The organism is Dermacoccus sp. GAS27A (assembly GCF_044909235.1).
In the GTDB taxonomy this organism is placed as follows: Bacteria; Actinomycetota; Actinomycetes; order Actinomycetales; family Dermatophilaceae; genus Dermacoccus; species Dermacoccus nishinomiyaensis.
Genome location: NZ_JBIYDW010000002.1, coordinates 1 through 112982, shown reverse-complemented (window position 1 = coordinate 112982; position 112982 = coordinate 1). Strand labels below are relative to the sequence as shown.

The 112982-nt window shown below is 68.2% G+C and carries 109 protein-coding genes, 3 tRNA genes and 3 pseudogenes (1 of these 115 running past the window's edge); 68 read left to right on the top strand and 47 right to left on the bottom strand.

Translation table 11 applies throughout. The features are described from left to right. The 6 genes from gyrB to ABH936_RS02460 all read left to right on the top strand — a co-directional run. A protein-coding gene (gyrB, locus tag ABH936_RS02485) for a DNA topoisomerase (ATP-hydrolyzing) subunit B (RefSeq protein ID WP_165584314.1) crosses the window boundary here: on the top strand, nt 1-2068 show its 3' portion. It extends 74 nt beyond the left edge of the window; the window shows 2068 of its 2142 coding nt (coding positions 75-2142); the start codon falls outside the window, past its left edge; the stop codon is at nt 2066-2068. A 92-nt stretch (nt 2069-2160) separates the two neighbouring features. Next, nucleotides 2161-4956: a DNA gyrase subunit A gene (gyrA, locus tag ABH936_RS02480; RefSeq protein ID WP_404602515.1), complete on the top strand. Its 2796-nt coding sequence runs from the start codon at nt 2161-2163 to the stop codon at nt 4954-4956. Between the two features lie 110 nt (nt 4957-5066). After that, the gene (locus ABH936_RS02475; protein WP_231729406.1) at nt 5067-5492 is read left to right on the top strand and encodes a DUF3566 domain-containing protein; all 426 of its coding nucleotides are present in this window, start codon (nt 5067-5069) and stop codon (nt 5490-5492) included. 211 nt (nt 5493-5703) lie between these two features. After that, nucleotides 5704-5780: transfer RNA gene (locus ABH936_RS02470), tRNA-Ile, on the top strand. Nucleotides 5781-5811: 31 nt separating this feature from the next. Next, nucleotides 5812-5958 (top strand): hypothetical protein, encoded by a 147-nt coding sequence (locus ABH936_RS02465; protein ID WP_167539816.1) that lies wholly within the window; start codon nt 5812-5814, stop codon nt 5956-5958. Between the two features lie 9 nt (nt 5959-5967). Continuing rightward, nucleotides 5968-6040 (top strand) — tRNA-Ala (locus tag ABH936_RS02460). Nucleotides 6041-6115: 75 nt separating this feature from the next. Here ABH936_RS02460 and ABH936_RS02455 read toward each other — a convergent pair. From ABH936_RS02455 to ABH936_RS02445, 3 genes are all read right to left on the bottom strand, one after another. Continuing rightward, complete coding sequence (locus tag ABH936_RS02455; RefSeq protein WP_006944737.1) at nt 6116-6676, bottom strand: NYN domain-containing protein; 561 nt, start codon at nt 6674-6676, stop codon at nt 6116-6118. 83 nt (nt 6677-6759) lie between these two features. Continuing rightward, complete coding sequence (locus ABH936_RS02450; protein ID WP_038566287.1) at nt 6760-7407, bottom strand: SDR family oxidoreductase; 648 nt, start codon at nt 7405-7407, stop codon at nt 6760-6762. 310 nt (nt 7408-7717) lie between these two features. Further along, the gene (locus tag ABH936_RS02445; protein ID WP_404602511.1) at nt 7718-8875 is read right to left on the bottom strand and encodes a hypothetical protein; all 1158 of its coding nucleotides are present in this window, start codon (nt 8873-8875) and stop codon (nt 7718-7720) included. 171 nt (nt 8876-9046) lie between these two features. Here ABH936_RS02445 and ABH936_RS02440 point away from each other — a divergent pair, with 171 nt between their 5' ends. Both ABH936_RS02440 and ABH936_RS02435 read left to right on the top strand, forming a co-directional pair. Continuing rightward, nucleotides 9047-9565, top strand: a complete 519-nt coding sequence (locus ABH936_RS02440) for a peptidylprolyl isomerase (RefSeq protein WP_006944662.1) — start codon at nt 9047-9049, stop codon at nt 9563-9565. Between the two features lie 143 nt (nt 9566-9708). Continuing rightward, the gene (locus tag ABH936_RS02435; RefSeq protein WP_404602508.1) at nt 9709-10644 is read left to right on the top strand and encodes a rhomboid family intramembrane serine protease; all 936 of its coding nucleotides are present in this window, start codon (nt 9709-9711) and stop codon (nt 10642-10644) included. Between the two features lie 595 nt (nt 10645-11239). On the opposite strand, the gene ABH936_RS02430 is transcribed toward ABH936_RS02435, so the two are convergent. Beyond that, on the bottom strand, nt 11240-11476 hold the full coding sequence (locus ABH936_RS02430) for a cell division protein CrgA (protein WP_006944615.1): 237 nt from the start codon (nt 11474-11476) through the stop codon (nt 11240-11242). Between the two features lie 92 nt (nt 11477-11568). Between ABH936_RS02430 and ABH936_RS02425 the strand changes: the two genes are divergently transcribed. Both ABH936_RS02425 and ABH936_RS02420 read left to right on the top strand, forming a co-directional pair. Beyond that, nucleotides 11569-12420: a DUF881 domain-containing protein gene (locus ABH936_RS02425; protein WP_241725265.1), complete on the top strand. Its 852-nt coding sequence runs from the start codon at nt 11569-11571 to the stop codon at nt 12418-12420. Between the two features lie 149 nt (nt 12421-12569). Then, nucleotides 12570-13205, top strand: coding sequence for an aminodeoxychorismate/anthranilate synthase component II (locus ABH936_RS02420; RefSeq protein WP_241725266.1), 636 nt, complete (start codon nt 12570-12572; stop codon nt 13203-13205). A 90-nt stretch (nt 13206-13295) separates the two neighbouring features. On the opposite strand, the gene pknB is transcribed toward ABH936_RS02420, so the two are convergent. The 6 genes from pknB to ABH936_RS02390 form a co-directional block, all read right to left on the bottom strand. Beyond that, the gene (gene pknB / locus ABH936_RS02415) at nt 13296-15194 is read right to left on the bottom strand and encodes a Stk1 family PASTA domain-containing Ser/Thr kinase (RefSeq protein WP_288756402.1); all 1899 of its coding nucleotides are present in this window, start codon (nt 15192-15194) and stop codon (nt 13296-13298) included. Between the two features lie 100 nt (nt 15195-15294). Then, on the bottom strand, nt 15295-16749 hold the full coding sequence (locus ABH936_RS02410) for a penicillin-binding protein 2 (protein WP_288756403.1): 1455 nt from the start codon (nt 16747-16749) through the stop codon (nt 15295-15297). Continuing rightward, the gene (locus ABH936_RS02405) at nt 16746-18125 is read right to left on the bottom strand and encodes an FtsW/RodA/SpoVE family cell cycle protein (protein WP_038566299.1); all 1380 of its coding nucleotides are present in this window, start codon (nt 18123-18125) and stop codon (nt 16746-16748) included. The genes ABH936_RS02410 and ABH936_RS02405 overlap by 4 nt, the downstream gene beginning before the upstream one ends. Continuing rightward, nucleotides 18122-19396: a PP2C family serine/threonine-protein phosphatase gene (locus tag ABH936_RS02400; RefSeq protein WP_038566302.1), complete on the bottom strand. Its 1275-nt coding sequence runs from the start codon at nt 19394-19396 to the stop codon at nt 18122-18124. The genes ABH936_RS02405 and ABH936_RS02400 overlap by 4 nt, the downstream gene beginning before the upstream one ends. Before the next feature lie 2 nt (nt 19397-19398). Next, on the bottom strand, nt 19399-19869 hold the full coding sequence (locus ABH936_RS02395; protein WP_288756404.1) for an FHA domain-containing protein: 471 nt from the start codon (nt 19867-19869) through the stop codon (nt 19399-19401). Then, entirely contained in the window at nt 19866-21197 is a 1332-nt protein-coding gene (locus ABH936_RS02390; RefSeq protein WP_353887043.1) for a DUF3662 and FHA domain-containing protein, read from the bottom strand. The genes ABH936_RS02395 and ABH936_RS02390 overlap by 4 nt, the downstream gene beginning before the upstream one ends. A gap of 211 nt (nt 21198-21408) precedes the next feature. Between ABH936_RS02390 and ABH936_RS02385 the strand changes: the two genes are divergently transcribed. Next, nucleotides 21409-21491: transfer RNA gene (locus ABH936_RS02385), tRNA-Leu, on the top strand. A 381-nt stretch (nt 21492-21872) separates the two neighbouring features. Here ABH936_RS02385 and ABH936_RS02380 read toward each other — a convergent pair. The 3 genes from ABH936_RS02380 to ABH936_RS02370 form a co-directional block, all read right to left on the bottom strand. Further along, the gene (locus tag ABH936_RS02380) at nt 21873-23651 is read right to left on the bottom strand and encodes a PH domain-containing protein (RefSeq protein WP_288756405.1); all 1779 of its coding nucleotides are present in this window, start codon (nt 23649-23651) and stop codon (nt 21873-21875) included. 2 nt (nt 23652-23653) lie between these two features. Further along, complete coding sequence (locus ABH936_RS02375; RefSeq protein WP_241725271.1) at nt 23654-24142, bottom strand: PH domain-containing protein; 489 nt, start codon at nt 24140-24142, stop codon at nt 23654-23656. Between the two features lie 156 nt (nt 24143-24298). Further along, nucleotides 24299-25624, bottom strand: a complete 1326-nt coding sequence (locus tag ABH936_RS02370) for a glutaminase (protein ID WP_074045841.1) — start codon at nt 25622-25624, stop codon at nt 24299-24301. A 322-nt stretch (nt 25625-25946) separates the two neighbouring features. Here ABH936_RS02370 and ABH936_RS02365 point away from each other — a divergent pair, with 322 nt between their 5' ends. Beyond that, nucleotides 25947-26489 (top strand): bifunctional 2-polyprenyl-6-hydroxyphenol methylase/3-demethylubiquinol 3-O-methyltransferase UbiG, encoded by a 543-nt coding sequence (locus ABH936_RS02365; protein WP_082740556.1) that lies wholly within the window; start codon nt 25947-25949, stop codon nt 26487-26489. Nucleotides 26490-26517: 28 nt separating this feature from the next. On the opposite strand, the gene ABH936_RS02360 is transcribed toward ABH936_RS02365, so the two are convergent. The 4 genes from ABH936_RS02360 to ABH936_RS02345 form a co-directional block, all read right to left on the bottom strand. Further along, nucleotides 26518-27231 (bottom strand): NUDIX domain-containing protein, encoded by a 714-nt coding sequence (locus ABH936_RS02360; protein WP_062256663.1) that lies wholly within the window; start codon nt 27229-27231, stop codon nt 26518-26520. Nucleotides 27232-27244: 13 nt separating this feature from the next. Then, the gene (locus tag ABH936_RS02355; RefSeq protein WP_051805448.1) at nt 27245-27910 is read right to left on the bottom strand and encodes an exonuclease domain-containing protein; all 666 of its coding nucleotides are present in this window, start codon (nt 27908-27910) and stop codon (nt 27245-27247) included. Between the two features lie 187 nt (nt 27911-28097). Further along, nucleotides 28098-29003 (bottom strand): glucose 1-dehydrogenase, encoded by a 906-nt coding sequence (locus tag ABH936_RS02350; protein ID WP_404602499.1) that lies wholly within the window; start codon nt 29001-29003, stop codon nt 28098-28100. Nucleotides 29004-29144: 141 nt separating this feature from the next. Then, nucleotides 29145-30059, bottom strand: a complete 915-nt coding sequence (locus tag ABH936_RS02345; RefSeq protein WP_006944653.1) for a DNA-formamidopyrimidine glycosylase family protein — start codon at nt 30057-30059, stop codon at nt 29145-29147. Nucleotides 30060-30213: 154 nt separating this feature from the next. Here ABH936_RS02345 and ABH936_RS02340 point away from each other — a divergent pair, with 154 nt between their 5' ends. Then, nucleotides 30214-30729 (top strand): hypothetical protein, encoded by a 516-nt coding sequence (locus ABH936_RS02340; RefSeq protein ID WP_115296753.1) that lies wholly within the window; start codon nt 30214-30216, stop codon nt 30727-30729. A gap of 115 nt (nt 30730-30844) precedes the next feature. On the opposite strand, the gene ABH936_RS02335 is transcribed toward ABH936_RS02340, so the two are convergent. The 4 genes from ABH936_RS02335 to ABH936_RS02320 all read right to left on the bottom strand — a co-directional run bounded on the left by ABH936_RS02335 (nt 30845) and on the right by ABH936_RS02320 (nt 34848). Beyond that, nucleotides 30845-32152 carry a cytochrome P450 gene (locus ABH936_RS02335; RefSeq protein ID WP_115296752.1) on the bottom strand — a complete coding sequence of 436 codons (1308 nt, stop codon included), beginning with the start codon at nt 32150-32152 and terminating at the stop codon, nt 30845-30847. Nucleotides 32153-32352: 200 nt separating this feature from the next. Further along, nucleotides 32353-32580, bottom strand: a complete 228-nt coding sequence (locus tag ABH936_RS02330) for a Rho termination factor N-terminal domain-containing protein (protein WP_062256670.1) — start codon at nt 32578-32580, stop codon at nt 32353-32355. A gap of 295 nt (nt 32581-32875) precedes the next feature. Then, entirely contained in the window at nt 32876-33391 is a 516-nt protein-coding gene (locus ABH936_RS02325) for a hypothetical protein (protein WP_404602495.1), read from the bottom strand. 689 nt (nt 33392-34080) lie between these two features. Beyond that, a complete protein-coding gene (locus ABH936_RS02320) occupies nt 34081-34848 on the bottom strand; it encodes an SDR family NAD(P)-dependent oxidoreductase (protein WP_062256652.1) in 768 nt (255 codons plus the stop codon). Nucleotides 34849-35048: 200 nt separating this feature from the next. Between ABH936_RS02320 and ABH936_RS02315 the strand changes: the two genes are divergently transcribed. Further along, entirely contained in the window at nt 35049-35660 is a 612-nt protein-coding gene (locus ABH936_RS02315) for a DedA family protein (RefSeq protein WP_237723840.1), read from the top strand. 95 nt (nt 35661-35755) lie between these two features. On the opposite strand, the gene ABH936_RS02310 is transcribed toward ABH936_RS02315, so the two are convergent. Beyond that, nucleotides 35756-36364 (bottom strand): hypothetical protein, encoded by a 609-nt coding sequence (locus tag ABH936_RS02310; RefSeq protein WP_006944651.1) that lies wholly within the window; start codon nt 36362-36364, stop codon nt 35756-35758. Nucleotides 36365-36544: 180 nt separating this feature from the next. Here ABH936_RS02310 and ABH936_RS02305 point away from each other — a divergent pair, with 180 nt between their 5' ends. The 3 genes from ABH936_RS02305 (at nt 36545) to ABH936_RS02295 (ending at nt 38928) form a co-directional block, all read left to right on the top strand. Beyond that, nucleotides 36545-37171 (top strand): hypothetical protein, encoded by a 627-nt coding sequence (locus ABH936_RS02305; RefSeq protein WP_404602491.1) that lies wholly within the window; start codon nt 36545-36547, stop codon nt 37169-37171. 339 nt (nt 37172-37510) lie between these two features. Then, nucleotides 37511-38656 (top strand): hypothetical protein, encoded by a 1146-nt coding sequence (locus ABH936_RS02300; RefSeq protein WP_404602489.1) that lies wholly within the window; start codon nt 37511-37513, stop codon nt 38654-38656. Further along, nucleotides 38653-38928 carry a hypothetical protein gene (locus ABH936_RS02295; RefSeq protein ID WP_239303905.1) on the top strand — a complete coding sequence of 92 codons (276 nt, stop codon included), beginning with the start codon at nt 38653-38655 and terminating at the stop codon, nt 38926-38928. The genes ABH936_RS02300 and ABH936_RS02295 overlap by 4 nt, the downstream gene beginning before the upstream one ends. Nucleotides 38929-39045: 117 nt before the next feature. On the opposite strand, the gene ABH936_RS02290 is transcribed toward ABH936_RS02295, so the two are convergent. Continuing rightward, nucleotides 39046-39834 (bottom strand): hypothetical protein, encoded by a 789-nt coding sequence (locus ABH936_RS02290; protein WP_404602644.1) that lies wholly within the window; start codon nt 39832-39834, stop codon nt 39046-39048. A gap of 93 nt (nt 39835-39927) precedes the next feature. Further along, nucleotides 39928-40784 (bottom strand): annotated as a pseudogene (locus ABH936_RS02285) (ADP-ribosylglycohydrolase family protein); the annotation flags it as partial. 105 nt (nt 40785-40889) lie between these two features. Here ABH936_RS02285 and ABH936_RS02280 point away from each other — a divergent pair. Continuing rightward, a complete protein-coding gene (locus ABH936_RS02280; RefSeq protein WP_404602487.1) occupies nt 40890-41651 on the top strand; it encodes a hypothetical protein in 762 nt (253 codons plus the stop codon). Between the two features lie 14 nt (nt 41652-41665). Here ABH936_RS02280 and ABH936_RS02275 read toward each other — a convergent pair whose 3' ends face one another. Further along, nucleotides 41666-43066, bottom strand: coding sequence for an SIR2 family protein (locus ABH936_RS02275; protein ID WP_404602485.1), 1401 nt, complete (start codon nt 43064-43066; stop codon nt 41666-41668). 217 nt (nt 43067-43283) lie between these two features. Between ABH936_RS02275 and ABH936_RS02270 the strand changes: the two genes are divergently transcribed. The 4 genes and pseudogenes from ABH936_RS02270 to ABH936_RS02255 all read left to right on the top strand — a co-directional run bounded on the left by ABH936_RS02270 (nt 43284) and on the right by ABH936_RS02255 (nt 45689). Then, entirely contained in the window at nt 43284-43556 is a 273-nt protein-coding gene (locus ABH936_RS02270; protein WP_404602483.1) for a hypothetical protein, read from the top strand. After that, nucleotides 43534-43725, top strand: a pseudogene (locus ABH936_RS02265) (hypothetical protein); the annotation flags it as partial. The gene ABH936_RS02270 and the pseudogene ABH936_RS02265, both read left to right, overlap by 23 nt. Then, the gene (locus tag ABH936_RS02260) at nt 43683-44930 is read left to right on the top strand and encodes a plasmid pRiA4b ORF-3 family protein (RefSeq protein ID WP_404602638.1); all 1248 of its coding nucleotides are present in this window, start codon (nt 43683-43685) and stop codon (nt 44928-44930) included. The pseudogene ABH936_RS02265 and the gene ABH936_RS02260, both read left to right, overlap by 43 nt. Nucleotides 44931-45086: 156 nt before the next feature. Continuing rightward, nucleotides 45087-45689 carry a hypothetical protein gene (locus ABH936_RS02255; RefSeq protein ID WP_404602481.1) on the top strand — a complete coding sequence of 201 codons (603 nt, stop codon included), beginning with the start codon at nt 45087-45089 and terminating at the stop codon, nt 45687-45689. 10 nt (nt 45690-45699) lie between these two features. Here the strand turns inward: ABH936_RS02255 and ABH936_RS02250 are convergent, their stop codons facing one another. The 3 genes from ABH936_RS02250 to ABH936_RS02240 all read right to left on the bottom strand — a co-directional run bounded on the left by ABH936_RS02250 (nt 45700) and on the right by ABH936_RS02240 (nt 47564). After that, complete coding sequence (locus ABH936_RS02250) at nt 45700-46467, bottom strand: hypothetical protein (protein WP_404602479.1); 768 nt, start codon at nt 46465-46467, stop codon at nt 45700-45702. A 220-nt stretch (nt 46468-46687) separates the two neighbouring features. Further along, the gene (locus tag ABH936_RS02245; RefSeq protein ID WP_404602477.1) at nt 46688-47152 is read right to left on the bottom strand and encodes a very short patch repair endonuclease; all 465 of its coding nucleotides are present in this window, start codon (nt 47150-47152) and stop codon (nt 46688-46690) included. Then, a complete protein-coding gene (locus tag ABH936_RS02240; protein WP_404602475.1) occupies nt 47139-47564 on the bottom strand; it encodes a hypothetical protein in 426 nt (141 codons plus the stop codon). The genes ABH936_RS02245 and ABH936_RS02240 overlap by 14 nt, the downstream gene beginning before the upstream one ends. A 150-nt stretch (nt 47565-47714) precedes the next feature. Here ABH936_RS02240 and ABH936_RS02235 point away from each other — a divergent pair, with 150 nt between their 5' ends. The 16 genes from ABH936_RS02235 (at nt 47715) to ABH936_RS02160 (ending at nt 66242) form a co-directional block, all read left to right on the top strand. Then, nucleotides 47715-47903 carry a helix-turn-helix domain-containing protein gene (locus tag ABH936_RS02235; protein ID WP_129392770.1) on the top strand — a complete coding sequence of 63 codons (189 nt, stop codon included), beginning with the start codon at nt 47715-47717 and terminating at the stop codon, nt 47901-47903. Beyond that, complete coding sequence (locus tag ABH936_RS02230; protein ID WP_404602472.1) at nt 47900-48784, top strand: hypothetical protein; 885 nt, start codon at nt 47900-47902, stop codon at nt 48782-48784. Before ABH936_RS02235 ends, ABH936_RS02230 begins: the two co-directional genes overlap by 4 nt. Then, entirely contained in the window at nt 48781-49338 is a 558-nt protein-coding gene (locus ABH936_RS02225) for a BREX protein BrxB domain-containing protein (protein ID WP_404602470.1), read from the top strand. Before ABH936_RS02230 ends, ABH936_RS02225 begins: the two co-directional genes overlap by 4 nt. Beyond that, nucleotides 49335-51068: a BREX system P-loop protein BrxC gene (gene brxC / locus ABH936_RS02220; RefSeq protein ID WP_404602468.1), complete on the top strand. Its 1734-nt coding sequence runs from the start codon at nt 49335-49337 to the stop codon at nt 51066-51068. Before ABH936_RS02225 ends, brxC begins: the two co-directional genes overlap by 4 nt. Before the next feature lie 270 nt (nt 51069-51338). After that, entirely contained in the window at nt 51339-52793 is a 1455-nt protein-coding gene (locus ABH936_RS02215) for a hypothetical protein (protein ID WP_404602466.1), read from the top strand. A gap of 14 nt (nt 52794-52807) precedes the next feature. Further along, a complete protein-coding gene (locus tag ABH936_RS02210; RefSeq protein WP_404602464.1) occupies nt 52808-56020 on the top strand; it encodes an Eco57I restriction-modification methylase domain-containing protein in 3213 nt (1070 codons plus the stop codon). Further along, nucleotides 56017-58350 carry a BREX-1 system phosphatase PglZ type B gene (gene pglZ, locus ABH936_RS02205; RefSeq protein ID WP_404602461.1) on the top strand — a complete coding sequence of 778 codons (2334 nt, stop codon included), beginning with the start codon at nt 56017-56019 and terminating at the stop codon, nt 58348-58350. The genes ABH936_RS02210 and pglZ overlap by 4 nt, the downstream gene beginning before the upstream one ends. Continuing rightward, on the top strand, nt 58347-60404 hold the full coding sequence (gene brxL, locus ABH936_RS02200; RefSeq protein WP_404602459.1) for a protease Lon-related BREX system protein BrxL: 2058 nt from the start codon (nt 58347-58349) through the stop codon (nt 60402-60404). Before pglZ ends, brxL begins: the two co-directional genes overlap by 4 nt. Nucleotides 60405-60613: 209 nt before the next feature. Beyond that, a complete protein-coding gene (locus ABH936_RS02195) occupies nt 60614-60799 on the top strand; it encodes a hypothetical protein (RefSeq protein ID WP_404602457.1) in 186 nt (61 codons plus the stop codon). A 53-nt stretch (nt 60800-60852) separates the two neighbouring features. Next, entirely contained in the window at nt 60853-61131 is a 279-nt protein-coding gene (locus tag ABH936_RS02190; protein WP_404602455.1) for a hypothetical protein, read from the top strand. A 66-nt stretch (nt 61132-61197) separates the two neighbouring features. Continuing rightward, nucleotides 61198-61770, top strand: a complete 573-nt coding sequence (locus ABH936_RS02185) for an HNH endonuclease (RefSeq protein WP_404602453.1) — start codon at nt 61198-61200, stop codon at nt 61768-61770. 26 nt (nt 61771-61796) lie between these two features. Then, nucleotides 61797-62552, top strand: a complete 756-nt coding sequence (locus ABH936_RS02180; protein WP_404602451.1) for an NINE protein — start codon at nt 61797-61799, stop codon at nt 62550-62552. A gap of 28 nt (nt 62553-62580) precedes the next feature. Continuing rightward, nucleotides 62581-63453 carry an alpha/beta fold hydrolase gene (locus tag ABH936_RS02175; RefSeq protein ID WP_288756426.1) on the top strand — a complete coding sequence of 291 codons (873 nt, stop codon included), beginning with the start codon at nt 62581-62583 and terminating at the stop codon, nt 63451-63453. Nucleotides 63454-63743: 290 nt separating this feature from the next. Beyond that, nucleotides 63744-64883, top strand: a complete 1140-nt coding sequence (locus tag ABH936_RS02170; protein ID WP_288756428.1) for a proline-rich domain-containing protein — start codon at nt 63744-63746, stop codon at nt 64881-64883. A 545-nt stretch (nt 64884-65428) separates the two neighbouring features. Beyond that, on the top strand, nt 65429-65683 hold the full coding sequence (locus tag ABH936_RS02165) for an NINE protein (protein WP_288756429.1): 255 nt from the start codon (nt 65429-65431) through the stop codon (nt 65681-65683). Nucleotides 65684-65777: 94 nt separating this feature from the next. After that, nucleotides 65778-66242 (top strand): hypothetical protein, encoded by a 465-nt coding sequence (locus ABH936_RS02160; protein ID WP_404602448.1) that lies wholly within the window; start codon nt 65778-65780, stop codon nt 66240-66242. A gap of 415 nt (nt 66243-66657) precedes the next feature. On the opposite strand, the gene ABH936_RS02155 is transcribed toward ABH936_RS02160, so the two are convergent. Further along, nucleotides 66658-67023 carry a hypothetical protein gene (locus tag ABH936_RS02155; protein ID WP_038566408.1) on the bottom strand — a complete coding sequence of 122 codons (366 nt, stop codon included), beginning with the start codon at nt 67021-67023 and terminating at the stop codon, nt 66658-66660. Nucleotides 67024-67033: 10 nt separating this feature from the next. On the opposite strand from ABH936_RS02155, the gene ABH936_RS02150 reads away from it, so the two are divergent. Beyond that, nucleotides 67034-67396, top strand: a complete 363-nt coding sequence (locus ABH936_RS02150) for a hypothetical protein (protein WP_404602445.1) — start codon at nt 67034-67036, stop codon at nt 67394-67396. 123 nt (nt 67397-67519) lie between these two features. Here the strand turns inward: ABH936_RS02150 and ABH936_RS02145 are convergent, their stop codons facing one another. Further along, nucleotides 67520-68440 (bottom strand): NADP-dependent oxidoreductase, encoded by a 921-nt coding sequence (locus ABH936_RS02145; RefSeq protein ID WP_404602443.1) that lies wholly within the window; start codon nt 68438-68440, stop codon nt 67520-67522. A 255-nt stretch (nt 68441-68695) separates the two neighbouring features. Between ABH936_RS02145 and ABH936_RS02140 the strand changes: the two genes are divergently transcribed. After that, nucleotides 68696-69790, top strand: coding sequence for a hypothetical protein (locus tag ABH936_RS02140; RefSeq protein WP_288756433.1), 1095 nt, complete (start codon nt 68696-68698; stop codon nt 69788-69790). An 8-nt stretch (nt 69791-69798) separates the two neighbouring features. On the opposite strand, the gene ABH936_RS02135 is transcribed toward ABH936_RS02140, so the two are convergent. Together ABH936_RS02135 and ABH936_RS02130 are read right to left on the bottom strand one after the other, a co-directional pair. Further along, the gene (locus tag ABH936_RS02135) at nt 69799-70521 is read right to left on the bottom strand and encodes a GTP pyrophosphokinase family protein (protein ID WP_404602441.1); all 723 of its coding nucleotides are present in this window, start codon (nt 70519-70521) and stop codon (nt 69799-69801) included. Between the two features lie 115 nt (nt 70522-70636). Then, complete coding sequence (locus ABH936_RS02130; protein WP_156444974.1) at nt 70637-70798, bottom strand: hypothetical protein; 162 nt, start codon at nt 70796-70798, stop codon at nt 70637-70639. A gap of 337 nt (nt 70799-71135) precedes the next feature. Here ABH936_RS02130 and ABH936_RS02125 point away from each other — a divergent pair, with 337 nt between their 5' ends. Together ABH936_RS02125 and ABH936_RS02120 are read left to right on the top strand one after the other, a co-directional pair. Next, complete coding sequence (locus ABH936_RS02125; protein WP_404602438.1) at nt 71136-71783, top strand: DUF2332 family protein; 648 nt, start codon at nt 71136-71138, stop codon at nt 71781-71783. Then, complete coding sequence (locus tag ABH936_RS02120) at nt 71711-72373, top strand: DUF2332 family protein (protein ID WP_404602436.1); 663 nt, start codon at nt 71711-71713, stop codon at nt 72371-72373. The genes ABH936_RS02125 and ABH936_RS02120 overlap by 73 nt, the downstream gene beginning before the upstream one ends. Before the next feature lie 454 nt (nt 72374-72827). On the opposite strand, the pseudogene ABH936_RS02115 reads toward ABH936_RS02120, so the two are convergent. Further along, nucleotides 72828-73539 (bottom strand): annotated as a pseudogene (locus tag ABH936_RS02115) (alpha/beta hydrolase). A gap of 726 nt (nt 73540-74265) precedes the next feature. Here ABH936_RS02115 and ABH936_RS02110 point away from each other — a divergent pair. After that, a complete protein-coding gene (locus tag ABH936_RS02110; RefSeq protein WP_404602434.1) occupies nt 74266-74685 on the top strand; it encodes an NUDIX domain-containing protein in 420 nt (139 codons plus the stop codon). Nucleotides 74686-74968: 283 nt separating this feature from the next. Here the strand turns inward: ABH936_RS02110 and ABH936_RS02105 are convergent, their stop codons facing one another. Next, nucleotides 74969-75502: a type 1 glutamine amidotransferase domain-containing protein gene (locus ABH936_RS02105; protein ID WP_241725306.1), complete on the bottom strand. Its 534-nt coding sequence runs from the start codon at nt 75500-75502 to the stop codon at nt 74969-74971. Between the two features lie 548 nt (nt 75503-76050). Here ABH936_RS02105 and ABH936_RS02100 point away from each other — a divergent pair. The 4 genes from ABH936_RS02100 to ABH936_RS02085 all read left to right on the top strand — a co-directional run bounded on the left by ABH936_RS02100 (nt 76051) and on the right by ABH936_RS02085 (nt 80423). After that, nucleotides 76051-76542: a hypothetical protein gene (locus ABH936_RS02100; protein ID WP_404602432.1), complete on the top strand. Its 492-nt coding sequence runs from the start codon at nt 76051-76053 to the stop codon at nt 76540-76542. Nucleotides 76543-76681: 139 nt separating this feature from the next. After that, nucleotides 76682-77656: an NAD(P)-dependent oxidoreductase gene (locus ABH936_RS02095; RefSeq protein ID WP_404602430.1), complete on the top strand. Its 975-nt coding sequence runs from the start codon at nt 76682-76684 to the stop codon at nt 77654-77656. Between the two features lie 179 nt (nt 77657-77835). Continuing rightward, a complete protein-coding gene (locus tag ABH936_RS02090) occupies nt 77836-79326 on the top strand; it encodes a CoA-acylating methylmalonate-semialdehyde dehydrogenase (protein WP_006943506.1) in 1491 nt (496 codons plus the stop codon). Between the two features lie 278 nt (nt 79327-79604). Further along, on the top strand, nt 79605-80423 hold the full coding sequence (locus tag ABH936_RS02085; RefSeq protein WP_241725309.1) for a trypsin-like peptidase domain-containing protein: 819 nt from the start codon (nt 79605-79607) through the stop codon (nt 80421-80423). Between the two features lie 79 nt (nt 80424-80502). On the opposite strand, the gene ABH936_RS02080 is transcribed toward ABH936_RS02085, so the two are convergent. After that, nucleotides 80503-81096, bottom strand: a complete 594-nt coding sequence (locus ABH936_RS02080; RefSeq protein ID WP_038570010.1) for a pentapeptide repeat-containing protein — start codon at nt 81094-81096, stop codon at nt 80503-80505. A gap of 142 nt (nt 81097-81238) precedes the next feature. On the opposite strand from ABH936_RS02080, the gene ABH936_RS02075 reads away from it, so the two are divergent. Further along, the gene (locus ABH936_RS02075; protein WP_038566425.1) at nt 81239-82132 is read left to right on the top strand and encodes an ATP-binding cassette domain-containing protein; all 894 of its coding nucleotides are present in this window, start codon (nt 81239-81241) and stop codon (nt 82130-82132) included. Continuing rightward, complete coding sequence (locus tag ABH936_RS02070; protein ID WP_404602426.1) at nt 82129-83073, top strand: ABC transporter permease; 945 nt, start codon at nt 82129-82131, stop codon at nt 83071-83073. The genes ABH936_RS02075 and ABH936_RS02070 overlap by 4 nt, the downstream gene beginning before the upstream one ends. A 183-nt stretch (nt 83074-83256) precedes the next feature. Here the strand turns inward: ABH936_RS02070 and ABH936_RS02065 are convergent, their stop codons facing one another. Then, nucleotides 83257-84402 carry a threonine/serine dehydratase gene (locus ABH936_RS02065; RefSeq protein WP_404602424.1) on the bottom strand — a complete coding sequence of 382 codons (1146 nt, stop codon included), beginning with the start codon at nt 84400-84402 and terminating at the stop codon, nt 83257-83259. 89 nt (nt 84403-84491) lie between these two features. Between ABH936_RS02065 and ABH936_RS02060 the strand changes: the two genes are divergently transcribed. Next, complete coding sequence (locus tag ABH936_RS02060; protein ID WP_241725333.1) at nt 84492-85385, top strand: LysR family transcriptional regulator; 894 nt, start codon at nt 84492-84494, stop codon at nt 85383-85385. Between the two features lie 129 nt (nt 85386-85514). Here the strand turns inward: ABH936_RS02060 and ABH936_RS02055 are convergent, their stop codons facing one another. Next, entirely contained in the window at nt 85515-86033 is a 519-nt protein-coding gene (locus ABH936_RS02055; RefSeq protein WP_404602422.1) for a VOC family protein, read from the bottom strand. Nucleotides 86034-86158: 125 nt separating this feature from the next. Between ABH936_RS02055 and ahpC the strand changes: the two genes are divergently transcribed. From ahpC to ABH936_RS02000, 11 genes are all read left to right on the top strand, one after another. Further along, nucleotides 86159-86722, top strand: a complete 564-nt coding sequence (gene ahpC, locus ABH936_RS02050; protein ID WP_038570018.1) for an alkyl hydroperoxide reductase subunit C — start codon at nt 86159-86161, stop codon at nt 86720-86722. A 383-nt stretch (nt 86723-87105) separates the two neighbouring features. Further along, a complete protein-coding gene (ahpF, locus tag ABH936_RS02045; protein ID WP_404602419.1) occupies nt 87106-88656 on the top strand; it encodes an alkyl hydroperoxide reductase subunit F in 1551 nt (516 codons plus the stop codon). Between the two features lie 171 nt (nt 88657-88827). Then, nucleotides 88828-89514, top strand: a complete 687-nt coding sequence (locus ABH936_RS02040; RefSeq protein WP_404602417.1) for a hypothetical protein — start codon at nt 88828-88830, stop codon at nt 89512-89514. A gap of 133 nt (nt 89515-89647) precedes the next feature. Next, entirely contained in the window at nt 89648-90676 is a 1029-nt protein-coding gene (locus tag ABH936_RS02035) for a hypothetical protein (RefSeq protein WP_074040112.1), read from the top strand. Between the two features lie 62 nt (nt 90677-90738). Further along, a complete protein-coding gene (locus tag ABH936_RS02030) occupies nt 90739-91152 on the top strand; it encodes a rhodanese-like domain-containing protein (protein WP_074040152.1) in 414 nt (137 codons plus the stop codon). A gap of 77 nt (nt 91153-91229) precedes the next feature. Continuing rightward, nucleotides 91230-94397, top strand: a complete 3168-nt coding sequence (locus ABH936_RS02025) for an amidase (RefSeq protein ID WP_313956466.1) — start codon at nt 91230-91232, stop codon at nt 94395-94397. A gap of 75 nt (nt 94398-94472) precedes the next feature. Beyond that, on the top strand, nt 94473-94778 hold the full coding sequence (locus ABH936_RS02020; protein WP_404602414.1) for a hypothetical protein: 306 nt from the start codon (nt 94473-94475) through the stop codon (nt 94776-94778). Beyond that, nucleotides 94775-94930, top strand: a complete 156-nt coding sequence (locus ABH936_RS02015) for a hypothetical protein (RefSeq protein ID WP_404602412.1) — start codon at nt 94775-94777, stop codon at nt 94928-94930. Before ABH936_RS02020 ends, ABH936_RS02015 begins: the two co-directional genes overlap by 4 nt. Next, on the top strand, nt 94927-95331 hold the full coding sequence (locus tag ABH936_RS02010; protein WP_404602410.1) for a hypothetical protein: 405 nt from the start codon (nt 94927-94929) through the stop codon (nt 95329-95331). The genes ABH936_RS02015 and ABH936_RS02010 overlap by 4 nt, the downstream gene beginning before the upstream one ends. Before the next feature lie 62 nt (nt 95332-95393). Beyond that, nucleotides 95394-95540: a hypothetical protein gene (locus tag ABH936_RS02005; RefSeq protein WP_404602408.1), complete on the top strand. Its 147-nt coding sequence runs from the start codon at nt 95394-95396 to the stop codon at nt 95538-95540. A 100-nt stretch (nt 95541-95640) separates the two neighbouring features. After that, nucleotides 95641-96438, top strand: coding sequence for a CPBP family intramembrane glutamic endopeptidase (locus ABH936_RS02000; protein WP_050786418.1), 798 nt, complete (start codon nt 95641-95643; stop codon nt 96436-96438). On the opposite strand, the gene ABH936_RS01995 is transcribed toward ABH936_RS02000, so the two are convergent. Together ABH936_RS01995 and ABH936_RS01990 are read right to left on the bottom strand one after the other, a co-directional pair. Then, nucleotides 96425-97969 carry a bifunctional phosphatase PAP2/diacylglycerol kinase family protein gene (locus tag ABH936_RS01995; RefSeq protein ID WP_404602406.1) on the bottom strand — a complete coding sequence of 515 codons (1545 nt, stop codon included), beginning with the start codon at nt 97967-97969 and terminating at the stop codon, nt 96425-96427. The two genes, ABH936_RS02000 and ABH936_RS01995, sit on opposite strands and share 14 nt — an antisense overlap. A gap of 98 nt (nt 97970-98067) precedes the next feature. Next, nucleotides 98068-98604, bottom strand: a complete 537-nt coding sequence (locus ABH936_RS01990; protein WP_404602404.1) for a hypothetical protein — start codon at nt 98602-98604, stop codon at nt 98068-98070. 63 nt (nt 98605-98667) lie between these two features. Here ABH936_RS01990 and ABH936_RS01985 point away from each other — a divergent pair, with 63 nt between their 5' ends. The 3 genes from ABH936_RS01985 (at nt 98668) to ABH936_RS01975 (ending at nt 101341) form a co-directional block, all read left to right on the top strand. Further along, the gene (locus ABH936_RS01985; RefSeq protein WP_051805479.1) at nt 98668-99297 is read left to right on the top strand and encodes a TetR/AcrR family transcriptional regulator; all 630 of its coding nucleotides are present in this window, start codon (nt 98668-98670) and stop codon (nt 99295-99297) included. A 30-nt stretch (nt 99298-99327) separates the two neighbouring features. After that, nucleotides 99328-100818 (top strand): long-chain fatty acid--CoA ligase, encoded by a 1491-nt coding sequence (locus ABH936_RS01980; protein WP_338811950.1) that lies wholly within the window; start codon nt 99328-99330, stop codon nt 100816-100818. Between the two features lie 88 nt (nt 100819-100906). Next, nucleotides 100907-101341 (top strand): MarR family winged helix-turn-helix transcriptional regulator, encoded by a 435-nt coding sequence (locus tag ABH936_RS01975; protein ID WP_040014252.1) that lies wholly within the window; start codon nt 100907-100909, stop codon nt 101339-101341. Nucleotides 101342-101492: 151 nt separating this feature from the next. Here the strand turns inward: ABH936_RS01975 and ppk2 are convergent, their stop codons facing one another. Next, nucleotides 101493-102524 (bottom strand): polyphosphate kinase 2, encoded by a 1032-nt coding sequence (gene ppk2 / locus ABH936_RS01970; protein WP_006943530.1) that lies wholly within the window; start codon nt 102522-102524, stop codon nt 101493-101495. A gap of 252 nt (nt 102525-102776) precedes the next feature. On the opposite strand from ppk2, the gene ABH936_RS01965 reads away from it, so the two are divergent. The 4 genes from ABH936_RS01965 to ABH936_RS01950 all read left to right on the top strand — a co-directional run bounded on the left by ABH936_RS01965 (nt 102777) and on the right by ABH936_RS01950 (nt 106396). After that, nucleotides 102777-103034, top strand: a complete 258-nt coding sequence (locus ABH936_RS01965; protein ID WP_038566449.1) for a hypothetical protein — start codon at nt 102777-102779, stop codon at nt 103032-103034. A gap of 93 nt (nt 103035-103127) precedes the next feature. Further along, entirely contained in the window at nt 103128-104327 is a 1200-nt protein-coding gene (locus ABH936_RS01960) for an App1 family protein (RefSeq protein WP_144708518.1), read from the top strand. After that, nucleotides 104320-105183, top strand: a complete 864-nt coding sequence (locus tag ABH936_RS01955; protein ID WP_404602400.1) for an Fpg/Nei family DNA glycosylase — start codon at nt 104320-104322, stop codon at nt 105181-105183. The genes ABH936_RS01960 and ABH936_RS01955 overlap by 8 nt, the downstream gene beginning before the upstream one ends. Before the next feature lie 274 nt (nt 105184-105457). After that, entirely contained in the window at nt 105458-106396 is a 939-nt protein-coding gene (locus ABH936_RS01950) for a M15 family metallopeptidase (protein WP_404602398.1), read from the top strand. A 164-nt stretch (nt 106397-106560) separates the two neighbouring features. On the opposite strand, the gene lepB (ABH936_RS01945) is transcribed toward ABH936_RS01950, so the two are convergent. From lepB (ABH936_RS01945) to ABH936_RS01915, 7 genes are all read right to left on the bottom strand, one after another. Beyond that, nucleotides 106561-107238, bottom strand: coding sequence for a signal peptidase I (gene lepB, locus ABH936_RS01945; RefSeq protein WP_404602396.1), 678 nt, complete (start codon nt 107236-107238; stop codon nt 106561-106563). Nucleotides 107239-107358: 120 nt separating this feature from the next. Then, nucleotides 107359-108300, bottom strand: coding sequence for a signal peptidase I (gene lepB / locus ABH936_RS01940; RefSeq protein ID WP_404602394.1), 942 nt, complete (start codon nt 108298-108300; stop codon nt 107359-107361). 1 nt (nt 108301) lies between these two features. Further along, complete coding sequence (locus tag ABH936_RS01935; RefSeq protein WP_006943527.1) at nt 108302-108622, bottom strand: rhodanese-like domain-containing protein; 321 nt, start codon at nt 108620-108622, stop codon at nt 108302-108304. A gap of 501 nt (nt 108623-109123) precedes the next feature. Next, entirely contained in the window at nt 109124-109588 is a 465-nt protein-coding gene (locus tag ABH936_RS01930) for a sortase domain-bontaining protein (protein WP_259880236.1), read from the bottom strand. 207 nt (nt 109589-109795) lie between these two features. Continuing rightward, nucleotides 109796-110602, bottom strand: a complete 807-nt coding sequence (locus ABH936_RS01925; protein ID WP_404602391.1) for a hypothetical protein — start codon at nt 110600-110602, stop codon at nt 109796-109798. An 861-nt stretch (nt 110603-111463) separates the two neighbouring features. Next, entirely contained in the window at nt 111464-112180 is a 717-nt protein-coding gene (locus ABH936_RS01920) for an anti-sigma factor domain-containing protein (RefSeq protein ID WP_404602389.1), read from the bottom strand. Continuing rightward, nucleotides 112177-112746 (bottom strand): sigma-70 family RNA polymerase sigma factor, encoded by a 570-nt coding sequence (locus tag ABH936_RS01915; RefSeq protein WP_083607348.1) that lies wholly within the window; start codon nt 112744-112746, stop codon nt 112177-112179. The genes ABH936_RS01920 and ABH936_RS01915 overlap by 4 nt, the downstream gene beginning before the upstream one ends. Nucleotides 112747-112982: the final 236 nt, after the last annotated feature.

Genomic DNA, 112982 nt, shown 5'->3' with positions numbered 1-112982 from the left:
CGCGTCAGAGCAGGTCGAGCAGCACGTCCGGTCCCAGATCGACACGGAGTACGACGCCGACGCCATCCAGGTCCTCGAGGGCCTCGAGGCCGTCCGCAAGCGGCCCGGCATGTACATCGGCTCCACGGGTGAGCGCGGCCTGCATCACCTCGTGTGGGAGATCGTCGACAACTCGGTCGACGAGGCCCTCGCCGGTCACGCGACGCGCGTCGACGTGACGATCCTGCCCGACAACGGCATCCGCGTCTCCGACAACGGCCGTGGCATCCCGACGGGCCGTAACGAGGCGTACGACATGTCGACCGTCGAGCTCGTCCTCACCCAGCTGCACGCCGGAGGCAAGTTCGGTGGCGGCGGCTACAAGGTCTCCGGTGGTCTGCACGGCGTCGGCAGCTCGGTCGTCAACGCCCTGTCGACGCGCCTCGAGGCCGAGGTGCGGCAGAAGGGCCACGTCTACCGAATGGAGTTCGCGGGCGGCGTGCCGCTCGGCGAGCTGCGTGAGGAAGAGGAGAGCGACGAGACCGGCACGACGATCACGTTCTGGGCGAGCCCGGAGATCTTCGAGACGACCGTCTACGACTTCGAGACGATCCGTGCGCGCTTCCAGCAGATGGCCTTCCTCAACAAGGGCCTGACGATCTCCCTCACCGACGAGCGTCCCGACGCCGTCGACGAGGGTGCTGCAGAGGAAGCTGCGGCCGACGCTGCAGCCGAGGGTGCCGACGCCGCACAAGCTGACGAGGCCGCCGCGCAGGCGAAGAAGGGCAAGAGCGTCACGTACTGCTACGCGGACGGTCTGCTCGACTACGTCAAGCACCTCAACTCCTCCAAGCGCGCCGAGGTCGTCAACGAGGACATCATCGCTTTCGAGCACGAGGACGCCGAGCGCTACCTCTCGGTCGAGGTCGCGATGCAGTGGACGACGGCGTACAGCGAGTCCGTCCACACGTACGCCAACACGATCAACACGCACGAGGGCGGCACGCACGAAGAGGGTTTCCGCGCGGCGATGACGAAGCTCGTCAACGACTTCGCGCGCCGCGAGAAGCTGCTCAAGGAGAAGGACGACAACCTCACCGGTGACGACATCCGCGAGGGGCTGACGGCCGTCATCAGCGTCAAGCTTGCCGAACCACAGTTCGAGGGCCAGACGAAGACGAAGCTCGGCAACTCCGAGGTCAAGGGCTTCGTCCAGACGGCGGTGCGCGACGAGTTCGACCACTGGCTGCAGATGCACCCGCGAGAGGGCAAAGCGATCGTCAGCAAGGCCATCGCCGCCGCGTCGGCGCGGATGGCGGCCCGCAAGGCGCGCGAGACCGCGCGACGCAAGGGCCTGCTCGAATCGGGTGGGCTGCCGGGCAAGCTGCGCGACTGCCAGAGCAAGGATCCGTCGATCTCCGAGGTGTTCATCGTCGAGGGTGATTCGGCCGGCGGCTCGGCGGTCCAGGGGCGCAACCCGTTCAACCAGGCGATCCTGCCGATCCGCGGCAAGATCCTCAACGTCGAGAAGGCACGCCTCGACAAGGTGCTCGCGAACAATGAGGTGCAGGGCCTGATCTCGGGCTTCGGCACGGGCATTGGCGAGGACTTCACGATCGAGAAGGCGCGCTACCACAAGATCGTCCTCATGGCCGACGCCGACGTCGACGGCATGCACATCCGCACGCTGCTGCTCACTCTGCTGTTCCGCTTCATGCGCCCGCTCATCGAGGCCGGATACGTCTACCTCGCCCAGCCGCCGCTTTACCGCATCAAGTGGAGCAACCACGAGCACGAGTTCGCCTTCACCGACCGCGAGCGCGACGCGATGATCGACGCAGGCCAGTCGAAGGGCTGGCGCCTGCCGAAGGAGAACGGCGTCCAGCGCTACAAGGGTCTCGGCGAGATGAACTACCAGGAACTGTGGGAGACCACGATGGACCCGGAGTCGCGCACGTTGCTCCAGGTCACGCTCGAGGATGCCGCGGCCGCCGACGAGATCTTCGCCGTGCTCATGGGTGAGGACGTCGAATCGCGACGCAGCTTCATCCAACGCAACGCGAAGGACGTCAGGTTCCTCGACATCTGATGTGCGTTTCACGTGAAACGTGAGCGACGAGCCGCTCCGTTTCACGTGAAACATCGCGACAACTCGACAACCCTTCATCGAAGGAATGACACATGTCTGACGACACGAACCTGCCGGGCGACGACGCGTCCGACCTGCCGGACGACCTCCCCGAGGTCCCCCAGGGCGACGCCGAGGCTCCCGCCAGCGACGCCGCAGCAGCCGCGGCCGGCATCGACCCCACGCGCCCCGAGCCGCCGACGATGAAGGTGCCGAACACGCCGGAGGCGCAGGCCGCCGTCGCCGCTCCGGTTGCGCACCGCGTCGACCCGATCGACCTCAACGCCGAGATGCAGCGCAGCTACATCGAGTACGCGATGAGCGTCATCGTCTCGCGCGCTCTGCCGGACGTGCGTGACGGCCTCAAGCCCGTGCACCGTCGCATCGTCTACGCCATGTACGACGGCGGTTACCGCCCCGACCGCGGGTACAACAAGTGCAGCCGTGTGGTCGGTGACGTCATGGGTCAGTACCACCCGCACGGTGACTCGGCGATCTACGACGCCCTCGTGCGTCTCGTGCAGCCGTGGTCGATGCGCTACCCGCTCGTCGACGGCCAGGGCAACTTCGGTTCGCCCGGCAACGACGGCGCAGCCGCCCCGCGATACACCGAGTGCCGCATGGCGCCCCTCGCGATGGAGCTCGTGCGCGACATCCACGAGAACACCGTCGACTTCGAGCCCAACTACGACGGCAAGACGCTGCAGCCCAGCGTCCTGCCGAGCCGTTTCCCGAACCTGCTCGTCAACGGCAGCGCCGGCATCGCTGTCGGCATGGCGACGCAGATCCCGCCGCACAACCTGCGCGAGGTCGCCGACGCCGCGCAGTGGCTGCTCGCGAACCCCGAGGCCTCGCGTGAGGCACTGCTCGAAGAGTGCCTGCGTCGCATCCCCGGCCCGGACTTCCCGACCGGCGCGCTCATTATGGGCAAGCGCGGCGTCGAGGACGCCTACCGCACCGGCCGCGGCAGCATCACGATGCGCGCCGTCGTCAACGTCGAGGAGATCCAGGGCCGTCAGTGCCTCGTCGTCACGGAGCTGCCGTACCAGGTCAACCCGGACGCGCTCGCCGAGAAGATCGCGATGCTCGTCAAGGACGGCAAGATGGCCGGCATCGCCGACATCCGCGACGAGACGTCGGGGCGCACCGGTCAGCGCCTCGTCATCGTGCTCAAGCGTGACGCGATCGCCAAGGTCGTGCTCAACAACCTCTACAAGCACACGCAGCTGCAGCAGAACTTCGGCGCGAACATGCTCGCCCTCGTCGACGGTGTGCCGCGCACACTGCCGATCAGTGCGTTCATCCGGTACTGGGTCGAGCACCAGATCGACGTCATCGTGCGTCGCACGCAGTTCCGTCTCGACGAGGCCGAGAAGCGCATCCACATCCTGCGCGGTCTGTTGAAGGCCCTCGACATGCTCGACGAGGTCATCGCCCTCATCCGTCGCAGCCCGACGGTCGACGATGCCCGCACGGGCCTCATCGAGCTGCTCGACATCGACGAGATCCAGGCCAACGCCATCCTCGAGATGCAGCTGCGTCGCCTCGCGGCGCTCGAGCGTCAGCGCATCATCGAGCAGCACGACGAGCTGCAGGCGAAGATCGACGACTACAAGGACATCCTGGCCAAGCCGGAGCGTCAGCGTCAGATCGTCAGCGACGAGCTCGCCGAGATCGTCGAGAAGTACGGCGACGACCGTCGCAGCCAGATCGTGCCGTTCGACGGTGACATGAACATGGAAGACCTCATCCCCGAAGAGGACGTGGTCGTCACCATCACGCGCGGCGGCTACGTCAAGCGCACGAAGGTGAGCGAGTACCGCAGCCAGCGTCGCGGTGGCAAGGGTGTGCGCGGCGCGACGCTGCGCGGTGACGACGTCGTCGGGCACTTCTTCACGACCTCGACGCACGACTGGCTGTTGTTCTTCACGAACGCCGGCCGCGTCTACCGGACGAAGGGCTACGAGCTGCCGGAGGGCTCGCGCGACAGCAAGGGCCAGCACGTCGCGAACCTGCTCGCGTTCCAGCCGGGCGAGCAGATCGCTCAGGTCATGGCGCTGCGCACCTATGCCGACTCGGAGTACCTTCTGCTCGCGACCCGCAACGGCCTCGTCAAGAAGACGCGCCTGTCGGAGTATGACTCGCCGCGTTCGGGCGGCCTCATCGCCGTCAATTTGCGTGACGGCGACGAGCTCGTCGGTGCCGGCCTCGCGACGCACGACGACGACGTCCTGCTCGTCAGCCGCAAGGGCCAGGCCGTGCGTTTCGCTGCGACGGACGACTCACTGCGTCCGATGGGCCGATCGACGTCGGGTGTCACCGGCATGAAGTTCCGCGAAGGCGACGAACTGCTGTCGATGAACGTCGTGCCGAAGGGCGCGAACGAGGTCGAGCGCGGGGCCGACGAGAAGCTGTGCGTTTTCGTCGTCTTCGAGAACGGGCTCGCCAAGCGCACGCCCGTGGAGGAGTACCCGACGAAGGGGCGCGCGACGCTCGGCGTCAAGGTCGCGACGATCTCAGAGCGAGGCGGTGACCTCGTCGGCGCGCTCGTCGTCGAGAACCGTGACGAAGTGATGGTCGTCATGGAGAAGGGCAAGATCGTCCGCTCGGCCGTCGCCGAGGTGCGTGAGACGGGCCGCAACACGCAGGGCGTGCAGTTCGCGACGCCCGGCAAGGGCGACTCGATCGTCGCCGTTGCGCGCAACGCCGAGAAGGATTCTGAGGAAATCGACGATGACGCGGTAGTTTCGGAGACGAACGAGGCCGCGGAGTCAACTCAGGACGCAACGCACGCTCCGGACGACGAGTCGGCCTCCACGGAGAACAACGAGTCGGGAGACAGTGAGTGAGTGACTCGCGAGACGCGCGCGCGAAGCTGCCGAAATCTGCCGGGGGCGCCCCCCGAGCGGTCAAGGGCAGTAGTGCAGCGGCGCCAGCCACACGACCCCAGCAGCAGCGCGTGAGCACGCAGGCCGGCCGCGCGCCGGCGTCGTCGGGCCGCGGCGGCGCCCCACGTCGCTCCACGCCGCGCCGAGTGCGCCTGACGCTGTCGCGCGTCGACACGTGGTCGGTGCTCAAGATCGCCTTCCTGTTGTCGGTGGCCGTCGCCATCGCGTCCGTCGTCCTCGTGGCGACGTTGTGGACGGTGCTCGCGGGCATGGGCACCTTCAGCGCGATCAACGACCTGCTGCGGACGCTGGATCGTCAGGGCTCGAAGTTCGACATCCTCGACTACCTCGGGTTCGGCCGCTCGATCTCGTTCAGCATCGTCATCGGCGTGCTCAACATCATCCTCATGACGGCGATCGCGACCCTGAGCGCGTTCCTCTACAACATCTGCGCCTCCCTCGTCGGCGGCGTGCAGCTGACGTTGAGCGACGAGTGATCGCAGCCTGAGCAAGCGCGCGACGGGCCTGCCCTCCACGACGGTGGGGCGGGCCCGTCGTCGTCTGTCCAGGCTGGTGGGTGCGGGTCGCAGCTGGCCCGTGGCGATGCGGTGGGATAAGGCGCCGCCCGCGATTTGCGGGCCACGCCTGTGGTGGGTAATCTTACTTCTCGTGCTGATCACGCAGGTGAACGGCACGCACGCGGTGCAGGGGCCTATAGCTCAGTCGGTTAGAGCGCTGTCCTGATAAGACAGAGGTCACTGGTTCAAGTCCAGTTAGGCCCACCACCACTGCCCCTTGATTTCGCCAGGGAGTCGCATGTTCAAGGCACTTCTCGCATCTGCTGCGGCCGCTGCCGCTCTGTATGCGAACAGCGAATACCAGAAGCAGAAGCTGGGCAAGGAGCTGTGGGCGAAGGCCACGCAGGAGCCCGCCACGCAGGCGGCCGCCGAACAACCTGGCTGAAAAACCCTCGGGGGTATGGCGCAATTGGTAGCGCACCTGCTTTGCAAGCAGGGGGTTAGGGGTTCGAGTCCCCTTACCTCCACCGAGAACGAAGAGCCCCTCACGGATTCGTGAGGGGCTCTTCGCCGTCCGGTGCCCGCGACGGCGCGGACAGTACTCAGAGGAAGGCCAGCGGGTCGAACTCGTCGATCGGGATGACGCGCAGGCGCGGCAGCGTCGCGTTGAACGCCTTGACGTCGTGCTCGAGGTCGAAGAACTCGAGGCCCTGTGCCTCCAGGGGCGAGAAGCCGGCGTTGCGGAACTCCTTGAAGCCGATCAGCCCGACCTTGCGGGAGCCGCCGAGCAGCGGTTCGAGCTGCGGAAGGAAGTCGCCGTCGTGGCTGACGAGCATGACGTCGGCCTGCAGCGTCACGAGCGCGTCCAGCGTCTTCTGGATGGCCATGTCGACCACCTTCTCGCCCTCCGCGCCGGAGAGAGGGATTGGCTGGTAGCCGAGCGCCGTCAGGGCCTGGATGAACGCCATCGGCAGCTCGGGGCCGTTGGCCGCGAGGAAGAACAGCCCCTTGGCGTCCTGGTGCCACTGGCGCTGGGCGAACTTGAGTAGCCTGTCCCAGCGCGGGCGCTCGTCAGGGTGGGGGCGGCGGCCGAGGATCGAGGTGCCGAGCGTGGCATCGATGTTCTCGCCGTCGATGAGGAGGTAGGTGGTGCGCTGAGCCATGGCTCCAACCTAGTCCATGCTGGGCTGACGACGATGGGCCGGTGTTTCACGTGAAACACCGGCCCATCGTCGTCAGCGGTGGGTCAGAGCGACGCGACCGCCTCGTCGACGGGCGTCGCGCCGTTGACGACGACGAACGTCTCTCGGATGGCATGTCCGCTCGTCAGCACCTGCGCGAGCGTGTGGGCGACGTCGCCGCGCGTGATGGGCTGACGCTGCTGGTCGGGGTTGATCGTCACCTGGCCCGTGGGCGCGTCATCGGTGAGCATTCCGGGGCGGACGATGGTCCAGTCGAGGTCGCGAGTACGCAGGTCGGCATCCGCGCCGCCCTTGGCGTAGAGGTAGACCTGGAAGACTCCGGCGTCGACGTTCTCCGGCGCGTCGGAGCCGATCGACGACACCATGACGTAGCGTCGCACGCCCGCCTGCTCCGCGGCGTCGGCGAGCAGCACCGCTCCCATGAGGTCGACGCTCCACTTGCGCGCCCGACCCGATTCCGGGCCGCCACCCGCGGCGAAGACGACGGCGTCGCAGCCGTTGATAACCTCGGCGACGTCGTCGACCGAGGCGTCCTCGAGTGAGATGACGGTGGGCTCCATTCCCGCGGCGCGCAGGTCGTCCGCCTGCTCCGGTGTACGGATGAGGCCGACGACGTCGTGCCCCTCGCCGCTCAACCGCTGCCCGAGCAATCGGGCGATCTGGCCATGTCCTCCTGCAATCGCAATACGCATGCCTCGACACTACTCCTGTGGGCATCAAGCGTCGATCCGTCTCGATGGTTTCATCTACGCGTATCTAATAGATCGAGTACAGCGAGGTAGCAAGCGCTGACATGGTGCTCGTGACGTCGTCACCAATAGCGACGCGTACGGCCCGGACCAGCACGAGAGGCGCGGACGGGAGCCTTGTCGGTTTGGGGAACGATCGACACGCGCGACAGCCATGCAGACGACGAGGCGGCCATCCACACGGGATGGCCGCCTCGTCGTGCCCGATCGCGAGGCCCTCAGCGGGGCCTGGCGTCGGGGTGGAGCGTCGAACTCAGTGGTCGTCGCGAGCCGCGCGACGCGAGCTGCGCGTCTCGCCCGCGCTCGGGTCCTCGAGACCTTCCGTCGTCATGTGGCCCGAAGCCTCGGCGTCGGTCCACGACGCAGCCGTGCCGGGGGCGCCGGCGGGCTCGGCAGTCGGCGTGTCGACACCGGCCGGGCGCACCATCGTCGTGTCGTCGGCCTTCGCGAAGTTCGTCACGGGGTTGTTGATCGTCATCTCGTCACCGCGAGCCGTCTTGGAGTCGGCGATGGCGGCCTCCGAGAGGCGAGCGTCCGCCGCACGCTTCTTCTGCTGGTCGGCGTACACGAGGTAGCCGGCGCCCGCGAGAGCGGCGACACCGAGCGTGATGAGGAAGCCGCCCTTCTTCTTCTTGGGCGCGAGGGCCGGCGCGTACTGCGCGACCTGCTTCTGTGCGCCCTCGGGCAGCTGGCCGACGACGTTGTGCGACGCGGCGGTGCCGGCGGCAGCAGCGGTCGCGAAGATCTCCTTGAGGTGCGGCAGCAGCTCGTCCTTGTAGAAGTCGCGCGCGTTGTCGGCTGAGATGCCCTTGTCCTCGGCGACGGCCTCGGCGCGGCCCCGCAGTGCGGCGGCCTTGTACGCGACGTCCTCGCGGGCGCCCGGGCCGAAGGCACTGACGGCCTTCTTCTCGCCCTTGGCGGCCTTCGCGGCCAGGAGCGCAGCAAGGGCCCCGGCCTTCTTGTTGGCCTTCTTCGACGCCTTGGACATCTTCTTGTCAGCCTTCTTCATGAAGCGCGAGGAGTTCTTGTCTGCCTTCTTGGCAGCCTTCTTCCCCTTCTGCTGTGCGTCGTCACGAGCGTCCTTGGCGGATTCGGCGACGGCGGCGAGCGAGGCGACGGTGGCGGCCTTCGCAGCGCCAGCCTTCTCGGCGACGGCTTCGCGCTGGTCGGCGGTCTTGTCGGCGACCTTCTCCGTCGCTGCCTCGACGTGCGGCGCAGCAGCGTCGCGGGCCTCTTCGAGCTTCTCGACGATCACGTCGCGGGCTTCCTCGGCCTTCTCGACGAGGGTCGGCACGACGTCCTTCTCCGTCTTGACCTTGGCCTCGACGGCCTTCTCGGCAGCGAGACCGGCGACGGCGAGGGCGGCGCCCTTGGCCTTCTCGGACTTGGTGGGTTCGGACTTGCACAGCATGGCTGGTCTTCCTCTCCAGTCGGCAGCAGTTCTTCACTTCATCCTGCCTTGTTCGGGCGGGGCTTACCAACCGGTTGTGAGGTATTGGACGCTGTGGGAGGTCGTTTCGCTGAGCGCGAACGCCCGAGACCTCATCATGACCTGTCGTGTTCCACGTGAAACACTGGAGACATGATCGCGACTCTGCACACCAACCACGGTGACATCAACATCAACCTGTTCCCCAACCAGGCGCCGAAGACGGTCGACAACTTCGTCGGCCTGGCGAAGGGCACCAAGGAGTACAAGGACGACGCGGGCCGCACCAACCCACAGCCGTACTACGACGGTCTGACGTTCCACCGCATCATCCCCGGCTTCATGATCCAGGGTGGCTGCCCGCTCGGCGTTGGCATGGGCGGCCCGGGGTACAACTTCGACGATGAGATCTCGCCGGAGCTCAACTTCAACTCGCCGTACATGCTGGCCATGGCCAACGCGGGTACCCGCATGGGCAAGGGCACGAACGGCTCGCAGTTCTTCATCACCGTCGCCGACACGTCCTGGCTGCAGGGCAAGCACACGATCTTCGGTGAGGTTGCCGACGACGCGTCGAAGAAGGTCGTCGACGAGATCGCCGCCGTCTCCACCGGCGCCCAGGACAAGCCGCTCGAGCCCGTCGTCATCGAGAGCGTGACGATCTCCGAGTGACACCTCGCCTCCCGCCGCAAGTCGGGAGGTACCGCTGACGACTCCTCGTCAGCCAGCGCAGCCGAGATGGCCCCGTCGAGCATGACGGGGCCATCCTTGGTCTCACGCCTTCTTCCCGCACGCCTCCGACGAAACGAGACGACATGACGCAGCCGCCCGCCGGATCCGGCTCGGGTGCCTTCGGCGCCTCCGAGGCGCCGGACGCGGTACCCGTCTGCCCGCGCCACCCCAACACCGCTGCCTACACGCGCTGTCAACGCTGCGGTCGCCCGGCGTGCCCGCGCTGCCAGATCCCCGCGTCGGTGGGGTTCCAGTGCGTCGACTGCGTCGCGGCCGAACGGAAGACGAACCCGACGTTGCCGACCCGCTCGTCCCTGGGCATGACGAAGGGCGCCGCGGCGCAGGGTCGACCCGTCGTCACGATCGGGATCATCGCGATCTGCTGTCTCGTGTGGCTGGGGCAGCTGGCGAGTGACGCGCTGTACCGCGACGTGTCGTTCGTCGCGGTGTTCGCTAGGGACGAGCCGTGGCGCTACCTGACGAGCGGGTTCGCCCACGACACCGGCACCCCGATGCACCTGCTGTTCAACATGATGGCGCTGTACTTCATGGGGCAGTACCTCGAACCACTCATCGGTCGTGTGCGCTTCGGGGCGCTGTACCTGCTCTCCGTGCTCGGTGGCTCCGTCGTCTACCAGATCATGACGGCGCCGTCGTCACAGCTCGATCTGCTGACGTCAGGGTGGGTGACGCCGCTGGTCGGCGCCTCCGGCGGTGTGTTCGGGCTCTTCCTCGCTGTCGTCGTGTTCAACCGCCGACTCGGCCGGGAGATCGGGCCGATGATGACGATGATCGCGATCAACGTCGTCATCGGTTTCACGGCGTCCAACGTGGCGTGGCAGGCGCACCTCGGCGGTGCGGTGGCCGGCGCCGTCGGCGCGCTCGTCCTGTATGCGCTGCGGCGCCGCCCGGTCGCGATGCAGGCCTCGGCACTGGGCGCGTTGGCGGTGGCGCTCATCGCCGCTGCGTACGTCGACTTCTCGGTCGTGGGTGTCAGCTGGCCGCACATCGTCGGATGATCGTCGCCGTGGGCTGAGCGAGGCCCTTGTCGTTCGTGGGGTGCTGCCGTCGGGTGGCACCCCACGATGCGTGTGGATGAGTTGTCTGTGGATGGTGTGCCGTTAGCTGTGGATGACGCGGTGCACCACCTGGGGACGGTGAGGACGAGCCGTCACCCACATGGTTGTCCACAGTTTCCACAGGCTGGGGTGGGGAAAAACCCGCGGAACGGCGCTGATCTATGCCAAGGGGTGGGGGCGATGGGCAGCGTCATCCCCAGCCGTGGGGTGGTTCGTCCACCGTCAGCGGCATGTTTTCCACCGTAGACAGCGGCTCGTCCACCGGCCGTCCACTGTTTTCCACAGGTTTGTCCCCAGGTGTGGAAAACCACACGCGTGTAACTACACACAGGCTGTGGACAAGTCTGGGGACAACGTCGTGGGTTGCAGGCCGCAGGGCGACGCCCGCACCGTCAGGCCTTGCGGCGCGGCGCCCGGTGACCTCGTGGGGCCACGATGCAGCGAACCCGAGTGAGCAGAGACAGACGAACGCCCGTTCCCACGAGGGAACGGGCGTTCGGTTCGGCGGCGCGTCAGCAGCAGACAGAAGGTGGCGTCACTTCCAGCGCGTCAACATGACGAAGCCGACCATGATGGCCGCGAAGCCGATGACGATGTTGCCGGCGTCGATGCCGGGGATCGGGTAGCTCGTCGTGCCGCTGGCGATGTAGTAGACCATCACCCAGGCGAGCCCGGCGAGCATGAGGCCGAGGGCGACCGGCAGCCACCAGCGGGGGTTGAGGCCGTCTCCGGCGGCGGCGCGCTGAGTGGCGTCGGTGGTCTTGCGGGCCACGGCATGGCTCCCATCTGAGTTCGGTGCGTCAACTAGGGTGAGAGCCTAGTTGATCCGGCCAGGCGATGCGTCGAGTGAAGGAGGCCGACCCCATGAGCGAACGCGACTCCGAGCGCGACGCGTCTGCGACGCCGCCCGCACACGTCGAACGCGCCACCGACGACGCTGCGCGCGACGCGTTGCCGATCGACGAGATGCCGCCCGCGCGCCGTCGCGGCTCGTTGGCGTGGAAGGCCGCCGTCCCGATCGTGCTGCTCGTCGCGGGGGCGATGTTCGGGGTCAGTTCCCGTGCGGCGAACGGCACGGATCTGCGCTCCGACACCACCAATCTCGCTGATGTCGTGCGGCGCGCGGATCAGCGCGTCAAGACCAAGCAGGAGGACGTCGCGACGTTGCGCGCCGACGTCGAGGCGGCGCAGCTCGCTGCGGCGAAGAAGGATTCGGGTGCGGCGCGTGCGTTGGCGCTGACGAAGCAGGCCGACAAGGCGCAGGATCCGGCGGGTCTCGCACCGTTGAGCGGGCAGGCCATCAGCGTGACGCTCGACGACAGCAAGAAGAAGGTCGAGGAGCTGCCGAAGGACGGTTCGCCGGACTGGCTCGTCGTGCACCAGCAGGACGTCCAGGCCGTCGTCAACGCCCTGTGGGAGGGCGGCGCTCGCGGCATCCAGCTCATGGATCAGCGCATCGTCTCGACAAGCGCCGTGCGCTGCGTCGGCAACACGCTCATCCTCCAGGGCCGCGTGTACTCACCGCCGTTCACGATCACCGCCGTCGGGGACCCGGTGAAGCTGAAGGCCGCGCTCGAGGCCGACGAGTCCGTCAAGATCTACAAGCAGTACGTCGACCTCGTTGGGCTCGGCTACAACGTCAAGGCCATCCAGAACACGACGCTGCCCGCCTTCACGGGCTCGGTGACGATGAAGCACGCGCACGTCCAGCCGTGACGCCCGTGTCGCTGCGCCGGCAGCCTGACCCCGGGCAGGATGGCGGCTGACTCATGGGTAGGCGCGTAACTGCCCGCCGACCCGTGAGTTACCTGGCATCCTGAGCCATCCTGACGGCGGTGTCGGCGCTCCCACCTAGACTGGCGCGCATGACCGATTCGCCGCGCATCCTCGTCGTCGACAACTACGACAGCTTCGTCTTCACGATCGTCGGCTACCTCCAGCAGCTCGGTGCCGAGACGACCGTCGTGCGCAACGACGCGATCAGCGCTAAGGACGGCGCCGACTTCGACGGCGTCCTCGTCTCGCCCGGCCCCGGCACGCCCGAGGACGCCGGCGTCAGCATGGCGATGATCGAGGCGTGCGGTGAGCGCAACCAGCCGATGCTGGGGGTGTGCCTCGGCCACCAGGCGCTCGGCGTCGTGACGGGCTGCACCGTCGATCGGGCGCCGGAGCTGCTCCACGGCAAGACGTCGCAGGTGCACCACGACGGCACGGGCGTCCTCGAGGGGCTCGACGACCCGTTCACCGCGACGCGCTATCACTCGCTGACGATCGACCCGGCCACCGTCACCGACGGACTCGTCGTCAACGGCCGCACCGAATCGGGCATCATCATGGCCGCCCACCACCGCGACCTGCCGCTGCACGGCGTGCAGTTCCACCCCGAATCGGTCATGACGGTCGGCGGCCACCGCATGCTCGCCAACTGGCTCGCGATGTGCGGTTCGACGACGGCCGTCGCCGCCAGCGCCGGCATGGCACCGCTCGTGCGCACCGCCTGAGCGGCACACAGCCCGAACGCCGCGCCCCACCAGCGGCTCTCGAACGAGGAAAGCCCCCGATCCACAGGGCCGGGGGCTTCCTTCGTCAGCTCACTTGCTCGACGACTGCGACGGCGACGGCGTCATCGCGCTACCGTCCGATGTCGACGACGGACTCGTCGACGACGGACTCGTCGACGGCGACGGCGACTGTGTCGACGACGAGGGGGACTGCGACGTCGCGGGCGCGGAACTGGACGACGGGGCCGCTGACGACGAGGGCGGCTGCGTCACGGTGGCCGTCGCGGTCTTCTCGGGTGACTTGCCGATGTAGACGGTGACGGACGAGCCGTTGTTGACCTTCTTGCCGGCGTCGGGCACGTAGACGACCTTGCCGACCTCGTCGGGCCTGTCGGTGACCTGGTCCTTGGAGTCGATCGACAGGTGCGCCTTGTACAGCGCCTGCGCCGCCTCCGACGCCGTCTTGCCCTGGAGGTCAGGCACGGTGGCCTTGCCGCTGCTCTCGTAGAGCGTGATGTCGCTCGACGTGCCGAGTGATGCGCCTGCCTTCGGGTTGCTCTCGGCGATGATGCCGGCGTCGAGGCCGGTGTCGTCTTTCTTCGTCGGCGAGATCTTGATGTGGTTCTCGTCGATGCCGGCGGCGAGAAGGGCCGCCTTCGCCTCGTTGACGGCGTCACCGACGACGTTCGGAACCTTGACCGAGTCGGGGCCCGTGGAGACGGTGAGTGTCACGTCGGAACGTCGGGATGCCTCCGTCCCGCCCGCCGGATCTTGGTCGATGACGGTGTTCTCCGCGGCGTTGTCGGCGACCTCTCGCTTCGTGACGGTGAAGTCGGGCGACAGCGTCTTCGCGGCCTGCTCGTACGTCATGCCGCGCACGCTCGCGACGGTGACCTTTTCCGGCGAGCTGGGCGAGTGCATGAACAAGTAGCCGATGCCGAGGATGGCCGCGAGGGCTGCGACGGCCGCGAGGGCCCACCATCCGGCATGGGATCGGCTGGGTTCGCGCGAGTCGAGTTCGGCCGTCGAGTCAGCGGCAGCCGCCGTCGCCGCGGCGCGGCGCGTCGGGTAGTCGACGACCTCCGTGTGGTCGGCGGACGTCACCGTGCTCGCCTGCGCGGCAGCGGAGATCGGCTGGCCGGAGCGGGCGGCGAGGACGTCGGCGCGGAAGTCGGCGGCGCTCTGGTAGCGATCGTCGCGCCCCTTCGCGAGCGAGTGCAGCACGACCGCGTCGAGCGCCGGCGACACCGACGACTCGTAGAGCGACGGGGGTTGCGGCTGTTCGCCGATGTGCTGATAGACGAGGCTGACGGGCTCGCCGACGAACGGTGCGCGCCCCGTCAGCAGCTCGAACAGGACGCAGCCGGCGGAGTACAGGTCGGTGCGCGCGTCGACGCTCTGGCCCTGCGCCTGCTCGGGCGACAGGTACCGGGCGGTGCCGACGACGGCCTGGGCGCTCGTCATCGTCGCGCCGACGTCGGCGAGGGCGCGGGCGATGCCGAAGTCCATGACCTTGACGGAACCGCCACGCGTCACCATGATGTTGCCGGGCTTGATGTCGCGGTGCACGATGCCCTTCGAGTGGCTGTACTCGAGGGCTGACAGGACGCCCATCATGATGCGGCAGGCCTCGTCGGCGCTGACCTTCTTCTCCTCGTTGAGGATCTCGCGCAGCGTCTGCCCGTCGACGAACTCCATGACGATGTAGGGGATGTCGACGGTGCCGCCCGCCGCTTCGACGAAGGTGTCCTCACCCGAGTCGTAGACGGCGACGATGTTGGCGTGGTTGAGCCCGGCGGACGCCTGCGCCTCGCGGCGGAAGCGTTGCAGGAAGCTGGGGTCGCGCGCCAGGTCCGATCGCAGGATCTTGATGGCGACGGGGCGTCCGAGGCGCGTGTCGTGGCCGGCGTGGACGTCGGCCATGCCACCGCGGCCGACGAGTTCGCCGACTTCGTAGCGGCCACCGAGGATGCGTGGTGTCGCGCTCATGAGATGTCCTTCGCGAGGGTCGGGATGGGGCGGTGCGCGGCGGCCGTGGAGCGCCGCAGATGTGGACGAAGATCGCAGATGCGGACGGGAATCGCAGATGTCATCGCAGGGCTGCCTCGAAGATCTGCTGCGCGGCGGGTGCGGCGACCTCGCCGGCGAGGGTCTCGACGCCCTGATCGCCGCCGTTCTCGAGCACGAGCGCGAGCGCGATCTTGGGGTCGTTCGCCGGTGCGAAACCGGTGAACCACAGGTCGGCGGCCTTGCTCGTGTCGCCCTGCGCCGTGCCCGTCTTGCCCGCGACCTGGTAGCCGTCGACGGCGGCGAGCTTGCCGGTGCCGTTGTTGACGACCGCTTCCATCATCGTCTTGAGGCTGCCGGCCGTGTCCGATGAGATTGGCTTGGACATGATCTTCGGGTCGGTCGAGGAGATGACGTCGAGGTCGGAGTCGACGACGTTCTTCACGAGGTGCGGTTCCATCTGCGTGCCGCCGTTCGCGATCGTCGCGGAGATCATCGCGATCTGCAGCGGCGTGACCCGCACGTCGTACTGGCCGATGGCGGCCATCGCCGTCTGCGGCGTGTTCATGTCGGCGGGGAAGCTCGACGGCGTGACGCGCATCGGCAGGCGCACGACCTGGCCGAAGCCGAACTTCTTGGCCTGTGCGGCGAGCTTGTCCTGGCCGAGATCCATGCCGAGCTCGGCGTAGGCCGTGTTGCAGCTGATCTCGAGCGCGTGCGTCAGTGACGTCTTGTCGTTGTCGCCGCAGGGCAGGTGGTTGTCGTTGGGCAGTGAGTGCGTCGTCTGCGGCAGCCTGATGGTGGCAGGGCCGTTGAGCGTCGACTCGGGCGTGTACTTGCCCGATTCGAGCGCGGCGGCCGTCGTGACGAGCTTGAACGTGGAACCCGGGGGGTACAGATTGCCCGAGATGGTCCGGTTGACCATCGGCTGCGTCGAGTCGGCGTTGAGCTGCTTCCACATGTTGACGACCGACGTCGTGTCGTGCGAGGCGAGGGTCGACGGGTCGTACGTCGGTGAGCTCACCATGGCGAGGACGGCGCCCGTCTTGGGGTCGAGCGCGACGGCCGCGCCGCGACGGTTGCCGAGCGCCTTCGCCGCGGCCGCCTGGATCTTGGGGTTGATCGTCAGTTCGACGTTGGCCCCGGCGGGCTTCTTGCCCGTGACGACGTCAGCGAGGCGGCGGTAGAACAACGAGTCGCTCGTGCCGCTCAGGACGCCGTCGGAGGCACCCTCGATGCCGCCGCCGTTGCCGTAGACGATCGAGTTGTAGCCCGTGACGGGCGCGTAGAGCGAGCCGTTCGAGTACTGACGCTGGTAGACGTACTTGTCGTTCGACTTCACGCTCGTCGCGATGGCCTTGCCGTCCACGAGGATGCTGCCGCGCTCCTTCTTGTACCCGTCGTTGATGACGCGGCTGTTGCCGGCGCGGGCGTCGAGCGAGGGCGCCTGGACGACCTGGATGTAGCTCGCGGCAACGAGGACGGCACAGAACAGCATCGAGGCGATGACGCCGAGCTTGCGGATCGGTGTGTTCATCGGATCTTCACCACCTGGGTGTCGTCGGAGCCGAGCGTCGGCTTCGCCTCCGTGACGGCGGGGCGTCGCGCCTGGTCGCTGATGCGCAGCAGCAGCGCGATGATCGCCCAGTTCGCGAGCAGCGAGCTACCGCCGGCTGACAGGAACGGCGTCGTCAGACCGGTGAGGGGGATGACGCGGGTGATGCCGCCGAGGACGACGAAGCACTGCAGGCAGATGGAGAACGCGAGGCCTGTCGCGAGGAGCTTGCCGAAGCCGTCGCGGCAGGCAATGGCGATGCGCAGGCCGCGTTCGACGATGATGGCGAACAGCGCGATCATCGCCGTGAGGCCGACGAGGCCGAGTTCTTCGCCGAAGCTCGACATGATGAAGTCAGAGTTCGCCTCGGCGTAGTTGAACGTCGGGTAGCCGCGTCCGAGGCCGGTGCCGGTGAGTCCGCCGAACGCGAGGCCCATGAGGGAGCGGGCGACCTGGTCGGAGAGGCCTGGCGCGAACGGGTCGAGCCAGAGGGTGACGCGGTTCTGGAAGTTGGGGAAGAGCAGGTACGCGAGGTAGCAGCCGCTGAAGAAGAGCCCGAGACCGATGGCGATCCAGCTGCGCCTCTCCGTCGCCACGTAGAGCATGGCGACGAACAGGCCGAAGAACAGCAGCGACGTGCCGAGGTCCTTCTCGAAGACGAGGACGGCGAGGGACGTCAGCCAGGCCAGCAGGATGGGGCCCATGTCGCGCGCTCTCGGCAGCGGGAAGCCGAGCACACGCTTGCCGACGAGACTGAGCGCGTCACGCGTCTGCACGAGGTAGCTCGCGAAGAAGATCGTGAGCAGGATCTTGGCGACCTCGCTGGGCTGGAAGCTGAGCGGCCCGACGTGGATCCAGATGCGGTTGCCGTTGATGTTCATGCCGATGAACGGCAGCAGCGGCATCATGAGCAGCGCGAGGCCGGCGAGGGCGAACGTGAACGTGTAGCGCCGCAGCCGCCGGTGGTCGCGGATGAGGCAGAGCAGCCCGATCGCGGCGGCGACGGCGATGGCCGACCACATGAGCTGTCGGACGGCTGCGCCCTCCATGACGCCCTTGCCGCGGGCCATGTCGATACGACGGATCATGACGAGTCCGAGGCCGTTGAGCAGCGTCGCGGCCGGTAGCAGCACGGGGTCGGCGTAGGCGGCGACGACGCGCACGACGAGGTGGAACACGAGGGCGATGACGCCCATCCCGACGCCGAGCGTCAGGATGTCGGTCGGCAGCGACCCCTCCACCGCGAGCCCGACGTTCGCGTAGGCGAACAGCACGATACCGACGGCGAACGCGAGCAGCATGAGCTCGGTGCCGCGTTTCGTGCCTCGGCCCGTGATGGTCGCGAGGTCTGGGCTCACTTCGTGCACTCGTTTCCGGAGGCGGACGCGGCGAGGCACGCGACCATCTCCGCGCGCAGACGCTCGACGGTGGCGGCGGCCTCCTTCTCACTGGAGGCGTCGATGCCGCTCGTCACCTTGGAGCGCCAGAACTCGGGCAGGTCGGCGGTCGGGATGTTCGTGCTCTCTTGCTGATGGCGCAGGTCGATCGGGCCGAGCTTCGAGTCGACGCCTTGATAGACGGTGACGCGGCCGCCCGAATCCTTGATGAAGTACTGACTCTGCGACCACGTCCAGCCCCACACGGCGGCGACGGCGAGGGCGAGCAGCAGGACGAGCGCGGCGATGGCGGCGTAGAGACGTCCGCGGCGACGCGGGCGCGTCTCGGCGAGGTGGGCACCCTTGTCGGTCTCGTCGGGTTCGTCGTCGCCGTCGAGTTCGCGGGAGAGGGCGCGGGCCTTCTCCGCCGGCGTCTGCTCGCGCGTCGGCAGGCTCTGAGTCAGGCCGTGCGCGACGGCGGCGCCGACCACGTCGGGGCGCGCGGCGAGGTCGACGTCGTCGATGTTCGCAACCTCCGCGACGACGACGGTGACGTTGTCGAGCGTCGAGGCCTTGAGGGCGATCTCGATGAGGGAGTCGGCGACCTCGCCGACGCTCTTCGACGCGCCCTCGGTGAAGATCTCCTCGATCGTGCGGGCGCCGACGTAGTCGGAGAGGCCGTCGGAGCACAACAGGTAGCGGTCGCCGACGCGTGCCTCGCGCAGGCTGAGGTCGGGCACGTCGCCCTCGCGGCCCGTCAGGACGCGCGTGACGAGGCTGCGCTGCGGGTGGTGGACGGCCTCGTCGGGGGTGATGCGGCCGGAGTCGAGCAGGCTCTGGACGAAGGAGTGGTCCTTCGTGATCTGCGTGAACTTGCCGTCACGCAGCTGGTAGGCGCGGCTGTCGCCGATGTTCGCCATCGCGAGCTGACGGCCGGTCTTGAGCAGCACGATCAGGGTGGTGCCCATGCCCTCGCGGGTGGGGTCGGCATCCATCTCGCTGCGCAACTTCTCGTTGGCCTCGGCGATGCCGTCGGCGAGCTGGTCGAGTGCGTCGTCGGCGCCGATGTCGTCGCCGTCGAGCTGCACGAGTTCGCCGACGACGGTGGAGCTCGCGACGTCACCTGCGGCGTGGCCGCCCATGCCGTCGGCGAGCACGAGCATCGAGCTGCTCGCGTAGGCCGAGTCCTCGTTGCGCTTCTTCGAGCCGAGACCGACGTCGGATCGTGCGGCGTATCTGAGTGCGATGGGCATGGTCACTTCCTCAGTTCGAGGACGGTGCGGCCGATACGGATGCGGGTGCCCGGTTCGACGCGCACGTGCTCACCGATGCGTTGAGCACCGATGTACGTGCCGTTCGTCGATCCCAGGTCGTCGAGGTACCAGCCGTCGGATTCGGGGTAGATGCGGGCGTGGCGACCCGAGGCGAAGTCGTCGCTCAGTACGAGCGAGCACTCGGGGTTGCGTCCGAGCAAGGTGCCGGATTCCGACAGCGGCAGCGTGGTGCCGCGCATCGCGCCTTCGATGATGGCGAGATGCGTCGGGCCCTTGCGCACGGCGCGGGGTGTCTTGGCCTTCGTTTCACGTGAAACAGCGCGCGAGGCGCGGCCACCACCCGTCTTCGCGCCGTACAGGTCGGAGCGGAGCACGCCGACGACGGCGAACACGAAGAACCACAGCAGCGCGAGCAGGCCGTAGCGGATGGCCGTCATCGTCAGTTCGTTCATGGGCGGTCTCCGAGATGGATGGTCATGGGGGTGCGCCCGAGGGTCAACCGGTCGCCGTCGTGCACGTGCGTCGAACCGACGTGCTCGCCGTTGACGTAGGTGCCGTTCGTCGACCCGAGATCGCGCACGCTCATGACGAGGTGGGGGCCGTCGTGCGTGATGCGGATCTCGCTGTGACGACGGCTGACGCCCGGGTCGTCGACGACGATGTCGGCGTCGTCGTCGCGCCCGAGGACGGTGATGGCTCCGAGCAGGGGGTAGCGCTGCCCGTCGATCTTCAGCCACGGGCGTTCGCGCGGCGACATCTGACGCGGACGCGCCGATTCCGGGCGCGGCGCAGGCTCGTAGCCCGTCGGGTCGCCGGCGTCGCTGTCGTCGTCCCAGGCGTGATGAGCGTTCGCGTCATGGTTGTCGTGATTCTCGGCGTCGGCGTAGACATCGCCCGAGTAGACGCGACCGTCGGCGTGGGCATCGTCGAAACCGTGGTGGTCGTAGTCGTCGTAGCCGGCTTCGTCTTCGACGAGGTGGTCGCCGGCGGCGTATGAGTCTTGTACTGGCGGGGTGCTGACGTGCGCCTCGCGGTCGAGGTAGCCGCGTTCGTCATCGCGCTCGTACTCGGACGCTGCGGACGGGGCGCCGGGGGCGGCGTGGCCGCGCGACGAGTCGGTGGTGGGCTGCGGGCTGCCGAGCAGGTAGTCCTTGATGCGCGTGCCGAACGTGCGGCCGGTCGGGTGCGGTGACGTCGTCGATCCGAGGGCGCTCGCGGCGCTGGCACCCGCGACGCCGGCGTGCGTGCCGGAGTGAGCGTCGTAGGCATCGGACGCATCGCGGGTGTCCAGGTGGGCGTCGCGGATCGCGCCCGTGGGCTGCGCCGCGGCGTCGTGGCTCGTGTCGTCGTGGTGCGTCTCGCGCTGCGGGCGCGGGTTGTTGCGCTGGTGGGCGAGGGCATCCGCGGCCTTGGCCGTTGCGGGGCGTAGGCGGAAGACGCCCGTCTCGAGGTCGTCGGATTCGGTGAGCACGATCGTCAGGGGGCCGCCGGGCATGTAGCGCTGCTCGTCGGCGTGCTCCTGGGCGCTCGCGATGAGTTCGTCGTCGAGTTCGTCGCCCCACTCGGAGAGGCGGTCGTAGTCGGTCGGAGACAACTCGATCGTGAACAGGTTGGGGACGATGGGTCGCTTGCCCTTGCCGACGGACGCCGCGCGGTCGTCCATGGCGCGGCGGATTCCGGACGCGATCTCGACGGGCTGGACCTCGCTCTTGAACGCGCGCGCGAAAGCGCCGTTGACGCCTTGTTCGAGTTTGCTCTCGAGCTTGTCGAACAGACCCATGGGTGCCTCCAGTCTCGTACCTCACCCCTCAGTGGGGACGTGCCCCCAACGGTTCGCCGGGGTTTTGATCGTAACGGGCGCACTCTTGCCTGCGCTGGATGCAGCGCGCGTCCGCGTGCCTGTGAGGGCGGCCGGTTGCGTGGTGGCGGGGCACGGGCGCCGCGCCGATTTGGTGAACTCGCCCAAGGTAGGGAATGATAGGTGAGCACTCGCGCGAGTGGCGGAACGGCAGACGCGCTGGCTTCAGGTGCCAGTGTCCGAAAGGGCGTGGGGGTTCAAATCCCCCCTCGCGCACGCGGGGTAGTTCACGAATCACTGTGGCTACAGTTCACGAATCCCGGTCTGAGAGAAATCTCAGGCCGGGATTCGTGTTTTCCGAGGGGTTTTCGGCCTTGAAATCGCTTGGGTGGGCGCTGTGGCGCTGGCGGTAGATCTGTGAGCCCTGACCTTGATGTTCAAGTCAGGCTCTGCCGGCGGGTTCTCGCAGACCGCGGCCCCCGCGAAGAACGACCACACGACCAGCATCGCGGCCTCGTCAGTCGGAGGGGCCGCGCTCGCTCTCGGCGGATCTACCCTCGTCTACCGCCTACGCAAGAACGCCTGATCATCGTTGATCGCACCCGACGCTCGCCCGGGACAACTGCCCCGCCGGACGCATCCGGCGGGGCAGTCTCGTCAGACGCCGACCCGCTGCGGGTCGGGGGCGTCGAGCGCCGCGCGCGCACGCCGCGTCACCTCGGCGTGATCGAAGAGAAAACGCTGCGCGACCTCAGCGTTCTGATGCACGAGCCGCGGGCGAGTCGGCCCACTCGTCGAATGCAACTCGACGGTGCCCAAGCCCAGCCACCGCTGCAGAGGACCCTGCGCGAGCGCCATCGACTGCACCCGCGCATGTGGCACGCAGACGACTCGGCGCTTCATGCGGCCCTCGCGGATGACGGTCATCGTCGCCGTGCGCGCCCACGCCTCGCGCCGCGACGACAACGGATCGAGCAGCCGCGCTCGCCGGCCGGGCCCGGTGAACATCGCTGCGACGGCTGATGTCGATGTCGTGCGCTCCGCCATCATCGCCTCGAGCATGAGGTCGCGACCGGTCACGTCCGGCGGCGTGCCCGGCTCCGGCAGGACGAGCCCCATGAGCATCATTGCGTCATCGACGGATCCGAGCGGCAGCAGGATGGCGTCGGCGTCGTCACCGAGGGCGGAGGAACTCGCGAGGTTCATCCGCACGCGCCACCACCCGAACCGGCGCCACAGCACGGGTTGTGTGAGTTCGACAGCCTGGATGCGGTCGACCGGAATGACGCGACGCGTGGTCGAGGTGAGGCCGTGCGTGACGACGATCCCGTCGGACGTGAGCGCCACGGAGAAGTTCGAGTCGCGCAGGAACGCGCGGACGGCCGCATTCACAGCGCCGAACATGACGAAGAGCACCGTCAGCGCGATCGAGAACGCCTCCGACGCGTGCCCCGTACTCACGCCGACACCGAACAGGACGAGCAGGACGACGAAACCCGCCGCCGCGACAAGCGCACCACCCGTCAGCGCCTGGGCGATGAAGACGCGGTGCGGGGACACCCTGACGATGGCGCCCTCCGCGTCCGCTGCGACTCGTACGCGATACGGCGCGAGGGCTTCGGTGAGCGTGCCACTCAGGTCGTCGACGACGCCCGGGATGACACCGTGAACGAGTCGACTACCCAACGATGCACCGGGCCGCGATGCCCTCGCCGTGGCGGCGTCCTCCCGGACGCGCGCGGCCTGGCGGGTGGTATGCGCCTCGACCTCGGGTGCATCGCCGGGGTTGGTGGCAGCCTCCTGGTCACCAGCGCCGAGGCTGGTGGATGTCCGGGACGCACCGTCGCTCTCGTGGGAGGTTTCACGTGAAACTCGCACCCGTTCGAGCATCGTGGCGCGTAGCTTCTCGGCGTCGGCGCGCCGCAGGTACTCGATCGTCAGGTTGGAATCGCTGCCGCCGGCGACGTCGAACTTGAGCTGGGCGAGGCCGAGCAGTCGGGGAAGTAGCGGCTGGGTGAGGTCGATGGCCTGCACGCGATCGAGACGCGCCTTGCGGTGCGCCTTGCCGACGACGCCCTTGCGCACCTGCAAGCTGTCGGCGTCGACGCGAAACTCGTTCTTGCGCCACATGATCCAGTTGGCGAGCAGCAGCACGGCAAGCACGCCCACGAGAATGGCGAGCGCGACGAGCCAGCGGCTCGCCGCGTATGTCTCGGCATTGCTCGACGACGAGGAGCCACCGGCCGCGCCGTTGAGAGCTTCCTTCAGCATGTCCTCGGCGCGGGAGATGCCGATACCGAGGACGACGAGCAGAAACGCGCCGCTCTTCATGACTGGCGTCAACGGGTGAACGCGATGCCATGCTCCGTCGGCGAGCGTGTCGTCGGGCGGCCCGGGGGTGGCGGCCGAGTCGTCGGGCGTGTGGGTATCGGCCATCGTCACAACCCCGCGAGGTGCGCTTCGCCGAGCGCGGCGAGACGATCGCGCAGTGCCTCCGCGTCGCGGCGTGGCATGCCGGGGATGGTGGCGTCGGAAGACGCGGACGCGGTGTGCAGTTCGAGCGTGGCGAGATCGAACATCCGCGCGATCGGTCCACTCGAGACCTCGACGTACTGCATGCGCCCGTACGGCACGACCGTCGTCGTACGGAACATGACGCCCCTGACGATGAGCAGGTCGTCGTCGCGCGTGGCGTACCCGATGTGCCTGACCTGACGCGCGATGACGAGGCCCACCCACACGACGGCGACGATCAGCGCGACGGCGAGGGTAACCGTCACCCAGCGTGGCGCGAAGAACATCGTGGCCGCGACGCCGGCACCGGCGACGACCGCCGCGATGGCGAGCGTCAGCAGGCGCGCCGACGTCAGTCGCGGGCTCACCGGGGTGAGGCCTGGTGGCAAGGGCCGTGCATCGCGTTCGGACATGCGTCCCACCCTAGGTCTGACGGCGCGACGGCCCGGCAGCGGCATGCACGCGGCCGGGAGTTGTCGGGTCTACCAAGAACCTCACCAAACACGCGCACAGCCTCGAACGACGAGCGCTCGACAGCCTCGTGCCTGTTTCACGTGAAACGGCGAGGTTCAGGCCCTCATGATCTGTTCGGCGACATCGTCGAGGTCGCTGCCCATGCGCACGTGCACCCCGCGCCCGAGGTCGAACCCTTCGTCGTCGAGCCGCCCATGGGTGAGGGGTGCGTCATCGAGGCCGGCGAACCAGACCTCATGCCCGTCAGCCGCGAGGCGCCGCACCGTCTCGAGGATCATGCGGGCCGCGGTCTCGTCGAGCGCGTGGACGTCGACGAGGTCGAACACGACGGTCTTCGTCGTCGGCGGCTCGTCGCTGATGAGCCGGACGACGCGCTCCGCGCCGGCGAACCGGATGTCGCCCTGCAGGTCGTAGACGTGCGCGTCGACGCCGCGCGAACCTCGCCCGAGCGGAACGACGTGGGAGTGTCGGACGACCGAGCGGGCGGGCGGCGGGACGTCCATGAGGTGCATGTCCATGTCTTCGCTGAGTCGCTCGAAGACCTGCACCCCTCGGGCCGAGTGGCCGTGCTCGTCGAGCGGCGGCGAGAACGTCGCGAGCCCCACCTGCCCGGGCAGCGCGCCGATGATGCCGCCCCCGACGCCGCTCTTGGCGGGGATGCCGACGGCCGTCAGCCAGTCACCGGCGGCGTTGTACATGCCGCAGCTCAGCATGACCGACAGCACCTGGCGGGCCGTGCGCGAGCTGACGACCTGCTCACCGGTCACCGGGTGGAGGCCGCCGTTGGCGAGCGTCGTCGCCATGACGGCGAGGTCACGCGTCGTCACGCGCACGGCGCACTGCTCGACGTAGCCGTGGACGACGACATCCGGGTCGTCCGTCAGCATGTCGTAGCTGCGCAGCATGTGCCCGATGGCGAGGTTGCGGTGCGCGTCGTGCCATTCCGATTCGGCGACGGTCCTGTCGATGCTCAGCTCGCGCCCGGCGAAGGCCGACAGGCCGGCGACGATGCGTCGCACGCGCGCCGACTCGTCGTCATCGGGGGAGGCGACGAGAGAGTGCGCCGTGATGGCGCCGGCGTTGATCATGGGGTTGAGAGGGCGCTTGCTGCCCGCCTCGAGGCTGATCTCGTTGAACGCCTCACCGCTCGGTTCGACGCCGATGCGACGCTGCACCTCGTCGAGGCCGCGATCCTCGATCGCCATCGCGTAGACGAACGGTTTGCTGACCGACTGAATGGTGAACTCCGCCTCGGCGTCACCGGCGCTGTAGATCATGCCGTCGACGGTGGCGATTGCGAGGGCGAACAGTGACGAGTCGACGCGGGCCAGTTCCGGAATGTAGTCGGCATTCCGGGCATGGGCGTCGGGCGGGCAGGCCTCGAGCGTCGCCGCGAGGTAGTCAGGAATCAGCGAGATCATCGAGAAAACCGTACGACCTGCGTCTTGTCGCGGACGAATCGGTTGCTCCGTGCGTGCAAATGCACGCGGGTCCATTTGCACGCACGGAGGTCGTCGGGAGGCATCGGCCATGCGGTGCGGGCGTTGTCTCAGGGTGGCTAGCGCATTTTATAGACGCGTAGAGATTGTCCGATCACGCAGTGGCGGCGAGCATGGTGACATGCACTCTGAAACGACGCCGGACGCGGCGACGAGCGGCCCTGCTGGGCATGACATGAACTGGCACGACGTCTAGAAGGGCGAGCAGGTCTGGAGAGGCAACCCGAACGACGCGCTCGTCGCGGTGCTGACGGAGCAGCTGGCCGACTTATCCCCGGGTCGAGCGCTCGACGTCGGCTGCGGTGAGGGCGCTGACGCCATCCACCTCGCTGAGCAAGGGTGGCAGGTGACGGCCCTCGACGTTGCAGCACCTGCGCTGGAACGGGGGCGCGCGGCAGCCGAAGTAAGCGGAGATGACGTCGCCTCCCGTATTACGTGGGTGTGCGCGGGGCTGCTCGACGCGACCTTGGCGCCCGAAGGTCTCGATCTCGTCAGTGTTTTCTATCCCGCTCTACTGCGCACCGAAGATCAGTCGATCGAGCGCTCGCTTCGCGACCTCGTCCGCCCCCGTGGCGCATTGATCGTCGTGGCCCACGCACACGTCGATCGCGATCGCGCGCTCGAGCACGGCTTCGACCCGGACTCCTACGTCACGATCGCCGACGTGATCGGCCGCCTCGGTCAGGGGTGGCAGATCGAGCAGTTCGAGTCGGAGCGCCACGTCACCGAGGGTGCCGGTGCCCACCACCAGGCCGACATCGTTCTCGTCGCGCGTCGTAGCGACTGATCAGCTGCGCCCCGCGCCGGGCGCATGATCAGCTGCGCGCCCGCGCCTCGCGCACCGACGCGCGGGTCAGTGGCGGGTAGATCGTCTGGGCGCTGCCGCGGCGGTAGAGCTTGGCGGGGCGCCCGCGCCCGACGCGGCTGTCGCCCGTCTCCTCGACGAACCCGTCGACGCTCAACACCTTGCGGTGGAAGTTCGCAGGTTCGAGCGAGCCGCCCCACACGGCTTGGTAGACGTGGCGAAGCTGCGACATCGTGAACTCGTCGTCGAGGAAAGCCGTTGCGACAGAGGTGTATTCGAGTTTGGAGCGGGCGCGTTCGACGCCGTCGGCGAGGATACGCTGGTGGTCGAACGCGAGCGGCATCCCGAGCGCTTCGTCGACCGGTACCCACACCGCTTCGAGCGCGTCGGACGCCGCTTCGAGGTCGGGAAGGCGCGCGCCGAACACCGTCCACGCGACGCCGATGACGCGTTCCGGCCGCGGGTCGCGCTCGACCTCGGTGTACGTGCGCAACTGCTCGAGCACGACGTCGCGCTCCGCGATGCCGACCTCTTCACGCAGCTCGCGATAGGCGGCCTGCTCCGCCGACTCGCCGCGACGCATGAAACCGCCCGGCAGCGCCCACTTGCCTCGCTCCGTCGCGGCGGCCCGCCGGATGAGCGCCACGTGCAGTTCGTCGTCGCGCAGGGTGAGCACCACCATGTCGGAGGCGACGAGGGCGACCTCGCGATCAGCGTCAGACATGCCCCGAGTCTAGTCAGCGCGACGATCGACGCCGCCCGGCCCGCCGTTTTCGCAGCCGCCGACGCAACCGCTGCCACCGGATCTGCGTGCGCCACCATCGCGGCAGCGCGGCGCACTCCTCGAGCGGCAGCGGCGCAGCGCGGCGCCCCGCCTCGTCGAGACAGCGTCGCAGCACCTCGACGAGCACGCGCACGTCGTCACCGGCGCGATGCGCGTTCTCGACGGGGATGCTCCAGTACTCGGCGAGCGTGCCGAGACGCAGGTTGTCGGTCGGCAGCTCGAGCCCCCGCGCGAGATGCCACGTGCACAGGCGTTCGCTGACGGGCAGCTCACGCCCGGCGCGGCGCGCCTCCGCAGCGAGGAACGCCCAGTCGAACGCCGCGTTGTGGGCGACGAGGATGCGCCCATCGAGCAGTTCGCTCAGTTCGTCGACCAGGTCGGCGAAACCGGGTGCGTCGCGCACGTCGTCATCGCTCAACCCGTGGATGTGCACGGGCCCGGTGCCCCCGCGGGCTCGCACGAGCGAACTCCACTCGCGCTCCAGGCCTCCTGACGGCGTCAGCTGCGTCACCGCCACCTCGATGACGCGGTGCCGCAGCGGGTCGAGCCCGCTCGTCTCCACGTCGACGACGGCGAAACCGCGCCGCGCGGGCGGGGGGACAACGCTCGGTGCAGGCATGTGAGCCACTTCCCGTTGCTGGTCGCGCGCCACCTCGTGAGCGGCGCGTCGCCGTCTCCTGCGGCGATGACTTCACGGTAGGAGTGAGCACCGACAACCCCGGAACGACGCGGTTCTCACGCCATCGCGGCGCCCCCTGACGTGAGGGGGCGCCGCGACGAACGAGCTCAGAGAAGGGCCGCCGCGGTCACGGGCTGACCATGCCCCCGTTGACGTTGAGCGTCTCGCCGGAGACGTATCCCGACTCGGCGCTCGCGAGGTATACGTACGCACCTGCGAGCTCTGCGGGCTGGCCTGCGCGCCCGAGGGGCGTGTTCTGGCCGAACTCGGGGATGTTCTCCTGGAACTGCCCGCCGGAGACCTGCAGCGGCGTCCAGAACGGGCCCGGTGCGACGGCGTTGACGCGGATGCCCTTCGGCCCCTGCTGCGCAGCCAGAGCCTTGCTGAACGTGTTGATCGCGGCCTTCGTCGTCGCGTAGTCGAGCAGGTGCTCGCTCGGGCCGTAGGCCTGGATCGAGGTCGTGTTGATGATGGTGGAGCCGGCCGGCATGTGCGGCAGCGCCTCCTGAGTGATCCAGAACATTGCGTAGACGTTCGTCTTGAGCGTCTGGTCGAACTGCTCGCTCGTGATGTCGGCGATGTCGGCCTGCGCCTGCTGGAAGCCGGCATTGTTGACGAGGATGTCGAGCCCACCGAGCTTGTCGACGGCGTCACGCACGAGTTGACGCGCGGTCGCCTCCTCGCTGATGTCGCCCGGCAGCGAGTAGGCCTGACGCCCGGCGTCCTCGACGAGCTTCGCGACCTCGGCGGCGTCCTTCTCCTCGCGCGGGTGGTAGCTGAGCGCGACGTCGGCACCCTCACGCGCGTAGGCGATGGCGACGGCGCGCCCGATGCCGGAGTCTGCCCCCGTGACGAGGGCCTTGCGCCCCTGGAGACGGCCGGTGCCGCGGTAGGTGTCCTCGCCGTGATCGGCCTTCGGCGTCAGCTTCGTGTCGAGCCCGGGCCACGTCAGCTCCTGCTTGGGAAAGTTGTCCGAGGGGTACTGCGTGACGGGGTTGGTGAAGGTGTACTGATCGGTTTTCTTGTCGGTCATCGCGGGCCTCCTGGCACGTCGGGCGATCCGGAAAATGTGGCGAACAGTGGTGCAGCACTGGCTTGTTCAGGACGCTACCCGCGCGCGAGCACCGTCGGCAATGACCCGTGAGGGTGGATGCCGCACCCCCACGTTGCACCGTCATCCCTTGTAGCGTTTGCCCGTCTTCTTGCGCTCGCGCAGCACGCCCTGTGGCCGGCCGTCGTCGTTCGGTGCCAGACCGCCCTGGCACGTCGGGCAGCTGAACAGGGTCCGCTCGCGCCCGGGGTCGCCGGCCATCGCGACGCGGATCGTGTCGTTGCAGCGCAGGCACGCCATCCCCGACCGGGCGTGGACGTAGCGGTCCTGCCCCGCGCGGGCGTCACCCGTCGACGATTGCACCCCGGTGCGTCCGCTGACGAGCATGAGGCGTCGCGCGTCGTCGAGCACCGCCTCGAGCACCCCGTCCGGCATCGCGGCGAGTTGCGTCCACGGCAGGATGCGGTGCACCCACAGCATCTCGCTGATCCAGAATGTGCCGAGACCGGCGACGAGCCGCTGGTCGAGCAACGCCTCACCGACCGGGCGTTCGGGCTGTGCGCGCAGGTTGTCCAGCGCCCGCCCGCGCCCGCCGCCGTCCCAGTCATCGGCGAGCAGATCGGGCCCGAGGTGCCCGACGACGTCGCACTCGCGCGCGGTCTCGAGGACGTCGAGCACCCCGAGCTTCGAGCCGACGGCGAGCGTCCGCGGGGTGTAGAGCAGCGCCCGCGTCGTGTGGGCGGTGACGGCGCGTCGGACGTCGGCCTCGGCGCCGGCAGCGGCGCGTCCCTGGAGGGTCGACGGGGCTGGCAGCAGGCTCCAGCGGCCCTCCATCTTGAAGTGGGAGTGGATCGTCACGCCACCCTCGAGCCGATGCAGCATGTGCTTGCCGTGCGTGACGACGGGCAGGCACTCGCGCCCCGAGAGATCAACCGTCGCGAGCCGCGGCGTGCGCAGATCGGTGCGCGTCAGGCGTTGCCCGAGCAGGGCGCGGTTGAGGCGCGCCGCAGCCCACATGACGGTGTCGCCCTCAGGCACGGGGCCTCCTTCGGTCGTCGTGGCACGGCGTTCTCAGCGAAGTATGAGCGATGTTTCACGTGAAACGCAGGGAAAACGCCGACGGCGACATTGGCCGTGTACGCCAGTCTTTGCGACGATATCTCCCGATCAAGCCACGGGGAGGGAAAGAAAAATGAACCACATGCGCAGGGGAGGCGTCGCGCTGGCCGCGGCGCTCACCGTCATGCTGACCGGGTGCGGCGCCGTCGAGGACGCCGTGTCGAAGGCCACCGATTCGACGAAGAGTGACGCCGCCGACGCGACGCCGAGCGGGTCGGCGCCGTCGGCCGCATCCGGTTCGGCCGACAAGCCCATCGGCCGCGCCTCGATCGACCTGGGCGGCTCCGCCTCCTCGTTGCCGCCGGAGAAGACGTCGAGGCCCGACGCCACGGACTGCTACGCGGGGTCCTCACGTATCTATGACCGGCACGGCGTGACGTGCGTCGAAGCGCGCTCGGCCATGCAGAAGTACGAGGCGACGCCCGCGTCAGCCAAGGGCAGCGAGGCGCGCGTCGACGCCTACACGTGCTCGCACAATCCGGACATCATGGTGACGCAGGGTGCCGCGCCGGCGAAGTGCGTCGACGGCTCCGGCAACGTCGTCTTCAACTGGCGTTACCCCGGCGCACCGCAGCCGGCCAGGGGCTGACGGCTGCCGCCCGGCGTCGGCGAAACCCCCACCGCCGGCAAGACGCCGAACGCCGCGCCGAGTCGCGCTGCGGCGGCCCGGCCCGGCGTCCGATTCGGAGGATCTGCTCGTCCTGTCAGGCCTGACGGGTGACGCGCACCCGGGCGCCGTTGCCCGGCATCGTGGGCAGCTGCGTCCAGGAAAAGTCGAGACCCTTGGGGTCGATCTCGACACCGGGCGTGCACAGACCGGAGATCGTCACCGACAGTGCCGTCACGGCGATCTTCTCGCCGGGGCAGCGGTGCCCGGTCGCGACGTCGCCGCCGCCCTGCGGGATGAAGTTCTCGATCTGCTCGGCGTCCTCGACCCCGAGGAAGCGCTCCGGCTCGAAGCTGTCTGCGCGCTCCCAGCCGCTGGGGTCGGTGTTCGTGCCGAGCACGTCGATGAGCACGCGCTGGCCCTTGCGGATCTTCTGCCCGCCCCATTCGAACGTGTCGCGCGCGAACGCCGGCAGCATCGGGACGAACGGCGACGTGCGACGCACCTCCTGCGCGAACGCGACGGCCGTCGGATTCCCGAGCAACGTTCCACGTGAAACCACCTCGCCCGCGATGCGCTCGCGGTACTCGGGATGCTCGACGAGCGCACGCGCCGCGAAGGCGGCGAAACGCGCGACCGCAATCGTCGGTCGAGTGGCGTTCTGCAGTTCGACTCCGGCCGTGTGCTCGTCGAGCAGGGAGCCGTCGAGGTGGGTCTGCTTGGCGACCTCAGCGAGCGCGGTGCCCTCGGCGGGCGTGATCTCACCGCGACGCGTGCGCGCGACGAGGTCGGCGGCCCACGCGTCGCAGCGGCGGCGGTTGAGCCACGCCTCGACGTGGGCGGGGCTCTTCTTGCCGAACCCGTCGACGATCTGGCCGAGGCGCTCGGCCCAGACGTCGAGCTCGGCGTCGTCACCGGGGATGCCGGCCCAGCGCAGCGCGGCCCGTCCGTATGTGATGACGCTGCCGTCGTACACCGTGCCGGGTGCCTCGACCCAGCGCTCCAGCGTCTTGCGCATCTCGTCCTCGAGGTACGGCATGAGACGGCGCACCTGAGCGTCGTCGTACGCGATGCGCACGAACATGGCCTTGCGGTGACGGTGCTCGTCGTCGTCGAGGCCGTGGACGGCGCCCTTGCCGAACAGAGGGCCGCGGATGGGCAGCGGCATCGCGCCGTCACGCTTCATGCGGGTCGTGTCGTAGAACAGCTCGACGCCTTCGCGCCCGCGCACGAGGAGGGCTGGTTTGCCGAGCATGCGCAGACCGAGCGGACGCCCGTCGCCGGCGTCGCGCCCGCGCGCCTCGCGGACGCGGCTCTGGAACAGGTAACCGTCCGCGAGGAAGGCGGCCGTCTGATCCGGCAGCTTGCCCAGCGTGTCGGCGATCTTCGTCGTGATGGTGCTCATGCTGACCCCGATTCGCTTGGAGAACAACGGATTTGTCCCCAGCCTAGGCACGCCGCCAGAACGCCCGCTGAGTGCCTCATGACATGTGAGAGCGAGGTCTCGCGCTCGGCTGCCCGAACGGCGCGCCGAGGTGGGCGATCCGCCGAGAGGCAGCCGAGACGGTGGGCGTCCAGTCGAAACCGCCGTCTGAGCGCCGGGCGTCACCCGTCGCGCAGGGCCTCGATGAGTTCGTCCTTCGTCATCGTGCTGCGGCCTTCGACCTCGAGCTCGCGGGCGCGCTCACGCAGTTCGTCGACGGTCCAGTCGTCGTAGCTGCCGTGCTCGCCGCCCTTGCGTCCGACGGTGCTGCGTGACGAGTTCGCGGCCGCGTTGGCGATGCGGGCCGACTTCTCCTTGCTGTTGCCCTCGCGCCGCAGCGCCTCGTACATCTCGTCGTCCTTGACCGACGGGCCCGGGTCGTCGCTCGAGGCGTTCTTGTCCTGGTTCTTCGCCACGTCACTTGTCCTTCCATGCGCGTGATGCAGACGTCTCGATCATGCCTCGGCCGTGAGTAGTTCTACTCACCCTGCGAGGTGGGATCCAGTGATCGCATGGCCCGCGCAAATTGGAATCAACGCCCTCGTGTGCGCCTTCTTCGTCGGTCTTCTGCCGGTGCTTGCCGGGGGCAGCGCGGGCGCCGCGGTCGGCGCGCGCGTCAGCACCGCCCATGACGTCGCACCGCGGTCACGGTGCGTAGACAACCTTCGTCACGGCCACCGTCTTCGGGGCCATGTTGTTGACGCTGTACTGCGCAGTCCACGTCGCGTTGGTCTTGTCGAAGTATTTCTGCCCAGCACCCTTCGTAGGGTCGAAATCCTTGGGCAGCAACAGCACTGCGTCGCCGGCGTTGTCGCAGTAAAGCCAGCTGCGACGGTCTTGGTAGTGCGTCGTCTGGTCGTGCGACGCAGCGGAACACGTCGCCCCGTTGGTGAGCTTCACCTGCAGGGGAGTCGGCTGCTCGCCGGGGTCGCGCGGCCGGATCTTCGAGACGTTCGACGGGAACCGTACCGCCATCTTCTGTTCGAGGCTCTGCAGGCACAGCACGTTTCCGGTCGCCTTCTCCTTCTGGCACGCGATGAGACCGGCGGCGATCGCCCCGCACGTGAAGGACTTGCCGGTCTTGGAGTAGGGGCTGACATCGGCGCTGGGTGAGGACGAATCGAAGCCCATGCTGCAGCCGTCGTTGTCGAGGGTCGGCACGTTCCACGATGCGTCGGGCCAGACGGTCGTGCTGACGGTGGGGGCACTGGCGATGGTGGCAGGGGCCGACGATCGCGCGGTGTTCGATGCTCGGGACGAAGAACCGGCCGGGGAGGGCGACGTCGCGGACGGTTCCGAGGGACCTGACGACGCGCTCGCGCTGGTAGCTGGTGAGGACGCCGACGTGGCGGACGACGATGTCGACGTAGCAGCAGCTGGCGTCGAGGTCGTCGAGGAGGCTGACGTCGAGGATCTCGGTGAGGGCGAGGTACTCGGCGCGCTGGGTGGGGTGGAGTCGGCGGTCGTGTCGCCGGAGCCGCCGCATGCCGCCAGGGCGAGCGTCAGCGCACCGAACGACGCGAGGGTGAGTGAGCGGATACGGGCCATGGTGTCTCCCGGGGTCAGCGTGCTGCCTGTGGGTTCACCACGAGCACATCACACGTGGGCGCCGCGTGGTGGTTCGGCGTGTGCAGTACCCAAGGTTCACGCGACGTTCGTGCTGGCTCGCCTCGAGAAGGGGCGGCATGCGCTCCGACGAGTACCCACACGCGGTCGTCACCAACGCCGACGAACCCGGCGTCGACGAGCCGACGAGCTGACGCTCCGTCGAGTCCGGCCGGACGAGAACGCGGAAACGGCGCACCGCAGCGGCTCTCCCCGTCATTCGCTCGGGGAGAGCCGCCGATGCGTCAGCGGCGCGGCTGGCCGTTGGAGGCGGTCGTGCCGCCGTCGACGGGGATGATCTGGCCGGTGATGTACTGAGCGTCCTTGGTCGACAGGAACAGCGCGATGCCGGCGAGGTCCTCGGGCACACCGACGCGGCCGAGCGCGAGGCGGTCGACGAAGGGCTGCAGGTCGTCGTCGCTGTCGGCCATGTCCGCCGTCATCGGCGTCTTGGTGAAGGCGGGCGCGATGCCGTTGATGCGCACGCCCTTGGCGCCCCAGTCGAGGGCGGCGCTCTGGATGAGGCCGCTGAGCGCGTACTTCGTCGAGTTGTAGACGGGCTGGCCCCAGTCGCCGCCGATGCCGCTGACGCTCGTGACGACGGTGATCGAGCCGTTCGTCTTCGCCAGTTCGGGCAGCGCTTCCTTGAGCATGTAGAAGAAGCCGTCGACGTTGGTGCCGTAGGCGGCGGCGAAGTCTTCGTCGCTCGTCTCGGTGACGTCACCGCCGACGTGCTGGCCGGCGTTGTTGATGACGACGTCGAGGTGGCCATACGTGTCGACGGCCGTCTTGACGAGGGCGGCGACGTCGTCGTGCTTCGACACGTCGGTCTGCACGGCGAGGGCGTTGTCGCGCCCGGCGATGACCTCGTCGAGCTTCTCCTTGCGGCGCCCGGCGACGACGACGGTGGCGCCGTTGTCGAGAAACGCATCGGTGATGGCGGCGCCGATGCCGGTGCCGGCGCCCGTCACGATGACGACCTTGTCCTTGACGTCGTACGTGTTCGCTGTCATGACCTGCTCCTTCGCGCGGGGTCGTGGCTGATGCCACCTGGTTGTTTCCAGCCTGTCGCGCAACGGTGTTCGCGTGCAACTGCGGCGCAGATGGCGGGGTGGGCGCCGGGCGCGACGTCGCCGCGCGGACGATGCGTGGCCGATGCGGCAGCGCGGCGCTCGCGGGCGGCTTGCAGTGTGGAGCCGTACGCTGTGCCCTCGTGTCGAGCATCTTCGAGTTCATCCTCAACCTGCCGCCGTGGCTCGTCCTCGTGTGCGCGTTCCTCTTTCCTGCGCTCGAGGCGTCGGCGTTCGTCGGTGTGGTCGTGCCGGGTGAGATCGGCGTCGTGCTCGCGGGGGTCGTCGCGAATCAGGGCAAGCTGCCCGTGTGGGCGGTACTCGTGGCGTCGATCGCGGGGGCCGTCATCGGCGACTCGATCGGCTACGAGGTCGGCAAGCGTTGGGGTGAGCAGATCCTGAGCAAGCTGCCCGCCCGCCTGCTCGACAAGCGCAAGATGGAGAACGCGAAGGACGCGCTGCGCCGTCACGGCGGCAAATCGGTGTTCTTCGGGCGTTTCACCGCCGCGCTGCGCGCCCTCATCCCCGGTGCCGCGGGCATGAGCGGGTTGCCGTACGTGAAATTCGTGTTCTGGAACGCGCTCGGCGGGTCGATCTGGGCGACGGCGTTCGTCCTCATCGGCTACATCGCCGGCAGCCAGTACAAATCGGTCGAGCGCTTCGCGAACTGGATCGGCATCGCCCTGCTCGTCGGCATCATCGCCTTCTTCGTCGTCAAGCACTTCCGCGGCAAGCGCCAGCACGAGCACGCCTGACTCACACACGTCTGAGTCCGAGGCACCTACCGCCCGGGGTGGACGATGCCCCGCCGACATCCGTCGACGGGACGTTCACGCGTCCTGATGTTGCGTCAGTCGCACTGCCAGCACACGCCGCTGGCGGGCAGCTGCGTGAAGCATGATGGGCAGACGGGCTGCGGTTCGTCCTCGCGCTTCGCGGCGCGGGTGCGTTCGGCGGCGCGGTCGGCGCGTTCGCGGCGCACGATGACCTGCTCGGGGATGCGTGCGACGCCGCCGCTCTCGGGCAGGTCGGTGGCGTAGGCGCGGTAGCACATGAGGCGGTGTTCGGCGGCGTCCGCTTCGACGTCGGGTTCGCCGACGAGTTCGGGCATCGTCAGGCCCTCGGCGATGGGCGTGCGCCAGTAGGCGGTGCCGACGGTGCCGTCGGTCTTGAGGCACAGCGACGTCAGCGGCGGATCGCCGGCGGTGGCGGCCTGCACGGCGCACAGTTCGAGGATCTTGCCGACCATGTTCGCCGGCGTCGACGAGGTGTGGATGCCCGATTCGCGCTGCACGTGCTGCGCGAGCTCCTTGTAGGTGATGAGGCCGTTGTAGTGCGTCGCGACCTGCTGCAGACGCTCGTAGGCGATGCGCGTCCAGACCTTCAGGGCGTCGGCGAACTCGACGGGCGTGCCGTCCTCCGCGCGGTAGGTACCTCGTGGTGCGGGGGACGTCGACATCAAGCCTCTTTCGTCGGTTTCGTCGGTGGGGGTGCCCTCGAATTATCCCCCGGCGCGCTGGGGGGCTGCGACCAGCAGCGTCGTGAGATCACCCACGCTTGCCTGGGCGTTTCGTCGACATCGCGGGTGCCCGACGTCGGGGTGGGTGACGTGGCGCGGCGGAACAGGGACGATGGGGGCATGAGTGATGGTGGACGCATGCGACGCGACAGGTTCGACGGGCACATCGCCGGCGTGGGGACGGCATCGGGTCGACGTTTCGTCGTCGGACGGTGGACGCGCTCGCCGTGGGGATCCTTCGCGGACGTCATGGTGGCGCACCCCGACGGGCGACGGGAGCTGCTCGCCCCGAACGACGAGGTGGCCGAATACGTCTGTGCGACCTATCAGTTCGACGACGTGACGGTCGTCGACGTCGCGATCGACGGCGCCACGGGGGCTGGTTTCACGTGGAACATCATGGCCGGTGAGTTGGATCTGAGCCTGACGTTCGGTCGTCGTCTCGCGCTCGCGTGGCCGCTGTGGCCGATTCGTGGGGCGCTCGTTCACCCGGGCACGGCACGCGCGATCGACCCGTTCGCGCGCGTGCTCATGCCGGGGGTTCGCACGGCGGGGACGGCCGGAAACGGGCGTCGCGAGTTCTATCTCGCGCAGGATCTGCGCGCCGTCACGGCCGTGCGCGGCACGTGGGCGGGCGAGGACGTCGGAGCGCTCGCGGACGTCACCCCTGAGCCCGGCTTCGGATTCAGCTCGACGCCGCGCCGACCAGCCGTCACGACGGTGACGACGTTCGTCGAGGTTCCCTGAGCAGAAGGCGCACGGAGCTGAACTCATAGTTCGCGGTCGATTATAAGTTCGAGGCAAAAGCCTTGCGCTGCAACGGTTCACCGTCCCCGATCAGTGTGGCGAGAGCTGAACTTACAACCGAACTTATGGTCGCCGCGCCTACCTGGAGCGGACCGGCGGGTGCGCGCGGCGAGACGCGGAGGTGTTCGTGTCCCGCCGTTCGACGGTGGCCCCTGATGACGAGGTCTGCTGCGCCGATCAAGGGCGCTCCATCGCGAGGGCACGGGCGTTGTCACCGCTGGGGGCTACGTTGTGAGCAGGCCGAATGAGTCGGTCGTCGAGCGACGAGGGGTGGATGGCATGAGTGTGACGAGGGGTGAGGCGCGCCCGCTGCAGGAGGCTGGGCCGCAGCAGGCGTGGTGGCCTCAGGGTGAGCAGCCGCAGTGGGCGCGGGTGACGCCGTCGGATCTCGTCGCCGCCACCATCGAGGGCGACGATGCGGACGCGGTGGAGCTGCCGGCGTTGTGGCGTCTCGACGCGTTCGACGAGGAGCGCGAGCTCGTCACGTACGAACTGTGTCTCGCATCCGTCGACGGCGGCCCGGCCGGTGAGCCGACGTTCGTGTGTCGTGATGCGGGGGCTGTCGTGAAATTTCGTGATGACCTGACGTTCGAGACCGGTGACGATGCGCAGCCTCTCGCCGCGTGGTTCGCGTGGTTGCAGCGTCGCGATGCGCTCATGGCGTCGGAGCCGCGCAGCGATGAGTGGGCGGGCGACGATGTCGACTCGCAACTCGAGCGCGCGGAGGCTGACGTCGTCGCGATGGGTGAGCAGACAGCGCTGCTGTCGGTCTTCGACAGCGTTGCGGCGATTCGCGAGTGGGTGGCGCGGCTCTCGCCGAAGCCGCTCGTGCCGTTCGAGATCGTGGCCTTCGACGCACCGGCGTGGTTGGCGGCCAAGAGCGAGCGCAACGCGGACGGTTTTCTGCACGAGTACCACGAGACCTCGGACGAAGACCCGTCGCAGGTCGTCGTGAAGTGGCTCGCGGTGAAGCCCGACGTCGAGTCGGCGCAGACATGGTTTGCGAACGCGGAGAGCGGCGTCGGCTCGGCCTACGTGTGGGGCTACTCCGAAGGGGGCGCCCAGGTGTCGGCGTTCGCCGTCGAGCGGGCGCTCGCATGGGGTGAGGTGGCGCCGTTCGTCACGGACGAGTTCGCCGACGATGTGCCTGCGTCACGCCGGTGGATCGCCGTGCGCGCACAGGGCATGGTGTCGGGTATCGCTGTGCCCGTGGAGGATTCGTTCGTCACGGTGTCGACGGACGTGGATGGCGCGAGCTTCGTCTTCCGCGCCGAGGAGGCCGAGACGAGCGTCGCGCGTAGGCGAGCCGAGCAGGATTTCCGGTTGAAGTGGGCGCGCTGGTTCAACACCGACGAGGAGCTGACGCGTGACGAGTTGGCGCGTGGCGTCAGCGCCGTCGAGGCGACGATGAAGGAGCTGGCATGACGAACGCGATTCACGAACTCGGCTTCGGCGACACCGACTTCGACGAGTTGGACGACGGCGATAGCACCCGCTGCACGTGGAACGAGTGCGTGTGCACCGAGAGCCCGACGCACTACGTCGTGTTCGCCGAGCACGCCGGCGGCGGCGACGCGCAACTCTTCTGCGCGCGCCATTACGTGCTGACGCTGGCGCAGCTCATCGAGCTGCATCTGCCCGAGTGTTCGGGCGGCGCCGACGATCACGTGTTGAGGTACGGCTCGCTCGCCGAGTAGTCGCTGTCCCTGAGCACACCATGGCCGGACACTTGCTGGCGCTCAGGTCCTGGGCGTGTCGGGCGAACGCGCGGTCCGATCGTGACAACGACTGTTGCGGCTTCAGGCCATGGGCGGTCAGGGGCTTTCCGAACCTCGGCCGTCGACGGGCCGATTCGCAGTGGTGTCCTCCCGCGCGGCTGCCTTCGCCGCGAACGAGTTGAACCAGAGCGCGTACTCGTCAGAGCTGATGTCCCCCATCATGGAGGCCACGTAGACCGGCGAGAGGTCCGAGTCGACATCGTCGAGCGAGGTCAGTTCGTCGTCGTACCAGCCCTTGGGTTCGCGTGTGATCTCACCACTGATCTCCTGGGCCCTGCGGCGATCCGCCTGGGCGCGCCGGGCGATGAGGGAGGCTGTGTCCCACAGCAAGCCACTGATGCTGGGCACGTCGAGTGTCGACAGGATGGCGTGTTCGGCCTCGTCGACGCCCAGGCCGCAATGCTTGACGCCGTAGATCAAGGCGACTGAGGGCGTGCGGTGGTGAGCGTGGACGCAGTGCAGCAGTACGGTGTGGCCTTCGGCACGTAGCTCGGCGAGCGTGTCAGCGGCGTCCTCGAGGGATGCTGCGAGGTCGTTGTGTTGTGCGCGGTCGTCAGAGTCGACGAGCCAGAACTCGACGTGGTTCTCGGGCGCGGCGTCGGAGAACAGCCGGTCCTCGACGCCGATGCGGGAGAGGGAGACCACGGCGTCGGCCTGGGTGTCGTGGAGGCGCGACTGAGATCCGAGGAGCACGCCGGTGTCGAACGGGAGCGGCACCTCGCTGCGTCCGTGCGGCACGGACGATCGGCTCTGGAGGGGCCACTCGGTCTCGGCTGAAGAGGTTGCAGTGCGCAGCGCGAGCGTCACGAGGTCGCGGGCACGCATTCCGGGCCAACCGTGGACGCGTCGTCGCCAGGTGGCAGGAATCGCAGAGACGCCGTAGAGGGCGCCGACCATGGCGCCCGTGATGGCAGCGACGGTGTCGGTGTCATTGCCGGCGCTGGCCGCTGCCTCGATGGCGGCGCGGGCGTGATGCCGGTTACCACCCTCGAACGTGCTGTATCGCAGGACACGTGTCCGCGTGATGGCGGCGTGCGCGGCGCGCAGTGCGCCGAACGTCGAGCCGTTCGCATCGATCGTGGAGGGGTCTGTGAGGGTGGCTGACTCGAGCCATTCGCGCACTGGCCGCGGCGTTCTTCGGGCAGGAGGTCGAGGCCGGCCGCGATGTCGTACTCGCCCGTCAGGACGGCGTGTCGGATGGTCTCGGCGTGGAGGACGCACGAGTCGAGGACGAGGGGGTCGGCGTGCGTCAGTTCCGCGATCCGCCTGGCGTTCGCGGCGGTGAGTTCGCGGTTGTCGAGAGCCGTCAGCCCGACGATGCCGTTGCGCATCAGTGCCCCGTTCCCGGCGGAGCGCTCGTGCGTGCGCGTGAAGGAACGAGCCGCGTCGACGTAGTCCTGATGCGAGGTTTCGTCCGGTGCGCTGCTCGCGCGCCCGGTCTCCACCGTTCCCAGCACTGCGCGGGTCTGATTGCCGGCGTCGGTGGCGCCGGTCCTCAGCCAGTCGCTGAAGGCGTGTCCGATCCGGGTGAGGGCCGCGTCATCGAGTTCGTCGGCCTCCGCGCTCACGCGGGCGACACAGATCGCCATCTGGGTGTCGTCGCTCCATTCGCCTGGGGCGTAGGGTCCGAGACCGCCGCCGATCATTGCGGGACGTTCGTCGGTGAGGGGGCTGCCGAACTCGTAGGGGACGCCGAGTGCGTCGCCGCAGGCCAGTGCGACGAGGACGCCCGCCGCTCGGTCGCGCTGCGGCGTGGTGAGGTGAGAACGGGCCATCGGTACCTCCAGTACTTCGATGGGTCGACTCGACAATAAGTAAGTAGGCGGTAATATGTCAATAAGACACAAAAACGTGGAGGACGCATGCCGGGGGAGAACCAGATGGATGATCGTGCGGAGAAGGTGCTCGGGGATGCGTCTCTGGCCATCCGTTTCGACGTCAAGCAGGCGGCCGCCTGGCGCTTCATGGCGGAGGTCGTCCGCCGCCATCCACACCTGCAGATTCTCGAGATGCATGCGGGCGGCGGGATGTACGACGAGGTCGTCCTGTGGGATCCGCGCCGCGAGAGCACGCCGGTGCGCTGCAACTACGAAGGACGTGTGCATGTGGCGCCGTTCGATCCGTGGGGGCAGAAGGCGAACTGGCTCGACGTGCTCACGCGGGAGCCCCGAGAGTTCGTTCGGTGGGTCGAAGAGGTGACGCGTCTGGGCTCGCCATCGAGCGTGCCCCGTTCGACGCCGGAGTCATTGACATACCGGGCGATTGCCCATCTCACCGCGTCGCGAGCCTTCGAGCGTCATGGTGTGCGCATGCTCAACGGCGTCTTCTCGAGCTCGGCCTCTGGCGACGGCGTGCGCCAAGCAGCCTTCGACGCGGTGCCCAGCATCCACCCGCATCGACGTGCTGCGTCGAAGGACTCGCCGAGCGGCATGGGCGAGTGGCGTTTCTGGTTCGCGTGTGCCAAGCAGCCGGGCAGGGACCACGCGGCACCCGTCCTCGCCTTCGAGACCACGGGGCACGTCTGGAAGGCCGGCCCTGACGTGGGTGATCGATTCGATCTCAACCGCACCTATGAGGCCGTCGGCCGTGACTTCCTTCAGCTCATGGCGCGCTTCGACATGTGGCGCTCGCAGGAGGGGTGACGCGGTCCCGGTAGTCAGGCGATTTCGGGAACAGCCCACATGGCGATGCTGTCGAGGAGGATCTCGAGGTGTCGCGCGTTGTCGGGGACGCGGGTGTCGTCCTCGCCGACGGCATGCCATTCGAGGCTTCCCTGCCAGAGCCGGCGGCGGTGCACGTCGGGGGCGAGGGTAAGCACCGTCCCGAGGAGGGCGGCGTCGGGGGTCGTCGCCGTTTCACTTCCGCTGAGAGCGCCGTCGACATAGTGGGCCACCTCGTGGGTGAGCCGGAGGACGTTGTCGTCGGTCAGGGAGACGCCGACGAAGAGGACGTGGCTCGTCATGAGCATGCTCTGGAAGAGTGAGCCTGCGGGGCGATGACGACCGTCGTAGGCGACGAACGACGATCGAGTGAGGACGATGTCGCCCTCATGCTCGACGTCTCCGTGCATCTTGAGGATCCATGGCTGCGCGTGCACGGGCCGCTGGTACGGCAGTTTGGCGATGTCGCTGCCCTGCTGGGATCGAACGGCGGTCTCGTACAGGTCGTCGTAGTTCGTCGTCGCGACCTGGCGGCACTGGAGCCCGGCGAGCAGCAGATGCCCGAGTGCCGGCCGCCGGCGACCCTTGCTGTCGCGGTTAGACGCCGCCGCGACGACCTCTCGTCCCAGTGCGGTTCCGAGGAGCGCCTCGAGGAGCTGCGCCTGATCCAGGGGTGAGAGCGCGGAGAAGTCGTCGCGAAACTCCGGTGCCTCAGCATCGGATTCGCCTGTCTTCATGACCGCCTCGCGAGCGTGGTCGGGCAGCGTCACGGCAACGGATTTCAGCAGCCCGTCCCAGCTGGGCAGCCCAGCGCCCATGCTGACGCCGGCGCCGATCATGAGCGACAGGCTTCCCTCGCGCGCGCGACGCCCGAGTCGGGCTGCGAGGTCGTCAGGCGAAGAAGTGTGACCCTCTCGCCGGTGACGCTGCAGCGCCTCGAAGATCGGGCGTTCGGGGACGACGACGGCGAAGTCGAGGGGATGCTGATCTGTGAGTGCCGCCAGTTCATCGAGCACTGCGGCGACCATGGTCCCGGCCGGCTGACCACCGCCGCCGGCGCCGATCAACGGGAGTGTCACGAGGTGTTGTGCTCGGCCGCGCACCACGGAGCGCCCCGCGAGTGCCGTGGCGATCTGCGCCACGCGTTCGCGCAGGCGGGCGCGGAGCAAGGCGGCGTCCAGCGCGACGCGGTTGTCGTCAGTGACGTCGACGAACCAGAAGATGTCGGGCGAGACGCGCCCGTCGTGCGGCCAGCCGGCAGGGCGCTGGGGCTGATCGCCGATGAGGTCCACCCAGTACGGTGCCACGCTGAAGGAGGTGTCGGTCGGTAGCAGGATGGCGTCACACGTGACGTCCTGCAGGTGGCCGTGGACGAGGAAGACGTGACCGGGGCGCATCTCAGTAACCCTAGTGTCCGGGCGGCCCTCCTTGCCCGAACAGCGACGGTGTTGTGCATGACGCGGCCCGCAGGCCCGGATCGCCCGGAAGCGGAAGCGCTGATGGCCGAAAAGGTTCTCGCGGGTCCAGTGGCCTCCTGTCGAGTCCGGCGAGCGAGCCTTGGGGCCGCAGTGTCGCCAGCGCGTCTCGGGGTCGAGTCGATGACACGATGGGGGCATGGCTGATTTTGACGACCCGTCGGTCGAGGCGTTCATCCAGTCATTTCGTGAGCAGCTGAACGATGGGGAGAACTGGCCTGACGTCGCCCGTGAGCTCGGGCTGCCACCGCAGGCCGGCGGCAACCAGCACGCGTCAGGCGCCGGCGGCATGCCCGGCGCGGCGTTCGGCCTCCCCGCAGGGGGCGCCCGCGGGCTCGACGGGAGGCATCGCGCGCCGGTTCTTCACACCACCACCGCCGCGGCCGCAGGTGACGTTGCCGCCTGCCCGTGATGGCGTGCGGCTCCTCACCGTCCGTGTCGACGTCGATGAGGTGGAGCCAGCCGTCTGGCGCCGCTTCGAGGTCCGCAGCGACGGCACGATGGCGCAGTTCCACGACGTCCTCCAGGCGGCGCTCGGCTGGGCGGACGCGCACCTGCACCGCTTCACGCTCGACCGAAGAAGGACATCTGGGGCGGGCCGTACCTGGCGAGTGAGTGGGACGTCGAGGAGGGCGACGACTTCGACGAAGCGTCGGGCGTCGAGACCGAGGTCGTGCTCGATCAGGTGCTGCGCGCTCCCGGCGATCGCGTGTTCTACGTGTATGACTTCGGTGACGACTGGGTGCGCACGATCAAGCTCGAGAAGGTCTTCGAGCTCGCGACGAGCGGTGCACCTGACGCCGACGGCTCGCTCGCGGAGTGCGTCGCCGGCCGGTACGCATGCCCGTTGGAGGATTCGGGCGGACCGTGGCAGTACAACGAACTCGTCCAGGGGCACAAGGCGCGCACCTTGCCACGGGAGTTGGCGGAGTGGGTGCCGCCGGGCTGGGATCTGCCGCGCTTCTCGGTCGACGAGGCGAACGCCGCGGTCGTCGCGCTGTCGAAGGAGGAGGAGGCTCTTCAGAGGATCGCTGAAGAGGGGGCGGTGGATCCGTCGCCGATGCTCGGCCAGACGTTGCGGCGGGCGTCGCCGCGTGCGCAGGTGGTATTGCTCGGTTCGGTGTCGCGGGCCCGCAGGGAGCAGGTCGAACCGACGGATGCAGAGCGCGCCTACGCGTTGCGCTCGTGGGTGATACTCATCGGCATGCTCGCGGAGGGCGCGTTGCCGCTGACGCAGGCGGGCTACTTGAAGCCGGACGCGGTCGGCGCGATCGTCGACGAGCCGGGAACCTGGACGCATCGCAAGAGTTGCCGCGAGATGGACATCGAGCCGGTGAGGGCGCTGCACGAGTCGTTGAAGACGATGGGCTTCGCGCGTCACTATCGCGGCGAGTTCGTGCTGACGAAGGGTGGGGAGGCCGCCGCGAAGGCGATCCCTGCGGGCGAGCTGGAGCAGTTGGAGCGCGATGTGGCTGCCGCACTGGTACCGGCGAAGGAGAGCGAGTTCGAGCGTTGCGCGCGCACGCTCTACGCGCTGCTCATCGCGTCCGCTTTTCCGCAGGAGCACATGTTCGAGATGATCCGCGAACTCATCGCAGACGTAGGGTGGCGCATGCCCGACGGCGAGGCCCCGGATCGGTGGGGCATCGGCCCGTTCGTGTGGCCGAGCATGCCCATGTTCGAGCATGGCGAACGCAACTGTCGCTCGCTGCCATCGGGGCAGGACCACACCCCCGCTGCCCGCGCCCTGGCGTTCGATGCGGTGGCGGAGCTGGCAGACACTTGAGGAACGCAGCGCAACCCGGGCTGACGGGTGGCGCCCCGCGCGCCGGGAAGAAGGAGAGGTCGACGAGTGGACATCACGAGGATCAATGGGTACGGCCCCGACCACGAGTGCTGGGTCGGGGGTGGGCACGAGATGAGCCCGCCTCGGATGCGGTCGGTGCATGCGTCGAGCAATTCTGCCCAGACGGAGGTGTTGTCGGTCGTCGACGGCTTCCTCCAACTGCGCGTGCCGAGTGGTGACGCCGTCTGGGTGTGGAGTCACGAACCGTGGACTGCGGACGCCGGCGCTCCCGTCACGGTCGGCGAGGTCGTGCAACTCCACGCGGCTGACGTGGTCTCTGACAGCGACGTGTCGTGGGTCCGCGCCGTCACGCGGGTCGATGAGTTCGACGCAGGGGAGGCGCGTCGCATCGCGTCGGGCTCGGTGCGCCGTTGCGGAGAGTGCGGGCAACTCGAGTGCGACGGTGGCGCAGGGTGTCTCTGGCTCGCGGGGGACTTCTACGCCTTCGAGCTCACGGCGAACATGGGCGACGAGCGCTATGTCGTGGGGCTGGGCAACGGCATGGCCCGCATCGTCGAACGTGGTGGCGTCCTCTACCCGGCGGAAAGGCTGGGCACGATCGCTGCCCTGGGCCATGCGGCGTACTGGGAGGACGCCGGCGACGCCGACCTCGACGAGATCGTGCAGTCAGCGCGGCGCGACCCGCAACTCGACTACGGCCCAGGGGCGCCGAGGAGAGAACGCCGGCAGCAACGCTGACGGCCGTGGATCAGTCGTCCAGGTCGTAGGGATCGTCTTGCTGAAGCTGTGCCCGCAGCCATTCATCGTGCTTCGCCGGGTTCGCCAGGGCGTCGCGAATCGCGCGGTACTCGTCATCCTCGGCGAGGATGTTGCGTAGGTGTTCTCTGTCGTCGCCATCGAGGGCGATGGTGCACTCGAGCGTGGTGCCGTACCCGGAGCGCAGATCGACCAGGAGGCTCTCCCACGAGCGACGTTCGGCGTCGGGCAACTGCCCGGCGGCATCGAAGGGTTCGAGCTCGATCGCTGCGGCCAACGGCACTCCGATCGCACCACCTTCGACGTCAGCCAGCCAGCGCGCGACCACTTCGGCGAGGCACTCGGAGGTGAGGGCCATCTCGACGGGCGGGGCGGTGGCGTCACCGTCGGCGCTCGCGATGGCGCGGGTGGGGCTGACCTGGGTGAGGGTCCAGCTGGAGGCGCCGCTCATCATGCCGTCTTCGCTTCCCCAGTGGAACGTGGCGAGTGTGACGCCCACGGGCGCGTCATTCTGTGTGAGGAACGGGGCCCCGCTGGGTTCGGCGAACTGGACTCGCCTGCCGTCGACACATACATACCGGCGTGCCGACGCCTCCCAGGAGCCAGGGAACTCGTCGTCCTGCGACTCGAACTGCTTGGTGGAGAAGGCCCAGTCGTGCTCGTCGGGCTCTCCGTCGCCAGCCGTGCGGAGTCGGTGCAGCACCTCGTCCTCGGGGAATCCGCACACCCACATCGCGACGTTCGCCGGGACGTCGAACACGCTCACTTCGTCGGGCATCGCACTCGGACGAGCTTCGCTCGCCCACCCATCGGCCGTGCAGTGCCACAGCTGCCCCTCAGGGCCGTCGTGAGTTTGGCCCTGCCACAGGAAGCCTTCGCCGGTGCTGGCACGGCGAAGTATCCAGGCTGAGCTCGAGGCCGGCTCGAAACCGTGGGGGAGGTCTTTCTTGCGAGGCTTGCACTGGGGCATGGGCCCGAGGTTACCCGTGCAGAGCCGCCAAGACCCGGCTCGCCACCGTGTCTGGGTCCTCGTGCTCCCAGACGCGCATGACCGTCCACCCTCTTTCGACGAGAAGCCGGTTCGTGTCGGCATCACGCGCCGCGTTGGCGGCGAACTTGTCCTGCCACCAGCCGGTGTTGTTCCTGGGGGCGGTCGAGTGCTGGGGGCATCCGTGCCAGTAACAACCATCGATGAAGATGGCCAACCGAGCACGGGTGAACGCGATGTCGATGCTGCGCCGCGGCGCACCCGGCACCGGGTACCCGACTCGATATCTCAGCCCGTGCGCATGGAGGATGCGACGGAGGGCGAGCTCGGGGGCGGTGTCAGCTCGACGCGCCTTGGCCAAACGAGCTGCAGCTGCTGGGTCGGCGTGCCCGGATGGGACGCCAGCGGTGACGGCACCGGGCCTTCGTGAGAGGGCACCGCTGTCATTGCAGGTCACGGGGGCTGCCAGGCATCCGCATGTGACGATCGCGATCGCGCATCGTCTGCATGAGGGCGAAGCCGTCCACGGCGGTGAGAGTCCCCTCGGAGACGAGCTCACCCATGATGTGCATCGTGTCGCGGGTGGTGATCCCCTTCCGATCGGCGTGCTCTGCTGCTTCTCGATCGTCGGTGACCCACCACGATCCCCTGAGTTCTTCTCGTGTCTCGATCAGCACGAGTGTCAAAGCCTGGCTGAGGTGCTTGGTGGGCTCGGCCTCTCGACTTCCGAACACGACGCGGCGGGTGCGCAGGTTGTCGGGGGAAAGACGGGACTGACGCCGCGAAGTCATGACGCTGGAGACTTTCGACGCCGGCCACACCCTGTGCTGGAACACCGACCCCGGCCGGTGGCAGAGGTCAGTGACCATCTGGCTCCGTTCGCGTGTCCCACGTTGATCGGCCGCTCTCCGCACCCGCCTCGTTCGGCCACGCCCGGAGAAACCCAACTCAAGACGTACCTCCATCGGTATCATCGTGAATGTTGGCCTGACTGGGCCATTGAGCGAGGGAGGACCAACGTGGCTGAGCCGTGGCTGTCCGCAGACGACATCGCCGCCCACCTCGGGGTCACCAAAGACACCGTCTACACCTGGATCGCCGAGAAGGCCATGCCCGCCCACAAAGTCGGACGCCTCTGGAAGTTCCAAGCCAGCGAGATCGACGACTGGGTGCGACGAGGCGGCGCCGCAGGAGACGACACCCCATGAAGGCTCGAATGTCAGAGGTTCCTGCTGAGATCGAACCTGCGATGAAGCCCATCGTGAGCCCGATTCGCAACGCCCCGCTTCGGGTGTGTGACGCGATGCGCGACCGGAAGGAGGACGAGCGAGAGATGACGAGTTCACATGTCGCTGAGAGCGACTTCACGCTCGGCACGTTGCGGACGACTGCCAGCCATACGATTGGCATTCCCCACCTGATGGAACTCCTCCGTGAAGTGCCATCCGATGCGCCTGCCGACCAGTACCGCCAAGCAGTGGTCGAAGACAACGTCCTCGGACGGCCAACTCTGGCCGGGAGGCAGCGTTCGTTCCGCCACTTGCGCGAGTTGTACTTCCTGGACCTGTCGCGCGCTGAGTTCACGGCTTTGCGGTACTTCTGGGACATCGACCCCGCGTCGCGGCCGCTCCTTGCGGGGCTGCTGGCCTTCACCCGCGACGAGGTGCTCCGCGCCTCGTTTGCTGCGGTCGCGGACCTCCCGGTGGGATCGGGCGTGACATCGGCAGACCTCACCGCCGCGGTCGCCGCGCAGTTCGGCAACGAGATGTCGGATTCAACCCTTGGAAAGACTGGGCGCAATACCGGGGCCTGCTGGACCCAGACCGGTCATCTCGCCGGTCGCGCCAAGAAGGTGCGCACCGAGGTGGAGGCCCGCCCGGTTGCCATCGCATATGCGGCCTACCTCGGTCACCTTGCCGGCGGACGTGGCCTCGGCGTGCTCGACAACCCCTGGTCGCAGATTCTGGGGCTGGCCCCCGGCCGCACATTGGAGGCGCTGCGTGACGCGCACACCCAAGGCCTCCTCGACTTGCTCGTTGCGGGCAACGTGGCCGACGTGTCCTTCCCGACTTTCGGCAGCATCGCATGAGCCGCGTCTCCGATCTCGTCAATGCCTACAAGGCCGAGTTGCCCCTGGCATGGAAGGACAATGTCTCGGGCGGTGAGCGCGTCTGGATGCTCGTCTACCCGCCCGACCTGGAACGCCAAATGCGGCACGCTCTGCTGAGCATTGAGTTGGCGACTACCCAGGCTGGCCGCGTCTGGGCCGTACTAGACGTCACCGACGACTTCGGGCGCTGGCTGTCCTCTCACCGACATGCGGAGGCCTTCTATGAGGACCCGAGCGACCTTACTCAGTCGATCCTGGATCAGTTTGAGGCAACACTGGTCGCGCGCATCCGCCAGGCTCTCGAAACGGCACCTGAAAACGCAGTTTTGGCACTCGTCGGCATCGGTTCGATCTTCCCGTTCCTGCGAGCATCAAGCGTGATCAAGTCCGTTGACTCCGCGGTCACCGGACGCCTTCTCGTTCTCTTCCCCGGGCTTCACGACCCGGAGACTCATTCATTCCGCTTGCTCGACGCGCGCGATGGGTTCAACTACCGCGCCCGTGTCATCGATCCACAGAAGGACATCGCGTGACGACCAACAATGACCTCTTCGTCCGGCCTCCACTCAGCTTCGAGATTCCGAACGACGGCGTAACCAATGTGGACCGTCCCGAGGACTCCAACCAGTGGGACGTCCTCAAGTACGAGCTGGAGAGTTTCGTCTGCGAGGGCGAGTACGAGCACGGCCTCCAGCGTATCCTCGATTCCTACACCGGACATCGGAATCGAACGACGCAGCCCGCTGTGTGGGTGTCGGGCTTCTATGGCAGCGGTAAGTCCCACCTCGTTCGAGTACTCCAGCACCTGTGGGCCGATACTAGGTTTCCGAACGGTGCGACCGCGCGCGGTCTGACGAACATCCCCCAGGGCATCCACGACCAGTTGACGGAGCTGACAACTCTCGGCCGCCGCGACGGTGCCGCACCGTGGGCGGCAGCAGGTGCACTCGATCGCAGCGGCGACACCCTCAACTCGGTGTTTCTCTCGATCGTCCTCGGCGCGGCAGGACTGCCGACGCGTGTCGCTCCCGCCCAGGTTGCGCTGTGGCTCGCGGGGAACGGGCACCTCGACGCTGTTCGCGATCACGTCGCGACCAACGGCGGCGACCTCGTCGAGGAACTGGGCGAGTACAACCTCAGCACGCTGCTCGCGAACGCGATCCTTGCAGCCGACCCGCAGTTTGCCGCGTCGGCCAAGGACGTGCGTGCCGCGCTGCGCAGCCAGTTCCCGCCGGATACCCGCTCGTTCTCCACGGATGAGACGATCGCGCTGCTCAAGAAGATTCTTGAGTACGTCGGCGATGGCCAGGTACCGCCGTCGCTGATCGTCCTCGACGAGGTGCAGCAGTACATCAGCAGCGACGGCGGCCGAGCGATGGAGGTGCAGAACCTCGTTGAGTCTGTGTCGCGCGAACTGAACGGTCGGGTGCTGCTTGTAGCTACGGGCCAGCAAGAGTTGACGGCTGATTCGACGCTTCAGAAGATTCAGGACCGTTTCACCGTCGAGGTCGTGCTCAAGAACCAGGACGTCGACGCCGTTGTCCGCCGGGTGCTCCTCAGTAAGGAACCTGCCAAGAAGCCTGGTCTCGACAGCACGCTGTCCTCGGTCGCTGGCCAGATTTCCCGCCAGCTCATCGGCAGCAGGATTCAGCACACCGCGGCGGACGACAAAGACCTCGCTGAGGACTACCCGCTGCTCCCTGTGCGCCGTCGGTTCTGGGAGAGCGTGCTCCGCCAGGCCGACGCCGGCCGCGCTGGTCAGCTGCGTTCCCAGCTCCGCATCGTGCATGAGGCGAACCGCAAGGTCGCTCCCCAATCGGTGGGCACTGTGGTCGGCGCGGATTTCCTCTACTCGCAGAAGAACGAAAACCTCAACGGCGCGGGCCTTCTTCTTAAGGAGACGCAGACGCTCATCCACGAGCAGGGGAAGAAGGACCCCCTGCGCGGTCGCATCCTCGGCCTCATCCACCTCATCGGTCTGCTCCCTACATCGGGCCACGGCGACATCGGCGTCCGCGCGAAGGCAGACCATCTCGTCGACCTCCTCGTCGAGGACCTCGCCCACGACGGGGACCGGCTCCGCCAGCAGGTGCCTGCGGTCCTCGAAGCGCTCGCCGAGGAGGGCGTCATTCAGCAGGATGGCGAGGAGTTCCGCCTTCAAACTAAGGCGGGCCGCGAGTGGGACGAGGCATTCCGCAGGCACCACGCTCAAGTCACGGACAGCGAGGTAAGCACCGATCGTGATTCGCTGTTGCTCACTTAGGTCGGACGGTCGATACCCGCTTCGATCCAGCAGGGCCGTGCCAAGGAATCCCGCAAGCTCGCGCTGCACGCCGACGCCTCGCTTCCGCCGGAGTCCGATGCGATCTCGGTGTGGCTGCGCTCCGAGTGGGACGAGGGCATCACGGCGAAACAGTTCGACGAGGCCGCACGCAGCCTCGGAGTTGACTCGCCGATCGTTCTCATCCATCTTCCCCGACTCCAGGCTCCCGCGTTCGTCGCGGCCGTCCGTAACAAGCTCGCCGCGCAGAGAGTGATCGACCAACAGGGAATCCCGCAGGACGACGAGGGTAAGCAGGCGCGAAGCGCGATGCAGACCCGACTCAACCGTGCAACCGACCAAGTGAACGCCCACGTCCGCGATGTCATCGGCAGGGCGAACGTACTCCTCGGGGGCGGGACTTCGCCGAGCGGCGTGAGCCTACGCGAGCGGATCGAGGCGGGCGCACAGTCCGCTGCGACCCGTCTGTTCCCGCGGTTCTCCGAAGCTGACGACAACCGATGGCCGCAGGTCATCGCGCGCGTGCGGAGTGGATCGGCAGCCGACGCGCTCAGGGCCGTCCAGCACGACGCCGACCCAGAGCAGCACAGTGTCGTCAAGGAAGTTCTCAGTCATGTCGGCCCGGCGGGCACGTCCGCGAGTGACGTCGAGAAGGCCGTGACATCGAAGCCGCTCGGCTGGCCGCGAGATGCGCTCATGGCCTCCCTCGGCGTTCTCCTCGACACCGGAGTGATCCGTGCGACCCTCAACGGGAGCGACGCGACCACGGCCGACGTACTCAAGCAGACCCGCCTCGGCAACGTGCAACTCCGCCGCGAGATCACGGTGCTCAAGCCCGCCGAGAAAATCCAGGCCCGCCAGGTGCTGAGCAACCTCGGCTTCTCAACCGACAACGACGGACTCGTCTCGGCCGCCGAACAGGCCGTCAAGTTGCTCGTCGACCGTGCAAAACGCGTGAGCGGCCCCGCTCCGCTCCCGGACATCACAGTGCCGGGCAGCATCCAGGTGATCGTGAGCACGTCAGGAAACGACCGCGTGCACGCCCTGCTGGCGGCGAAGGACGACCTCGCGAGCCTCAACGACCGGCTCGGGGACCTCGAGCGGAGGTTCAAGAGTCGGACGCCTTCGCTCGAGTTGGCGCGTTCGCTTGCATCCTCGACCGCGGGGCTGGAGCCTGCGTCGGCGGCCCGTGAGCGGCTCGACGCGCTGGCCGCGAGCCGCGATCTCCTCACCGAGGCCGATCCAGTCGCTCCGATCGTCAAGGAACTCGCCGAGGCACTCCGCGATGCCATCCACGCAGCAGCAGTTGTGTTGCACGACGCCCGAGCGGCGGCTGTAGCTGGTCTCGAACGGCAGCCAGCATGGACGGCTCTCGGCGATGCGCAGCGCGAGGCTCTCCTCACGGAACACCATCTCGGGCCCGAGGCGGAGCCCAACCTCGCAGATGCAGCCGCCGTCCTGACGGCGGCGCAGGCTCGGCCGCTCCAGGGGTGGGCCGCTGAACTTGACGCCATCCCGCAGAGAGCCTCGCGGGCGCTCGAAGCGGCTATCCAGCTCACGACACCTGCGGCCAAGATGACCACGGTGCGGGTCTCGGCGGCGAGCCTGAGCAGCGCCGACGAGGTAGAGCGCTACGTCGAGGTCCTGCGGGTGCAGCTGCTCGACGCACTGAATAGCGGTTATGACACCGTGATGGTGAAGGGTTAACCATGGCGCCGGCAATGACTGAGGTCCTCAACGCCGACCAACGGCGCTTTCTCGACGCCCAGACGCAGCGCGCCCGCGAGGCTGCGCAACGCGCTGCCGAGGATGCTCTGCGCGCTCTCGCGGTCAACGAGCCGAGCCGTCCGGGCTACTTGAGTGATGTGCAGAACAAGCTCCGGCTTGCGCTCCGCGACAAAGCACGGCAGCTCGGCGACGACACCGCACGCGCGGGTGCACTACTCACCAACCTGGTGCACGATGTCGCCTATGAGCAGTGGCACCGCTTGCTGTTCGCGCGCTTCCTGGAAGTCAATGGCCTGCTCCGACATCCCGATTACCGCGATATCCCGTTGTCATTGGAAGACTGCGGCGATCTCGCGTCTGACCTTGGCGAGCCGGATGCCTGGGCCGTTGCCGCGCGGTTCGCCTCGGAGATTCTGCCCGGCGTGTTCCGCCTCACCGACCCCGCGGTACAAGTCCGGATCGCAGCCGAACACCGCAACGCTCTGGAGCGCCTCCTGCTCGACATCCCATCCGAGATGTTCAGGACGGAGGACGCGCTCGGCTGGGTGTACCAGTTCTGGCAGACGGCCGAGAAGAAGCGCGTCAACGACTCAGGCGTTAAAGTCGGCGGGGCCGACCTTTCGCCCGTCACACAGCTGTTCACCGAGAACTACATGGTTCGATTCCTGCTGGAGAACTCGCTCGGCGCATGGTGGGCTGCACTTCACCCCGAGTCCTCGCTCATTGGCGGCTGGGAGTACTTGCGTCGCAACGAGGACGGCACGCCCGCGGCGGGCTCGTTTGGTGGCTGGCCCGAGCGTGCTGCCGACGTGACGGTGATGGACCCCTGCTGTGGCTCTGGCCACTTTCTCGTCGCGATGTTCGGCATGCTCTGGCGTATGCGCGCCGAGGAGGAAGGCCTCACGCCGGCTGAGGCACAAGATGCGGTCCTCCGCGACAACCTTCATGGGCTCGAACTCGACCCGCGCTGCACTCAGATCGCTACTTTCAACGTGGCCCTTGAAGCCTGGAAGCAGGGTGGGTTCCGGAGCCTTCCTGCTCCCCAGATTGCCTGTTCAGGCATCCCTATTAGGGGAGAGCTTCAAAACTGGGAGGCGCTTGCCGAGAACGATATCGAGCTTCGGGGGCTCCTTGGCCGATTGCACGGGAGGTTTCGCGAAGCCGACACACTTGGATCGCTGATCGATCCGCGACCCTCGACTGACGGTGACACATTGGTTAGCCGAGACATGACTGTCGATGTCGGCTGGGACCGTATCCGTGTAGCACTTCAGCAGGCACTTGAGGTTGACCAGGTCTCAGCAACCGTTCTCGGTCATGCAGCAGAAGACGTGGTCGACGCGGCGGCGCTCCTCGGTGGTGTCTACACGCTGGTGGCCACAAACCCGCCATTCCTCAACGATCAGAAAATGGAAGCAGAGCTCTACAACTACTGCGCGTTTCATTTTCCTGACGCCAGTGCGGAACTGGCCGTCACTTTCGTCGAGCGTGCTGCGAAGCTCGTCGGCCCACACGGCACGATCTCAATTGTCTTGCCCAGTACGTGGTTGACCCTTCGTCCCTACCTCGATTACCGGAGGCGGAAGCTCAAGGAATCGTCGCTTCGGTTGCTGGCCAATCTCGGGCCAGGAGCATTTTCGGGGCTTACTGGTGAAGTAGTCAAGCCGGTTCTGATGGTCCAATTTCCACACGAACAGCCGAGTAGTCACGTAACCATCGATGTTGCTGATTATCCAGTGGCCGAACGAGCGAGCGCCCTCGCCAGCGACGCACTCTTAGCGCGTAATCAGGATATTCACCTTGGAAACCCAAATACCGCCATCGCGTTCAGGAACGCACAGGGGGCTGCCTACCTTTCTGACTATTGCACGTCGCATTTGGGCATTTCGACAGGAGACAACAACCGGTTTGTTCGCAAGTTTTGGGAATTCCCAATGATTGATGACCGATGGGACCGCCTTACCGGCACGGTTGGCGAGAGTGTTCCCTACGGCGGTCGCGATGAGGTGCTCCTATGGGAGTCCGGTGCAGGAAAACTCTATGACTTCATAACTGAGCGCCTCGGTGACGGGCGTCAAGGAACCTGGATCAGAGGGAAGAACGCCTGGCGGAAAGAAGGGATCAGCCTTTCTCGTGCTGGGAAGTTCCCCTCCACGCTGTATTCAGGAACGTTGTTCCTTGACAGTCCAGCGGTCTTCATTCCATCCGCCCCGGAATATCGCCCGGCGATTTGGCAATTCGTTCAGTCTGAAGAGTACCGTCTGGCGGTTCGCGCCATTAATCAGAAGGTCATCGCCACGGTCTCCACAATGGTCAAGGTACCTTTCGACCTTGAGCGGTGGCAGGCGGTGGCGGAAGCCTCAGAGCCATTGCCCAGTCCTGTCACGAACGATCCCACGCAGTGGCTGTTCCGAGGTGATGTGGCATCGTCTGTTCACCCGCTTCAGGTGGCCGTCGCACGGCTTCTTGGGTACATGTGGCCTGAGGCCCAAGGAGACTCACTCGATGGCCTATCCGACTCAGATGGCATCGCAGCATTGATGACACTCCCCGGTGAACCAGACCTTGCTACGCGGCTTCGCGAACTTCTCGGACGTGCGTTTGGTAACGAATGGTCCAGTGTGTTTGAACGGAAGCTGGTGATCGATGCCGGCGGCAAGAACGGCCGTCTGGAGGACTGGCTCCGCGACTCGTTTTTTTCCCAGCATGTGAGGGTCTTTGACAACCGACCGTTCCTGTGGCACATCTGGGATGGCCGCAAGGACGGGTTCTCGGCGGTCGTCAATTATCACAAGCTTGACCGCCGAACGCTGGAGAAGCTGACCTTCACCACTCTTGGCGCTTGGATTGACCGACAGAAGCACGAGGCCCGCGCAGAACGCCCTGGTGCCGATGCGCGGCTGGCTGCCGCCGAAGAACTTCAGCGCAGACTCCAGCTGATTCTTGGCGGCGAGCCGCCCTATGACGTGTATGTCCGGTGGAAGGAGATGGCCGAGCAGCCGATTGGGTGGGAGCCTGACGTTGATGACGGGGTTCGCTTGAACATCCGTCCGTTCGTGATCGCCGACGTGCTCCGGTCCAAGGTGAACGTCCACTGGCGAAAGGACCGTGGAACCAATCCCGACGGGTCGGAACGGCACAACGATCTGCACCCGACACTTGAGGAGCGCCGTACCGCCCGGCACGAGGCAGGGGACGCCAAATGACGCTTGTCCGTGCCATCGTCGCGAAAGCCCTCCGTGACGCTGCTGCCTTCAATGCGGGGGCGAACTCTGCCCCAGCGGCTGTTCTGTGGGCCGATCCTGAGCGCACATGGGAGCCGGTGATTCGCATCCTCCAAGAGGCAGTACCCATCTTGGTGCTCGGAGAGTACGATCCCGCAGCTGCACGAGGTCCAGCGCTTTGGCTTCGAGCCGTTCTTGCCTCGCCCCAGTCAGCAGAACTGCCAGCTCATCTTGCCGAACAAGACGAACGCAACCCGTGGGTTATCTACCTGCCTGGGATCAGTCGAGGCTCCGTGGCAGAGGCAGCGGCGCTCGACGACTCGCTCGCCCCGTTGGCTGAGGTGGCGATTCGCTCGAACTGGTGGCCCTCTGCCCACGGTCAGACGCCCTGGACGCCTCACTCTTTCCTTGCGTCGAAGCAGGGTGCGGGGCTCGACATCGCGAGCGACAGTGCGACGAAGGCGGCCCTCGCTCAGGTGCTGGACAAGTTCATCTTCGAGGACGTCGATGATCTCAAGCGCATGGGGCGCCTCGATTCGTCTCGCCTGCACCACCTCGTGCTCGATGACACGGTTCGCACCCTCCTCGAATGGATGAACGAGCCGGACGACGTGAGGGCTTCGCTCGAAGGTGCGCAGTGGCAGGCCCTTGTCTCCTCCTGCAAGTCCGTTTACGGCTTTGGCCCTGAGAAGGACGGCGCGCTCACCGCAGCCAGTAAACTCGGCGGCCGAACGGGCGAGTGGGGAGCTGTCTGGCAACGGTTTGCGGAGAACCCGAGCCGCTATCCGAACCTTCCTGCCTTGCTAGACCAGGCGCGGCCCTCTGTGGTGCCGCTCTTTGGAGACACCGACCCACACCCTGACTCGTGGCCTTCGTGGAACCGCGACCAGGAGGACGCGCTTAGGTCGGCGCTCGATGCATTGGGAACTCATCCCGACCCGCGTGGTCGCATTGAAGAGCTCGCTGCCGCGCACACGTCGCGCGAAGACAGCGTCTGGGCTGCTCTCGGCCAGGCACCGCTTGCAACGGCTGTCGGCCACCTCGCGGAACTGGCAGACCGTGTAGTTACCGCTTCGACAGCGACGGACCTCAATACTCAGGTGGCCTGGTATAGCGACGAGGGCCACGTGATTGACGACCTCGCACTGCGGACGATCGCGACGGCCAGGACGGCACAAGATCGAGCCGCTGTTGCTCACGCGCTCGGTGCGATCTACGACCCGTGGGTCGATCAGTCGGCACGAGCATTCCAGAAGGCCGCTGTTGGCACCTATCGCGGCCAGACAGGTCTCGACGTAGCCGCCGGAACGTGCGTGGTCTACGTTGATGCACTGCGCTATGACCTGGCCGCTCGTGTTGCTCGCCGACTGTCAGGGCTGGCGGCCGTTGTGCAGCCGCGCCAGGCGGCCTTCCCTAGCGTCACACCAACTGGCCAGCCGGCGGTCGCACCAATCGAGATCAGCATGGCTGGCGGCGCTGCCTTCGACGCGGCCGACGATCAGGGGCGATCTGTGAAGGGTGCAGTGCTGCGGTCGGCCCTCGCTGGCGCGGAGGTGCAGTTCCTCGACTGGGACACCGCTCAGGTCGGCGACCCTGCCGGAACGGCGTGGACGCAGACGAACATGATCGACTCGTTGGGCCACTCGCACGGTCACCAGATGGCAGACCTCATCGACCACCACCTCGACCTCATCGCTGAGCGTGTTCGTGCACTGCTCGACGCAGGGTGGCGGAAGGTCGTCGTGGTCACCGATCACGGGTTCCTCTTGCCAGGCCAAGCAGCGCAGAAGGTCAACCTCCCGGTACAAGTCACGGAAGGCGATGCTGCCCGTAAGCCGCGTGTGGCGCGGTTGAAGGCTGCCGCGGCGCGCCCGGACTTCCCGATCCTGCCCTGGACTTGGGACTCGTCCGTTGACATGGTCAGCGCACCGGGAGCTGCTGCATTTGAGTCGGGCTGCCTGTATGAGCACGGAGGGCTGAGCCTTCAGGAGTGCGTGATCCCCGTCGTCACTGTGACACGCGGCGATTCGACCGCTGCGCCCGCCCAGATTGAAGCTGTTCGATGGACCGGACAGCGCTGCCGCATCGACTACGGCCCTGCCGAAACCGAAGTGGTCGCCGAAGTTCGGCTTCGCCCAGCGGACGCATCGAGCGCCGTCGGTGGCCCGAAGTCGCCGACCGAGCCGGGCGAGGTCAAGGTACTCGTCGATGAGGAACAGGCTCCTGCTGGGGCGAGCGCCTGGGTCGTGCTTCTCGACCTGAGCGGTGGAGTTCTAGCACAAGCACAAACCACGGTGGGAGGCGTCGAATGACCGAGGCAATCACGCTCGACGAGATCGACACGACCGCAGCATCCGCCTTCGAGGGGTACGTCGTTCGCAAGGACCTCGCCCAGCAGTTCAAGGGCGCGTATCCCGTTCCGACCTACGTCGGAGAGTTCCTCATCGGACGCTACTGCGCCACGACCGACCCAGAGGAGATCGAAGAAGGGCTCAAAGTCGTACGACGGTTGCTCGCCGACCGCACAGTGCGGGCAGGCGAAGAGGAGCTCTTCAAGTCGCGCGCGCGTGAGCGTATGACGATCAAGCTCATTGACCTCCTCAAGGCCCGACTCGACGCGAAGTCGAACTCGTACGTCGCTGAGCTGCCGAGCCTCGGCCTGCGCGACGTGCGGATCGATGATGCAGCCGTGCGTGACAACGAGCGAATGCTCACGGGCGGGTTTTACGCCGAGGTCGACCTGTTCTACGACGCTGTGATTGCCGAAGAGAATAACGGGAAGCCCTTTGCCATCGGGTCGCTGCGCCCCATCCAGCTCTCAACCCGCGACTCACTCTCCCGGTTGGCCGAAGGCCGTTCGCGGTTCACGACCGAGCAGTGGAAGCACCTCCTGCTTCGATCGGTTGGCTTCGAACCTGCGCGTCTCAGCGGGCGCCAGCAGGATGTCCTGTTGTTGCGCATGGTGCCGTTCGTGCAGCGGAACTTCAACATGGTGGAGTTGGGTCCGCGTGGTACGGGGAAGTCGCACTTGTTCCAGCAGGTGTCGCCGTACGCACACTTGATTTCCGGCGGCAAGGCCACCGTCGCGCGCATGTTTGTCAACAATGCGACCGGGCAGCGCGGCCTCGTAGCGCAGTATGACGTGGTGTGCTTCGACGAAGTATCAGGAGTGTCCTTCGATCAGAAGGACGGGGTCAACATCATGAAGGGATACATGGAGTCCGGCGAGTTCTCCCGTGGCCGCGAGTCCATCCGCGCCGACGGTTCGATCGTGCTCGTCGGCAACTTCGATGTCGATGTCGCGCACCAGCAGCGCATTGGCCACCTGCTTTCGCCGCTGCCTCCAGAGATGCGCGACGATACCGCGTTCATGGACCGCATCCACGCCTACCTTCCCGGCTGGGATGTACCGAAGCTCAACCCGACATACTTCACCCATCACTTTGGGCTCGTGAGCGACTTTCTCTCCGAGTGCTGGTCGCGCCTGCGAGACCAGTCACGTCTCGCATCGATCCAGGGCCGTGTCAATTACTCGGATGCTCTCTCGGGGCGTGACCTGTCGGCAGTGAACAAGACAGTGGACGGGTTGCTCAAGTTGCTCTACCCCGATGCCGAAACCGCAATCGGCGACGAGGACCTGGAGTGGGCAGTGCGCATCGCACTGGAGTGCCGCCGGCGAGTCAAGGAGCAGCAGCGTCGCATCGGTGCTGCCGAGTTCAGGAACACCCAGTTCGGCTATCGCCTTGGCGAGGGCATCGAACAGTTCGTATCGACCCCTGAACTAGCGAGTCCTGATTCCATTGGCATCGACCCGTTGCCGCCGGGCCAGGTGTGGGCGATCTCCGAGGGGAGCGGTGACGCCGGCCCCGGGCTCTACCGAATCGAGGCGGCCGATACACCTGGATCGGGGGCGCGGGGGCTCCTTAACCAAGCCGCACCTGCCACCCTCCGAGAGAGTTTCAAGGTAGCTGAGCAGAACCTCATCGCCCAGGCACGTTATCTCGTGGGTGACCGCGATCCGCGCGACCACAACCTCACCGCACAGGTCCGAGCCCTGGACGCCGCCAAGACTGGGGCTGGCCTCGGTCTCCCTATTCTTCTCGCACTCGCTTCCGCGATGCTTCAACGGTCGGTGCGTGGCGGGTTGATCGCGGTCGGCAACCTGTCGCTCGGGGGTGGGGTCGAGACAGTCCTGAACGCCGCTGCGCTCGCGGAGCATGCGATGGAGAAGGGGGCATCTGCCTTGCTCCTGCCTGTGTCCGCGCGCCGCCAGCTCCTCGACGTCAGCGACGAGGTCGCAACGAAGGTGTCGTTCATTTTTTACGGTGACGCTCAGGATGCCATCGTGAAGGCGCTCGACGAATGAGTAACGAAGTGTTTCTGCGATCCGTGCAGCAGTCCCATGCAGATGCACCCAAGCGTGACGGATCCACCGGTCTTGACCTGTGAGTGTGGGCCCACCCTACGAACATGAGACGGCATGAGGGTTCAGCCCGCTCGTCAAGGGCTACGACGCGACGAGATCCGCTTCGTCCGCGTCACGAATCAGGCGACAAGCCGCCGGCAGTCACCATCGTGACGACCCACGCCGACCTCCACCTCGAGTTCGGTTCGTGGGCGCGAGAAGGCGAGGCACGCGAGGCCGCGAAATCGTTCGCGGAGCTGCTGGCGAGCCTCATGCGTCTGCCCGTCGAAGAAGTGCCCGTCGTCGAGGTCCCAGAGCTGGACGAGCGCCCGGATGCACCGCGGATCGAGAGATGAGTGCCCTCTCCGCGGTGCGTGAGCTGGCGTCGAGCGTATGGGCGGTGATCTGAGTGCCTGACGTATGGCCAGAGGCCACCCAGGATGCATTGCGGGCCGCAGCGATCCGCTGGCTGGCCGTTCGCACCAATGACGGCCTCGACGCGCTGACGTCGGAGGAGATCGCCGAGTTCACCTTCGAAGGCCAGGGTTTCAGACTCATGGATCCCCAACGGGGGATCCGAAAGCCGCGACAGTTCACGGCGGCGCTGTCGATCCGAACGACCTATCGTCCTGCCGGCGCTGACCGCCCGTACGACGACGACCTCGGCCCTGACGGTCTCGTGCGGTAAAAGTGGCGTGGTGACGACCCCGATCACCCCGAGAACCGGGCTCTGCGAGAAGCGATGCTTCGCCGGGTGCCCCTGATCTGGTTCTGGGGAGTGGGTCCGGCGCTGTACAAGCCCGTCTACCCGGTGTATCTCATCGGTGAGGAGGTGGCACAGCAACAGTTCGTCGTCGCGACGGATGGGTTGCAGCACCTCCAGGCGACGGAATCCCCGATGGAAGAAGTCCTGCGTCGATACCTGCGCCAAGAAACCTATCGCCGCCTGCATCAGCCGGTGTTCCGCAGCATGGTGATGCGAGCCTACGAATCACGATGTGCCGTCTGCCAGCTCCGGCACAGCCCCTTGCTCGACGCCGCGCACATCGTCGAAGACCGCCACGAGCGTGGCATCGCCTCCGTCCGCAACGGGCTCGCGCTCTGCAAGATCCATCACGCCGCCTATGACGTCGGCATCCTCGGCCTGACACCCGAGTTACGCGTCGAGGTACGCGCCGACATCCTCGACGAGGTGGACGGCCCGTTGCTCGAGCACGGCATCAAGAAGCTGCACGGTCAACCGCTCATGGTGGTTCCCCGCCGCCGCGCCGACCGGCCCGACCCCGAGCTGCTGCAGATCCACTACGAGCGCTTTCGCGCCTCGTGACCGCCTTCGCGTGCCACAGTTGAGACATGAGCAACGACCCGGGTTACGGCGGCACCCATCGGCACGACGACACGCAGGCCATGCCCCACGCGTCAGGGCCTTATGGGGCGCGTTCCGACGGCTACGCAGCTGCGCGAGACAGGCACCACGGCAGCTCTCCGGCCGGCGACGACGGCTACCGGGCCGACGCGCCCTACATCGACTCGGCCGGCGCGACTCACGGCGGACGGGCCGCGGGCGCCGACCAGCCGTACCCTTACTCGCCGTACCCGTCGGGCGCGCCCTCCGGCCAGGGCTCGCCCGGGTATGGCCAGGGCCCGTCGTGGCAGGGCGGCTACGGTCAAGGCCCGCACGGCGCGCCGGGTTACGGCCAGCAGGGCAACGGTGCATGGCAGGGGCCGACCGCCCAGCGGTTCCCAGGCCAACAGCCCCAGGCCTACGGGTCGTGGCAGGGCCCCGTGCAGCCCAGCGTCGCACCCGGCCAGATGCCCTACGCGTCGGGCCTGATCGACCCGATGACGGGCGAACCGCTCTCCGACAAATCCAAGATCGCCGCCGGCCTGCTGCAGCTCTTCTTCGGCTACTTCGGCGTCGGCCGCTTCTACATCGGTGACACGCGAACCGGCGGCATCCAACTCGCCCTCGGCCTCATCGGCCTGTTCGGCACGCTCATCCTCGTCGGATTCCCGATCCTCGTCGGCGTCAGCATCTGGGCGTTCATCGACGCGATCCTCATGCTGACCGGCTCCGTGCGCGACCCCTACGGTCGCAAGCTGAACTGAGCCACCACCCGACGAGTAGCGTCGAACCATGAGCGCTTCGAGTCAGCCCACCGCCCCCTGGGGCCATGCCCGCGCCGTCACCGTCGCCGACCTGACGTTCGACGTCGCCACCGCCGGCCCTGATGACGGCGCGCCGGTGATGCTGCTGCACGGCTTCCCCGAGTCGAACGCCCAATGGCGTTCCGTCGCAGCGCAACTCGCCGACGCCGGCCACCGCGTCATCGCCCCGAACCTGCGCGGATACTCGTCCGCCGCGCGCCCACGTGGCGTCGAGAACTACTCGATCGACGAACTCGTCGGCGACGTTATCGGCCTGCTCGACGCCCTCGACATCGAGCGCGCGCACCTCGTCGGGCACGACTGGGGCGGCACGATCGGGTGGTTCGCCGCCATCCGCCACCCCGAACGTTTCGCGACGTACACCGCTGCCAGCACCGCCCACCCCAAGGCCATGCTCGACGCCATTGCAACCGACGAATCCCAGCGCGACGCCATGCAGTACATCAAGACGTTCCGCGAACCCGACGCCGCCGAACACCTCATGGCCGACGACTGGCGCCAGCTACGCGAAGGCTGCCACGACCTGCCCCGCGCGACGTTTGACGAACACGCCCGCCTCCTCGCCGAACCCGGCGCACTCGACGCCGCCCTCAACTATTACCGCGCCTACGGCCCCCGCGACGCCGCCGACCTCGGACCTTGCACCATCCCGACGACGTACGTCTGGGGCGCGGACGACTTCGCCTTCGGCCGCACCGCCGCCCACCTCACCCACGCCTACGTCGACGCCCCCTACCGCCTCGTCGAACTCGAGAACACCGGCCACTGGATCAGCGACCTCCACCCCGAACCGCTCGCCGCCGCCATCCTCGAACGCATCGACGAGGCCCACGGACGCTGAGCTGACGCCGTCGTCGCCGCCACTCGAAGGGGCCGGCGGAGGCGCGCGCTCGCCCGACGGGTCTGTGTGCTCGCTCGGCAAGCCTGCGAGCGATCCATGCCAACGACCGCGGGAGGGCGCCACGAGCGCGCCGAGCCCGTCGAAATGGACGGCAGACGGTCCCGTCGTCCACCGCCCTGACGGCGACCGACACGCGAACGACACGGCGTTACCCGCCAGTTGGAACCGATGAGCTCCCAGGTTCCTCTAATGTGTTGCTCCAACGTCCGTGGCACGGGAGGAAAACCGCGATGTCCAACTCGAACGACGACCTGAACGAGCAGCCGACGCAGATGGCGTCGGCCGGTTCGCACGAGCAGGCCGGCGAGGGCCAGTCGACCTGGCAGAGCCAGGGTCAGCAGGGTCAGCACCAGGCAGGCGGGCTCGGCGGACAGTTCGCTGCCAACGAGGGCGAGACCCGCGCGATGCCGCACAACGCCTCGAACGCGCAGGGCTCGAACGGGTACGGCCAGGCCTCCGGCGGCCCCGGCCAGTACCCGCCGGTTCCCGGCTCCGCTCCGCAGGCCGGCACCTACCAGACGTCGGGTGGCCAGCAGGGCTCGAACCCCGCCGGCCAGTACGGCTCCGGGTACGGTTCGTCGGCACAGAATTCCGCGCCCAACAACCAGGGTGGTCAGTGGAACTCGGCTCCGCAGGGCCAGCAGGGCGCACCCTACGGCCAGAACGGCCAGGGTCAGCCCGCCCAGCAGAACGGCGGCTACAACTCCGCGCCGCAGGGCTACGCTTCCGGCGCGCCGGCGGGATACGCCAACACCAACCAGCAGGGCACCGCCTACAGCCCCGGCCAGCAGTACAACCAGGGCCAGCAGTACAACCAGGGCCAGACGGTGACGCAGAACCAGTACGCACCCCAGAACGGCGCGACGGCCGACAAGCCCCGCCCCGGCATCGGCAAGACCCTCGGCTGGGGCATGGTCGCATCCGCGCTCCTCGCCATCATCGGCGTCTTCGGCACCTGGATGTGGGTCAAGCTCGATGCCGGCACGCTCGGCAACGTCAACGCCTCGACCAACGGCATCGGCATGAAGTCGAGCAACATCCCCGACTCCAGCTCCGCCGGCGATGACAACAAGATTACTGACGGCTGGTTCATCCTTATTCCCGCCATCATCGCCCTGGCTCTCGGCGTGCTGCGGGCGCTCGGCAAGATCCGCAAGCCCGTCATGTGGGCCGGCGCAGCGCTGGGCGGTATCGCCACGGCCGTCGCCGTCTACGACTACTTCGACGTCCGTGACAAGCTGGACGAGGCGAAGCAGAGCGCGAACGGCCTCGCCGGGTTCAGCGCCGGCAGCGGCTGGGGGCTGACGCTGTGCATCATCGCGGCACTGCTCATGCTCATCACGAGCGTCATCAGCGCCCTGCGCGATTGACGAACGCTCTCACCGCAGAGGCGCCTCACCCCGAGCAGGGTAGGGCGCCTCGGGCGTTGTCGGCGAAGATGACGGGGCGCTGTGTAACTGTTCCAGCCGCAGCGTCGTCTGTGGACGGTGACGGTTGTGGATGACGAACGCGCTGCCGGTCGTGGCGTCGCAAGACTGACGTCATGTTTCCCGCACCCGAACCGCAGCCCACGTCGTTGCCGTACCCGCTCCCACCGGCTCACCCTGGCGTGGACAGCTACGGCCCGCCCATCGACGCACCCCACATCCCCCCGACTCAGAGCTTCGCGCCTGACGCTCGGGGCCACCGCGACAGCGGGTGGAACCACGAACAGCTCATGCCCGGCGCCTGGCCTTCGGGCGCGTGGTCGTCGGCTGCCTGGGCCTCGGGACCGTGGCCGCCCGGAACCGTCCCCCCGCAAGACTGGTCGGCGGGGCCGCGGGCTCCTGGGGAGTGGTCCGCGGCGGGGTGGCATCAGGGAAGGTGGCAACCCGGCCCATGGCAACCGAGCGCGTGGCCGACGCAGCCCGCATCCGTGCCGCAGCATTCACCGCGCAAGAAGACGACAGCGGGGCTCCTGCAGATCGTCGGTGGCTGGGCGGGCCTTGGCCGGTTCTACGCCGGTGACTCACGCCGCGGCGGCATCCACCTCGCGGTGTTCAGCAGTGGCATCTTCGTGCCCGGCTGCACGATGCTCAGCGTGTTCATGGTCGCCTACGGCGTCATCGACGGCATCCAGATCCTCATGTTCAACGCCCGCGACGACACCGGCCGGTTGTTGAGCGAATGAGGAGGTTGCTGACGACAGCTCAGCGTGCTTCCAGATTTGAGATCAGGGTGCTGACCCGCTCGCGGCGGCCGTCTTCGGAGCCTCGGGGCCTCCGGTGCCGAGCGTATTGGTCGGCTCGGGAGCAGGCGGTGTCGTCGCCGGGGGCTGCGTGGGCGCAGGCGTTGTCGGGGCCTGCGTCGTCGGCGGCGGTGCGGACGTCGTGGTGGGTTTCGTCGTCGTGGTGGTCGACGGCGCCGTGGTCGTCGACTTCGTCGTCGGCTTCGTCGACGTGGGCTTCGGTTTGGACGAGGTCGTCTTCGGCTTCGTCGTCGTGCGAGGCGCGCGCGTCGTCGTCGTGCGGGGCGCGCGCGTCGTCGGCGCCGTGCGCGTGGGCGCCGTGGTCGGTGCCACCGTCGTGGCCTGCGCGGTCGGCCGGCTCGACGAGGCCGTCGACGTGCTCGAGGAGGACGACGAGCTCGAGCTCGATGAACTTGACGAAACAGACGATGAATTCGACGGCGTGGCCGATGTGCTCGACGCGACCGAGGCCGGGAGCTCGGAGTCGCTGTTGCTGCCGTAGTTCTTCGCGAACATGGTGGCACCGACCAACGCGCCAGCACCGATGATCGACGCCGTCACCACCCCGATGAACGCGCGACGACGAGACCGGTTGGCTTCTTCCTCAGCCAGCAGGTCATCGTGCTCGTCGTCATGCCAGAACGGCTCATCCTCCACCATCGTCACGAGTCTACGAAGGTGCGACGCCGACGACAAACAGGCAGCCGCGAACCTCGTCGGAAGATGAGTCTGCGGCCCTCGACGTCCGGGACCCGCGCGCGTGGGGGGGGGCACGCGGCCGTCGCAACGTCGACGGTGTGTTCGAGCTTTCCGCACCCCTGCGGCGCGAGGATCTCGACACCGAGTCCGACGTGCCACCGGGGCGAGCCGTCAGCTCGGTCGTCCAAGCCGCGCGGTCTTCCATGCGGCGCAGGCACTCAGTTCGACGCGAGGTCGCAGATGTTGTACCACCCCTGCGGGTTCGTCTCGTTCTTCTCGAACGACGTGAAGTTCCACGCCACCTTCGTGTACGCGGGCCGCCCGCGGCACGTGCCGAGCTTGGCCGTGATGTACGCCTTCTGCCGCGGCAGGTCGACCATCGAATCGGAGTTCTCGCCGTTCTCGGCGATGCCCGTGGCACGTGCCACCTGGCCGCCCCAGCTGCTCCACACGACGTCCGTGACGAACATCGTGTGGTGCGACGTGATGGCGAACGTCGACGGCTTGACCTTGCCGATGCCATCGGCGATGACCGGGCTGCCCGGCGTGAGAACTTGCTCGCGCCCGAACGTCACACCACTCACGGTGCTCGGCGTGGGATCACCCGGCGCAGGCGGGCGCTCGGAGGTCGCGCTGTACGTCGGCGAACTGCGCGTCGCCGACGCTGACGTCGGCTGCGGCGCCACCGTCGACGACGCAGGCGTCGTGGGGGCAGCGGTGCTCGACGTCGGGGCCGGCGTGGAAGTCGGCACGCTCGAGGACACCGCCGTCGACGTGATGGGTTGCGACGAGGTCCATGACGGCGTGGTCGACGCCGAGGTGGACGCCGTCGCCGTGAACGACGACGTGCCCGACGCCGGGTTCGACCCGTCGTCCGACGAACAACCCGTCAGGGCTGCGAGGCCGGCGATGAACGTGACGCTGACGATCCCCCGAGTTCTCATGCTTCAACGCTAGGCCGCTACCAGGCGGTAGGGGTGCGAAGTGGCCGGGAATTCGGGGTGCGAGATCAGCAGGTTCACCATCGAGCCGACGAGCCCGCCACACGGTCGGCGGAACTCGTCGGCTGGACGAGATGCGTCAGGGGGTGACGACGATCTTGCCGCGCGTGTGGCCCTCACGGCTCTGGGCGAAGGCATCGGCGAGCCGCTCGAGCGGGAACGTCGCGGCGATGTCGACGCGCAGCGCGCCGTCGTCGACGAGTTGCGCGAGCTTCGCGAGATCCTCGGCGCTCGGGCGCACCCACGCATAGAGCCCGCCATTGAGCGCGACGCTCGGGTCGGCGACCGATACGTGCCGCCCGGCCGGGGTGAGCAGCTGCATCGTCTGCTCCTCGACGTCACCGACGTAGTCGGCGCTCACCGTCACGCCGTCGGGTGCGATGGCGCGCACACGCTCGACCAGGCCGTCACCGTATTCGACGACGTCGTCCGCCCCCAGGCCGCGCACGTACTCGTGGTTGCGCTCGGACGCGGTGCCGATGACACGCGCCCCGATGTGCTTCGCGACCTGCACCGCGTACGACCCGACGCCGCCGGCCGCACCGTGCACGAGCAGCGTGTCGTTGGCGTTGAGGTTGAGACGCGTCAGCGTCTGGTAGGCCGTGAGCCCGGCGAGGGGCAGGGAGGCCGCTTCCTCGAACGTCATCGACGCGGGCTTGCGAGTCGCGGTACGCACCGGGACGGTGACGAGTTCGGCGAACGTGCCGCCGGCCACGACGTCCTTGCGGGCGTACGCCATGATCTCGTCGCCGACGCGGAACTCGGGCGCGTCGAGCCCGACGGCCTCGACGACGCCCGCGACGTCCCAGCCCGGAACGGCGGGGAAGACCGTCATCATGAGCGGGTCGAGCCCGCCCGACATGACCTTCCAGTCGACGGGGTTGACGCTCGCCGCCTTGACGCGCACGAGCACCTCACCGGGGCCGACGCGCGGGGTGTCGAGGTCGCGCAGTTCGAGAACACTGTCATCGCCGTAGCGGGAGTACGTCATCGCCTTCATGCTCGGTTCAATGACATGCGCGGCGCACATATTCCGTTGCGCGGTCGGCAGAGTCGTCGATCGCCACGTCGAGCGCGTCCCCGATCGTCGTGGCGTGACGTGGCGCGCGCCGAGGCGGCAGGGCGGCACGTCGCACCCCGGCGTCCCGGCGGCAAGGATGAGCGCGGCGCGCTGATGGCGCATCATGGGCACGAGCATGACGACGACGCGACACACGAGTTGCCCCTCCGATCGGCGGGAGAACGCCCGGCCGGGATGGCCTCCGGGGGAGACGTTTCCGGACCGGACACCGCGCCGTCGGACCCGTCGGATCGCCCTGTCCTCGACGTCGGGCTCGTCGTCTCACCCGTAGCGCTGCTGACAACCGAGACGCTCGCGTCCGACGTGACGGCGGCGCTCGCGGCGCAGTACCCGCAGGTCGAGTGGAACCTCGTCGTCGTCGAAGATCGTCTCGCCGAACCGCCCGTCACGCCCCTCGACCTCATCGAGACGGCTCGTGGTCGGATGCTCGACGAGAACTGGGATCTCGTGCTCGTCCTCACCGATCTGCCGCTCAAAGACGGGCGCCGTGTCGTGCAGACGCAGCTGTCGCCCGTCCATGGCGTCGGGCTCGTCGTCGTGCCGGCCCTCGGTGTCGTGCAGGTGGCGACGAAGGTGCGCGCCGCGTGCGTGCGTCTCGTCGAGGAGCTGCTCGACTTCGACGAGGACGACACGAGCGGCGACATCGACCGCCGTGCCCGCCAGCGGGCCGAGGACGTCGAGGGGCGCGACGACGAGAACCCGGTGCAGTTCGCGGCGCGCGTGCTCGGCGGCAACGTTGGCGTGCTGCTCGGGCTCGTGCGAGCCAACCGTCCGTTGACGCTCGCGCTGCGCCTCAGTCAACTCATCGCGGTGACGGCCGCAGCCGGCGCGCTCACGCTCATCACGCCCGACATCTGGGTGCTCGCCACGAACTACGGGCCGTGGAGGCTCGGCCTGCTGTCGGTGGTCGCCGTTGTGGCCGTAGCGGTTTCGCTGATCGTCGGGGCGAAGTTGTGGGAACGCCCGCGCCGCAAGGCCGAGCGCGAACAAGTGATGCTCTTCAACGTCGCCACAGCCCTGACGATGACGATCGGCGTCAGCGTCTTCTACCTCGCCGTGTTCCTGCTGGCGCTCGCCGCCGCTTTCCTGCTGCTCGACGGGCATTCGTTCCAGCAGTTGTCGGATCAGTCATGGTCGATCGGCAAGATCGTCGAGAGCGCCTGGATGACGGCGTCACTCGCGACGCTGGGCGGCGCTGTCGGAGCAGGCCTCGAGGAGGACGACATCACCCGCGCCGCGGCCTACACGCGCGAGTCGGACGAGGGCTGAGCCTCGCCTCAGTGACGCTCCGGCGAACTGTCGAAGTAGCTGATGAGCTGCAGCATCTCGGGCAGCACGTGATCGTCATCGGCGGAGTGCGCCGTGCGCAGCGCACTGATCTCGTGGTACAGCCTCTCCATGTCGGCGTCGAGACGGCTGGCCGTGTGCGCCGCCGTCGTCAGCTCCGCGAGCAGGTGCGTGGGCACGTCGCCGTCGTACTTGTAGTAGATCTTGTGCTCGAGGCTCGCCCAGAAATCCATGGCGATGGTGCGCAACTGCACCTCGACGGGCACGGGCTGCGGGCCCGTCGACAAGAAGATCGGCACCTCGACGATGAGATGCAGGCTGCGATACCCGTTCGGCTTCGGGTGCGCGACGTAGTCCTTCTGCTCGAGCAGCGTGACGTCGTCCTGTGCGAGCAACAGGTCGCGGACGCGGTAGACGTCATGCGTGAACGAGCAGATGACGCGGATGCCGGCGATGTCCGTGACGCGCGCCCGGACGTCGTCGAGGTGGTGGCAGTCGCGTTTGCGGGCCTTGCGCAGCAGTGACTGCATCGACTTCAGCCGCGTGCTGACGCTCTCGATGGGGCTGTAGCTGTCGGTGTGCGTGAACTCGCGTTGCAGCACGCGCAGCTTCGTCCCGATCTCGTCGATGGCCGAGCGGTACGCGACCATGAACTGCTCGACGGCCGCGATCCGCTCACGCGCCTCCTGAGCCGACAGGACGGGACGAGGCATGGTGTGAATCGGTCATCGGTGAGCTCCAGCACATGGTCGGGACGCCCCCAGCGTAGGCCTGCACCCCTGCGCGTGCGCTGAGCAGCCGCTCAACCCTTTGTCAGACCGCGTTCGATCATGCTGCGGGTTCGACGAACGTCATCGCGAACGCGGCTGGGCGGCTCGTATCCGCACACAGCGTCGCGTAGGGGGTGACGGGGGTTTCGGCGACGTCGGCGGGTGACGCGTCGGGCGTCGTCGTCAGCGTGGCGAGGGTGAACGGGTTGGTGATGGTCATGCGTGATCCTTCGAGTCAGGTGGCCGGTCGGCGGCGCGATGGTTCGCAGCTTCGCGTCGTGGCGAGGTGGGGATCCGGGCCGGGCGTCACGGACGCGGGGCGGGGATCATCGAGCGGGGCCGGAGAGATCTCGTCGGCTGCGTGCCCGTGTTCCACTCAACCACACGACGCGCGATTTCATGCCATCGGGGTGCGGCGTGACGCTGTGTCCAACCGAGCGGTACGGACGGCGCGGGCTCCCGCCGCGCGTGGATTTCGGGGTTTTTTCTTCGGCTCGACGTCTTGTGAGCCGCCGTCGACGGGCGGAGGCTGACGTCGAGGCACCGAGGAGGCCACCATGACCATGACCGGGCTAGAAGCCGACACCGCCACGGCCTACCGCAGGTTCGCCACGAACGAAGCTCGCGGAAACTCGCCGATCTATGAGGCGATCTGCCAGCGCATCGCGGATGACGACGCCGTCCTCTCGCTCATCGCGACGCTGCCTGCGCCCAAGGGTCAGCCCAACCTCGTCCTGGGCGCTGCGCGCTACCTCGACGCGCCGTCCGACGATGCGTCGTCGTTCGCCGCCTGGTTGCACGAGCACTGGGACGAGGTGCGCGCAGTGGCGCTCTCGCGGGCCACCCAGACGAACGAGGTCGGGCGATGCGCGACGCTGCTGCCGTTCATCGCTGATGCGGCGCGTGCAGCGGGCGACGGCCCGATCTCGCTCGTCGAGGTCGGGTGCTCGGCCGGGTTGGCGCTCTACCCCGACCTCTATGCCTATGAGTACGTCGCCGAGTCCGAGGCTGGCGAAGACCCCGCCGCGGTGGCGCTGACGACGAGGGTGTCGACGCATACGGCGAGTGCAAGGACGCACCCGCTGGTGGGGCGAGGGCTTCCCGGGGGCGCGAATCCTCATGCGATGACGAGGTGTTCGAGCCGCGAGAGGCGTCGGGTCCGTTCGGGGTTGACGGGGTTGACGGGGTCGACCGGCCGCTGCTGACGTGCGTGGTCGCCGGCGCACTCGACGAGATGACGAACGCAACGCCGCATGCGCCGACGATCGCATGGCGTGGCGGCCTCGATCTCAACCCACTCGATGTGTTGTCCGATGACCCCGAGGCTCTCGACAACGCCCGTTGGTTGCGAGCGCTCGTGTGGCCGGGCCAGGACGAACGCGCATCGCGGCTCGCTGCGGCGATCGACACCGTCAGGCGGCACGTGACGTCGCACCCCGAGGACGCCGCGCACATCGTCCGTGGCGATGTCGTCGACGACCTCGAGCGCCTCGTCGCGCAGGTGCCCGACGAACTGCACCTCGTGCTGTTCCACTCGGCCGTGCTTGCCTACGTCGACGATGACACCCGCGCACGATTCGAACGTCGCCTGCACGAGTTGACGCATCGGCCCGGTGGTTTCACGTGGATCAGCAACGAGGCGCCCAGCGTCATGCCAGGCATGCGCGACGCGGTGGCTGCTGCCTGGGAGCCACGTGATCTGCAGGGACGTTTCGTGCTCGCCGTCGACGGGCAACCCCGCGCTCTGACGGGGCCCCACGGGCAGTCGCTGACAGCGTGGGATGCCACGAACTGAGCTTCCCCCCGTGATGTGGCCGGGGGGGTGAAAGCCTGACGTCAGCTGGTCAGCCGCCTGTGGCTGGCGACCCTGACTCAACCGCGATTCTTGTCCACATTCGCTCGACCTCACTCAGGCGGGCGCACGGCCCCCGCCCACCTCTGCCTACGGTGCATCCCAGTCAGCCGGCTCCAGGGGCGCGGACGGTGGTGACGCCGTCGTCTCCGCGTCGGTGATGTGACGAGCGACGGCTGAGGCCGAGACCTCGCCCATCCGTCGTCGGTCCGGAGGCAGCGGCGCCCAGAATGTGACCGTAGATCGCCGATGGGGACGGGATCGGCGAATGTGGATGAGAATGGCCGATGGGGACAGGAACCGCGGATGGGTAAGGAGCGGGGGGCTCCGGCCAGGGCCACGACCAGATCGCCGAGGTGCGAGCGGGCCAACGGGTGAACGGGCGAGCGGCGGGGCGTCAGCGCACGTGGAGGGCCATGCGGAGAGCGCCGACGGCCTCGGCCATGCAGCGTCGCCCGAGGTCCGTCGCCAGGATGTTGATGAACGGGTGCACGGCGTCGGTGTGCACGCGCAACGTCGTCGCCACACCTGCGTCGGAGAGCTTGCGCGCGTAGGCGATTCCCTCGTCACGCAACGGATCGAATCCCGCGACGGCGACGTACGCCGGTGCCAGCCCGCGCTCCGCGAGCTGCTGCAGATCATCGGCCAACAGCGGTGAGACGCGCGGGTCGCGGCGCATCGCATCGACGTCGTCCGGCAGCGTTCCGCCTCCGAGGTAGTTCGCCTCGTACCAATCCATGTTGGCGCGCGTGAGGAAGTAGCCCTCGCTGAACAGTTCGTAGCTGCGCGAGCGCGGCAGCGTCAGGTCGGTGACGGGTACGAACAGCATCTGCCGCAGGTTGCGGTCCGCCGACACGGGCGCATTCCTGCGCGACGACGGCTGCGAGGTTGCCGCCGGCCGAATCGCCTCCCACCGCAATGCGATTCGGGTCGATGCCGAGTGCGTCAGCATGTGCATGCGCCCAGCGAAACGCCGCGACGGCGTCGTCGACGGCAGCGGGGAACACATGTTCAGGAGCGAGGCGGTAGTCGACGTTGAGCACCGCCACCTCGCCGCCCGCGCACAACGCCCGAGCGACGGCGTCATGCGTGTGATGCGACCCCAGCACCCACCCGCCGCCGTGGAAGTACACCAGCAGCGGCAGCCGGTCCGCGCGAGGCTCGCGGTTGGCGACGTTCGGGGCGTCCGTGCGAGCATCGACCGCCGCGCCGGCTTCCGCCGCGCCGGCTTCCGTGGTGCCGACTTCATCCGCATCGGGGTCGACGACGCGCGCATGCTTGCCCACCACCGTCACGGGCGAGGGGTGCGGGCGGTACAGGCGGGCGGGGATGTCTCCCGCGCCGTACGGCGAGCCGTCGAGGACGACATCTTGGACGTTCGCAACATCAGCGAGTTCACCTGCGAAGAGCCACGATTCGGCTGCGAGAGCGTGACGGGCATCAGCGATCGAGCGCTCGTCGAGCTCTTTGCCTCCGATGCGTCCGAGCACCTTCAACCCGACGGTGATGTCGGGGTCGAGCGCCCCACCGTCGACGATGTGCGGTTGGCCTGCGGCACGATGACGAACGGCTCGCGGCAGCGCGAGCAACGCTTCGAACGCGCGTCGCTGCGCACGATCAGCGACCGACGGGAGGAAAGGGGCATTGCCGGGAGTCACGTCTTCACTATGCCGCCTCGCATTGACGCTGGGGGTCTTACGAATCTGTGTTCATGCGAATCGAAGCGCCATGCGGCGCCGGTGGATCGCGCCGCCCCCGTGCCGCTGTCCGTGGGCTCGCGACGAATTCGGTTGACCCCCGGAACGTCACGGGGCTCAACATCTAGGGTTGGAAGAATGGTGGAGGAGAATCTCATTCGGGTCGCTGCGGTCGTCTTTCGGAACGCCGAAGGTCACGTGCTGACGGTCCGCAAGCGCGGCACGCAGCGGTTCATGCTGCCTGGCGGCAAGCTCGAGGACGGGGAAACGTTTGCTCAGACGGCGTCGCGCGAGGTCGAGGAGGAGTTGGGGCTCGTGGTCTCGGCGGCCGAACTCGAGCCGCTCGGCGAGTTCCGCTCCGACGCGGCGAACGAACCAGGTTTCGCCCTCGAGTCCCACGTGTTCACCTACCCCGGAGAGCTGACGCAGACGCCGCGCGTCGCCGCCGAGATCGAGGAACTGCGGTGGTTCACCGAGGCACAGTTGCGCGAGCCGAAGCACGACGTCCTGCTCGCTCCGATGCTGCAGTTCAACGCCGTCCCTGCGATCTTCGGCTGACGCCTCCTGTGCGTCCCTGCGTCTCAGACGCCCGCTGACGTGTGGGGGCTGCGAGGCCGGCGTCCAACGCGGGGAGGCTGATGGGCGCCGAGCCGAGGACGAATGTGACCGAAGATCGCCGATGTGGACGAGACTCGCCGTTGGGGCAGCGCTGGACATGCAAACGCCCCGGCAGTCGGCAGCGTGAGCAAATCCGACGAACCGGGGCGTCGCATGAGGGGTGAACCTCAGCCAGGAACCCACTGGCGACAAGCCTCACGAGGAGACGTTGTCGAGGCCAACCTCAGACGGAGGCCTTCTCGACCGCGTCGAGGAGCGCCTTGTCGAAGGCGGGCAGGTCGTCGGGGTTACGGCTCGTGATGAGGTTCGCGTCGATGACGACCTCTTCGTCGACCCATTCGCCGCCGGCGTTGCGGATGTCCGTCTGGAGGCTCGGGAACGACGCGACGCGCTTGCCGCGCACGACGTCGGCCTCGATGAGCATCCACGGAGCGTGGCAGATGGCCGCGAGGGGCTTGCCGCCCGTGACGAACTGGCGGACGAAGTCGACGGCTTCCGGCACGGCGCGCAGGTTGTCGGGGTTGGCGACGCCACCGGGCAGCACGAGCGCGGCGTAGTCGTTGATGTCGGCGTCCGACAGCTCGACGTCGACCTTCTGCGTGCCCGACTTCTCGAGGTGGTCGAACAGGTCCACCTCGCCCGACTCGGGCGAGATGAGGACGGGCGTGTGGCCCGCGTCGGTGACGGCCTTCCAGGGGTCGGTCAGCTCGACGCTCTCGATGCCTTCAGAACTGGTGAGGAATGCAATTTTTGCCATCTGTTCAACATAATTCGCACGGCAGCGGCATGCAACGCCCGACGGGGTGGACGCGCCGGAACCTCCAGGCCAGCCACGCCTGCGAGGGCTCTGCGACCCGTCGAGCCCTCGCCGCACCACGTCGCCGCCGTCACTGCGCACCCCGCGAATCCCGTCCGCTGCGGCGATTCTCGTTCCCCTGTGCGATTTTCGGTCACATTCGTCCGGGGTTCTACCATCGCCATCACCACGCGGACAGCGACGACCCGGCGCCTGATCATTGCCCGAAAGCGCGTCATGAAGGACGCGTTTTCGGGCAGACATGGCGACGGCCGCGCGGTCGCGTAGTCGCCGCACCGTCTCGACGATGACGATGACGACGACGTCCGCGTCGCCCGTATACGTTGCCGGACGCCGTACTTGACGTCCGACGACGGGAGCCCGATGCCGCATTCATGCATCGGTGGCCTCGTATTCTCTCTGGTGTCGACGCAGACGCCTCGAGGGCCGTCGGCCGGCGTATCGACACGACGGCCGGCATGGCGGGGCGGCTGCGCCACAATGACCCCATGGACGACGAAAGCCCCGAAGCCGCGTATCGCCTCCTCCACGAGCGGGTGACGGGCGGGCCACCCGAGGCCGGTGGTTCGTCGATCAGCGCCGCGCAGTACGACGCGGCGCGCAGCGCGTATCTCGAGGAGCGGGGCATCGTCGCCCGCGTCGGTGTGGCGGTGTGGCCGCCGACGTCGCAGACGATCCGTCAGCGCCTCGGCGGCGGGTCGTGGGCGCGCGCCGCCGAGGCGCTCGGGCTGACGGCGAACGCCGGACGCTCGCGCGGCGCCGGCTCGTTCTCCGACGACGACTACCGCGCGGCCGTCGCCGCCTTCCTCGCCGCCGCAGCCGACGACGGCCGCCCCGACGTCGCGTCGACCTCCTTCACCGCCTACGGCGCGTGGATGAAGAGCGAATGCGACGCCGGCCGCACGGCGCCCAGTGGCGCTGCGGTGCGTCAGCACTTCGGGTCGTGGGCCGCGGCGAAGGGCGCCGTCGCGCGCGGGTGAGTCGCGCGGGTGACGAGAGCGCGCCGGGTGGGCCCCGATCCACTGGTCGTGTGATGCAGGTCATAGAGTGGCGGGCATCGAGCATCGTCGCTCACGCCCACCCATGGCGTGTGCGCACCCACGACCCCAGGGGAGCATCATGACCACCGTCGCGTTCATCGGCCTCGGAAACATGGGCCTGCCCATGGCGAAGAACCTCATCGCGGCAGGTTTCACCGTCCGCGGCCACGACGTCGTCGATGCCTGCCGCGCGGCTGCCGCCGACGCGGGCGTCGAGCTGGCCGGCAGCGCGTCGGAGGCCATGGAAGGCGCCGACGCCGTCATCACGATGCTGCCCAAGGGCGAGCACGTGCGCGCCGTCTACTTCGGAGCTGCTCAGGCGGCCGACGGCTCCCAACCCTCGAACGACGACGGCATCCTCGCCCATGCGACGCCCGAGCAGATGCTCATCGACTCCTCGACCGTCGACATCGCGACCTGCCAGGCCGTGCACGACGCGGCCGCCGCGAAGGGCCTGCACTTCGTCGACGCGCCCGTCAGCGGTGGAATCTCCGGCGCCGAGGCCGGCTCGCTGACGTTCATGGTCGGCGGTGCGGACGCCGACGTCGAACGTGCGCGCCGGTTCATCGAGCCCATGTGCGGCAACTTCTTCGCCACGGGCGGCCCGACGACGGGTGAGGCCGCGAAGATCGTCAACAACATGATGCTGTTCGTCGCCGTGCAGGGCCTCTCGGAAGCGGCCACGCTCGCGAAGAAGCTCGGCCTCGATGCGAAGACGTTCCACCAGATCGCGAGCGTCTCCTCGGGCAACTCGTGGGCGCTGCAGACGTGGTATCCCGTGCCCGGCGTCGTCGAGACGGCCGCGGTCAACAACGAGTTCGCCGCGTCGTTCCGCGCGGATCTGGCGCTCAAGGACATCGGTCTCGCCCTCGCTGCCGCGGCCGATCACGGCCTGCACCTGCCCGCGACGGGCCTGTCCGCGCAACGCCTCGCCGAAGCCGTCGACGGTGGTGGCGGCGAGCTCGACTGCACCGTCGTCATCGCCGCCGTCGACCCTGACGCCGAAGGCCTGCCCGAGGGCTACGTCCACGGCGGCGCACGCCGCGACGCCTGACCGAACGCCCGCGCGAGTCGCGTGGCCACGGACGACCAGTCCCGGCCCGACGCGGCACCATCGCTGGCCCCACGCGCCACCACCACCGAGCCCGACGCGGCGCTCGCACCACTGACCACCCAGAACCCCGCAGACAGCCACGAGCGCATCGCGGGACCCACGAGACGAAGGTGTGAACCATGAGTGACATCAAGCAGATCGGCCACTGGATCAACGGCGGCGAGGTCGCCGGAACCGGCCGAGAACAGGACGTGTTCAACCCCGCGACGGGTGAGGTGAGCGGTCGCGTCGCGCTCGCGAGCGTCAGTGACCTCGAGCAGGCCGTCGACGCCGCACGTGCCGCCCTGCCGGCCTGGCGCGCGACCGGCCTGACGAAGCGCGCCGCCGTCATGTTCAAGCTGCGCGAGATCGTCACGGCGAAGAGCGACGAACTCGCGCGCATCATCACGGCTGAGCACGGCAAGGTCGTCTCGGACGCCGCGGGCGAGGTCGTGCGCGGCCTCGAGAACGTCGAGTACTGCGCGGGCCTCATGCACCACCTCAAGGGCGAGTTCTCCGAGCAGGTCTCCTCGGGCGTCGACGTCCACTCGGTGCGCCAGCCCGTCGGCGTCGTCGCGTGCATCACGCCGTTCAACTTCCCGGCCATGGTGCCGCTGTGGATGGTGACGACGGCGATCGCGTGCGGCAACACCGTCATCCTCAAGCCGAGCGAGCGCGACCCCTCCGCCGCGCTGTGGATCGCGCAGGCGTTCAAGGACGCCGGCCTGCCCGACGGTGTGCTCAACGTCGTCAACGGCGACAAGGAGGCCGTCGACGGCATCCTCGACCATGACGACATCAAGGCCGTCTCCTTCGTCGGATCGACCCCGATCGCGCAGTACATCTACGAGCGCGCGTCGAAGAACGGCAAGCGCGTGCAGGCGCTCGGCGGCGCGAAGAACCACATGGTCGTCATGCCGGACGCCGACCTCGATGCCGCCGCCGACGCCGCCGTCAGCGCCGCGTACGGATCGGCGGGCGAGCGCTGCATGGCCGTGTCGGTGCTCGTCGCCGTCGGGGAGGTCGCCGACCCGCTCGTCGACAAGATCGCCGAGCGCATGGGCAAGCTCGTCATCGGTGACGGCTTCGACGAGCGCTCCGAGATGGGTCCGCTCATCACGCGCGAGGCGCGCGACCGCGTCGCCTCGTACGTCGCCGGCGCCACCGACGAGGGTGCGCGCGTCGTCGTGGATGGCCGCGAGAAGCACTTCGACGAGAGCGGCTTCTTCATCGGCACGAGCCTCGTCGACCACGTCAAGCCCGGCATGAAGGTCTATGACGAGGAGATCTTCGGCCCGGTGCTGTCGGTCGTGCGCGTCGAGACGTTCGAGGACGCCGTCGAACTCATCAACGCGAACCAGTTCGCCAACGGCGTCGCGATCTTCACGCGTGACGGCAAGAGCGCCCGCGAGTTCGAGTTCGCCATCGAGGTCGGCATGGTCGGCGTCAACGTGCCGATCCCGGTGCCCGTCGGCTCGTTCAGCTTCGGCGGCTGGAAGAAGTCGCTGTTCGGCGACACCCACATGTACGGCGCGGAGGCGTTCAACTTCTACACGCGCCGCAAGGTCGTCACGACGCGCTGGCCCGACCCGACGCAGAGCCAGGTCGACCTCGGGTTCCCGACGAACTGACGATCGATGCCACAAGGCCGGGTGCAGGTCGCGTGTTTCACGTGAAACATGCAAGACGCACCCGGCTTTCTCGTGCTCCACACCGACGCGCCTCTCTCCCGAGTGCAAGCCCCGTCTTGCGTGCGGGTCGTGACCAGAGCGTCATGACTGGCCACCCTTGAACGCGTTGCAGATGTACTGCGCCCACCCTCCATGGGGGGAGAGCTGCGTAACGCTGCCTGCCGCCACGCCGATGTACCACACGGTACGAAGCATGCCCGCGCGGTCGAGGAGGTGTCATGGGTCAGCTGCTCCACCTCACCCGTGCGCGCCGGGCGCTCGTCGCCGCCGGATGCATCGGCGCCCTCGTCTTCACCGCCGCACCGACGGCCGAAGGGGGCCGCACCCTTCAGGCGGCCGGTGCCAACCCGACGTCCCGAACCGGGGTGCTCATCGAACCCTCCGACGGTGGGGACGAAGCGCATTTCTGCACCGCCTCGGTCGTCCACAGTGAGAGCAAGGACGTCATCATGACGGCCGCGCACTGCCTCGGCGGCAAGTCCGACGACCTCGTCTTCGTCCCGCAGTACTCGGGTGGGGCGCGTCCGCTGGGCACGTGGAAGGTGAAGGCCGCGTTCCTCGACTCCGCATGGATGAAGGATCAGGATCCCGACGCCGACGTCGCGTTCTTGAGCATCGAGACGCACGGCAGCGGCAAGAACGTCCAGCACATCGAGGACGCCACGGGCGCCTACGAGCTGGAGGTCGGGCGCTCCCGCGCGGCCGGCACGCCAGTCTCCGTCCAGTCGTACAACAACGACTCCGACATGCCGATCGTCTGCCAGACCACCGTTCTTGACGATGACAACGACCCCGTCTTCCACTGCGACGGGTACTCGACTGGCAGCAGCGGCTCGCCGTGGGTCACGACCGTGACGAGCAAGGGGCACAGCGAGCAGCAGGTCATCGGCGTCATCGGCGGTCATCATCAGGGCGGCTGCTACACGCATACGTCCTACAGCCCGACGTTCGACTCGCGCGATCTCGTGCTGCTCGCCCGCGCCGACGCCGGTGGTGCCGGCGACACGGCCCCCACGCCCGGCGACGACGGCTGCTGACACGACGCGTCTCACCACGGCCTACTCGCCTGGCAACCCGCTGATCGCGCATCCTCCGAGACGCGCGGGCTGATGCCCGTCACCCGATGACGATGCCCTGCGCCGCTGCGACGGCGAGCGCCGCGTCGACGTCCATACGGGTCTGCGCGAAGCGTGCCTGGGCGAGATCGATGCCGTCGACGCGGGCGCCGCGCAGGTCGGCGTCCCGTAGGTCGGCCCCGCGCAGGTTGGCGCCGCTGAGGTCGGCGTCGGCGAAGACCGTTCTGCGCAGGGACGATTCGCTGAGGTCGGCGTCGCTGAGGCGGGCGCCGGTGAAGTCGAGCCCGTCGAGTTTCTGCTGACGCATCGTCACCATCGCCCACTGCCCGCTGACCATCGTCGTGTGGCGCCACCCGCAGTCGGCGAACGTCGAACCGGTCATCTTGCAGCCGTCGAGCGTCGTCATCGCGAACGAGCAACCGCTCAGTGTGGCGCCGGTGAACGCGACCCGCTCGAGTGTGGTGTCGTTGAAGCGGCAGTCGAACAGGGCGCATCCTTCGAACGTCACGTCGACAAGGTCCTTCTCCGTGAAGTCGCACGCCGTGAACCGACAGTCGACGAAGCGGGCCCCGTCGAGGTCGCGCTCGTAGAAGTCGATCCCGACGAACCGCTCGCCGCGCGTCGTGTCACTCATGCGCCCATGCTCGCATCGCGCGCCGCGCATCCATCGCAAGGATGACGCAGGCTCCGTCGCGCGGATGAATCCTCGGTGCCGGGAGGATGAGATGACACGCCGATGCGGCCTGACGCGGCGTGAGCCTCCTAGGGTTGAGACCATGATCACAGTGGAGGGGTTGACCAAGGTCTACGGGAACACCGTGTCGGTCGACAACGTCAGCTTTCAGGCCAAGCCGGGTCGCGTGACCGGCTTCCTCGGCCCGAACGGCGCTGGCAAGTCGACGTGCATGCGGATGATGACGGGGCTGACACCGCCGACGCGGGGTCACGCCACCATCCTCGGCAAGGACTACAGCAAGCTCGATAACCCGGGCCGCCACGTCGGCGTCCTGCTCGACGCGAGCGCGCAGCACGTCGGACGCACCGGGCACGAGGTGCTGACGATCGGCGCGAAGACGATGGGGCTGCCCGCCGACCGAGTCACCGAGATCCTCGACGTCGTCGGCCTGACGCCTGCGGAGGCGAAGCGACGCGTCGGCGACTACTCGCTCGGCATGCGTCAGCGCCTCGGCATCGGGCACGCGCTGCTCGGCGACCCGGACGTGCTCATCCTCGACGAGCCCGCGAACGGTCTCGACCCGGCCGGCATCCGCTGGATGCGCGGGCTGTTGCGCTCGTACGCGGAGCGCGGCGGAACCGTGCTGCTGTCGAGCCACCTGCTGCACGAGGTCGAGCAGGTCGCCGACGACCTCGTCATGATCGGACGCGGACGCATCGTGCGTCAGGGCTCGAAGCAGGAGCTGCTGCGCGGTGCGGGCACGAACGCCGCGAGCACCGACGACGCCGCCCTCGCCTCCGCCCTGCAGGCCGCCGGAATCCCGGTGCAGCGCACCCAGACCGGCATCCACACGCCCGCCGAACCCATCGACGTCGGCCGCGTGGCCGCGCAGCACGGCATCGTGCTCGTCCAGCTCGGCGCCGCCGGTGGTGCGGGCCTCGAAGAGATGTTCCTCAACCTCACCGCCGCCGACTCCCGGGAGGTCGCACGATGAGCACACCGATCAACCCCAACCAGCCGCAGCAGCGTCAGCCGCAGGGCGCGCCGTCGGGACCGCCGCAGATGCAGGGCGCGCCGACAGGGCGCCCCGGCATGCAGCCGCTGTATGCGGGCGGCCCGGGCGGTGGTGTGCTGGATTCGGCCGCGCCGACGCACGCTCGCCTGCCCAAGCGTCTCGGTGACGCCGGCAAGTCGACGCCGATCGGCTTCGGCCAACTGCTCTCCGTCGAGCTGCGCAAGCTGACGGACACCCGCGCCGGCACGTGGCTCATGGCCATCACCGCGTTGCTCATCGTGCTCGCCTCCGCCCTGGTGGCGTACACCGAGCGCGACGGCGTGAAGTTCTTCGACCTCATCGGCGCCACCCTTATCCCGATGAACTATCTCGTGCCGATCCTGGGCATCCTCGCGGTGACGAGCGAGTGGTCACAACGCACCGGGCTCATCACGTTCACCCTCGAACCGCGACGGGGGCGCGTCGTGCTCGCGAAGCTGGCGGCGACGCTCCTCACAGCGGTCACGGCGACGATCGTCGCGCTGGCCGTGGCGGCCGGGCTGACGCTGCTCGTCGGCTCGCTCGGCAGCGGGGACGCCGATTGGCACATGAAGGGCACGGCCTACGCGACGTTGTTCGCCTACATGCTGCTGCAGGCGGGCATGGGCGTCGCGTTCGGCCTTCTCATCCAGAACACGCCCGGTGCGATCTGCGCGTTCCTGTTCATCCCGATCGTCGTCTCCCTGTTCAACCTGGCTGGCGAATGGGGCCAGAAGGCGGCCGAGTGGGTCAACCCGCAGCAGTCGATGGCACCCCTCATCGACGGCTCCGTGAGCGGCGACCAGTGGGGCAAGCTCGCCGTCACGCTCGCGCTGTGGCTCGTGCTGCCGATGGTGCTCGGTTTCGTCCGCCTCACCAAGCGTGAGGTCAAGTCGGCCTGACGTGCTCGACATGACGAACGGGGCCGGTTCCTTCCTGGTGAAGGAGCCGGCCCCGCTCGTTCGTCCTCGGTAGACGCCGTCACTCGCGGATCAGCGGGTCGCCCACGTGGTCATAGCGCCTACCGGGCACCAGCGCCCACCGGGCACCAGTGCTCGCCGCACCTGAGCGGATGCCCTCGAGCGTCAGCTCATCGCTGCAGCGAGGTGCGCCCATTCGTCAGCGCTGACGTTGCCGCCCGTCACGACGACGGCGGCGGTGCCGGAGCTTCGGGCGTTGAGGCCGGTCGTGCCGTGCTGGGTGCCCTGCCGCGCGATGAGACCGGCGAGTGCGGCAGCGCCGGCGCCCTCGGCGAGCACCCGCGCGTGACGGGCGAGAAGCGTTGCAGCGGCGTCGATCTCGTCGTCGGTGACGAGGTCGAAGCCCTGCAGGCCGAGACTGCCGGCGCCGCCCGCGTCGCCGCGCATGATGCTCTGCGGCGTCTCGAAACCGTGCGCCGTCGCGAGGCCGCTGACGCGCGTCGTCGCGGGGCGGCTCTGCATGAAGCCACTCGTCCACGAGTCGTACGCGGCCGTCGCGCCGTCGGACTGCACGCCGATGACGCGCACGTGCGGGGCGACCGCGTCGCGCACGAGGCACGCGCCGGCGGCGCCGGAGCCGCTGCCGATCGGCACGTAGATCTCGTCGATGCTCGGGTTCGACTGCAGCAGTTCGAGATACGCCGTCGCGTGGCCGTGGATGATCGCCGGGTCATTGCCCGGATTGACGAACCGCATGCCGCTCGTCTCCGCAAGGTGGCGGGCGTGAGCGGATGCCTCGGCGAGCGTCGGGCCCTCGATGACGACGTCGGCGCCGAGGGCGCGCACCGCGTCGACCTTGACGCTCGGCGCGCACGCGGGCATGACGATGACGGCGCGCGTCCCGGCCACGCGTGCCGCGAACGCGATCGACTGCGCGTGGTTTCCCGTGGAACAGGTGACGAGACCGGCGGAACGCTCGTCGGTGTCGAGACGGCTCGCGAGCGTGAGGCCGCCACGCACCTTGAACGAGCCCGTCGGGTTCATGTTCTCGTGCTTGACGACGACATCGCGGCCCACCGCGTCACTCAGTGCCGCGTACCGCCACGTCGGCGTGGGCACGAGGTGTGCAGCGAGGACCTCGGCGGCGGCGAGAACGCCGTCGAAGGAGACGACCGGGGTTGCCGAGCCGGTGTCGCCGGTGGCGCCGGTGGCCGGTGCGGCGAGGGCGGGCTTGGCGGGCTGCATCTGCGGGTTCGACGCAAGGTCGTGCGGCGCGGCGGTTTCGCGGGTGGGCAGCGGCAGGATCGTCATGCCTCCAGCGTGCGGGACGGCGAATCATCCGTCCAATACATGCAATCACTCGATCGCATCGATGACGCCGATACATTGAGGGGGTGGAGATGAAACGCCTCGAAGCCCTCGTCGCGCTCGCGCGGGAAGGGACGGTGAGCGCGGCCGCGACGGCTCTGGGCTGCGGGCAACCGACGGTCTCGCACCACCTGCGCCGACTCGAAGAGGAGACCGGCGCCGTGCTCGTGCAGCACGTCGGGCGTGGGGTACGACTGACGCCCGACGGCGCCCGTCTGGCGGCGCGCGGCGAGGAGATCCTCGGCCTGTTGCGGCGCGCGGAGGCGGAACTCGACACCATGACGACGCTCGCTGCCGGGCACGTGCGTCTCGCGGCCTTTCCTTCAGCGTGCAGCACGATCGTGCCGCGGCTGCTCTCGACGCTCGCCGACACAGCACCCGGCCTGACGTTCGACATCGTCGAGGTCGAACCGCCGGAAGCCGCGACGTTGCTGCGCTCGGGGCAGGTCGACGTCGCCATCACGTTCGCGTATTCCGGGCAGCACTTCGACGACGACGTCACCGTCGAACACCTCGGGTGGGACGCGTTGCACCTCGTCGAGCCGTCTCGCGGGGCGTCTGGTGTCGGGGGCGCAACAGCGCTGCGACCGGAGGAGCTGCGCCGACTGTCGAACGCCCGATGGATCGCCGGGTGTGAGCGCTGCCGCACGGGGCTGCTCGATCTGTGCGCGGCCGTCGGCGTCGAGCCCGACATCGGGTTCGCCAGCGACGACGTCGTCGCGGTGCAGGCCCTCGTCGCCGCCGGTTTCGGCGTGACGCTGCTGCCCGCCCTGGCGCTCGCGGGCCACCGCAACCCGGGCGTCGTCACGCATCCCGTCGTTGGCGCGGGGCGCGAACTGCACGTCGCGACGTACGGCGCACCGCCGCGCCCGGCCGCCGTCGAGGAGGTCGTGCAGACCCTGCTCGGCCTGTCGTGGGGCGCGTGACGGCAGATTGAGCCGTGTCTCGACGCTGCGCCGGTTGCGGAGGCGCAGGCTCGTCGGTGCTCGAGGATCATTGCCCGGAAACGCGTCGTGCCTGACGCGTTTCCGGGCGATGTTCGGGCGCGCCGGGCGTCAGGGTGGGCCGTCAAGGCCGAAGATGCCGCCGAACGGATCGACGAGCTGACAGATACTGCGTCCGCCGTCGATGACGAGCGGCCCACGGTGATGGCGTGCGCCGGCAGCGAGCAGCTCCTCGCGGTGGGTGCTGAGATTGCCCGTCGCGAAGTAGGCGACGACGCTGGCACCGAACGGGTTGCGCTCGTCGTCGGCGGGGTGGAAACCGATCTCGACACCGTCGACCTCGACGAACCAGAACCCCGAATCAACTTGCAGGGCAGTCGATTCCAAACGCAGGACGTGCTCGGTGTACCACCGGCATGACGTTTCCGGGTCTCGCGCAAAGATCATGACGCCCCGAAGCGGGGAGGTGTGCTCGTGGGTCGTCGTGGCCCCAGGTTGCCACGGCCGGGCGGTGAACCTGGTCGAGACCCGACCGCGCCGCCGCGAACGAATGTGACCGTAAATCGCAGATGTGTGCACCGCCGTGGGACTGAGAAACCGGAGTACGCCGAAGAGGAGCGGGTCGTTCACGCGATGTTCATGCGGCCCGCTGTTGGACATGGCGACCAGAGACGCTAATATGGAGTCATTCCAGTTAAGGAATGCTTGCGGCGGCGCCACGCTCGCCGCCGACCCCCAACGCGAAGGAGCATGACGTGTCGCTCATCAACACGACCATCAAGCCGTTCAAGGCCACCGCTTTCAAGCAGGGCGAGTTCGTCGAGGTCTCCGAGGCCGACGTCGCCGGCAAGTGGAGCATCTTCTTCTTCTACCCGGCCGACTTCACGTTTGTCTGCCCGACCGAGCTCGGCGACCTCGCCGACTACTACGACGAGCTGCAGAAGCTCGGCGTCGAGGTCTTCTCCGTCTCCACCGACACGCACTTCACGCACAAGGCGTGGCACGGCTCGTCCGAGACGATCGGCAAGATCAACTACGCGATGATCGGCGACCCGACGCTGCAGATCTCCCGCAACTTCGAGATTCTGCGTGAGGACGAGGGCCTCGCCAACCGCGGCACCTTCCTCGTCGACCCCGACGGCGTCATCCAGTTCACCGAGGTCACCTCCGAAGGCATCGGCCGCAACGCCGCCGAACTCGTCCGCAAGGTCAAGGCCGCCCAGTACATCCGCAACCACCCGGGCGAGGTCTGCCCCGCCAAGTGGGAAGAGGGCGCCGAGTCGCTGACCCCGTCGCTGGACCTCGTCGGCAAGATCTGAGTTCAGTTCTCGCAGGCTCAGCCTCCAGGCTCGCTTGATCGTCGCCAGGTCGTGGCCGTCGCCGCCTCACCGTCATCGACGGCGGGGCGGCGCCGGGCCTGGCGTGATCGCTTGAGGTCTGAAACTCGGCATGGCGGAGTTTCAGTCCGCACCGCCCCGGTTGAGGACTGAAACCCTGCAGTGCAGAGTTTTGGCCCTCAGGCCGCGGGTGGAGGGTGACGAGAACGCCCCCAAGGCTCTCGTCGCCGTCCACTCGTGACCTGCCCGCCCCGGATCGTGGGCGTGTCCTCGTCACACCGTGCTTGCACACCCTGCTTGAACACCTCGCCGCCCAGGCCAATCCGTTCTTTTCTCGTTTCCCCGCCGACACCAGGAGGCACCCCATGGCCGTTCTCGATGCCAACATGACAGCCCAGCTGCAGCAGCTGCTCGGCAACCTTCGTGAGCCGATCGTGCTGCGCGCCAGCCTCGACGACTCCGACAAGTCGAAGCAGACCGAAGAGCTCCTCAAGGAGATCGAGGCGCTGCACGACAAGGTGAGCTATGAGCGCACCGACGACAACGAGCGTCGCCCGAGCTTCGAGATCGCTCGCGCCGGCACGGACGTCGGCGTCCACTTCGCGGGTCTGCCGATGGGGCACGAGTTCACGTCGCTCGTCCTCGCGTTGCTGCAGGTCGGTGGTCACCCCGTCAAGATCAGTGACGAGCAGGCGCAGCAGATCCGCGACATCGAGGGCACGTTCAACTTCGAGACGTACATGTCGCTGACGTGCCAGAACTGCCCGGACGTCGTGCAGGCGCTCAACGCGATGAGCGTGCTCAACCCGAACATCCACCACATCGCGATCGAGGGTGGCGCGTTCCAGGACGAGATCGAGGCACGCGACATCAAGGCCGTCCCGACGGTCTACCTCAACGGCGAGGTCTTCGGCCAGGGCCGCATGACCGTCGAAGACTTCATCAGCAAGCTCGACACCGGCGCCGACGCGAAGGCCGCCGCGAAGCTCAGCGAGAAGGAGCCGTTCGGCGTCCTCGTCATCGGTGGTGGCCCCGCGGGCGTGGCGGCCGCGATCTACACCGCGCGCAAGGGCATCCGCACGGGGCTCGTCGCCGAGCGCATCGGTGGTCAGGTGCTCGACACGAACGCCATCGAGAACTTCATCTCGATGCCGTACACGGAGGGCCCCAAGCTCGCCGCCGCGCTGGAGGCGCACCTGCACGAGTACGAGATCGACGTGATGAAGGCGCAGAAGGTCGCGTCCATCACCGACGAGGACGGCCTCAAGAAGGTCGTCACCGAGACGGGCGCCAAACTGCGCGCGAAGCAGCTCATCATCGCGACGGGCGCCCGCTGGCGTCGCATGGGCGTGCCGGGCGAGGAGGAGTACCGCAACAAGGGCGTCACCTTCTGCCCGCACTGCGACGGTCCGCTGTTCAAGGGCAAGAGCGTCGCCGTCATCGGTGGCGGCAACTCCGGCGTCGAGGCTGCGATCGACCTCGCGGGTGTCGTCGGGCACGTCACTGTCGTCGAGTTCCTCGACACGATGCGCGCCGACGACGTGCTGCAGCGCAAGCTCAAGTCGCTGCCCAACGTCGACATCATCCTGTCGGCCGCGACGAGCGAGGTCGTCGGCGACGGCAAGGGCGTCACCGGCCTGACGTACACCGACCGCGAGACGAACGAGAGCAAGAGCATCGACGTCGAGGGCGTGTTCGTCCAGATCGGCCTGCTGCCGGACACCGAGTTCCTCGACGGTGTCGTCGACCTCAACGAGCGCAAGGAGATCGTCATCTCCGACCGCGGCGCGACGTCCGACCCGGCCATCTTCGCCGCCGGCGACGTCACGACCGAGCCGTACAAGCAGATCGTCGTCGCCGAAGGCTCCGGCGCGACGGCCGCACTCGGCGCGTTCGACGCGAGCATCCGCGGCTGATTCGTCAGCGCGTTTCACGTGAAACACCCCGTCCCTCCATGCGAGGGCCGGGGTGTTTCGTCAGCGCATCCACTGGGGCTAAGGGCGCTAAACGGCAACCTCGAGGCATACCGGGGGTAGATCGGTCCGCTCATCGCCGCTACCGAGGCGTTCGGACGGCAGACTGGGGGTGTGAAACGAATCTCACAGATCAGCAGGCGGCCATGGCTGACGACGTGCGTCTGGCTCCTGCTGATCGTGAGCACTCGATACCGCTGGCGCTGGTCGGGCCATGATGTGTGGTTGGGTCCGCATCGATGCAACGTCGATGACCTGTGCGAAGCCTCTGAGGCCGGCACGCATCGCGCCGTTTCACTCATGGCCATCACGCTGCTGTCGATCACCCTCATCGCGCTCAGGATGCTCAAGATTGCTCGCGAGAGTCCGGCGCGGCCGCCCGCTGGTGATGGGGTGGGCCGTCACTCCGCCGGCAACGCGGCGGTGACATTCGGCATCGTCGCGCTGCTCTGCGCGGCAATCCTCGTGCCGACGTACTCCTTCGCGCTGGTCGTGGCCTTGGGGATCGGACCGATGGAGGCCGGCCTCCTGGTGCTTGCAGCGTTCCTCGGACTAGCACGAGCCCTGGGTAGCGTCTTCCGAGATCGATGGCGATGGTGCTCGAGTCGGCGCGCGGAAGCCTGGGGGTTCGCCGTGGCTGCCTGCGCGATCGTCGGGTCGATGGCGGCCATCACCTTCAGTCTCTGGCACGGGCTCAGCGGCGGGGTGTCCGGGGTCCTGCGCCTCGTCGCGCTGACGTGCGTCGGCGCTGCCGTGGTGGGCACGCTCGCGGGCGAAAGATCCCGTCGGGGAGCGCTTTGAATCGATGACGGCTCCCGTCCGACGAGAAGCGGCGGTCGCAACGCCACCGCCCGCGCGTCGATAACGAACGGGTCACGCTCGGTTGCTACCGTGTTGCGTCACCCAATCCATGCCGGGAAGCCCTGGAGGCGTCATGCTCGAGCAGCTGCAGCTCATCCTCAAGGCCCTTCCCTGGACGGGCCCGGCCGTGCTCGGCGGGTTCGTCCTCGCGCTGCTGACGACGTTGCTCTTCCCGACGCGCCGCTCACGCGCCGATCGGCTCGGGTTCGCACTGCTGACGTGGTGTCTCGTCGTCGCGGCCGTCGTGACGTTGAGCCCGGTCAAGAACGACTACTTCGGCGTGCCGACGGCGGGCTGCGACTGGTCGGTGTGGCGGCCTCTGGCCCGTGAGTACTGGTTCAGCGCCGGCTCGCGGCCCCCGAACGTGTGGCTGTTCCTGCCTGCAGGCGTCGGCGTCATGCTGCTCGACGGCGTGTGGCGCAAGATCCTCGGCGTCATGGTGTTGTTCGCGCTGCCGCCGGGCATCGAGACGCTGCAGGATCTCTACCCCGAACTCAAGCGCAGTTGCTCGAGCCAGGACGTCGTCGACAACTGGACGGGTCTCGTGCTCGGCCTGACGCTCGGGCTCGTGCTGGCGATCCTCCTCGCGATCGTGCGTGCCATCTCGCGCGCCTCACGGCGTCGGCGTGAGCGCCGCGCGGGAGTGCTCGAGGGTGGCTCTGCGCAAGGTGCGCACCCGGCGGACGCTCGCACCGACGAGCGTCTCGACGACGCATCGCGCGCCGCCGAGCGTCCCCTCCCGCTCGGTGGCCGCGCCGACAGTCGCCCGTACGACGACTTCGGTGACTTCGACGACACGCCCAGCTCGACGCGGTGGTACGAGCGCTCGGGTGAAGCCGCCGTCGACCACACCCCGCCCTACGGCACGTCACGCGACGAGGCCCGGACGCAGGCGCTTCGGCCCGCGCGAGCCAATGACGGCGACGATGACGCGCGGACGCAGGCCTTCCGTCCCGTGCGCGCCGACAACGGCGATGACGGCGCCCGGACGCAGGCCATGCGCCCCGGACGTCCCGGTCGTGACGTCGGCACTGACGGCGCGAGCGCGCCGCGCCACGGGCGCGGCGGAGACGACGACACCGAGATCATTCGGCGCACATGACCCCGAACAAGGGGACGAACGAAGCCAGGCGACCGTCGCAGGTCCGCCCCACCGGCCCGGCCATGCCAGCTGACAGCGACCGCGGTTCGACCGCCTACCTCGCGCGCGTGCGTCAGGGATGGCGTCGGCTGACACCGCGCCAGGCGTTCGACGAGCAGCAGCGTGGGGCCGTCATCGTCGACACGCGGACGGCGGGGCATCGCGCCGAGAGCGCGAACATCCCGGGTGCGCTCGTCATCGACCGCACCGTGCTCGAGTGGCGTCTCGATCCGAGCAACGCGTGGCGCATCCCGGAGGCGAGCAGCTGGGAGACGCGATACATCGTCATCTGCCGCCACGGTTTCTCCTCGAGCGTCGCGGCGCGGGCGCTTCAGGACGTCGGGCTCGTCAACGCGACCGACGTCATCGGCGGGTACGCAGCCTGGGTCGAGGCGCGTCTGCCGACGACGCACGCCCCCGCCGACGTCCGCTTCTGAGCCGTGCACACCTGCGATTCTGGGTCACATTCGTCCCCGGCGCCCCGCGTCCGTAGCCGCGTCCTTACGCTTCACGCATGAACTTGACGCGCGTGGCAGTGGTCGGCGCCGGACCCAACGGTCTCGCCGCGGCCGTGACGCTGGCGCGCGCCGGGCTCGCCGTCGACGTCTTCGAACGCAACGAATGGACGGGCGGTGGCGCGGCCACCCGCGAACTCAGCCTGCCGGGCTTTCGCCACGACGTCGCGAGCGCCGTCCACCCGATGGCGCTCGCGAGCCCGTTCTTCCAGGAGTTCGACCTTGCGCGGCGCATCGACCTCGTCGTGCCCGAGGCCTCGTTCGCACATCCGTTGCCGGGGGGCCGTAGCGGCATCGGGTATCGCGACCTCGACCGTGCGGCCGACGCACTCGGCGCGGACGGTGACGCCTACCGCTCCTTCCTCGGCCCCGTCGTCGAGCGCCTGCGCGGCGTCACCGACATGACGATGAACACGCTGCTGCGGGTGCCACGCGACCCGATCGCGGCGGCCGTCTACGGCGCGCGCGTCCTGGAGGCGGGCACGCCCGCATGGTCACGCCGGTTCGTCGAGGACGTCGCCCCGGCGATGCTGACGGGGTGCGCCGCGCACACGATCGGCCGCCACCCCACTCTCGCCATGGCCGGTGGCGGGCTCATGCTGAGCGCAACCGCGCACGCGCAGGGTTGGCCGGTGCCGGTCGGTGGTTCACAGGCGATCGTCGACGCGCTCGTCGCGGACCTCGAGGCGCACGGTGGGCGCGTCCACCTCGGGCGGGAGGTCACTGACCTCGCGCAGCTCGACGAGTACGACGCGGCCGTGCTCGACGTCGGCGTCCCCGCGTTCCTGACGATGGCCGCCGCGCGCCTGCCTGATCGCTATCGGCGCGCTCTCGAGCGGTTCAAGCCGGGCAGCGGCGTGAGCAAGGTCGACATGGCGCTCGCCGGGCCGGTCCCGTGGAGCGATCCGCGCATCGGCGAGGCCCCCACGGTGCACCTCGGCGGCACACGCGAGCAGATCGCGGCGGCGGAGAACGACGTCGCGCGCGGGCGGGTGCCCGAGCGTCCCTACGTTCTGGCCGTGCAGCCGAGTGTCGTCGATTCCACGCGCGCGCCGGCCGGGCAGGCGACGTTCTGGGCGTACGTCCACGTGCCGTTCGACAGTGACGTCGACGCCACCGAGGCCGTCCTCGCCGCCGTCGAGGAGCACGCCCCGGGTTTCCGTGACCTCGTGCTCGCCTCAACAGCGACGCGCGCCGACGAGTTCGCGGCGGACGTCAGTCCCAACTTCGCGGGCGGCGACTTCGCGAGCGGCGCCGTCACGATGACGCAGATGCTCAAGCGTCCCGTCGTGTCACCGACGCCCTGGCGCACACCCGCCGACGGTGTCTACCTCGCCTCGGGAGCGACGACGCCGGGCCCCAGCGTCCACGGCATGTGCGGCTGGCACGCGGCGCGAACCCTGCTGCACGACAACGGAATCCCCGCCCCGAACCTCGCGCCCACCTCGGCCGCTGAACCGTCACCATGCCCAGGGAGGCGTGCCCTCGCACGCACCGCCACCACCATCGTCGAGGCCATGCCGACATCGGCGACACGGGCGGCATCGGCCACCCGAGTTGCGCGCTTCGGCCCACAGGCGGCGTCGCAGGCGGCACACTGGCAGATCGAAGCTGCCACGACGAAAAGGGGTCAGATGATGTCCGAGACGAGGCCGAAGCAGATCCACGCGTTCACCGACGATGCGCTCGGTGACATGGACGCGACAGCGCTCGCCGACGCCATCGACTCGGGCCGCGTCAGCGCGACGGAGGCCGTCGAGGCTGCGCTCGCGCGCGCCGAGAAGGTCGACGGGGTGCTCAACGCCATCGAGTTCATCGATGCCAAGCGCGCCCGTCAGCGTGCTGGTCGTATCGACGCGGGCCTCGGAGGTGGGCGCCACGATCATCCGGACGCCGCGCTGCGCGGCGTGCCGAGCGCGTTCAAGGACAACGTCGTCGTCGCCGGCGTGCCGATGACGCAGGGTTCGGAGGCGATGCCGCGCGTCAGCAGCCGCCGCAGCGGCAAGGTCGTGACGCAGATCCTCGGCACGGGCATCGTCCCCATCGGCACGACGACGATGCCGCCGTTCGGCTGGACGGCGACGACGGAACGCCCTGGCGGCAACGTCACGCGCAACCCGTGGGACACGTCGCGCAGTTCGGGCGGTTCCTCCGGCGGTTCGGCGGCGCTCGTCGCGTCGGGCGTCGTCCCCATCGCGCACGGCAACGACGGTGGTGGCTCGATCCGCATTCCCGCCGCGACGTGCGGCCTCGTCGGCCTCAAACCGACGCGCGGGCGCCTCATCATCGGTGAGAGTTCCGCGCAGATGCCGGTGAAGATCGTCACCGACTCGGTGCTGACGCGCACGGTGCGCGACACCGTCACGTTCTTCGAGGACGCCCAGCGCGTGCACCCGGCGCGCCGCCTACCGCCGATCGACGTCACGTCGCACCCCGAGCTGACGCGCCCGCTGCGCATCGGGTTCATGCACGACAGTCCGTTCGCGCCTCCGTCGGATGCACCGACGCGAGCCGCCGTCGACACGGCTCTCACGATGCTGGGCGGGCTCGGGCACGACATCGTCGACTGGCAACCGACGATTCCCGAGTCGTTCCAACAGGATTTTCTCGACTACTGGGGTTTCCTCGCGTTCAACACGGTGGCGGGCGGCAAGCGCCTGTTCCACAAGGATTTCGACGCGAGCAAGCTCGACCCGTTGACGCTCGGGCTCGCGCAGATGGGACGCCGCCGGCTCGCGCACGCGCCGAAGTTCCTCGCGCGTCTGCAGGCGTCGGGTCGTGTGTACCGTTCGCAGATGGCGAGCGGCCCCGATGTCTTCGTCTCGCCCGTCCTCGCCCACGTCGCACCCGAGATCGGTTATCTCGCAGGCGATCTCGACTACGAGACGCACCTCGAGCGCGTGCTCGCCTACTGTGCCTTCACGCCGCTGCACAACGCGACGGGCGCACCCGCCATCAGCCTGCCGCTCGGACGGACCGATGACGGGCTGCCGGTCGGCGTCATGATCTCCGGGCAGATCGGCGACGAGAACACGCTGCTGCGGCTGGCCCTGCAGATCGAGGCGGCCCACCCGTTCCGTCGCCTCGACCAGGTGGGCGAGGCGGCCCAGGGCGGCGTTCCGAACCGCGACGAACCGGGTGTCGGCGCCGCATCGAACGGCGCGTGACGACGGCGTTGTCGGTGACGCCAGGCACAATGGGCGACGTTCGACGATGAGCACCTGAAGAACGAAGGAGACGCAGTGGAGCGTTCAGGCACGCGCGTGCGCGCCCGACTCAGTCGGGCGTGGTGGGCGGCGTTCGTCGTCGTCCCACTCGTTCTCGGCGCTGCGGCCGCGTTCCTCGGCAAGTCCTCGATCGAATCCAACCTGCAGCAGCGAGTCGAGCGCAGCGTCGCCGGCACGGGCGTCGCTCAGGTCTCCGTCTCGGTCGACGGCCGCGACGTCACCGCCGTCGTCCCGGCGCGTTCGGGCAACGACGCCATCGACTCGGTGCGCGACGCCGCGTCGCACGTCGACGGCGTCCGCACGGTGAAGGCGCACCGATGAACCTCGTGATCGACAGCGTCTTCGTCATGCTCGCCTGTTTCGTGCTCGGCGCCCTCATCGCCTGGCTGCTCGCCGCCGCGCTCTACCCGACGCGCCGCGACCTGCGCCAACTCGACGAGCAACACGAGGGCGACGCGGGGAGCGTCCGATGATCTGGCTCGCCGCTCAGCTGTGGCCCGCAGCGCTGCTGGCGCTCGTCGCCGGTTTCGCCACCACCTGGTTCACCGTCGTGCGTCGCCTCGACGATGCGCCCGTGAGCGCTGAGCGTGAGCGACGCGACGGTGGCTCGCGGCGTGCAGAACGTTCTAGCGGCGGCCATTCGGACGCAGGACGCGCCGGCGCAGGACTCGCAGGTGCAGGACGTTCGGATGCAGCAGGCTCGCGCCGCGACGACCCGTCCGACGGGCTCGACGACGGCGAGCCCATCAACGGCGAGCGACACGTCGCGTCCCGGGTCGACGGCGAAGAACGCGACGAGGCCCGCCCCGACGTACCCGCGCATCGCCCGAGTGGCAGTGTCGGCAGCGCGTTCACCTCGCGCCGCGACGAGTGACGCGCGGCCGCTGGCACACCGACGACGGGCCAGGACGAACATTCGACGAGCGAGGAGCTGACATGAGCGACGACACGATCAACGACCCCTACGACGAGGCCCCGGTTCACGTCCTCGATGACGAGGCAGAACCCGACGCCGACTCTGACGACGTCGTCACCGACACGGGCACCGATGACGACGACGCCGGCTCGCTCGGCGTCTCGTGAACCGCGCTGTGCTGCTGAACCCCACGCTGCTTCAATGAGTACCCGAGTCGACGCGCCGAGTGAGCGCGCACGGACAGCGCTCGGCCGTCTGCGAGGCCAGATGGCCTGGCCTGGCACGAGACTCGACGTGGCGCGCACGCGCCTGCCGCGGCGTCAACTGCTCGCCGAGACGGTCATCGTCCTGCTGCTCAGCCTCGGCGCGAGCGCGATCTGGTCGGCGCTTTCGCTGCTGCGCACGGCCCTGACGGCGCGCGCGACGCACACGTCGATCAGTCAGCAGACATCGACGCTGAACTCGTCGCGTTCGAGCACGCAGTGGCTCGACGTCGTCTATCAGCTCGTGCAGATCGCGCTGGCGCTCGTGCCGGTCGCGCTCGTCGTTCTCCTGCTGTCGCGCGAACTGCGAAAGCCGCTGGCCTACCTCGGGATCGACCGCACACGCCAGGCACCCGACGCCGTCCTCGGTGCGCTGCTCGCCGCCGTCATCGGCATCCCGGGCCTCGCGCTGTACCTCGTCTCGCGGGCGATGGGCATCAACACGACGGTCGTCGCGTCCGGCTTGGGCGAGCACTGGTGGGTCTTTCCGATCCTCGTCCTCGCCGCCGCGCAGAACGCGATCCTCGAAGAGGTCGTCATGATCGGCTACCTCTTCACGCGCTGGTCGCAGGCCGGGTGGGGGCGCACGAAGGTGATCGTCGTGAGCGCGCTGATCCGCGGCAGCTACCACCTGTACCAGGGCCTCGGCGGGTTCGTCGGCAACGTCGTCATGGGCCTGATCTTCGGCTGGCTCTACACGCGCACGCGACGCGTCCTGCCGCTCATCGTCGCGCACACGATCCTCGACGTCGTCAGCTTCGTCGGTTACGAGCTGCTCGCCGGCCGCGTCAGCTGGCTGTGACGCCCTGGCGGCGCCATCCGAAGCGTCGCAGCACGCGACTCCAACTGCCTGTGCGCGGCCGATAGACGGTGAGAGCGCGGTAGTCGACGTCGAGGTCGAGCACCGTCCCCGAGCCGGTCACCTCGCCGTCGCGGGCGAACGGGATGGGACCGCCGACGACCTCGAGGTGAGCCTTCGGCGCGTCGAACTCGTGGTAGAGCGGCAACCGTCCGAGCCCGCCGGTGAAGACGGCGAACAGCGTGCGGACGGCGGCCCACCGCGAGCCTCGCTCCAAGAACCGCAGGTCGAGCTGCCCGTCGTCCATGCGCAGCCGCGTCTGCGGTGCGTCGCCGGGCGGGTCGTAGCGGCCGTTGCCGATGAAGATGCCGGCGAGGGTGTACTCGCGGTTGTCGTAGCGCAACGTGAACGGCTCCGCGGTGCGCGGCATCCGCCATCCGGCGACGACGGCGGCGAGCGGTTTGCCGATGCGCGCCTCGAGCTTCTCGCGGCGGATGACGAACTCGGGGTACGAGCCGGCGCTCGCGGTGTTGAGGAATATCTCGCCGTTGAGGCGCGCGACGTCGACGGCCGTGCACCATCCTTGCTCGATCGCCCGCGCGGTCGCGTCGACGCTCACCCCGAGCGCCTTCGCGAAGTGGTTGAACGTGCCGGAGGGGAACACCGCGAGCGGCACGTCGTGCTCGATCGCGTGCCGCGCACCGGCTTGCAGCGTCCCGTCACCGCCGCCGACGCCGAGCACGTCGCAGCGCGCGGCCGCGTCGGCGAGCAGGTCGTCGAGATCCTGCCCCTGCCCGAGGCGGACGATCTCCGCCTCGGGCAGCAGCTTCTCGATGCGTCGGATGACGCGCGCGCCGTTACCTCCTCCTGCTCGCGGGTTGATGACGCAGACGACGCCCGCGCCGCGCGGGTGGGGCGGCACGTCGATCGTCAGCGGCGGCGCCGGCGTCACCTTTGCCGGCGGGGCGGACGGTTGCACGCGCGCCCCGAGCGTCGAGACGGCCGAGCCGATCGCCCAGCCGACGGCGACGTCGCTCGGGTAGTGGGCGCCCGTCGCGATGCGGGAGAACGCGACGAGTCCCGCGAGCGCCTGCACGACGATGCCGGCCGCGGGCGCTTCCGTCGACACACCCATGGCGAAGGCGGCGGCGCTCGCGCTGTGGCCGGAGGGGAAGGAGTTCGACGTCGGCAGCCGGAAGACGCGCCGAGCCAGCGGAACGCTCTCGATCGCGGGGCGCAGGCGTGGCGCGAGCCGCTTGCCGACCTGGTTCGTCAGGAGGCTCGCGAGGGCGATGTTGCCGAGCCCGCGCTCGGCGGCCCACTTGAGCCGACGGTCGCCGGTCGCGGCGAGCCCGGCGCCCACCGCCATCCACAGCACCGAGTAGTCGGCGGCGCGGCTCAGCTTCGGCATGACGCGGTCGAGCATGGGGCTGCGGTGCTCGGCGATCGCTGTGAACAGCGAACGGTCGAGACGGTCGACGTCACGCACGACGCGCATGATCTGCGGGGTGAAGCGGGGGCGGGGCAGACGCATGACGGTTCCTCGTCGCTCGAGTCGTCGGTTGGCACGTCCACCTTGCCACCATGAGCATCCGGGCGCTCCCGGATCTGCGCCCCACCTCCGGCGTGGTGTCAGCCGTTCTTCGAGGCGCGTCGTGGCCAGAGCGTGTAGCTGACGGCCCACAACACGTCCAGGCCGAGAATGACGCCCATCCACGTGTAGTTGCCCGAAAGTGCGTCCGCGGACGAGGTGTCGGCTGCGATCGCGATGAGTACCGCCGTCAGCATGCAGGTGATGGCCGCGGCCACGCTCGTCCGCGCGACGTCGGCCCAGCATTGGCGGGTGTAGGTCGCCCCGGTCGCCTTGACGGGCGCTGGCCCGGCCGCGAATCGATGGGCGAAGCGTGTGTCACACCAGTCGATCATGCGACGGCCGTAGGCCACGCTGAATCCGATGTATACGGCGGCCACCGCATGCCCGAGATGTGCCGCGTCACCGCGGTGCAGGCTGATGGCCGTGGCGGCGAGGAGAACGAGGTCGGTCACGGGGGCCATGACGAGCAGGGCAGCTCCGAGGCGCCGGCGCTCGAGGAGGTAGCGCGCGGCCAGGCCCGCGATGACGAAGACCCAGAAGAGGATCTCGCAGGCAGCGATGATGGCGACGATCATGACCCTCCCAATGAGTACGGTTGTACCAAAAACAAGTTGGCACGACCGTACTAAGATGGCGGGATGCCGAAGGTCATCGATCATGCCGCGAGAGAGATTGCGATCGCAGAGGCGGCATGGGAGGTGCTCCGTAGCAGGGGAATCCGGGGTCTGTCCGTTCGCAACGTCGCCGCGCAGGCGGATCTCGCGGTCGGCTCACTGCGTCGCTCCTTCCCGACGCAGCGCAGCCTCGTCCGATTCTGTCTGGAGCTGGTGCTCCAGCGCGGGGTCGAACGATTTCGCGCGTTGCCAGTGGACCTCGACGCCCGCGAATTCGCGTGGCAGGCGTGCACCCACGTCCTGCCCCTCGACGAAGACCGCCGCGTCGAGATGGAGGTCTGGCTGGCCCTGTCCATCAGCGCGTTGGCGGACCCGCAGATGCGCGAGGAGTGCACCAAGTCCGACGAAGCGTTGCGCCAGATGTGCGTCATCGTCATCGGCCGCCTCGACGCGGTCGGCCTGCTGGCCGGATCGCGAAGCGCCGACTCCGAGCCCAGGCGTCTGCACGCCCTGCTCGACGGGCTGGCGCTGCAACTCATCCGTCAGGGGCCGGATGATCCGTGCGACTGGGCGCTCGACGTGCTGCAGGATCACCTCGAGCAGCTGACGGGTGCGGCGGCGGGGTTTCGAGACATGCGTGACCCGGGTCACTGAACACCCGGGCTGAGTGATTAGGATCACGTCATGACGAACGAGCTCAACATCGCCGCCAACCTCACGCGCACCGCCGAGCGTCAGCCGGACGACGTCGCGATCAAGCTCGACGACTTCACGCTGACGTGGTCGCAGCTGGACGACGCGACGCAACGACTCGCGACCTTCCTCGCCGACCAGGGAGTCGGCGTCGGGGATCGCGTCGCGCTCAGCCTGCCCAACGTGCCGGCGTTCCCCGTCGTCGCGTACGGCGTGTGGCGCGCGGGCGCCGTTCTCGTGCCGATGAACCCGCTGTTCATGGGGCGCGAGATCGACTACTACTTCGAGGACGCCGGCGTGAAGCTCGCGTTCGGCATGGCCGGTGAGATGGCCAAGGCGGCCGTGCAGAAGAGCGTCACGTTCGTCGAGGTCGGTGACGATCAGCTGCAGAGCCTGCTCGCGAAGTTCGAGCCGACGTCCGACATCGTCGAGCGCGATGGCAGCGACACCGCCGTCATCCTCTACACCTCGGGGACGACGGGTCGCCCGAAGGGGGCCGAGCTCACCCACGACAACCTCGAGAAGAACCAGGACGTCACGGCGCGCACGCTCGTCGAGGTGACGTCCGACGACGTCGTCATGGGTTGCCTGCCGCTGTTCCACGTCTTCGGCCTGACGTGCGCGATGGCCGTGTCCGTCTCCAGGGGCGCGACGCTGACCCTTCTGCCGCGCTTCGAACCGACGAAGGCGCTCGAGATCATCGAGCGTGACTCGGTCACCGTCTTCGAGGGCGTGCCGACGATGTACCAGGCGATGCTCGCGGCCGCCGCGAAGGCGCCCGAGGTGAAGCTCGCGTCGCTGCGCACCTGCATCTCGGGTGGTTCGGCGATGCCCGTCGAGGTGCTGCGCAAGTTCGAGGAGCGCTTCGACGCGACGATCCTCGAGGGCTACGGCCTCAGCGAGACCTCACCCGTCGCGTCGTTCAACCACCCGAACGCGCAGCGCAAGCCCGGTTCGATCGGCACGCCGATCGAGGGCGTCGAGATGAAGGTCGCCGACCTCGACGGCAACCCGCTGCCCGTCGGTGAGGTGGGCGAGGTCGCCGTGCGCGGGCACAACATCATGAAGGGCTACTGGAACAAGCCGGAGGAGACGGCAAAGGCCATCCGCGACGGCTGGTTCTACACCGGCGACCTCGCCCGCCAGGACGAGGACGGCTTCTACTTCATCGTCGACCGTTCGAAGGACATGATCATCCGCGGCGGGTACAACGTCTACCCCCGCGAGGTCGAGGAGGTGCTGTACGAGCACCCGGAGATCGCGGAGGTCGCCGTCGTCGGTGTGCCCGACGAGCACTACGGCGAGGAGGTCGCCGCCTTCGTCGTGCGCACCGAGGGCTCGAACCTCGACGCCGACGCCGTCAAGGCCTTCGCGAAGGAGCGCGTCGCCGCGTACAAGTACCCGCGCCACGTGACGTTCATCGAAACGCTGCCCAAGGGCGCGACCGGAAAGATTCTCAAGCGCGAACTGCGGCCGCAGTGAACGATGTTCGCCTCACCCCGCCCGTCGGGGTGAGGCGGTGACGCTGACCTCGCCCCTCGAGACGCCCGCGGGTCCTACGATGGCGAGCATGACGACTTCACGAGGCGACCGTCTGCTGCTCGTCGTGGCCCGGCTCAACCGATGGGCGTCACGCCACGCGCAGCTGCCCGCCCCCGCGGCTCAGCTGCGGCTGCTCTCCCTCATCAACGACCTCGGCCCGTCACGCATCGGCGATCTCGCGACGGCCGACAACTCGTCTCAACCGACGATGACGACGCAGGTCAAACGCCTCGAGGGCCTCGGCCTCGTCAATCGTTCGCAGGACGCGCGCGACGGGCGCGCGACGCTCGTCACGATGACGCCCGCAGGCCGGGAGACGCTGACGAAGGCACGCGAGGCGCGCGCCGAGGTCGTCGTCCCGCTGCTCGACGGCATGAGCGAGGACGAACTTGCGACGCTCGACGCCGCTCTCGAGATCCTCGAGGGACGCCTCGCGAAGCAGCGCGCCGACACTCAACCCTGACGTCTCGTCGCCCCCTGACCCGGGCGTCACGAACCCCCGAGCCACCCACCCCGAACGTCATGATGGCGGGTAACTCACGAGTAGGCGCGAAGTTGCCCGCCTACCTGTGAGTTACCCGCCATCGTGCTCGCCTGCGCGAGCGTGAGCGGCGTCAGCGCCCCTCGGCCGCCTTGGCCTCGGCTGACTTCTGCTCAGCCGACTTGTCGCCGTCACCGCGCGCGATGGACTCGGCGGCCCGCTGCATCTCGAGCGCCTTGACCTCGGCTTGGGCCTTGGCGCGCGCCTTGGCAGCCGACTTCGACTTCGGGGCCGTGTGCGTCGGCGTCTTGCCGCCGTCGTGACGGTCGGGGTAGCCCTCCTGGAAGCCGCCCTCACCCTCGTCGAGGATGTGCTTGGCGGGGCCGACGATGAGCGGGTCGGGCGCGTGGATGAAGTCGGTGTTCTTGCCCGGGTAGTCGAGCGAGTCGAGCACGTAGCGCATGACCTCGACGCGGGCGCGCTTCTTGTCGTTGCTCTTGATGACCGTCCACGGGGCCCACTCGGTGTCGGTGTGCTCGAACATGGCCTCCTTCGCCTTCGTGTAGTCGTCCCACTTGTCGAGGGAGGCGAGGTCGGTGGGCGACAGCTTCCACTGACGCACCGGGTCGGTGCGGCGCTTCTCGAAGCGCGTCAGCTGCTCGGCCTTGCCGACGGAGAACCACAGCTTGCGCAGGTGGATGCCGGAGCCCGTCAGCATCTGCTCGAACTGCGGCGCGGTGCGCATGAACTCGTCGTACTGCTCGTCGGTGCAGTAACCCATGACGCGCTCGACGCCGGCGCGGTTGTACCAGGAGCGGTCGAAGAAGACGATCTCACCTGCGGTGGGCAGGTGCGAGACGTAGCGCTGGAAATACCACTGGCCCATCTCGCGCTCGGTCGGCTTGTCGAGGGCGACGGTGCGCGCACCACGCGGATTGAGGTGCTCGTTGAAGCGCTTGATCGAACCACCCTTGCCGGCGGCGTCACGCCCCTCGAAGATGAGGACGACCTTCTCGCCACTCTCCTTGACCCACGCCTGCATCTTGAGCAGCTCGATCTGCATCTGGCGCTTGAGGTACTCGTACTCCGTACGTGTCATCTTCACGTCGTACGGGTAGTTGTGCTGCCAGGTCTCGTCCTGCGTCTTGAACTTCTTCTTTCCCATGCCCCCATTTTGGTCGACATGACACCCCCAGGGCCAGGGTTCGGCGTCAGGTTGGGTCAAACGTCCCCTCGCGTTCACGCAGCGGCTTCGTCAGGCTGGTGAGCAGACGTGTGCCATTCCGGCGGACGCTGCCCGCGGATGACGCGGGAGGCGGCCACCCGTAAGGGCGGTGCGGCGGATGTCCGGCTCGTGGTGCACTGGCGTCCAGGCGTCCGAGGTGCTCGGACGCGACCCACCGCGAAGGAGCAGAGCATGAACTCGTACACCGACGAAGAGCTGCAGGCCGCACGCGACGCCGCGCAGGCCGCCGTCGACACCGCGACGTCGTGGGACTACAGCGCGAGCGACGCGAAGATCGCCGACAAGCTGCAGGAGGGCCTCGACGCGGCCGGCGTCACCGTCGACACGCCCGAGTTCGAGCGCCTCGTCCGCGAGATCACGGCGCTGAAGGACGACGAGGACGCGGGTACCCCCACCGTCGAAGCCGCGCTGCCGAAGACGCAGGCCTGACCCACGCCTGAGCATCGACCGCTCACCGCCGCCCCGGCCCCGTATCCTCGCCGCTGCCCAGCGGTTGTCGGTGCGGGGTCATAGGGTGGTGGCATGTCTCGCGCGCACATCGCCTCCCGCCTCGAGGATCGGCTGAACAGCTCGACGTCGACGCTGCTCGAGCGGCGTCACTGGAGCAAGCGCGTGTTCCCGTACGTCGGGTTCGGCTCGGTCGACCCCGAACTCGAGGGGCGTAACCCGTACGTCAGCGCCCCACGCCCGAAGACCCAGACGTGGCGTGCATCGGGGCAGCCGAGCGGCCGTCAGCGCCGCATCCCCGAGGGCGGGCGCGCCGTCGTGCTGGGCCGCGTCGTCATGGGCAAGAGCGGCCAGCCCGCCGTGCCCGCCGCGCACGACGACTCGCTCGTGCGCCGCGGATTCCGGGCCTTCTTCTCCGTCCCGCAGACCGGTGAAGAGGTGACGGTGAGCCTCGGCGCCGCGCGCGCCGTCGGCCACACCGACCGGGGCGGGTACTTCGACATCGAGGTCGTCGGCCACGGCCTGCGCGACGGCTGGCACGAGGCGACGATCGAGTGCGACGGCATCGTCACGCACGCCGCGATGCAGATCATCAGCGGTGAGGCGCGCTTCGGCATCATCAGCGACATCGACGACACGGCTCTCATCACCGCGCTGCCGCGCCCGCTCATCGCGGCGTGGAACACGTTCGTCGTGCGCGAGACGGTGCGTCGCGAGGTGCCGGGCATGGCGGCGTTCTATCGCTCGATGCTCTCGGGGCACCCGGGTGCGCCGATGTTCTACCTGTCGACGGGTGCCTGGAACACCCAACCCGTTCTCACGCGTTTCCTGCGCCGCAGCGGTTTTCCGCGCGGCACGCTGCTGCTGACGGACTGGGGGCCGACGGAGACGGCGTGGTTCCGCTCCGGCCCGGAGCACAAGCGTCGCTGGCTGCGGCGTCTCGCGTCCGAGTTCCCGGACGTGCGCTGGCTCCTCGTCGGTGACGATGGCCAGCACGACCCGGCGTTGTACGAGAAGTTCGCGCTCAGTTATCCCGAGCACGTCGCGGGTATCGCCATCCGTCAGCTCACGCCCGCGCAGCAGCTGCTCAGCCACGGCCATCCCTTGCAGATGGACGACGTGGCTGGCCGGGTGCCGGGCGTGCCGTGGCTCGAGGGGCCCAACGGTTTCGTGCTCCACGAACGTGTGAGCGCGGTCGTCGATCCGGGGCGTGGTTCGGTCGCCGCCATTGCGGCCCCGCAGGCGCGACGGGTGAGGGGGAAGGTTCATGCCTGAGCTACCAGAGGTGAGCGGGCTCGTCGGGTTTCTCGACGAGCGCATCGTCGGGCGCGCGATCGTCGGGGTCGAACTCGCCTCCATCGCCATGCTCAAGACGTTCGACCCGTCACCGCAGGCGCTCGTGGGGCTCGTCGTCGACGCCGTCAGCCGCCACGGCAAGTGGATCGCCCTCGAGACGAGCGGCGGGCTGTCGCTCGTGTTCCACCTCTCGCGTGCTGGCTGGCTGCGCTGGTCCGACGCGCTGCCGACGACGGTGTTGCGGCCCGGCAAGTCGCCGATCGCGCTGCGCGTGCGCTTCGACGACGGCTCCGGTTTCGACCTGACCGAGGCCGGCACGCAGAAGCGCCTCGCCGTACACATCGTGCGTGACGTCGTCGACGTGCCGGGCATCGCGAAGCTCGGCATCGACCCGCTGTCGCCCGAGTTCACCCGCGAGGCGTTCGGGCAGCTCGTGGCGAGCAGGCGCATGCAGATCAAGGGTTTGCTGCGCGATCAGAACGAGATCGCGGGCGTCGGCAACGCTTACTCGGACGAGGTGCTCCACGTCGCGAAGCTCTCGCCGTTCGCGTTGACGTCATCGCTCGAGCCCGGGCAGATCGACACGCTGTACGACGCGCTGATCACGACCCTGACGAATGCCGTCGACGCTGCGGCCGGCAAGCCCGCGAAGGATCTCAAGGACGCCAAACGCGCCGGGATGCGCCTGCACGGGCGCACGGGCGAGGCCTGCCCGGTGTGCGGCGACGTCATCCGCGAGGTGTCGTTCGCCGACCGTTCGTTGCAGTACTGCGCGACGTGTCAGACGGGCGGCAAGCCGCTCGCCGATCGACGGATGAGCAAGCTGCTCAAGTGAGCCTGCTCGCGAGATGCCTGGCGGGTGATGTCAGTTCGCAGGCCACAACATGGCGGGTAATTCAAAGGTAGGCAGCCAACTGCGCGCCCACCTGCGAGTTACTCGCCATCGTGCGAGGAGGCCGGGTCCGGGGCGGCGCCCGGTGTGACGCGGAAGCCGCCGTGACGATATCGTGACCTCGACGAGATCGTCTTCCCGTTTTCGTTCGTCCCCCGCTCAGGTGTGCAGCCAGAGCGTGGGCGTTGTCGACGGGGCGTGAAGAAGGGTGAGGGCCATGGCTGACGTGACGCGCCGAGCGGCCCTCGCCGCACCCGTGGCCGCGCTGGCGGCAGCCGCCGGAATCGCGGGTTCGTCCGGGGCGCTGGCGGCATCGACGACATCGCCCTCGCTCGTCACCGGCACTGACGCGGACGCGCTGCGCGCCCTGCACCTGCAAGCCTTCGCCGTGACACCGAACGTCGCCGCCGTCGTCGCGCGGCTCCATGACGGCGAGTTGTGGGCGCACCAGGACGACGCGGTCGCCATCGAACGCGCCGCAGGTGGCGTCGTCGTCGTGGCGCTGCCGGTCAAGCACTCCGCCGTGAGCCGCATCGACATCAGCACCCCGAGCGCGCCCGACACGTCGGTGAGCGTCGACACGCGGCCCGACGCGCTGCGCTCGTCGTTGCTGCGCGTCGTCAACAAGCGCCTCGCGCTGGCCCGTTCGGACGAGCCGAAGACGCTCCTCGCGGCGCACGGCGTGATGATCGACGAACGGCTGAGCAAGCCTCTCGACGCGATGTTCGCGCGGGCCGAGCGCGAGCACGTCGCGCTCGAAGCCGTCAGCGCACACCGCGACTTCGACGACCAGGCCCGCGTCTACGACGCCTACGCCGCGCGCGACGGCAAGCAGGCCGCCGACACGTACTCCGCGCGCCCCGGCCACTCCGAGCACCAGCTTGGCCTGGCCCTCGACGTGCGGGGCGTCGACCGTCGGCACGAGCTCGAGCCCGCATTCAAGGACACGCCCGTGGGTCGCTGGGTGGGCGCTCATGCGCACGAGTTCGGTTTCGTCGTGCGCTACCCCGAGGGCCAGCACGCTGTGACGGGCTACGAACCCGAACCGTGGCACCTGCGTTACGTCGGCCCCGAGGTCGCAGCGTTCATGCATGCGCGACGCGACATCGCGACGCTCGAAAAACTCTTCGGCCTGCCCGCCGCGCCGGGATACTGACGGCTTGGCGCCGCCTGCCTGAAGCGGCGCCGGATGTCGAGTTCTCCGCCCCGGAGAGCACCCCGGTGCTTGCCTTCGATGCACCGCATGATTGATGGCTCGTGGTGTTGTCCCTCGGAGCTGCCAGCGAGCCCATCGCATCGTGGCAGCAATGCGTGCCGAGGTCACTTCTTCGGCGCGGGCACCTTCGCGAACGCGTCTGCGTCGCCGTGGCCGCCGGCGAGGTGGTTGAGGGGCCAGACGACGGCGATGGCGCGCCCGGTGACGGCGCTCAGCGGCACGCTTCCGAGGCGTCCGGTGCCGTCGTCGTGCGAGCGACTGTCGGCGGAGTCGTCGCGGTGATCGCCCATGACCCAGATGTGCCCGGCCGGCACGGTGATGCTCCACTTGCTCGCTTGCCCGGGGCTCGGCGTGCAGCCGTCGAGCCCGCCCTGCAGGTACGGCTCGTCGACGGCGACGCCGTTGACCGTCAGCTTCGCGTTCGGCTCGGAGCAGCTGACGACGTCGCCGGGCAGGCCGACGACGCGCTTGACGAGGTGGTTGCCCTCCGCAGCGATGTGCGTGGCCGTCGCGACACCGCGCACCGCCTTGCGCCAGCCCGTGGGTGCGGCCTGCGCGGGTTCCCAGTGCAGGTCGTCGGCGAAGACGACGACGTCACCGCGCTTCACGTCCTGGCTCCACTTCTCGACGACGATGCGGTCGCCGACCCCGAGCGTGTTCTCCATCGACCCGCTGGGGATCTTGAACGGCTGGGCGACGAACGTCGAGATGAGCGCCCATGCCACCCAGATGATGACGATCGTGAGGAGACGATCGCGCCACACCGCGAGCTTCGGATTCATGCCCGCCATCCCACCATCCCAGCCTGAGAGAGCCGTGGCACCGACGGCCAGACGAGGTGAGGCGCCGGGCCATCACTGGCCGCGGCGCCCCGTCGCGAATGATCGTTCAGCGCGAACCGATCACCTGGCGGCGGGCACCTTCGAGAAGGCGTCCTCGTCGTTGTGGCCGCCGGCGATGTTGCCGATCGGCCAGACGACGGCGAGACCCCGGCCGGTGATGTCGCTGACGGGCACGCTGCCGAGGCGTCCGGTGCCGTCGTCGTGGTAGCGGCTGTCGGCCGAGTTCGAGCGGTTGTCACCCATGACCCACACCTTGTCCTTGGGCACGGTGATGGAGAACTTGTCCTGGCACGGCTGCACACCCGATTTCAGGTACGGCTCGGTGATCGCGACACCGTTGACGGTGAGCTTCTGCCCGGGCCCCTCGCACGAGACCTTGTCGCCGCCGACGCCGACGACGCGCTTGACGAGGTGGCTGCCGCTCGCGGACAGGTGCGTCACCTCCGCGATCTTGCGGATCCCTCCGGTGATGGCGTTGCCGCTCGGAACGGGGTCGGTCCAGTCGCCCGGATCCTTGAACACGATGACGTCGCCGCGCTTGACGTCCGTGAATCGCGGCGCCCACTTGGCGACGACGATGCGGTCGCCGACCCGCAGCGTGTTCTCCATCGAACCGGACGGGATGCGGAACGGCTGTACGACGAACGTCGTGATGAACGCCCAGATCGCCCAGACGGCGACGACGAGGATGAGGCGGTCGAGCCACGTGCGAGCCGCCGAGCGTGGCTTGCGCTCACGCTTGTCGTCACCGGATGCGGTTGCAGCAGTAGCGCCGTCGTCGCGCGAAGGGCGCGCCGAGGTGGCGTCGCCGGAGACGGCGGACGTGGCGTCCTCGCGCGAGGAACGCGCCGACGTGGCTTTGCGGGAGCTGACGGACGTGGCGCCACCGCGGGTGTCGCTCGTCGAGGGGGTCGTGTCGGACCCGGTGGCGGCAGCGTCATCGGCCGCAGGGTGCGGGTCGGCGTTGCGCCGCGCGCGGCGCGAGAGGGGGGAGTCGCTCACGTCAGATGACGTTGGCGTCGCCGCCGCCGACAGCCTGGATCGGCTTGCCGTCGGCGTGCCACTGCTTCATGCCGCCCTCGACGTTCGCCACGTCGAGACCCTGCCCCTCGAGCCATTGCACGGCGCGACTCGAGCGGCCGCCGCTGCGGCAGACGACGGGGAGGTCGCCATCGACCTCGGGAAGCTCGCCGACGCGGGCCGGGAGCTCCGCGAGGGGGATGTGGATGGCGCGCGGCGCGTGACCGGCGTCGTACTCGTCCTGCTCACGAACGTCGAGCACGACCGCGTCGTCAGCAATGTCCTTCGGAGTCACGGTGTTCATGCGTGCAAGCCTCTCACGTCTTGGGGTGGGCTTCATAGGCGTGACGCGCCCCGACGCAGGCCTTCCACGCCGCCCCAGGCACCTGGCCGCGCCGTACCCCTCTGCGATTCGTGTCCACCGGAGGGCGTCAACCTGAGTGGATCCACGTGGGGTTGAGGTGGGCGATTTCGGGTAGCGTGGCGGAGATGGGGCGCCGTACGGCGTGTCACTGAGCAACTCGGAGTGGCCGTGCGTGGTTCATCCTCGATCGTCGGTTGCGTGCAGCGTGGCGCCTAGCCGCTTTGTCGCCTAAGGGCTAAGGGCGGCGTCCGCAGCCAGTGGTGTGGGGCGAGGTTGGACTGGGCCACCCCCGCACCGCCGGTCACACCCCCACATTCCGAGCTGGCAGCTTCACAAGGAGCGGGCGCCGTTGAACGTACGACGGGCAGGGCCCGTAGGGCTGTCAACAAGGCCGAGGGGGTAGCCGTCACAACCTACGAGAAGACAGCGGGGGTGAGCTCTCTAGTGGGCGTAGACGACGGTGTTGGAGTCGTAGTGGCCAGTGCGGGTGTCGAATGTTCCGCTGCATGTGATGAGGCGTAGTTCTGGGCCGGCGGTGTTGGCGTACACCTCGGTGGTAGGAAATGTGGTCTTGGAGTATTGGGCGGTTCGGTAAACAGTGAAGTCGTGGGTCTTTCCGGCGGTATCGCGTACGGAGACACGGTCGCCTGCTTTGAGAGCGGCGAGTTCGTGGAAGGGCCCGTTGCCGTCGGGTGTGATGACGTGTCCTTCGATGACTGCGGGGCCGGGTTGACCCGGCCGAGGTGAGCCGTTGAACCAGGCCACGCGCTGTACGTCGGCTCCGCTCGGTACGGCCACGGCACCAGACGCATCGAGCCCTAAGCTCAGCAAATCTTCGGACAAGCCCAGTCGGGGAATCGAGACGTTGACTGGTTGTGCGACGTCGGCAGGGCCGCGGGTGTTCACCGGGACTGACCTCGATGATGTGGGTGCCGCGGCGTGCGTGGCCGGGGCAGATGTGGCGGCTGTGGCAGGGGGTGGTCTGTACTGATGTGAACGCCCCCACCACATGGCGCCGATGCCCAGGAGCACGAGCAGCCCGCACGCCACCACGGTGATGAGGTGGCGGCGGGCCGATCGTGGAGGGTACGTCATGGAAGCGAACTCAGACGCTCACGCGTTGTGTGCGCTGCGGTTGTGGCGTCGGCGCGCCAGGCCTGCACCCGCGAAGCCGACAGCGCCCGCCGCGACAAGACCAGCGCCGGTGGTGGTGGCCCAACCGGAGGTGGGGTTGTGCTGACCGATTCCGGTCTGCACACCACCGGAGGGCATCTGGTTCATCTGGCTCTTGGTCAACACACCGCAGGTTGCCGGGTCGGTGGCTTCTTCGGGCAGGCTCGGGTCGAGGTCGGACTTGCCGGGCCCGTCGTACTTGCCGTTCTTGTTGTAGTCGATCCCGTGCTGCACGATGACGGCGCTGCCGTCCTTGACCGCTTGCAGCGACTTCGCATCCAGCGTGATGGTGCGTTCGTAGGTGTCATCACCTGCGGGGAACCGCTCGACGGCCAGAGCTGATTTCGCGCTCGTGTCACCGCTGGTCGTCAAAGACACCATCGGCATGCCGTAGTTCTTCATGGCGTCCTTGACCAGCAGATGGCCGTTGACGCCTGTGCCCGTGGCGTTCGGGCTCGGGCACGTGCCCATGCCACCGACATGGATGTGCTGCGCATGCGGAGCGCCCGCAGCCAGCCCATGGCTGGTGATCTTCAGCTTCAGCTGATCACCATGCAGACTTCCCCAGACGGTGGACCAGGCGCCACTGTGGTTCAGCTCGGTCAGCTTCGCCTGGAACGTCCACGTGGGCGCGTTGTGCGCGGGCGTCGCCGCGCCGGCGGCTGCAGCACCTGCGAGGGGGGCGGCAGCGAGTGCCGTCGCGGCCAGCACGCCCGCGGTGGATGCGATCGTTCGCAAAGTCGTCATGATCGGTTCCTTTCAGCTGTGCCCGACCCGGCGGACAGGGGCCGCCGTGAAGGTCGAACTATGGAGTGTTCGGAGCCTGCCGCGTCCTGGATGGGGCATACCCAAAAAATTCTCGGGAAGGCCCCACATCGACGGGCCAACACCCACGTCATCAACTCGTCCGGATGCGCGGGTCAATGCGCTGCGGCGCCAGCGTTGACGCGCGCCGAGCGACCCCGCAGACACCAGGACCACCATCGCTGGCCCGCATGCCCGCACAAAATCTCCCGGCTACGGCGGCCGAGGTCTCGACTCGTGCGGCCCAGCCCTTGCGCTGACCAGAGCGCGGCCGCGGCAAAGCTCACTGGGGGCGGGCGCGGTCCGTCACATCCTTGTCGCCTCGACAGGCAGGCAGAGCGAGCTGGCCTCCGAACGGCGCGCCGAGGCGGAGACATTCGCACGATGCGCGCCGGGCCTCGGCACCGCACTCACCACACCCAAGGAACCTGCGCGAGTGGAGACGACGGTCGCCCGATGCATTCGTCGGATCAGCATCAATCGAGCGTGCAGCGCTGGCGGTACCACGACGAACAGGTGGGTGTTCATTGACGTAAGGCGCAGCGAACTATCAGATAGTGGGCGTGCCGATCAGCACGTCACCACTGATCTCGGACGTCCTGAAGTCAGTCACGAGTAGGTGCCGGGGGTGACAAGGTCGACGGGCCCTTCATCCTTGAGAGGTGTGCGCGCCAACCGTACGCGACAGCGAGGGCTGCCGAGGCCGACAGGAACTTTTTGCGAGCTGATTCGACACCCGGCACACGCCTCGGCGCACCCTTGGGTCAGCACGGTGAGTTCGGCTCCATCCACGTCACGATCGATTTAGTTCAAGTGCACGGTGAACAAGGCCGGAGTGGAGGGTTGCGTCGGGCGCGTCCCCTCCCTCTCCGTGGTGAAGGCCACAGCTTGCGCGGCGCCGACGTCGCCGTCGAGCATGATCGTCGTGGCTCCGCTCGTCGAAGGTAGCTGTCCCGCGTTCCGGAGCGCGCCGGAGCCGTCTGCTGACCAAGCCGTGTAGACACGCCCAGGCACCTGCGGTGGGGCTGGCACGAACCGCACCGCGGCCCGCCCGTTTCTTCGCGCGACGGTGACCACCGAACCACGGTAGATCGCCCGAGCGTGCTCCGCTTTGGGATCATCCAGGATCGCGGCGGCCGAAGGAGGCGAGGGCGATGAATGGGTGGCTTCCCACGTGCCGGCGCCTGCAGCCGCAAGCACGATTGCCGCGGCCGCCGCCAACACACCGCGCCGCCGTAGCAGGTGAGATGGGTGCCTACCAGCATCCGTCGCCTCCTCAACCCGCGCAATACTGCCGTGCTGCGGCGTCGATCGGGCCATCGCGAGAACTTGCTCTCGCAGCTGCGGTGGCGCGGGCATCGCCACCGTGCGACTCAGATCAGCGAGCACCTCGCGCATCGAGTCCCGCTGTTGGCGGCATGTGGAACAGGCACGCAGGTGCTTGTCGAAGCGCCGACGTTCCATCTCGTCCACCGCGTCAAGAACGTACAGTTCGAGCATCGCATGCTCATCCGAACTCATGACCCTTCCTTCCCGGCAGGTTCCAGGCAGCGTTTCAAGGCACGGACGCCATCACGTAGACGTGACTTCACCGTGCCCAAAGCAGCCCCCAGCTCGTGTGCGATCTGCGTGTGAGTCAGCCCATCCCAGTACGCCATCTCGAGCGCGTGGCGCTGCAACTGAGTCAAGCTCTGCATGCACTCGCGTACCCGGAGTCGCTCGGCGCGGGCCACGGTCTCATCCTCGGGCCCGGGAACAATTGCGCGCTCAAGGTCTTGGGCGTAGACGCCATCGCGTGCGCGCGACGCCTCATTCGAACGCACCACGTCGACAGCGCGTCGGTGAGCGATAGCGAGCAGCCAGCCCCACCCGCTCGAGCGAGAACCGTCGAAGGAGGCTGCCTTGCGCCACACCTCGAGAAAGACCTCTTGCGTTGTCTCTTGCGCCAACGCGGGATCGCGAAGCACACGCAACACCACACCGTAGACCCGAGAGACCGACAGGTCGTACAGCCTCTCGAAGCCTGCTGCCTCACCCCGTGCCACTGCCTCGAGCAACAACGAGATCGACGCGGCAGGGGCACTCATGCCATCCATTGTGGCGTCCCAGTTCGACGAATGAATCACCTTCTTGTTCGAAGTGGCAGGCCGACTGGATGGGGCGGCATCGAGCCCGGCCTAGCATGCGGGCCCGCTGGGACGACGGGCAGCGCGCTCAAGCCCCGACGTCTAGTTGTGATGACCAGGCACGTTGGTCGAGTCATTGCGACTCGTTGATCTGAACGGGTGACAAGCGAAGACCTCTCGCTGTGCAGTGGAGCTGT

Coding starts and splice junctions, on each gene's coding strand:
- gyrA (WP_404602515.1), top strand. CDS start 2,161: ATGTCTGACGACACGAACCTGCCGGGCGACGACGCGTCCGACCTGCCG.
- ABH936_RS02465 (WP_167539816.1), top strand. CDS start 5,812: ATGTTCAAGGCACTTCTCGCATCTGCTGCGGCCGCTGCCGCTCTGTAT.
- ABH936_RS02455 (WP_006944737.1), bottom strand. CDS start 6,676: ATGGCTCAGCGCACCACCTACCTCCTCATCGACGGCGAGAACATCGAT.
- ABH936_RS02450 (WP_038566287.1), bottom strand. CDS start 7,407: ATGCGTATTGCGATTGCAGGAGGACATGGCCAGATCGCCCGATTGCTC.
- ABH936_RS02445 (WP_404602511.1), bottom strand. CDS start 8,875: ATGCTGTGCAAGTCCGAACCCACCAAGTCCGAGAAGGCCAAGGGCGCC.
- ABH936_RS02440 (WP_006944662.1), top strand. CDS start 9,047: ATGATCGCGACTCTGCACACCAACCACGGTGACATCAACATCAACCTG.
- ABH936_RS02435 (WP_404602508.1), top strand. CDS start 9,709: ATGACGCAGCCGCCCGCCGGATCCGGCTCGGGTGCCTTCGGCGCCTCC.
- ABH936_RS02425 (WP_241725265.1), top strand. CDS start 11,569: ATGAGCGAACGCGACTCCGAGCGCGACGCGTCTGCGACGCCGCCCGCA.
- ABH936_RS02420 (WP_241725266.1), top strand. CDS start 12,570: ATGACCGATTCGCCGCGCATCCTCGTCGTCGACAACTACGACAGCTTC.
- pknB (WP_288756402.1), bottom strand. CDS start 15,194: ATGAGCGCGACACCACGCATCCTCGGTGGCCGCTACGAAGTCGGCGAA.
- ABH936_RS02410 (WP_288756403.1), bottom strand. CDS start 16,749: ATGAACACACCGATCCGCAAGCTCGGCGTCATCGCCTCGATGCTGTTC.
- ABH936_RS02400 (WP_038566302.1), bottom strand. CDS start 19,396: ATGCCCATCGCACTCAGATACGCCGCACGATCCGACGTCGGTCTCGGC.
- ABH936_RS02395 (WP_288756404.1), bottom strand. CDS start 19,869: ATGAACGAACTGACGATGACGGCCATCCGCTACGGCCTGCTCGCGCTG.
- ABH936_RS02390 (WP_353887043.1), bottom strand. CDS start 21,197: ATGGGTCTGTTCGACAAGCTCGAGAGCAAACTCGAACAAGGCGTCAAC.
- ABH936_RS02380 (WP_288756405.1), bottom strand. CDS start 23,651: ATGGCCGATACCCACACGCCCGACGACTCGGCCGCCACCCCCGGGCCG.
- ABH936_RS02375 (WP_241725271.1), bottom strand. CDS start 24,142: ATGTCCGAACGCGATGCACGGCCCTTGCCACCAGGCCTCACCCCGGTG.
- ABH936_RS02370 (WP_074045841.1), bottom strand. CDS start 25,624: ATGATCTCGCTGATTCCTGACTACCTCGCGGCGACGCTCGAGGCCTGC.
- ABH936_RS02360 (WP_062256663.1), bottom strand. CDS start 27,231: ATGTCTGACGCTGATCGCGAGGTCGCCCTCGTCGCCTCCGACATGGTG.
- ABH936_RS02355 (WP_051805448.1), bottom strand. CDS start 27,910: ATGCCTGCACCGAGCGTTGTCCCCCCGCCCGCGCGGCGCGGTTTCGCC.
- ABH936_RS02350 (WP_404602499.1), bottom strand. CDS start 29,003: ATGACCGACAAGAAAACCGATCAGTACACCTTCACCAACCCCGTCACG.
- ABH936_RS02340 (WP_115296753.1), top strand. CDS start 30,214: ATGAACCACATGCGCAGGGGAGGCGTCGCGCTGGCCGCGGCGCTCACC.
- ABH936_RS02335 (WP_115296752.1), bottom strand. CDS start 32,152: ATGAGCACCATCACGACGAAGATCGCCGACACGCTGGGCAAGCTGCCG.
- ABH936_RS02330 (WP_062256670.1), bottom strand. CDS start 32,580: ATGTACGAGGCGCTGCGGCGCGAGGGCAACAGCAAGGAGAAGTCGGCC.
- ABH936_RS02320 (WP_062256652.1), bottom strand. CDS start 34,848: ATGACAGCGAACACGTACGACGTCAAGGACAAGGTCGTCATCGTGACG.
- ABH936_RS02310 (WP_006944651.1), bottom strand. CDS start 36,364: ATGTCGACGTCCCCCGCACCACGAGGTACCTACCGCGCGGAGGACGGC.
- ABH936_RS02305 (WP_404602491.1), top strand. CDS start 36,545: ATGAGTGATGGTGGACGCATGCGACGCGACAGGTTCGACGGGCACATC.
- ABH936_RS02300 (WP_404602489.1), top strand. CDS start 37,511: ATGAGTGTGACGAGGGGTGAGGCGCGCCCGCTGCAGGAGGCTGGGCCG.
- ABH936_RS02295 (WP_239303905.1), top strand. CDS start 38,653: ATGACGAACGCGATTCACGAACTCGGCTTCGGCGACACCGACTTCGAC.
- ABH936_RS02290 (WP_404602644.1), bottom strand. CDS start 39,834: ATGCGTGCCCGCGACCTCGTGACGCTCGCGCTGCGCACTGCAACCTCT.
- ABH936_RS02280 (WP_404602487.1), top strand. CDS start 40,890: ATGGATGATCGTGCGGAGAAGGTGCTCGGGGATGCGTCTCTGGCCATC.
- ABH936_RS02275 (WP_404602485.1), bottom strand. CDS start 43,066: ATGCGCCCCGGTCACGTCTTCCTCGTCCACGGCCACCTGCAGGACGTC.
- ABH936_RS02270 (WP_404602483.1), top strand. CDS start 43,284: ATGGCTGATTTTGACGACCCGTCGGTCGAGGCGTTCATCCAGTCATTT.
- ABH936_RS02240 (WP_404602475.1), bottom strand. CDS start 47,564: ATGGTCACTGACCTCTGCCACCGGCCGGGGTCGGTGTTCCAGCACAGG.
- ABH936_RS02230 (WP_404602472.1), top strand. CDS start 47,900: ATGAAGGCTCGAATGTCAGAGGTTCCTGCTGAGATCGAACCTGCGATG.
- ABH936_RS02225 (WP_404602470.1), top strand. CDS start 48,781: ATGAGCCGCGTCTCCGATCTCGTCAATGCCTACAAGGCCGAGTTGCCC.
- ABH936_RS02210 (WP_404602464.1), top strand. CDS start 52,808: ATGACTGAGGTCCTCAACGCCGACCAACGGCGCTTTCTCGACGCCCAG.
- pglZ (WP_404602461.1), top strand. CDS start 56,017: ATGACGCTTGTCCGTGCCATCGTCGCGAAAGCCCTCCGTGACGCTGCT.
- brxL (WP_404602459.1), top strand. CDS start 58,347: ATGACCGAGGCAATCACGCTCGACGAGATCGACACGACCGCAGCATCC.
- ABH936_RS02180 (WP_404602451.1), top strand. CDS start 61,797: ATGAGCAACGACCCGGGTTACGGCGGCACCCATCGGCACGACGACACG.
- ABH936_RS02175 (WP_288756426.1), top strand. CDS start 62,581: ATGAGCGCTTCGAGTCAGCCCACCGCCCCCTGGGGCCATGCCCGCGCC.
- ABH936_RS02170 (WP_288756428.1), top strand. CDS start 63,744: ATGTCCAACTCGAACGACGACCTGAACGAGCAGCCGACGCAGATGGCG.
- ABH936_RS02145 (WP_404602443.1), bottom strand. CDS start 68,440: ATGAAGGCGATGACGTACTCCCGCTACGGCGATGACAGTGTTCTCGAA.
- ABH936_RS02140 (WP_288756433.1), top strand. CDS start 68,696: ATGGCCTCCGGGGGAGACGTTTCCGGACCGGACACCGCGCCGTCGGAC.
- ABH936_RS02135 (WP_404602441.1), bottom strand. CDS start 70,521: ATGCCTCGTCCCGTCCTGTCGGCTCAGGAGGCGCGTGAGCGGATCGCG.
- ABH936_RS02130 (WP_156444974.1), bottom strand. CDS start 70,798: ATGACCATCACCAACCCGTTCACCCTCGCCACGCTGACGACGACGCCC.
- ABH936_RS02125 (WP_404602438.1), top strand. CDS start 71,136: ATGACCATGACCGGGCTAGAAGCCGACACCGCCACGGCCTACCGCAGG.
- ABH936_RS02110 (WP_404602434.1), top strand. CDS start 74,266: ATGGTGGAGGAGAATCTCATTCGGGTCGCTGCGGTCGTCTTTCGGAAC.
- ABH936_RS02105 (WP_241725306.1), bottom strand. CDS start 75,502: ATGGCAAAAATTGCATTCCTCACCAGTTCTGAAGGCATCGAGAGCGTC.
- ABH936_RS02100 (WP_404602432.1), top strand. CDS start 76,051: ATGGACGACGAAAGCCCCGAAGCCGCGTATCGCCTCCTCCACGAGCGG.
- ABH936_RS02095 (WP_404602430.1), top strand. CDS start 76,682: ATGACCACCGTCGCGTTCATCGGCCTCGGAAACATGGGCCTGCCCATG.
- ABH936_RS02090 (WP_006943506.1), top strand. CDS start 77,836: ATGAGTGACATCAAGCAGATCGGCCACTGGATCAACGGCGGCGAGGTC.
- ABH936_RS02085 (WP_241725309.1), top strand. CDS start 79,605: ATGGGTCAGCTGCTCCACCTCACCCGTGCGCGCCGGGCGCTCGTCGCC.
- ABH936_RS02080 (WP_038570010.1), bottom strand. CDS start 81,096: ATGAGTGACACGACGCGCGGCGAGCGGTTCGTCGGGATCGACTTCTAC.
- ABH936_RS02075 (WP_038566425.1), top strand. CDS start 81,239: ATGATCACAGTGGAGGGGTTGACCAAGGTCTACGGGAACACCGTGTCG.
- ABH936_RS02070 (WP_404602426.1), top strand. CDS start 82,129: ATGAGCACACCGATCAACCCCAACCAGCCGCAGCAGCGTCAGCCGCAG.
- ABH936_RS02065 (WP_404602424.1), bottom strand. CDS start 84,402: ATGACGATCCTGCCGCTGCCCACCCGCGAAACCGCCGCGCCGCACGAC.
- ABH936_RS02060 (WP_241725333.1), top strand. CDS start 84,492: ATGAAACGCCTCGAAGCCCTCGTCGCGCTCGCGCGGGAAGGGACGGTG.
- ahpF (WP_404602419.1), top strand. CDS start 87,106: ATGGCCGTTCTCGATGCCAACATGACAGCCCAGCTGCAGCAGCTGCTC.
- ABH936_RS02035 (WP_074040112.1), top strand. CDS start 89,648: ATGCTCGAGCAGCTGCAGCTCATCCTCAAGGCCCTTCCCTGGACGGGC.
- ABH936_RS02030 (WP_074040152.1), top strand. CDS start 90,739: ATGCCAGCTGACAGCGACCGCGGTTCGACCGCCTACCTCGCGCGCGTG.
- ABH936_RS02025 (WP_313956466.1), top strand. CDS start 91,230: ATGAACTTGACGCGCGTGGCAGTGGTCGGCGCCGGACCCAACGGTCTC.
- ABH936_RS02015 (WP_404602412.1), top strand. CDS start 94,775: ATGAACCTCGTGATCGACAGCGTCTTCGTCATGCTCGCCTGTTTCGTG.
- ABH936_RS02010 (WP_404602410.1), top strand. CDS start 94,927: ATGATCTGGCTCGCCGCTCAGCTGTGGCCCGCAGCGCTGCTGGCGCTC.
- ABH936_RS02005 (WP_404602408.1), top strand. CDS start 95,394: ATGAGCGACGACACGATCAACGACCCCTACGACGAGGCCCCGGTTCAC.
- ABH936_RS02000 (WP_050786418.1), top strand. CDS start 95,641: ATGGCCTGGCCTGGCACGAGACTCGACGTGGCGCGCACGCGCCTGCCG.
- ABH936_RS01995 (WP_404602406.1), bottom strand. CDS start 97,969: ATGCGTCTGCCCCGCCCCCGCTTCACCCCGCAGATCATGCGCGTCGTG.
- ABH936_RS01990 (WP_404602404.1), bottom strand. CDS start 98,604: ATGATCGTCGCCATCATCGCTGCCTGCGAGATCCTCTTCTGGGTCTTC.
- ABH936_RS01985 (WP_051805479.1), top strand. CDS start 98,668: ATGCCGAAGGTCATCGATCATGCCGCGAGAGAGATTGCGATCGCAGAG.
- ABH936_RS01980 (WP_338811950.1), top strand. CDS start 99,328: ATGACGAACGAGCTCAACATCGCCGCCAACCTCACGCGCACCGCCGAG.
- ABH936_RS01975 (WP_040014252.1), top strand. CDS start 100,907: ATGACGACTTCACGAGGCGACCGTCTGCTGCTCGTCGTGGCCCGGCTC.
- ppk2 (WP_006943530.1), bottom strand. CDS start 102,524: ATGGGAAAGAAGAAGTTCAAGACGCAGGACGAGACCTGGCAGCACAAC.
- ABH936_RS01965 (WP_038566449.1), top strand. CDS start 102,777: ATGAACTCGTACACCGACGAAGAGCTGCAGGCCGCACGCGACGCCGCG.
- ABH936_RS01960 (WP_144708518.1), top strand. CDS start 103,128: ATGTCTCGCGCGCACATCGCCTCCCGCCTCGAGGATCGGCTGAACAGC.
- ABH936_RS01955 (WP_404602400.1), top strand. CDS start 104,320: ATGCCTGAGCTACCAGAGGTGAGCGGGCTCGTCGGGTTTCTCGACGAG.
- ABH936_RS01950 (WP_404602398.1), top strand. CDS start 105,458: ATGGCTGACGTGACGCGCCGAGCGGCCCTCGCCGCACCCGTGGCCGCG.
- lepB (WP_404602396.1), bottom strand. CDS start 107,238: ATGAATCCGAAGCTCGCGGTGTGGCGCGATCGTCTCCTCACGATCGTC.
- ABH936_RS01935 (WP_006943527.1), bottom strand. CDS start 108,622: ATGAACACCGTGACTCCGAAGGACATTGCTGACGACGCGGTCGTGCTC.
- ABH936_RS01925 (WP_404602391.1), bottom strand. CDS start 110,602: ATGACGACTTTGCGAACGATCGCATCCACCGCGGGCGTGCTGGCCGCG.
- ABH936_RS01920 (WP_404602389.1), bottom strand. CDS start 112,180: ATGAGTTCGGATGAGCATGCGATGCTCGAACTGTACGTTCTTGACGCG.
- ABH936_RS01915 (WP_083607348.1), bottom strand. CDS start 112,746: ATGAGTGCCCCTGCCGCGTCGATCTCGTTGTTGCTCGAGGCAGTGGCA.